Origin of the sequence: Sporosarcina sp. HYO08 (assembly GCF_001563475.1) — a bacterium.
GTDB lineage: Bacteria > Bacillota > Bacilli > Bacillales_A > Planococcaceae > Sporosarcina.
Window position 1 is genome coordinate 403,700 of sequence record NZ_LPUT01000012.1, and the last position, 86,061, is coordinate 489,760.

Here is an 86,061-nt window from a genome sequence, read left to right on the forward strand (position 1 = left end):
CATTGTTCTATTTGCTGCTTCCTCAATTTCATAATTCATTCGATTGTTTAAAACATTTGTCAGCATGCCTTGCCATAATAAAATGGTCATTTCATTAATTGAATCGATTTGATCCTCTTTTATATAGCCTTCCTTCGCTGCGATTTCCAGAAGAGATCTTCCTCGTTTCGTCATACTCCTTTCGAATAAAATTGGCTTTAATTCTTGTGGAATATTTATTAAATCAGCTGGATAAATTTCATAGTAGTTTTCTATAAGTTTTTCTGGATGATCGCCTAAATCCATAATAAACACTGCGTGGAAGATTTGTGGTTGTTGAAAGGAATAGTTACAAAAACACTCCCACGCCAATAGATATTTCTCAAATGGATTTTTTCCTTTGTTCATATAAATAGTTACATCATCTGTATAATTCTTTAAGAATTTCATAGAAGCGAAAAAAATCAAATGGGAAATTTCCGAAAAATAGTTATAGATAGTGGCGCTGTTATAGCCCGCCCGATCCGCAACTTTTCGAATCGTAACTTGATCAATGCCTTCCTCTTCAATAATTTCTGCAGTCGCATCTACGAAGTACTTCCACATTCGGCTCATTTGAATTTTTTTGTTATTCATCAGACAATCTCCCTATAATAATCAATTATTTTAGTCAATTCACTTATATACTTTACCATTAAAAGTTATTAGAATCTTTATTGTTCAGTTTTTGTCCATATGTTATGATAATTTTACAGAAAAATATAATCATGATTATTAATTATACCATGGTTTTAAATTTGCGTTTGATTAGTAGACGTTTCTGTATTCTAAAGATCGGGGGGAAGAGAATGGGAAAGGTGCGTATTGATCCATTTGTTTTTTGGACGTCGCTCGTTGTCATTTTAGGAGCTACCATATTGCTCGTAGTAAATCGCACAAAGGCAGAGCCATATTTAGATAGTTTAATGACTTCGATTACGTATAAAATGGACTGGGCATTCCAGTCTTTAACAATTGGTTTGTTTATACTTTTAATATGGTTGGCGTTTGGTCGCTATGGAAAAATAAAACTTGGCGAAGGAAAACCCGAGTTCTCTAATTTTAGTTGGGGAGCAATGCTTTTCACAGCCGGTATGGGTACGAGTATTATGTATTGGTCGATGATAGAGCCTATTTATTATTTTACGGGACCGCCGTTTGGGATCGAGCCCAAAAGCAATGAGGCTGCAGAATGGGCTGTAACGTATGGTTTGTTCCATTGGGGTATTTCAGCATGGTCTTTGTATGCGTTTCCAACTGTTGTAATCGCTTACTCCTATTTTGTAAAGAAGCGCCCTTCTTTGAAAATGAGTGTGGCGCTTAGCGGCGCGCTTGGTAAATATGCGGATGGTTGGGTCGCGAAGTTAATTGATGTTCTTGTCATTTGGAGTCTAGTTGGTGGATTAGGAACGTCCCTGGGATTAGGTGTGCCGATGATGTCAGCTGTGATCGGTGAAATATTCGGACTCCAACAATCTCTAGGATTGAATGTTGTGATTATCGTAATGATTACAATCATTTATTCAGCAAGCGCTTATCTTGGTCTTCAAAAAGGGATTCGAAGATTGAGTGACTTTAACGTCTATCTTGCATTGGCAATCGCTATATTCGTTTTTATCACTGGACCGACATTGTTCATATTAACTTATTTCTCAAATAGTTTCGGGTTAATGATTCAGAACTTTGCAATGTTGAGCTTTTACACGGATCCCATTAATAATAGTGGCTTTCCGCAAGGATGGACTGTTTTTTACTGGGCATGGTTCGCTGCCACTGCGCCTTTCATGGGCTTGTTTGTCGCGAAGATTTCCAAAGGAAGGACGATTCGTGAATTGATAACCCACGTATTATTATGGGGATCAATTGGTGGCTGGATTTACTTTGCGGTATTTGGCGGTTATACAATGAACTTGCAGTTAAATAATATTTTGCCGGTAGCCGATATACTAAATGATCAAGGCGGACCTGCGGCGATCGTTGAAATTTTAAAAACACTGCCTTTAAGCGCGATTGTCTTGCCGTTCTTTGTGTTTTTAGGAATCATTTTCTTATCGACTTCATTAGACTCTGCAACTTATATTCTTTCAGCAATCGCAACGAAAGAGTTGAAAGCAGAGGAAGATCCCGCGAGATGGCATCGCATGGTCTGGGGAGCTCTTTTGGCGATTATCGCCATTTCCTTGCTATTAATCGGAGGGCTGCGTGTGATTCAAACCTCTGCAGTTATCGTTTCTGTTCCGATTTTTATTATTTACTTATTGCTTATTGTCTCTTTGTTGAGATGGTTGAAGCAAGATTTTCCGAAAAAAGATTAATGGTTGAAGTTACGGGAGGGTATTAAATGGTATTTAATGTTCGAGAATCGAACCGATCGATTAAAACTAATTTTCCAAGGGAAGTACGTGAAATAGAACACGTTTGGATTCCGATGTCGGATGGGACACGCTTATCAGCTAAAATTTGGCTGCCGAAAGATGCAGAGGAAAATCCAGTGCCTGCAATTCTCGAATACTTGCCATATCGGAAAAATGACTTTACGGCATTAAGAGATTCAATTCGTCATCCTTATTTCGCAGGGCATGGCTATGCGAGTATCCGAGTAGACATGCGGGGCTGCGGAGATTCCGATGGCATTTTGTATGATGAGTATTTGAAGCAGGAACAAGATGATGGCCTCGAAGTGCTAACGTGGATTTCAAAGCAACCTTGGTTTACCGGCGGCATTGGCATGATCGGAAAATCATGGGGCGGCTTTAATGGGCTGCAAATTGCTGCAAGACGCCATCCCGCGCTGAAAGCGATTATTACACTCTGCTCGACGGATGACCGTTACGCAGATGACGTTCATTACAAAGGCGGAGCAGTTCTTGCATCGGACATGCTGTGGTGGGCATCCACAATGCTGGCGTATAATGCTCGTCCCGCAGATCCACTTGTTGTAGGGGATGCATGGCGCGAAAACTGGCTGCAACGTTTGAAAAAAACACCGCCATTTGTAGAAGAATGGATGAGGCATCAGCGTCGAGACGCATATTGGAAACATGGATCCGTTTGTGAGAATTATGAGGATATCGATATTCCGGTATATGCAGTAGGTGGTTGGGCGGATGGATATACGAATGCAATTCCCCGTTTATTGGAAGGTTTAAAAGGTCCGCGGAAAGGTTTAATTGGCCCATGGGCACATGAATATCCAGAAGTTGCAGTTCCAGGCCCGCAAATTGGCTTTTTGCAAGAATGCCTTCGTTGGTGGGATCACTGGTTGAAAGGCGAGGACACTGGGATTATGGAGGAGCCTATGCTGCGCGCTTGGATACAAGATAGCGTGCCACCAAAGACAGATTATGCCGTTCGTCCGGGACATTGGGTAGCTGAAAGTGAATGGCCGCCAAAGGATCAGGAAAGCCATCATTATTACGTAAGCAATCAACAATTGAACACACAGTCGAAAAAAGAAGAGGCATTGATTGTTTCAAGCATACAAGAACATGGACTGTATTCGGGTGTATTCTGTCCGTTTGGGCAGCCTGGAGATCTTCCTGCGGATCAAAGGATCGAAAACGGACTTTCCGTTGTGTTCACATCTGATCCTTTAGAAGAACCGATGGAAATTCTAGGATTCCCGGAGTTCACTGTTGAACTATCGTCGGACAAACCAAACGCGCTACTATCCGTTAGACTTAATGATGTTGCGCCGGACGGTTCATCAACTCGGGTGACATGGGGAATGCTGAATTTAACGCATCGAAATAGTCATGAGTTTCCTGAACATCTTGAGCCGGGTGAAAAATATACAGTGACTGTTCAAATGAATGCAATTGGCCATCAATTGCCTGCGGGACACCGTTGGCAATTGGCAATCTCGCCAACTTATTGGCCGCATGCTTGGCCGTCACCTGAGCCGGTAACGCTGACAGTTTTTACAAATGAAAAAACAAAACTGTCATTACCGATCCGCAATCCAAAAGAAATAGATAGAGAATTAAAACCATTTGAGCATCCCGAGACAGCAGCCGTGATGGAAAGAGAAATCTTGCGTGAAGCGAATAGAACAAGGGAAGTGCGACATGATCTTGTGAACCGAGTTTGGACATTGGATGATTTTTCCGATGAAGGAGCAAGAAAACTTGTCTCAAATGGAATTGAGTACGGTAGCACGAATCAAAATATTTATACCATAAGGGAAGGCGATCCGCTTTCTGCGAAAGTGCAATGTGATTGGACATTGACAGTTGGTCGCGGGGAATGGCAGACAAGTTTAGAAACGTTCAGCACAATGACTGCTGATGCGGAAAACTTCTATTTGACAAATCATATTATTGCTTTTGAAGGTGAACAGGAAGTTTTCAATAAAGTTTGGAAGACGGAAGTTCCAAGAGACTTCAATTAATAGATTAATCTCCTTGCGCGCGGTGTTTCATTTGATGAAATTCCGTGTGGCACAAGGGGATTTTTCATGCGGAAGAATAAAGAAACGTTAGCCTGAAAAACACGATTTGTCATCATGATTATTATATATAATAAGAAAAATTAAATTGAAAGGGAGATTTAATGTGAAATCTCAAGATCGAATAAACCGATTAAGAACATATATGGAGGAACAGCAAATAGCGGTGAGCATGATTTGGGAACCGGATAATCAGTATTATGTCACTGGTTTTCGAGCGATTTCATATTCACGTCCAATCGTCACACTAATTGCTGATGAGCAAACAGCACTTATCATTCCGGAGCTAGAAGAAGCGCATGCTGCCGAGAAAGCGCGGGTCGATCAGACATTTGTGTATTATGAGCAACAGGATAATCGTGGAAAGGAACAAACTTATAAAGAACACTTAACGAAGATATTGAAGGAATATCCCGCTAATTCTTGTATTGGGGTAGAATTAGGGGTTCTTCCCTCACAGGTTTATATCTACCTTGTATCACTAGGATTTACCGTATTGGATATAGGTCAAGAAATTACCGCAATGCGGGCCGTGAAAGATGCGGGCGAAATCGAATTGCTGAAAATTGCCGGACGCCTTTCAGACCTTGCGATAGGCGAGTCTTTAAAACATGCGCGGGCAGGAATAAGTGAACTGGAATTTGATGCGTATGGGGATCGGCTTTTACTGGAAGTCGCTTCAAAAGAATACCCAAATGAATTAATTGGCTACGAAGATTGGACATGTTCAGGGATTACACGTAGCGCAATGCCTCATTTATATTCGAGTACGAGGAAATTTCAGAAGGGAGATGTCGTGATTCATAGCCGACAAGTATGGTTCAATGGCTACCGCGCGGAAAATGAGCGGACATTTTTCATTGGCAATCCTTCAGAAAAACAGAAGGATCTATTGAAGCTTGCAATAGAAGCGCAAAGCGTAGCAATGGAAATGATTAAACCGGGGATCGCTGCAAAAGAAGTGGATTTAGCCTCATACGAAGTGTTTAAAAGGGCGGGTTATGGCGACTATGTCAACCATCGGGTAGGGCATGGCTTAGGGTTATCCGAACATGAAGAACCCTATTTGCGCTTTGATAATGAACTGATTCTCCAAGAAGGGATGGTCTATACGATTGAACCTGGTATTTATGTTCCAGGGGTCGGTGGGTTTAGACATTCCGACACCATTGTCTTATCGCAAACCGGAAGTTTCTCAATTACGCAGTATCCAAGAGAGATTGAACAAATGATAGTCTAAAAGAGTAAATAGAGTTGGGGTGGACTGCATGGCATCAATTGTTTTCATTATCATCGCTATTAATATAATTTACGTGTCATTATTTACATTGCGCGTAATTCTCGTCATTAAAGGGTATAGAATGGTTGCTTCTCTATTATCCATGGGGGAAGTTTTTGTTTATCTCATGGGATTGACGATTGTTCTAGATAACTTAGACAAGCCGATCAATCTTGTCGCCTATTGTGTTGGTTGGGGAATGGGTGTATTTCTTGGCAGTAAGATTGAAGCTCGTTTGGCGCTTGGTTATATCGTTTTTGATGTTGTCGTTGATTTTGTGGAAATTGAATTGCCGATGAAAATTCGAGAAAAAGGTTTTGGTGTTACATCTTGGGTGGCAGATGGCAAGGATGGCAAGCGGTTAGTCATGAAAGTATTAGCTAAACGCAGCGCAGAGAAAAGGTTAAGAGAGTTGGTTATTTCATTAGCTCCAAAAGCATTTATTATCTCCTATGAACCCAATCAGTTAAATGGAGGTTTTTTACTTAAAAATCTAAATGGGAATAGAAGTTAACTATTCAAGATCATCGTATTGTAGATTAAGAGATGGATAATAGATTTTATATTGTGAAAGAAATCCATCAACTGGAAATTAGGGATTCCAGTCAATGAGTATTTCGAAAGCTTTGTCTCGAAATTTTATGATCGCAGAAAAAGAATTAAACATGTAGTAAAGAGATCCTTTCCAAACTTAAGGATCTTTTTTGTTTATAAAAGATCCCAAAAAGGGAAACCTACAAATGGTTATAAATTAAACTATTTTTGCTTGCAACTACACAAACAATTGTTTATAATTTAAACAAATGTTAAAAGGGTGATGAAATTGAATGAGAAGGAAAAGGCAGTTATTGCGCTTCTCCGAAAAAACCCGTTTTTGACTCAACAGGAAATGGCCGATATGGTCGATATGTCCAGGCCAGCGCTTGCAAACTTGATTTCCGGTTTGATGAGACGAGGGGTCATTGAAGGGCGGGCTTATATCCTGGCGAAAGTAAATGAAGTTGTTTGTATCGGCGGAGCTAATGTTGATCGGAAATTTCATTTAAAAGAAGTCACACAGCTAGGAACGTCAAACCCAACCTCGATGTCCGTTTCCGTTGGTGGTGTTGCTCGCAATATTGCAGAGAATCTTGGACGGCTCGATCATTCTGTTCGGTTACTCACGGTAGCGGGCGATGATCAGGATTGGCAGTTAATCGAACAAGAGTCCGAGGGTTATGTAGATGTAAGTTTGGTCGGATTTTCACCCGATGCCGCAACGGGTTCATACTCAGCGGTATTAGATCCAGATGGCGAGCTTGTCATAGCGCTTGCCAATATGGATGTATATGACTCTTTATCCATTTCTTATATCGAGGAAAATGATCCATTAATTGCAAACGCATCACTCGTTGTGATGGATTTAAACTGTCCGAAAGAAACGGTGGAGTTCGTGAAGGAACGTGCACAATTCCACGGGACGGGCCTTGTGATTATTCCTGTTTCTTCTCCTAAAATGGCGCGTATGCCTGAAAATCTCGAAGGCATTACGTGGTTCGTTTGCAATCGGGACGAAGCGGAAACGTACACTGGACAGTCAATCCAAAATGAAGAAGACTGGAAACGAGCGGTAAGTCTTTTGCTTGAATCAGGGGCGGAAAATGTAATCGTCACTGCCGGGGCAAAAGGCGTTATGGCAGGAAGTAAAAATAGTGAGATCGTTCACTTTCCGGCATATAAAAATGTGAATGTAAAAGACGTAACAGGTGCCGGGGATGCCTTCGTATCCGGAGTTTTACATGGTTATTTAGCGGGCATGGAATTAGAAGAATCAATTCAACGCGGCGTGCTAAATGCAACAAAGACTTTAGAATCATCGTATACGGTACGGCCGGAATTATCAAAAGATCAATTAGAAATTGAAATGGAGGAATTAAAATGAAACAATATTTATCCTATTCAAAAGAAGTACAAGAAGCGATGGAGCAAGGAAAACCAGTCGTTGCACTTGAATCTACAATTATTTCACACGGTATGCCATATCCGCAAAACGTGAAAACGGCACGTGAAGTGGAGCAAATCATCCGTGATAACGGGGCAGTTCCAGCAACAATTGCGATCATCGATGGAAAAATTAAAATTGGTCTTTCTGATGAAGAACTTGAAATGTTCGGAAACAGCCAAGGTGTTGCAAAAGCATCCCGTCGTGACCTTGCTTATTTAATTTCTTCAAAAAAACTAGGTGCGACAACAGTTGCAGCAACAATGATCTGTGCTGATCTTGCTGGTATTCGTGTGTTCGTAACAGGCGGAATTGGCGGCGTTCACCGCGGTGCTGAAACGACAATGGACATTTCTGCGGACCTTGAAGAACTTGCACAAACGGATGTTGCAGTCATTTGTGCGGGTGCAAAATCTATTCTAGATATCGGATTAACGCTTGAATACCTAGAGACAAAAGGTGTTCCAGTGATTGGATATGGTACTGACGTTTTACCTGCTTTCTACACACGTACAAGTGAGTTCCCACTAAACTTGCGTGCAGATGACGCTGCAACAGTGGCGGATATGATTAAAGTGAAATGGGATCTAGGATTAAAAGGCGGCGCAGTCGTTGCAAATCCAATTCCAGAAGCAGATGCGATGGAAGAAAGCTTTATCAATGGCATCATTGAAGAAGCACTCGCAGAAGCGAATGCAAATGGCATTGCTGGGAAAGATGTAACACCATTTATGCTTGGAAAAGTAAAAGATATGACAGAAGGCAAAAGCTTGGATGCCAACATTGCACTTGTGAAAAACAATGCTGTGATTGGTGCACAAATCGCGGTTGCTTACAACCAAAAATAATCACACGATGCATTACGCCTTGATGTAATGCAAAATTTGTGACATCTGCTCCCGTACAATCGGTTGTACGGGAGCTTGTCTTTTGCACAATCTAGTTGCCATGAAAGTATGTCAATAGTCTTACTAGTATTTCTATTAAGTGAAGCGTTGTAAATCCTATGGACCATGTTATACTAATGGCATTCTAAATATATTCACTCATATAATCGCGAGAATAGGGCTCGCAAGTTTCTACCGGTTTACCGTAAATAAGCCGACTATGAGCAGCAAAAATATTGATTGGAAAAAATCGTGTGCTTACGATCGCACGTTCTTTTCCTTTCCATTCGGATTTAAAGCCGGATGTCCTTTGCTCCTCTCATAGATTGATGGGGTGTAGGACATCTGGTTTTTTTGTTTTATACGAAGAGGGGAGAATTATAGACATGCAATTGTTGAAAGACAGAATTATTCAAGACGGAAAAGTGTTATCGGATGATGTGTTAAAAGTAGATACATTTTTAAATCATCAAGTAGATCCGGTGTTAATGAAGGCGATTGGGGAAGAGTTTGCGCGTCGCTTTGAAAACGATGGCATCACGAAAATTGTTACGATTGAATCATCTGGCATCGCACCCTCTGTTATGGCAGGTTTAACATTAGGTGTTCCGGTCATTTTTGCACGCAAACGAAAATCTTTAACGTTAACGGATCATTTATACACAGCGAGCGTTCACTCGTATACAAAGCAAGAAACGAATGAAATTTCCGTGTCAAAAGATTTTGTGACGAAGGAAGATACTGTGCTCGTCATTGATGATTTCCTTGCGAATGGACAAGCTGCTTTAGGATTAATTGACATCGTTTCACAAGCAGATGCGAAGCTTGCCGGTGTAGGGATTGTCATTGAAAAAGGGTTTCAGCCTGGCGGGGCATTTATTCGTGAAAAAGGCATTCGTGTAGAATCACTTGCCAATCTTGCATCGCTTGAAAATGGAGAAGTAACTTTTATTGAGGAGGAACCATCGAAGTGAAAGATACGATGAAATCATCAGCATTAGGAATTCAGCATGTGTTGGCAATGTACGCTGGGGCAGTTTTAGTTCCTTTGATCGTTGGGGAAGCGTTGGGGCTTACATCAACACAACTGACGTATCTTGTGTCTATTGATATTTTAATGTGTGGAATTGCAACAATTTTACAGCTTGCGAGCAATCGTTTCTTCGGCATTGGGTTACCAGTTGTACTAGGTTGTACATTTACAGCTGTCGGTCCAATGATCGCGATTGGCGGACAGTACGGCATTTCAGCCATCTATGGTGCGATTATCGTTTCCGGGTTGTTTGTTATCGTTGTGAGTTCGTTCTTCGGTAATCTTGTTCGATTTTTCCCGCCTGTTGTAACAGGCTCGGTCGTTACCATTATAGGTATTACGCTCATTCCAGTAGCGATTAATAATATGGGCGGTGGATTTGGTGCGAGCGACTTTGGTTCTTCTGCAAATATCGCATTGTCTTTTGGGACGTTGCTATTTATTATTCTTGTTTATAAATTTTCTAGCGGTTTTCTTCGTGCCATTTCTATTTTACTAGGTTTAGTAGCGGGAACGATTGCAGCTTCGTTCATGGGGATGGTTAACTTTGCGGCAGTTGGTGAAGCATCCTATTTCCATATGGTGAAGCCTTTTTACTTTGGATTGCCAACATTTGAATGGTCAGCTATTTTAACAATGGTTTTAGTCGCGATGGTGTCACTTGTCGAATCAACAGGGGTTTATTTTGCACTAGGTGATATATGCGAGAAAGATGTGAAAAAAACAGATCTTGCAAAAGGTTATCGGGCTGAAGGAATTGCAGTTCTGCTTGGCGGGATTTTTAATGCATTTCCTTATACGACGTTTTCACAAAACGTTGGGTTAATTCAAATGTCTGGTGTGCGGTCTCGAAAAGTTATTTTCATTGCCGGCATTATGCTTGTAACACTTGGATTTGTCCCTAAAATTGCCGCGGTGACAACAGTTATTCCGAATGCTGTGTTAGGCGGTGCGATGATCGCCATGTTCGGTATGGTCGTGGCGCAGGGGATTAAAATGTTAAGTAAAGTCATTACAGAATCCCAAGATAATTCCATGATCATTGCATGCGCAATTGGAATGGGATTAGGTGTAACGGTTGTTCCGGACCTATTTGCAGGATTGCCTGCAGGATTACAAATCTTAACAAGTAACGGAATTGTAGCTGGAAGTATTACTGCAATTGTGTTAAATATGATGTTTAATATGCTGCCTTCAAGAAAGAAGAAGGAAGTCGTTCAATTGTCAGAGCAGAAAGCTGCATAAATAAAAATTCCCCCGGCCGTATAAAGGTCGGGGAATTTGCTTTCCAAATACTTATTCATCCTTAATCATTAAGTTATATTCCCCTTCGTCTTGAACCATCGTTACTTTCCAACTCTTTGCTTGTTCATCGAAATTCATACTTTTAATAGAGGGAACCCAAGTCGATCTAGCTTCAGCCTGCTTAAATGCTTTTTGAGCAACCTGCGATTCGGACAGTTTTGAATTGGCTGGTTTGTATTCTGGTAGAACTTCAACGATCTTTGCAGTTCCGCGACCGGGATAGGAAAATTCAACTGATCCCGCAAATTCGACAAGGACCCGCTGACCAACTTTTACCTTTTTGTTGGCATCTTGAAAAGTGACGTACGCAGCACCGGTAATAAGCATCTCATTTTCCATAACACGAATGACGTAATTCCCTTCTGTGGAAGGTACTTTTGTGAATTTTGTTGAAGGGTAAAGGACATCGGGTTCATCACCGATTGGAACGAGTCTTCCTGTTTGCTCAAACTTAATTTCATAACTTGGAAATTGTTGGCGTAGATCATTTTTTTGCTCTTCTGTTAAGAAGTTATGGTTGATTTCGATGATGCCAGTAATCGTATTGACAGATACGCCCGCGCCGGCTATATTCGGCTTTTCATGGTTATCTGCCATTTTTCGGGTAGTATTGTACACCTCACGCATTAAATCATTATTTTCTTTTTGTGTAAATGAGCTATGGTAAAAATAAATATTTTTTGCTAGTATCTCACCATTATCCACTTGTTTTTGTAAAATCCCAACAAGTTCAATTAGCCGTTCATCCAAATTTTTAATACCAATCCAGAAACCGGATTGCTTGGCACCGTCACTTTTCCATTCTAAAAAATAGACGCCTTCTTTTTCAAAACCTTCATAGCCGCCATAGACTCTTTCCACTGCTTCCACTGCTGCATTCAATTCAATACCTTGAATGGCTAATTTTTCGGCAAGATCAGTAGTTGGTTCCCCAAACATACTATCTTTGAAATCATCGCCTTCCGAAATCTCGGCGGCCTTTTTATCCCGAATCGTTGTATTGTCCGTCGTTTGCTTTAATTCGGCTATGATGCTTCGGTCTTCAATAGTTTTAAGAACATCCCATTGGCTGCCATCCGATCCGGTAATGGTTGCGATCTCAACTTGATGTGTTGGTGTAGAACTATTTTCAAATGCTTCTAATGTACCGCATGCCGAAAGTATCAAGACGAATCCTAAAAATAATAAATTAATCTTTTTCGTAACCATTTTCAACCTCCTATTAAATTTACATACATTGTTGAATTGTTGAACTCACAGAAGTATTTACAGACGGAACTAGCGAAGGCGCCTTTCAAGCGGTAGCCGGAGCGATAAGACAGGTAGTAATCTACTGCCTGGCTTATCGCGGGAGGCATCCGCAAGCGCCGAAGCGTTTCTAGTGGGCATCTTTAAGTCAACTTCATAGGTTAGTAGAGTTAGACGGGCGAAAGTTAATTTTGTTACACTAAATTGAAAAATCCCACAACTGGAAAAGGTTGTGGGATTTGAATTCACCATTTCTTATAAGGCAAAAACTTACCATTCAATGTGACAACGACACGATCGCCAGCTGGATCTTCTTTCTTATCAATATCCATCGTAAAGTCAATCGCGCTCATAATGCCATCTCCGAATTTCTCATGGATCACAGCTTTCATCGTTGTGCCATATACTTGCAAAATTTCATGGAATCGGTATAAGAGTGGGTCGACGGGTATGCTTTCGTCCAATGATCCTTTCATCGGAAATTCCTGCAATGCTTCGGCAATTGATGGATCAAGCTCCAAAAATTCGATTAGAGCATGCGTTTCTTCAGCATTCATTGCCGCTTGTCCCATAATCGCAGAAGCAACCCAAACAGGATGGCGCCCGACAACTTCAGCAATATCATCAAATGTCAGACCTTTGTCCCTTTTAGAAAGTAAAATAGCCTCAGTTGCGGTTTCTCTCGTGTATCTTTCCTTTTTAGTCAAAATAATCCAACTCCTTTCATGTATTACATACAATATAGCATTTCTCGATTTGGACTTTGTTAAATACATGTGAAGCTTCTACGTCAAATTCCAAAACTAACAACTTTCTTCCTAGCGAAACACTTTATAAATGAATAAAAGGGCCGATATAAAGACTACAACAGTATAAATAGCGGAGGTTAGTTGTGGATGTTGAATTTTAAAAGTATTAAAAGCAAGCTGCTTTTCGCTTTTTCAATCGTAATCGTCCTTGTACTCGCTTTTGGCGTGTACAATATTTTGGTCGTTATGAAAAGCAATCAAGCAGCCAAAAATATTATGGAGGAAGAACTACCCTTGGTAATTGCCAATGATGAAATGTCTTTTGCGATGGCAAGGCGGATGGCATCAGTAAGGGGCTATCTTTTATTTGAGGGAGACCCGGAATATAAAGAGAGTTTTGCTAGGTTTACAGAGGAAGGAAAGCGACTTGAAGACAAGATTAGATCGATTAGATCTACGCAAGAATTTGAAGAGATCATTGCTCGAACGGTTGCTTGGCGAACGTCGATGGAAGAGGGCGTTTTTCAGGAGTATGACAGAGGGAACGTTGAGCTTGCGCTTTCCAATTTAGATGCCGCTACCGATGAAGTAAACGCTATTATGGATGGTTACGCAAAAATGGCGCAAGATAGTCAAAATCATATTAATGAAATTGAACAAGGAATCGTGTCCGCTGGCGAGATGACGCTTCGGATTATACTAATTGTAACGGTATTGGTTGTTCTCGTTAGCATAGCTGCTGCTTTATTCACCGCAAATATCATTACAAAACCGATTAAGGCCGTCATGGATCGAATGGTTATGATCGCAAATGGTGATCTAAGCGGTAAAAACCTTGAGATAAATTCAAAAGATGAAGTGGGACAACTCGTTCAAGCAACGAATCAAATGAGTGCAAGTACCCGTCAATTACTGCAGGACATCAACGTTGTCTCGGAATCTGTCACGAGTCAAAGTGAAGAGTTCACACAATCCGCATCAGAAGTGAAGGCGGCAACGTATCAAATTGCGACAACCATGTATGACTTGGCAAGTGGCTCGGAATCACAAGCAACCCATGCAAGTGAATTATCATCGATGATGGAAGGGTTTGTGCAAAAAGTAGAGGCAGCCAATGAGAAAGGCCAAGACATTCAAAATGCCTCAGAAGAAGTGCTTAAAATGACAGACGAGGGAAGTCATTTAATGGAAGCATCTACTGAACAAATGCGCAGAATCGATGAGATTGTTCAAGAGGCTGTGCAAAAAATTCAAGGATTGGATTCGCAGGCGCAGGAAATATCTGAACTCGTCAATGTCATTAAAGGCATTGCAGATCAAACGAATTTACTCGCTTTAAACGCTGCGATCGAGGCAGCAAGAGCAGGGGAGCACGGCAAGGGCTTTGCGGTTGTAGCAGAAGAAGTGAAAAAGCTCGCAGAAGGCGTGGCAAGTTCGGTCAGTGACATTACGGGTATTGTCGGTCGTATTCAGCATGAGTCTAGCTCAGTCGCCTCTTCGCTTCAAAATGGTTATGAAGAAGTGGAAAAAGGAACGGAGCAAATTCAAATTACGAATGAAACATTCGAACACATTCATCAAGCAGTATCAAGCACGGTTGGGCATATTCATGTGATCTCGGAAAACTTGGCAGATATTGTAACAAACAGTGAGGAAATGAATAGTTCAATCCAAGAAATTGCGGCCATTACAGAAGAGTCAGCAGCTGGTGTCGAGCAGACTTCTGCCTCCGCTCAGGAAACGAGCAGTTCAATGGAAGAAGTTGCTGGAAATTCAGTGGAGTTGGCGAAACTGGCTGAAGAATTAAACAACCAGGTACAAAAATTCAGATTGTAAGTACTGGATATCGTAAAATATGTAAAATGATCCTCCTAACCTAGTAAAAAAGGTGGGAGGATTTTTTCGTTTTGCCGCTAGCCAGCGGGAGATCCGACAGAAATTCTAAATCTCTGGTATACTTAAGAAAAAAGGAAGTGTGCCCAAATGATTGGTCGAAATGATCCTTGCCCATGTGGGAGCACAAAGAAATATAAAAGATGTTGTGCGCTTAAAAAGGAAGTAACGAAAGATCAGCTAATAGACGAAGAACTTGAGCGAGTATTGCAAAGTTATTACGAAAGCGTCGTTCGCCAGCCAAGGGAATTGGCGGAATTAAATCGATATGAAAGGGAATGGGTTGAAAAGCTTGGCGATCAAGTTAGCCGTTCAGAGATTGAACAATCGGTGATCGAATATTATATGTTCATCGCCAGACAAGACTTGTGGAAAAGACATGTTTTAAAAATGTTGGATCAGCCAATGCGTCCCATGACCCGCCAAGTACTACAAACTTGGAAAAATCCGGTTGTATTGCTAGGCAAAATAACAGCGATTGAACAGGATTACTTTGTAGTGGAAGAATCACTTGGATCTGAAACATATTGGATTCAGATGAAGCAAGGGATGGATGTACAAAAAGATTTCCTTGTTTTCGGTATCGTACTGCCAAATAACCGCGAGTGGGAAAAAGGTGTCCGCTTATTAGATACGTTAACCTTTATTCGTGATCCTCAAGGAAAAATTATGGATCAGGTTGATAAAATGGCATCGTCCAGTGGAGATACAAAAGGCTATGAGTTTTTCAAAAAACATCTTGTCGATATACATAGAGCGATTATCGATTTGAAGGCAAATGCTTTAGATGAGTTAATGACTGGCGGTGATGAACCGAAGCAGCAAGAAGTATTTACTCTTTTGAAACAAGCCTTAGAACGACATGACATGCTTGAACAGCATATGGAATTGCTGCGTATGATTGCCGTACTTTATTTCTTGAGAGAAAAGCCAGTCTTTCGGAAGCCAGAGATCATTGCAGCTGCACTTTTCAAAGTGGCTTATGATGGCTTCTTGGTTGAAAACTTTACTTATACACAAGCAGAGCTTGCCAAAATGTTTAATGTATCGGCTAGTTCTATGATGAGGCACGTTGATCGAATCTATGATGTGGTAGGAGAATATACAATTGATATGAAAGGTCCTGCTGTGCCGGTCTGAAGTTTATAGTTTGTAAAACAGGAGTTGCGAAAAGCTATTTTATGCTTGCCGCAACTCCATTTTTTTTGCCTTGAACTAGGTTGAAAGTGGCAAGGGATTCCCCCGCTCAATTTAATGGCTTGGGGGAGAATGGGATTAAGAAGATTGCTTGATCTTGAAATATAAAGATCTCGTATTCAGTTCGTGTTTCAGAAGATCAATGAATTGGGGATTTAATTTTAGTGCAAGTGCTTTGTAATAAGTTTGAAGTAATAGTTCATCGGATAATTTTTTCAATTTATCCATCACCTCCATGTGAAAAATTCATGTATATAATGAAAGTTAAGATCATAGAGTGGTAAGTATCGTTGCTGTATATCCAATCTATCAAATAAAAACATTTGGAACAACCGTTCCTTTATCCACAGAGAGAAGTGGATAACTTGTGGTTAACTTGTTTGTATTCTAGTAGATCGTTATCTTATAAACGGTAGTTTGTGAATAAACTTATCCACAGACGCTGTGAAATGCGGATTTTGTCGAAAGGTTTTTCAGCTTTTTGGTTAGAATCGAGGAGTAAACGAGGAATAACACTCAGTTTTTTGTGTAAAACGAAAAGTTGAATCTAAATGTTACTGAATGCAGGTAAGCATTCGGGATTGAAAGGTGTGTGCAACATGCTAAGAAAATTAACAGAACGAATAAATGAAATGGAAGGGAAAGAGTTTCCTTCAAAAACATACCGGCGAATGGTCTTACAACCTGCTTATGATGAAGCAAAGAAATATTTTTTGACTGCTATGGTGCAAATTCATGTCGCCCATTTGAAAATGCTTGAAGAGCGGGGCATTGTGAAGAAATCTGATGCAAGGACTATTGGCAAAGCGCTGGCTGTATTGGATGTAGATTACTATAGTACGGATCCATATAATCCGCTCTTTGAGGATTTGTTTTTTCGGATTGAACATGATTTGATAGGACAGGTTGGTGAAGTTGCAGGTAATTTGCACATTGCAAGAAGCCGGAATGATATGGGGATTGCGATTTATAGGATGACACTTCGAAAGAAGCTGCTTGAATTAATGAGCGAAATGATTGCGCTGAAGGATGCGTTAATCATCTTTTGTGAGGAGCATATTGACACCGTCATGATTGGCTATACACATACCCAGCAAGCACAGCCAACAACATTGGCGCATTATTTAAAAGCTGTTATTGACCAGCTTGGGCGTGATTTTAAACGCGTTCAAGCGGCATTTGCGACAGTGAATCGCAGCAGTATGGGCGCTGCTGCCTTAACGACATCTGGATTTGCCATTAGCCGAGAGCGAATGCGGGATCTTCTCGCTTTTGATGAAGTGATCGAAAATTCATGGGATGCTGTCGCAGGGGCCGATTATATTACAGAAGCAGCTAGTGCTGTTCAATTAGCTGCACTCAATATGGGGCGAACTGTACAGGACTTGTTAATATGGGCTACGCAGGAGTTTAACGTTTTTACATTAGCCAGTCCATACGTTCAAATTAGTTCAATTATGCCGCAAAAACGCAATCCGGTTTCGATTGAACATATGCGCTCATTATTATCTGCTGTTGTGGGGGACGCAAACACTGTACTAACGATGGTTCACAATACGCCTTTTGGCGATATTGTTGATACAGAAGATGATATGCAGCCGTTTTTATGGAAAGCGATTGACCGACTCATTGGCATTTATCAACTGTTTGGCAGTGTCGTCTTAACGATGAAGGTGAATAAAGACCAATTGCGAAAACGTGCCGAAAAAAGCTTTGCAACTGTGACGGAATTGGCAGATACACTCGTCCGGACGGAAAAAGCATCTTTCAGACAAGCGCATCAAATGGTTAGTCAGTGTGTTCAGCAATTGATGGAGACGGACCAAGCATCGATTCAGGGGCTTACTTGGGAAGCAGTCAATCAAGAGTCTTTAAAAATATTACATAGAAAATTAACGATTTCAAAAGAAGATTTTCAAAAAGCGCTTAATCCGGTGCATTTTATTGCGGTTCGGAATGTTCTTGGCGGTCCAAATGAAGAGGTGATGAAAGAGTCTCTTCTTCGTTCAAAAGAAATGGCTAAAGAGTCCATGCAATGGTTAAACGAAAAAGAACACTCAATGATCATGGCGGAAAAATTACTAACGTCATTTGTGACGGATTGGCGCAATGATCACGATGGGAATGGAAGTGGTGGAAATGCCTAAAATTATGTTGGCTGTCGATGGGGGAGCGACCAAAACAATCGTATCCATCCGTTCAGAAGATGGAACGATTCTCTATACGGGTTACGGTGAGGGGGTCAATTATCAAACAGTTGGGGCCGATCAAGTCATATCTGTATTACAAAAATTACTGATAGAAGCCAAGCCTGTATTGACTGCACTGCCTGTAGAACTAGCGGTTTTTGCACTTGCCGGGATCGATTCTGACGTCGATCGATCGGTTGTTTCTAACATCATTGTTCAAGTATGCAATAATATAAATTTCTCCCCAAACAAACTCATCGTGGAGAATGATGCTTTTGCAACGCTTCTAGGGGCAGTTGAACAAGAGCCAGGTGCTCTACTCATATCCGGAACGGGTTCGATCGCTGTCGCGAGGAATGGAAAAGGCAAAATGGTTCGTGTTGGCGGCTGGGGTCATTTAGTAGGTGATGAAGGCAGTGGTTATTGGATTGGACGAGAGATTATTCGCAGTATCGCTCGGATGGAAGACGGAAGGGGTCCGGAAACTATGCTTCGTCAAGAAGCCTTGCAACTCACTCAATTACCTTCCGTGGAAGCACTAGCCAACTCGTTGTATAGCACTCATTTTGCTGTAAGTACAATTGCTCAGCTTTCCATGATTTTGGATGCGGCTGTAAAATCGGCTGATGTAGAGGCGAATCGTATTTTAAAGGAAGCATTAGCAGAACTATCATTATTAGTAGCTGCCGTTATTAGAAAAAGTGAACTGCAAGACATCCCATGTAAACTTTATTTAATGGGCGGGGCGGTTACCAATTCAGCCTTACTTTTGATGGGAATAAAAAAATATGTAACAGAAAATTTTCCTTGCTGTAAGGTGAGGATCTCTCAACAGTTACCGATTGATTATATCGTGAAGTACGGATTTGGCTTGATTAATAAGTGATGAATCTAGTAATTGGTGATAACAGCGAGTGAATAATTTTATTTATTTAACAGACATTATCGTCTGAAGCATTATAATTTCGGTAAGTATTGGTAAGTTTAGAAAGCGATTGTAACAGAAGGAGAATATTGCTAGTATATAGAAGGTCATTCATTTGATGTGGTCATAGATTTACACTTCGAACAAAGGCAATACGCGTTTCACGGGAGGCTTTTTTAAAATAATGTTTTTTTTACATAAAAAATATGACAAATTAATCGCAGAGACTGCGACTGCTGCACTTGTTGCAACTGCAATTGTTCCTGCGGCAGAGGCATCATCTTCTTTTGCAGATGTTATTAAAAATTACAAGGACATAGTTGATTATCTTAACAAATGGGACTGCAAAAAGGACAAGCAACATAACGATCGGAATAGGTCCTTTCATTAAATGCGATAAATTAGAAAGCCGAACGGAATTCATCCGTTCGGCTTTTTGGTGGTCTGCGATGAAATATGGGCGGTTAGCCACCATTTATTGGCGTGATAGATAGAAGATGCATACAAACCTACCCCAAGGCATAGCCTTTCATGTGTATCGAAATTAAACCCAATCTCCACCCGATGAAAGAGTCTATAAAACATTTCTAAAACATTTTTAAAATGTGAACAAATTGTGACATATGCAATATATCGCGGGTTTGCGCTATTTGTCGCAATTTGTAAGCGTATACAGAGATAATCACTTTTTTTAATTGAGTAACAATTATAAAAAGACTGTTGACTCAACTAATTATCCGCGTTATGATGACATCAATCCAAATGAAGGATACAGACGTTTCACAGAATACGTATTGTTACTATACTCTATAAACTTAGAAAAAGTGAACGACGTGTGAGTGAGTTGTTAGGAGAGAATGCTATGAGAAGTGACATGATTAAAAAAGGCGTGGACCGAGCACCACACCGAAGTTTACTTTATGCAACAGGCGTGAAGACAAGGGATCTAGATAAACCATTTATTGGCGTCTGTAACTCTTATATCGATATCATTCCAGGGCATAAACACTTGAACAAATTTGCTGAAATTGTAAAAGAAGCAATTTGGGAAGCGGGTGGAGTTCCATTTGAATTCAATACCATTGGTGTTGATGATGGAATTGCGATGGGGCATATCGGTATGCGCTATTCATTGCCAAGCCGCGAGCTCATTGCGGATTCAGCAGAAACAGTCATTAACGCACACTGGTTTGACGGTGTGTTCTATATACCAAACTGTGACAAAATTACACCAGGCATGCTAATGGCGGCAGTTCGTACAAATGTACCTTCCATTTTCGTTTCAGGTGGTCCGATGGAAGCAGGCGTTTCCTCAGAAGGGAAAACACTTTCGCTTACTTCAGTATTTGAAGGTGTCGGTGCCTATAAATCAGGTAAAATGACAGCTGAAGAACTACTAGACATTGAAAACAATGCATGCCCAACATGTGGATCTTGTTCGGGAATGTTCACTGCAAACTCCATGAACTGCTTAATGGAAATGTTAGGTGTTACAATTCCAGGAAACGGTACAATCGTTGCTACTTCTGACGAGCGTCACAAGCTCATTAAAGAAGCTGCCAAGCAATTGGTTCGTATGGTGAAAGAAGATGTGAAACCACGTGATATCGTTACAAAAGAAGCAATTGACGATGCATTTGCATTAGACATGGCAATGGGTGGTTCAACGAACACAGTTTTACATACGCTTGCGATTGCGCACGAAGCAGGAATTGACTATAAAGTTGAAGATATTAACACTGTAGCGGAGCGTGTTCCGTATTTAGCGAAAATTATGCCAGCATCAGATGTCTCAATGGATGATATTTTTAAAGCTGGCGGCGTAAGCTCTATTATTAATGAACTAACAAAAATTCCAGGTGCTGTTCATCCAGATCGAATTACCGTAACAGGTAAAACAATTGGTGAAGACGTTCAAGATTATCCGATTCTCGATGAAGAAATCATTCGTACGAAAGAGAATCCACATAGTCCAGTCGGCGGATTATCCGTATTGTTCGGAAATATCGCACCAGAAGGCGGAGTCATTAAGGTAGGTGCGGTAGATCCTTCCATTAAAGAATTCCGGGGCGAAGCGATTGTCTTTAATTCGCAGGAAGATGCACAAGAAAACATTGACAATGGAACAGTCCGAGAAGGGCACGTCGTGGTCATTCGTTATGAAGGGCCTAAAGGTGGACCGGGAATGCCAGAAATGCTTGCGCCTACATCCGCGATTCAAGGAAGAGGATTAGGAACAAAAGTAGCATTAATCACAGATGGACGCTTCTCAGGGGCATCCCGAGGAATTTCCATTGGGCATATTTCGCCAGAAGCAGCAGATGGCGGACCGATTGCACTTGTTGAAGATGGAGATATTATTTCAATCGACTTAACAAATCGGACAATTGAATTGGAAGTAAGCGATCAAGAATTAGCAGATCGTCAAGAAAAGCTTCAACCGTTCGAACCGAAAATTAAAAAAGGTTGGCTCGCCCGTTATTCTGCACTTGTTACTTCAGCAAGTACAGGTGGCGTCATGAAAATATAATAAACAAGAAATCGTTGATGAGGTTAAAGTAAATAGAAACTTGTATTTCCAGAGAATCGGTCATGGTGGAAGCCGATAATACAACTATTTACGACATCCCCTCGGAGAGGATTACTAAAAGGGCAACCGATTAGGTAATCCCGGGCATTGCAGTAGCCGTGCTCGTTAGCAGTGAATAGATGATCTATTCAAGAGGCAGCAATTTGCTGCGAATCAGGGTGGTACCATGGAAAAGCTTTTTCATCCCTATGCGAGGAAGTGTTAGGTTTCTTTGCGTTGGATGGAAAAGCTTTTCTTTTTATTTTAAATTGATTAATTATTCACAGAAAAACAAGGAGGAATTAGTTATGAGTGCTCAGGTTCAAGCGAAGCAAGCGACGATGCCGCCGATGCCGATGGACGAACAAATGACAACACAACCGAAAGATGGGTCGGCTGTACTCATTCAGGCGTTGAAGGATCAAGGTGTCGACGTTATTTTCGGATACCCTGGAGGAGCGGTCTTGCCAATTTACGATGCCCTTTACAAAAATCCGATTTCACACGTACTTGCACGTCATGAACAAGGCGCTATTCATGCGGCTGAAGGTTATGCACGCGTGTCTGGGAAACCTGGAGTTGTCATCGCAACTTCTGGACCGGGCGCAACGAACCTCGTAACGGGAATTACGGATGCAATGATGGATTCACTTCCGCTTGTTGTGTTTACTGGCCAAGTTGCCAATACGGTAATCGGAACAGATGCATTCCAGGAAGCAGATATCATCGGCATTACACAACCGATTACAAAACATAATTACCAAGTGAACGATATCGCAGATCTGCCCCGTATCATTAAAGAGGCATTTCATATCGCATCAACTGGACGCCGAGGACCTGTCGTTGTCGATATTCCAAAGAACATTGCATCAGAAATGTTCGTTGAAGTAGAAGCGTCCGATCAAGAAGTAAATTTACCGGGGTATCAACCAACAACGATTCCGAATTTCTTACAAATACAAAAAGCAGTGCGAGCGATTGCGGCAGCAGAAAAGCCGTTGATCCTTGCGGGTGCGGGTATCTTGCACGCCCAAGCGATGGATGAATTAAAAGAGTTTGTTGAAAGACACCAAATTCCAGTAACAAATACATTACTAGGACTTGGCAGTATCCACGGTGAACATGAGCTATTCCTTGGAATGGCCGGGATGCACGGTACGGTAACATCTAATATGGCTTTAAGCGAATGTGATGTACTTGTTAACATCGGGGCCCGTTTTGATGACCGTTTAACAGGGAATTTAGAAACATTTGCACCGAATGCAACCGTTATTCATATCGATATTGACCCAGCCGAAATCGGGAAAAACGTCCCAACAGAAGTGCCGATTGTAGCGGATGCAAAAGAAGCATTGGGTGCATTGCTTACACATCAAGTAGAGTCCCCGAACACAAAACAATGGTTGAACTACTTAAGGGAATTGCAGGATAAATTCCCACTTTGGTACAACGAAGATGAAAATGAATTACTTCCGCAACAGGCGCTTGAAATTATTCATCGTGTTACAAAGGGAGATGCCATTGTCTCAACAGACGTTGGTCAACATCAAATGTGGACGGCTCAATATTATAAGTTGAATAACCCAGATCATTGGGTAACATCAGGCGGACTTGGAACGATGGGCTTCGGCTTCCCAGCTGCAATCGGTGCACAAATTGCGAAGCCGGACAAAACAGTCATTGCGGTTGTCGGAGACGCAGGTTTCCAAATGACTGCACAGGAATTATCATTGCTGCAAGAAATGCATATTCCCGTTAAAGTTGTCATTTTAAACAACGAAGCACTTGGAATGGTTCGCCAGTGGCAAGAAACGTTTTACGAAGAGCGCTACTCACAATCGTTAATTCCGGTACAACCAGATTTCGTTAAGCTGGCAGAAGCATATGACATCAAAGGTTATCGGATCAAGACATTTGAAGAAGCGGAAACAATCTTTGAAGAAGCTCTCCTATCCGACGAACCGGTATTAATTGACTGCCGCGTGAAACGTCAAGAAAACGTCTATCCAATGGTAGCGCCAGGAAAAGGATTAAATGAAATGATTGGGGTGAGCCGAAAATGAAACGAGTAATCACAGTAACTGTTATCAATCAAAGTGGTGTATTAAATCGAGTAACCGGCTTACTCATGAAAAGACAATTTAATATCGAAAGCATTACGGTCGGCCATACCGAGCAACCTGGTATATCCAAAATGACATTCATCGTCAATGTTGAAGATGAACAAAAAGTCGAGCAGCTGATCAAACAAGTGTCCAAACAAATTGACGTACTGAAAGTGAATGACATAACTGATAAATCGATTGTCATGAGAGAACTCGCGCTTGTGAAAGTCGTTTCACCACCAAGTGTTCGAAGCGAAATGAACAGCATCATTGAGCCATTCCGTGCGAGAATCCTTGACTCAAGCAAAAATGTTGTGACCTATCAAGTCGTTGGGCATCCAGATAAAATTGAAGCATTCATTGAATTACTCAAGCCATATGGCATTAAAGAATTGACACGAACAGGTGCTACGGCAAGCGTTCGTGACATGCAAAAATTGCCGACAACCCAGTTATCCATTTTAAAATAATAGATAAAAAATAACACACACTATTGGAGGAATTTACAATGACAAAAATGTACTATAACCAAGATATCAATGAAGCAGTTCTACAGGATAAAAAAATCGCAATCGTTGGATACGGTTCACAAGGTCATGCGCACGCGCAAAACTTGAAAGACTCAGGTTTTGACGTTGTTGTAGGTGTTCGCGAAGGAAGATCTTTTGATCAAGCGAAGCAAGATGGTCTTGCAGTAAAAACAGTTCGTGAAGCGGCTGAAGAAGCAGATATCATCATGATCTTACTTCCAGACGAAAGACAGAAACAAGTTTATGACGAAGAGATTGCGCCAGCTCTTAAAGCGGGTAAATCACTTGTATTCGCACACGGATTCAACGTTCACTTTGATCAAATCAATCCACCGGCAGATGTCGATGTGTTCCTAGTTGCACCAAAAGGACCAGGTCATCTTGTTCGCAGAACATACGAAGCAGGCGCAGGTGTACCAGCATTGTTCGCAATTTATCAAGACGCATCTGGCCAAGCGAAAGACGTTGCACTTGCATACGCAAAAGGAATTGGCTCAGCACGCGGCGGTGTTCTTGAAACAACATTTGAAGAAGAAACAGTTACGGATCTATTCGGAGAGCAAGCAGTACTTTGCGGCGGTTTGACTGCACTTGTAAAAGCAGGCTTCGAAACGTTAGTGGAAGCAGGTTACCAGCCTGAACTTGCATACTTCGAAACATTGCACGAAGTTAAATTGATCGTTGACTTGATGTACGAAGGCGGAATGGCAGGTATGCGTTATTCTGTTTCCGATACAGCAGAGTGGGGCGACTTCGTTTCTGGTCCACGTGTCATTGATGCAGATACGAAAGCACGTATGAAAGATATCCTAACAGATATCCAAGAAGGTAAATTTGCTCGTGAGTGGATTGCAGAAAACGAAAATGGACGTCCAAACTTCAACGCAATTGAAAAAGCAGAGGCTGAGCATCAAATTGAAAAAGTTGGTCAAAAGCTCCGTGCGATGATGCCGTTCGTGAAGGAAGGAGCAAAATCCAAAGAGGAAGAAGTGGTAGCGAGTGCGCAAAATTGACATATTCGATACGACGTTAAGGGACGGCGAACAATCCGCTGGGATTAACTTAAATACAGCTGAAAAAATCGAAATTGCACGGCAACTTGAAAAGTTCGGTGCAGCGGTGATCGAAGCAGGATTTCCTGCTTCCTCGCCGGGCGATTTCGAAGCTGTACAACGTATCGCAAATTTGGTAAAGAATTCTACAGTCACAGGACTTTCAAGAGCGATGAAAAGTGATATTGATGCAGCATGGGAAGCGCTTCGTGGTGCAGAACAGCCGCATATCCATGTATTTCTAGCAACTTCTCCGATTCATATGGAATATAAGTTGATGAAAACACCAGATCAAGTCGTCGACATTGCCGTTGAAGCTGTAAAATACGCCAAAAAGTTCTTTCCGCTTGTACAATGGTCAGCAGAAGACGCGTTTCGCTCAGATCGTGAATTTCTCGTTCGTATTATTAATCAAGTTATTGCAGCAGGTGCGACGACGATTAATATTCCTGACACAGTTGGTTATGCAACCCCGGCAGAATACGGTGCGCTGTTTAAATTTTTGAAAGAAAATGTAACAGGCATTGAGAAGGTCAAACTTTCAGCGCATTGTCACGATGATTTAGGGATGGCGGTTGCCAACTCCATCGCGGCGATTGAAAACGGCGCTGATCAAGTAGAGGGAACAATCAACGGGATCGGGGAACGGGCAGGAAATGCGGCACTGGAAGAAATTGCAGTCGCTTTGCATATTAGAAAAGATTTCTATGGCCTAGAAACAGGCATCAATTTAAAGGAAATAAAACGAACAAGTCAGCTTGTCAGTCAGTTAACGGGCGTTGTCATCCAGCCGAATAAAGCAGTCGTTGGAAAAAATGCATTTGCTCACGAATCTGGTATTCACCAGGATGGCATGCTGAAAAATCCTGAAACGTATGAAATTATTACGCCGGAACTTATTGGCGATAAAGCAGCACCGCTTGCTTTAGGAAAACACTCTGGACGTCATGCATTTAGAGACCGTGCGATTACAATGGGCTTTGACTTAGAAGATGAGAAACTAAACAAAGCATTTTCGGAATTTAAAAAGCTAGCGGATCGGAAAAAGGAAATTACGGAAGAAGATCTATTCGTTTTATTTACCGATCAGCAGATTAAATATAAAGAAACGCCAGTCTATGAATTAACGAATGTGCAAGTACAATATGGCACGGCGAATATTCCGACAGCGACAGTAACAGCTGTCTTGCCAAATGGCGAAACAACTTCAGTTGCTTCAACAGGTGCAGGTTCAGTAGAAGCGATCTTTAATACACTTGAACAGCTTGTACAAGGAAAAGTGCATATTCTGGACTATCGTGTAACGTCCATCGGCAAAGGGCGGGATGCGCTAGGAGAAGCGGTCGTGAATTTGAGCATCGATGGGGAAGTATCCATTGGCCGTGACGTTGCGCAAGACGTATTAGAAGCCTCGGCGAAAGCGTATTTAAATGCCATTAACAGACATTTAATGAAAATAGCTATTAAAGAAAAAAGAACAGTCAGTTAAACTACTGATAAGAGACGGAATATTCCGTCTAATGAAACTAAAACAAGGAGGAGAAGTTCTATGGAAAAGAGAGTAGCGGTATTACCAGGTGACGGCATTGGGCCGGAAGTAACTGCAGCAGCAGTAAGGGTGTTGGAAGTAATTGCACGTCGCTTCAATCATACATTTCATATAGAATTCGGTGCGATCGGCGGCGAAGCAATTGATAAATTCAACGACCCACTGCCAGAAGATACAATTAAGCTTTGTGAAGAGAGTGATGCCGTACTTCTCGGTGCAGTCGGAGGACCAAAATGGGATCAAAATCCTTCAGCGTTAAGACCAGAAAAAGGACTCCTTGCGATTCGGAAAAAGTTTGACCTATTCGCAAACTTGCGTCCTGTAGCGGCGGTTCCGGCTTTGCTCCATGCTTCTCCTCTAAAAGAAGAAGTTGCAAAAGAAGTTGACATGATGATTGTCCGTGAGTTAACAAGCGGTTTGTACTTCGGTCAACCGAGCCGCCGTACAGAAAAATCGGCTGTCGATTCCCTTGTCTATACAAGAGAGGAAATTGAACGCATTGTTGACAAAGCGTTTGAGCTGGCACGTTTACGTAAAGGGAAAGTAACATCTGTGGATAAAGCAAACGTATTGGAATCGAGTAAGCTTTGGCGTGAAATCGTTGAGGAAAAGAAAAAAGAATATCCGGATATTGAAGTGGAACATGCGCTCGTTGACTCCTGTGCAATGAAACTCATCACAAACCCAGGTGCATATGACGTCATTGTCACTGAAAATATGTTTGGAGATATTCTAAGCGATGAAGCTTCTGTTATTACAGGTTCACTTGGCGTTATGCCCTCAGCAAGTGTACGTTCTGATGGATTTGGACTATACGAACCCGTTCACGGTTCTGCCCCTGAAATCGCGGGACTCGGTCTAGCAAATCCGGCTGCTGCAATATTATCGGCTGCTATGATGTTAAAATATTCATTTGGAATGGAAACGGAAGCAGCAGAAATTGAAAGAGCAGTGAACGCGGTATTTGAAGAAGGCAGCTTCACAGCAGATCTTGCGGGGCCAGGTCAACGTGTATTATCGACAAAGGAATGGACAGATACAGTAATCAATGAACTTGATGTACAATCCGTTTCGGATAGCATTATGTTGTCGTACGTATAATCGAATAAAAGCAATTTACTTAGAAGGGGAAGTTGGGCAAATCCCAACTCCCCCTTTCTAATACATATATGGGAAGGAGCAGCGCAAATGGCGAAAACAATTATTGAGAAAATTTGGGAACAACATATCGTATACGAAGAAAAGGGGAAACCGGATTTACTCTATATCGATCTTCACCTTTTACATGAAGTAACGTCCCCGCAAGCGTTTGAAGGTTTGCGTCTGGCGAACCGAAAAGTGCGCAGACCAGATCTTTGCTTTGCGACGATGGATCATAATGTGCCGACAAAAAACTTGCCGATTATTAAAGATCCAATTGCCAAAAAACAAATTACAACGCTAGAAAAAAACTGTCAGGAGTTTGGGATTGAACTTGCAGACATGGAACATCCAGACCAAGGGATTGTTCATATTATCGGACCAGAGCTTGGCTTAACACAGCCTGGTAAGACGATTGTTTGTGGGGATAGCCATACATCTACCCATGGTGCATTTGGCGCCATTGCATTTGGTATTGGAACGAGTGAGGTTGAACATGTTCTTTCAACACAAACATTATGGCAAGCTAAACCAAAAACGATGGAAATCCGTATCAATGGAAAACTTGGCTTTGGCGTTACTGCGAAAGATGTCATCTTGGCGATTATCGCAAAGTTTGGCATTGATATGGGAACAGGTCATATTATCGAATACACGGGCGAAGCCATTCGTAACTTGACGATGGAAGAGCGTATGACGATCTGTAATATGTCCATTGAAGCAGGTGCGAAAGCAGGATTGATCAGCCCGGATGAAACGACAATTAATTATTTGAAAGGCCGTCGTTATGTCCCGCAAGGCGAAGCGTTTGAACAAGCTGCACAAAATTGGTTAGCACTTGCAACAGATGAAGGTGCAACGTATGATACGGTTTTAGAAATCGATGCGGACGAAATTGAGCCATTTGTCACATGGGGAACAAATCCTTCAATGGGATCGGGCATTAACGCTCACGTGCCATTTGCTGCTGATTTCAAAGAAGAGTCAGATCGCGAAGCATTAAAAAAGGCACTTGCTTACATGGGATTAGAAGAAGGACAACCATTAACTTCTATTGATATTCAGCACGTCTTTATCGGCTCCTGTACGAATGCACGACTAAGTGATTTACAGGCAGCTGCAGAAGTAGTGAAAGGGAAAAAAGTACATCCTTCTGTTACAGCAATCGTTGTGCCGGGCTCTCGCACAGTGAAAAAGCAGGCGGAGGAAGAGGGCCTAGACGCCATTTTCCTAGAAGCTGGTTTTGAATGGCGCGAATCAGGCTGCAGTATGTGTCTTGCGATGAATGATGATGTTGTTCCGGCTGGCGAACGCTGTGCTTCAACGTCCAATCGAAATTTTGAAGGTCGTCAAGGTGCGGGCTCCCGTACGCATTTGATGAGTCCGGCAATGGCAGCTGCTTCAGCGATCTCAGGGCATTTTGTTGACGTACGTGAAATGGTTGCAGCGAAGGCTTAAGTTGAAGGAGGAAATGCGAAATGAAACCAATTAATGAAGTTGTTAGTGTGATCACACCATTAGATCGAAAAAATGTCGATACAGACCAAATTATTTCAAAAGAATTTTTGAAACGAATCGAACGAACTGGATTTGGAAAGTATCTATTCTATCATTGGCGTTTTGATGAAAATGGACAGGAGAAAAAAGACTTTATCCTAAATGATGAGCGTTATAAAGAGTCAGAAATTCTGGTCGCTCACGAAAACTTTGGATGCGGATCTTCCCGGGAACATGCGCCGTGGTCAATTATGGACTATGGGTTCAGAGTTGTCATCGCTCCAAGTTTTGCAGATATATTCCATAACAATTGCTTTAAAAATGGAATTCTTCCTATTAAACTTAGCGTTGCGGAAGTCGAAGAGTTATTGGCGAATGGGCAGCAGGAACCTTTTAAAGTGGAAGTAAATCTAGAAGAGCAGACAGTTACGGCGCAGGATGGAAAAGTCTATTCGTTTGAGATTGATCCGTATCAAAAACAAATGCTTTTAAATGGCTGGGATGAAATTTCATTGACATTCCAATACGAAGAGCATATTGCTGCATTTGAGGAAAAACAACGAGTTTAATAGTCAAAAATACCGAACCCTCTTCTTGCTAGTCAGCGGAAGAGGGATTTTTTACTAATAGGTCTTTTTGTTAGATTGAAATTTCAGTCAATATTAGAAATAAACATATAGATGTAAACATACATATAAAGGACAAACTAAAATCCAAGAACTGTCCGCACGTCACTCATATACTTCTGGCTGACTGGCAATTCGGTTCCATCCTTTAATGTTAGGACTAGATTTGAAGAAAAGTCTCTTGCAATACGTCGTATAAATTGAATATTCACGATATAAGAGCGATGTGTCCGCAGAAAGAAATTCGGTAGTCTTGGATGCAAATCTTTTAATGTATAGCCAATATGATATTGTTCTCCTTCTGCATAAAACCAAGTTTTCTTATTTAAACTTTCGATATGTGTAATATGTTCAACCGGTATTGGACTCCATTCTTCCTCTTGTTTACCAGTCAGGAAGGAAAAGGTTTCAAGTATTGGAGCCCGATAAGTGGGCGGCAAAATGATAATGAGGGCACCGGGCTCTCCTTCAACATCGATCGGGTAGCCGATCCCGTAATAGGGTGTTCCGAATAACTTATCGTCCATACATTGTTCGACTTTACTGCGTTGCTCAATCACTTTCTCCGCTAGGCTTCCGGGAGAGATTGGTTCGCCCTCTTTTAAGCGAATATCGTACTTTCCAGGAACATAGTCAATGTACTGTGTACCAATCGCGATTGCTATTGAAGCATCTTTCGGTATCCAATCTTCCATGATTCCAGTGTATTGTCGTACAGATTCTTTCAATTTCTTCCAAACCTCCTTGTAATCGATCATCAAATAAAGCAGTTTCATCCAATTATATTCTATTTCGTCTTAAAAAAACACCTTTTTGTCAGAATGCACAGACAATTTAGAAATTCTGTTATATATTACTGTATAACAACATTAACTGTTATGAAACAGTGTTGTAGAATAGTTTCTTAAGATAAAAACAAAATTTGCTAGATTAAAGGGAAGGTGTGATGGGAATGAGTACAAGACAAGAACAAATTGCGCAATTGGAAAAAAGCTGGGCAAAGGATGAAAGATGGAAAGGGATTAAACGTCCATACTCCGCAGAAGACGTTGTAAAACTTCGCGGATCCGTTCAAATTGAACATACATTGGCGAAAAAAGGATCTGAACGTCTATATAAATCATTGCAGACGGAAGATTTCATCAATGCACTCGGTGCGTTAACTGGTAACCAAGCAGTTCAACAAGTAAAAGCGGGATTACAAGCAATCTACTTAAGTGGATGGCAAGTGGCAGCAGATGCAAACCTTTCTGGTCAAATGTATCCTGACCAAAGCCTCTACCCAGCAAATAGTGTGCCAGCTGTTGTTAAACGGATTAACCAGGCGTTACAGCGGGCCGACCAAATTGACCATGCAGAAGGACGGGATGATGGATTCGATTGGTTCGCTCCAATTGTAGCAGACATGGAAGCAGGTTTCGGTGGTCCCCTAAACGTATTTGAACTCATGAAAGGCATGATTGAATCGGGAGCGGCAGGCGTTCACCTTGAAGACCAGCTAGCATCTGAAAAGAAATGTGGACACTTGGGTGGAAAAGTTTTACTGCCAACCCAAAATGCAATTCGCAATTTAACTGCAGCTAGATTAGCAGCAGATGTCATGGGTGTACCAACTGTGCTTATTGCACGTACGGATGCAGATGCAGCGGATATGGTCACAAGTGACATTGATCCTGTTGATCAAAAGTTCATCACAGGAGAGCGTACGCCGGAAGGATTCTTCCGTACGAATGCTGGGATTGATCAAGCGATTGCACGCGGCCTTGCATACGCACCTTACGCAGATTTAATTTGGTGTGAAACGTCAACGCCTGACTTGGAAGAAGCACAGAAGTTTGCGGATGCTATTCATGCGAAATTCCCTGGGAAAATGCTCGCTTATAACTGTTCACCTTCCTTTAACTGGAAAGCAAATTTGGACGATGAAACGATTGCGAAATATCAAGTTGAGCTTGGTAAAATGGGCTATAAATTCCAATTCGTTACACTTGCAGGATTCCACTCCTTGAATCACAGCATGTTCGAGTTGGCACATAGCTATAAAGATAAAGGAATGGCTGCATACTCTAAACTTCAGGAAGCTGAATTTGCAAGCGAAGACAAAGGATACACTGCAACAAGACACCAGCGTGAAGTCGGTACTGGATACTTTGACGAAGTATCACAAGTTATTTCTGGCGGAACATCTTCGACAACTGCGATGCAAGGTTCCACAGAAACAGCGCAGTTTGCTTAAGCAGTTCAGCGCGGTGAAAATCAATTAGATGACCTTGCAAATGCCGCGCATCCATCATTGTTTTGATTGGAATTTGCCCCTATCTTCTTTCTTCGAAGATAGGAGGCATTCCTTCAAAAATAAATAATTTTACAAAAGGAGAGATCATGATGACGAAATCTATCAAACGATCCAAAAAGATTTGCCGGGAATGCGGCTGTGAGATTATCGAGAAAGTAGAATCTGCCCTTTATGAATGCGAACATTGCATGAGGAAAGTTGTAGATTAAAAGGTTAGAAGGCATGATTGCCAATAAAACTTCTTAAAATGGAGGAGATGTACAATGAAAGAAATGATAAGAACGAACAAGATTTGCCGGGAATGCGGTTGTGAAATTGTTGAGAAAGTAGAATCTGCTCTGTATGAATGTGAGCGTTGCATTGGTTTCTATGAAGAATGATTGAATTGGATGACAACGAATGGAGGCGTGGGGGATGGGGAAACAGATGACTCAAAAGGAGATACAAAGAGTTAAAAAACATTGTCGTGAATGTGGATGTGAAATTGTCGAGCAGGTGGTCTCGCTGCTGTATGAATGCGAACGCTGTATTGGGATGAACGAAGTATGAAGTATGTTGTGTATTGGGGCGCTCCTTGAAGTCAACTTTGATTGACTGATGAGATGACGCCCTTTTCTTTTGGTGATTTTGATAATAAAAGGGTTTTTACAAAAGATCACGAAGTGAGAATACATAGCAAGATTACACAGAACGTGTAACGAAGTAAGCAGAGGGGATGAATGTTTGATGAGGAACGAAGAAATGTTGTTAATACCGGGACCTACGCCGGTTGTCGATTCGATCTATGACGCGCTCGCGAGTGAAACGAGATCTCATACGGATCCTCGGTTTGTTGCAATTTATAAAAAGGTACTGGAACAGACACGTAATCTATTCAAAACGGATGGGGAAGTCTTTATCGTGTCTGGGTCTGGCACAATCGCAATGGAAATGGCGCTTGTTAATACAGTTGCGGCTGGTGAGAAGATACTAGTCATTAGTCAAGGATATTTTGGTGATCGCTTCATTCCACTAGGGAAGGCGTTTGGGATTGAAGTGGATATTCTTCAGTCAGAATGGGGAAAGCAAGTGGATCCGGAAGATGTTGAGAAGCTACTTGGAGAAAAGCAATATAAGGCTGTTACGATTACACATGCAGATACTTCCACTGGTGTTGCGGCAAATCTTGAAGCACTCGTGCCAATCATTAAGGAACATGGAGCACTTGTAATCTTGGACGGCGTTTGTGCAACTGCGGCCATGGAAGAAGATATGAGCAAAGTATATGGAAGCAATCCAAATGATAAAATTGACATCATTTTAACAGGGTCACAAAAAGCGATTGGCATTCCGCCTGGACTTGCAATCATTGCTTTTAACCAAACTGCGTTAGAAGCACGTAAACAAATAGACCGTGTTCCCGCTTACTATTGTGATATTTATAATTGGCTGCCTATTATGCAGGATCCATCGAAATACTTCGCGACCCCTCCAGTGAATTTAATTTATGCTTATGAGGAAGGAATGCGGCTCGTTTTAGAGGAAGGACTAGAGAAACGTTATGCAAGGCATGATGCGTTCGGAAGAGCAGTTCGAGCGGCGCTTTCTGAATACGGGATGACAGCACTTGCAGACGAATCAGTTGCAGCCTCCACATTAAGCTGTATTCAATATCCAGAAGGTATTGATGATGCAGAATTCCGAGCAGCGTTAGCCAAAAAAGGCGTGATTGTGTCCGGTGCACTCGCACATTTGGCCGGAAAAGCATTCCGAATTGGTCACATGGGGAATACGACAGCACAAATGCTTGAAAATGCGATTCAATACATTGGTGAAACACTCAATGAGCTTGGGCATAAGGCAGACATTACAAAAGCAATGGAACGATTTAGATCAACGGTGTCTTTAGCGGTCAATTAAACAGTGCGCTTTAGCTGCTATCATTTGTCAATAGGCAAACGATCCACGGATACTCTTCCCATGGATCGTTTTTGTGTTTAACATCTAAAAAACCGGGGTATGCTAGAAGCATAGATCCCGGTTAATGATTAGTTATTAAGTCTTTCGATAAATAATTTGAATTGGTTTGCTGTTACTTTATCGTTAATGCCGAAGTTGCCATCGCCATATCCTTGTGTTACTTCGTTGTAGTAAAGCGTATTAATGTAATCATATGCCCAATGACTTGTCGGAACATCTTTAAATGTTACATCAGAAGTGCCTTGAAGATTAAATGCTTCAACAAGAACTTTCGCAAGTTGTGCACGTGTTAAGTGCTCATTTGGATTAAAAGCGCCCGCGCCGTTACCAGTGAAGATTCCAGCTGCTGCGACAGCAGCGATCGCATCATGGTTTGGGTGACTTGCAGATACGTCTGTAAATTCAGCACTTGTCCCATTGTTATCTAAGCCAAGTTCAGATGTTAAAATTTCGGCGATTTCCGCACGTGATGCATATTGTGCAGCTGCTTTTTCTACTGATGCCACGGATGTATTCGAGAAATTTGCAACGCGACGTGCACCGATATAGCGTTTGCCCCAATAAGCTGGGTCATAAATAGAAGAAATTGAGACACCACGGCTCGATGCAGAGTGGATGAACTTGTTTGAACCTATGTAAATTCCCGCATGTGAAACACCACGGCCATTCGTACTAAAGAATACCAAGTCTCCAACTTCGAGGTTGGCCTTAGATACAGCCGTACCTGTTGCGTACATAGAACCTGTTGTTCTTGGCAGCGAAATGCCTAGTTTCTTAAAAACAAATTGGATATAACCTGAACAATCAAATCCGCTTGTCGTTGTTCCACCATAAACGTATGGTGTACCTATGTATGATTTAGCTGTATTTATAAGTGTAGAATTTGAATTTGCAGAAGCCAATGACGGAATAGACGTCGAGATTAGTAAACTAGTAAAAACTAAAAGTAAAAAACGTTTCATGTCGTACTCAAAATCCCCTTTCGCACAACCGACTGTTGTGCTCTATCTGTGAATAATATTAGCATACGTGTATGTTATTGTCGGTTACAGTTGTATTACAATATGATTACATGCGATCAGAATAGTGTGTAAATTACCAAAGAACCGCTATTTAACAGTGTTTCGACATGTGTTGAATAACGGTTTTTCTTTGTTCTTTTTGAATTTTGTCGATTAGATTATCGAATTATGCCTTAATTTAATGACATGATTGAAATAAAACATAGTATGATAGAATCGTCAAAGGCAATCTAGTAATGATTTGTTGAAAAAGATAGGGTTGGTAAAATAATGAAGAAAATAGTCGTATTTAGTAATATGTATCCATCAAAAGAACATCCTACCTATGGTATTTTCGTGAAAAATCAAGTGAATCTACTGCAAAATTCAGGGCTTTCTGTAGATATCCAAGTGATCGATAATCCCGGAAGAGGCAAGGCTGCAACACTGCAAAAATACATCGGATGGTTATTCAAATCACTGTTGTATTTATTGAAGAACGGGAAAGGTCTATCTTTGTCCCATGCCCATTATGCATTTCCGACGGGACTTATTTCGCTAATCGGTAAAAAATTAATGGATATTCCGTATGTCGTAACAGTTCACGGTGGTGATATTGACAAAATGGCAGCCAAAAATAACTTCATTGCCAATTTGACAAAAAGCATTTTACAGCAGGCCGATGCAGTGATTGTTGTAGGGGAGAAGTTAAAAGAAGATGTTATTCAAAGGTTCGGTGTCATTGAAAGGCGTGTTCATGTGATGAGTATGGGTGTGAATACCGCTATCTTCCGCCCGATCCCAAAGATTGAAGCAAGGAATGAATTGGCGATTCCACAGAACCAGCAAGTCATTCTCTATGTTGGAAATGTTATAAAAGCGAAAGGTTTGTTAGAACTGATCGCGGCATTTGAGATGCTTAAAAAAGACGATTCGGCACGCAGCCTCTACATAATTGGTTCGCAAAAAGATCAAGCTTTCGTGGCGGAGCTTCGGAAGCTGATTAACGAAAAGAATCTTCCGGATATCCATTTCCAAGAGCCACTAGGACAAGCGAATTTAGCAAGGTGGATGGCGGCTTCTGAAGTCCTTGTCTTGCCATCTCATCATGAAGGGTTTGGATTGGTTGCTCTTGAGGCAATGGCTAGCGGTACAACAGTCGTCGGCACGAATGTCGGGGGGCTTTCTTACTTATTGAATGACGGTGCAGGTGTGCTCGTAGAACCTAAAAATGCCCCTGCGTTAGCAAAAGGTATCCAAGCTGTTTTAGATGCTGTACCTAATCTTATTGACGAACCGCTTGTCAAGGAAAGAGTGAATCATCATTCATACGAAAGCATTTTACAGCAATTATTATTGATTTACGAAAAAGTTGAGAAGAAGTAGACGAATTCAAAGGAAAAGGCGAGTGGTGTCATTGGTAGCAAAACAAATTGAGCAATGGTTTGATCATTTTCATAAAAATCCAGAAGTGAGCTGGAAAGAAGTGCAAACAACGAAAAAAATTTCGGAAATATTAACTGGATTAGGTGTGGAACATCATACTTTTGATGATGTGACAGGCGTCGTTGCAGAAATCGGTGAAGGAGATCGAATTATTGCGGTACGGGCGGATATTGATGCTCTTTGGCAAGAAGTGAACGGTGTTTACCAAGCTAACCATTCCTGTGGCCATGATGCCAATATGTCGATGGTGCTAGGTGCGCTTTCGTATTTGCAGAATGAAAAACTAGGAAGCCGTATTCGATTTATTTTCCAACCTGCCGAGGAAAAAGGCAACGGCGCAAACGCGATGATCGATCGTGGAGCTATAGAGGGCGTATCCCACTTATTCGGTATTCATTTGCGCCCACAAGAAGAACTTCCATTTGGAAAAGTGACACCTGCGATTCACCACGGCGCGGCAGTGTTTTTAGAAGGGAAAATTATTGGGGTAGATGCGCATGGTGCTCGTCCGCATCAAGGGAAAAATGCACTTGACCCACTATTTGCGATTGGTCAGTTTGTAAAGACCGTCCAATTCTCACCGCATGAATCTTATTCGGCAAAATTAACGAAAGTACAAGCGGGAGGCGACAGTGTCAATATCATTCCAGGCAGCGCTGCATTTTCAATTGACGCCCGCTCTCAATCCAACGCCGTATTGAACGAATTAAAAGAGCGTTTAACGGAAGGGATTGAAGCAATTGGTAAGATGTATGATGTAGAAATTGAGCTGGATTGGTACGACTATACACCCGCCGCGGAAGTGTCGAAAGAAGCTGCGGCTATTGCAAAAGAAGCGATCGTGGAAACAGTAGGGGAAGAAGGCTATGAACAGGATATTATTACATCCGGCAGTGATGATTTCCATTTCTATACGATTCGCAATCCGCAGTTAAAAGCAGCTATGATTGGCATCGGAGCCGATTTAGGTCCTGGACTGCATCACCCTGAGATGGCATTCAATCGTGAGGCGCTGACGGTTGGTGCCCGTGTTCTGGCAGCGACTTTAAAGAAAGCATCCCTCTCTTAAAAAAAACATGGGGGTGTCCCAAAACAAAGTGCCAGGCACTTCTAGGACAACCCCATAGTTTCGTTTATAATTTAATTTCATATGTTTCTTCGATTTGGATTGCGTCTTTTACAGATTGCACCATTGCGCAGTTTTTCGACATTAGCTCAAAAGCGCGATCCATTTTTGCTGCATCCAAATTTTCGCCTTCAAGTGTAAAGTGAAGATGGATCTTTTCTAATCGATTGGCGATATCCGGATTGCGAACAACTTCCTTTACTTCAATGGAAATATCGTCTGCCGGCATACGCATTTTCTCCAAAACATTTCGTAAAACGCCTCCACTGCAAACAGCTACTGAAGAAACGAGGAGTTGATAAGGTCTAAACCCATATTCATCGTTTCCCGAGATTGTTAATTTACCAAAGGAGGTTTCTGTTTCAAAACCATTTTCTTTCATAGTAAACTTCATACCACTCATTCCTCCCCCTGAACCATTCACATAAAAAAGTTCTCTTCTCCTATTTTATCGTAAAGACCGCTCTTTTTAAAAATTTGCCGTTTCTGACTTGGCAATCGCTTGATAATAATTTGGATATCTTCTTTTTTTGCTTGGTCTAGAAGAGAAGAGAGGGCTGCTTCTCCTGTCGCATCAATAACTGATAAATGCTCCATATCCAATATAATGACGTTACCTTCTTTGGAAAGAAGTTTCGGAATTTTATCCTCCAATGCTTTTGCAGTTCCAAAGAATATAGGGCCTTCCACCACATATTTTATTAACTTGCTGTCAGCTCCAAATTTCTTTAACTCAACATCAGAGACTTTTTCTTCCGAAATGTCGAGTTTACCACTCATTTTTTTCAGGAACGAAAGTGTTGCGAGTAAAATTCCAATTTGTACCGCTACAGTCAAGTCGACAAAAATAGTGAGAAGGAATGTGGATACTAACACAATTGAATCTCCAGAACGAAGCGAAAGAATGTGCGAAAATGCTTTCCGAGCGCTCATATTCCAAGCAACAAACATCAGGATTGGTGCCATTGCTGCAAGTGGGATATACGAAGCGTAAGGTGCCAGTACCATTAAAAATAAAAGTACTAAAGCGCTTTGGACAAAACCTGATACAGGACTGACTGCACCTGCCCGAATATTCGTTGCGGTTCGGGCGATCGCTCCTGTGGCCGGGATTCCCCCAAATAATGGGGTAATAATATTCGCAATTCCTTGGCCAAATAATTCACGTTTAGAATCATGCTTCGTATCGGTTTTCATACCATCGGCAACAACAGCCGATAGTAAGGATTCGATGGCGCCGAGCGCTGCAATAATAAGTGCCGGCTGCCAAAGTGAAACCAATTTAGAAAAAGTGATCTGTGGGAATATGAAGCTTGGAAGTTTACTAGGAATCCCGCCAAAAGCTGTTCCAATCGTCTCAACCTTTCCCGGAAACAATAAAATCGAGCAAATGGTAGGAATGAAAAGTGCGACGAGTAAAACAGGCACGCGGGGGGCTACTCTCGGTAAAATGAGTATAATGACTAGGCCGATGAGTGCAGTTACGATGCTTAGCATGTTAACCGTATGAAATTGGTTGGCGAGTTCAATCATATTTTCATGGAAAAACTCTTTTTTCTCAACCCCGGTTAGACCAAAAAAATTGCCCAGTTGCCCAGTAAAAATGACAACAGCAATCCCTGCTGTGAACCCAATCGTTACAGACATAGGGACGAAATGGATGAGGTTGCTTACACCCGCGAAACTCATAATGACAAGAAAGACCCCGGCCATTAAGCCAGCTATTAATAAATCTTCGTAGCCATATTGTAAAACGATGGCAAGTAAGATGGGGATAAATGCGCCGGTAGGTCCGGCGATTTGGAAACGAGATCCACCTAGTAAGGCCACTAGAAAGCCTGCAATAATCGTTGTGTATAGCCCGTATTCAGGCTTTACACCGGAGGCAATTGCAAAAGCCATCCCAAGCGGAATGGCTACAATACCTACCGTTATTCCTGCGATTAAATCATTTCGAAATCCGGCCATTGTGTAATTGGTAAATCGGTTATCTTTGAACACTTCGCTCACTCCGTACACTTTTTTTCTAATTCAGTGAATTCTTTATATTATTAGTATATCGTAGTTTTCTATAAGAGAACAAGGTTCAGACCGAGATCTAGGTTTTAAACAAGGAATTTTAGAATCAATTTTACGATTGAGATAACTAGATGTATCATAGATAGGAAGGTACATAATAGGAGGGTTTATAGAATGGAGCATATTGAATTTCTACGCAATCTAATTATTGAAACGCCGTCAAAACCTGGAAACTTTGCAAAGGTGGCAACGGCAATAGGGCGTCTAGAAGGAGATATAGGGGACATTCAAACAATAAAAGTCGGAACTTTGTCAACAATTCGAGACATTTCGATTCAGTGTGTAAGCGAAGAACATCTTATGAAAATTGTAGAAGCGATTAACGAGATCGGTAACGGAATTAAAGTACATGCTGTAACCGATGATGTACTGCAAGCGCATGAGGGCGGAAAAATCCATATGAAAGGCCGGACGGAAATTCGCTCGTTAGGTGACTTACGCCGAGTCTACACGCCTGGCGTGGCAAGCGTTTGTGAATTGATTAAAAATGATCCTGAACAAGCAAATTATTTTACAGGGATTTCAAATAGTGTAGCAATTGTAACGGATGGAACAGCAATTCTTGGTCTTGGCAATATAGGACCGGTAGCGGGAATGCCTGTAATGGAAGGGAAATCGTTATTATTTGACCAATTTGCCGGCATTAGTGGCATACCGATTTTGCTTGATACAAGTGATCCGGATCAAGTTGTTGAAACGGTAAAAAATATCCATAAAGGATTTGGTGGTATTTTACTGGAAGATATTGGGTCACCCCACTGCTTTGAAATTGAAGAGAGATTAAGAGCAGAACTCCCTATACCGGTGATGCATGACGACCAACATGGAACTGCTGTGGTGACACTCGCATCGGTTTTATCGGCATGTAGAGAAACGGGTATTGATCCAGCTAAATCAGTTGTTGGGCAAATTGGGCTTGGTGCGGCAGGACTGGCAATTAGCCGTATGTTAATGGCTTATGGCGTAAAAGAACTGCGCGGGTTGGATCGAAATGAGGAGGCATTGGAACGGCTCTTAAATTACGGCGGAACGGTCGCAGATTCCTTAGAAGATCTAATGAACACATGTGATATTGTGATTGCGACAACAGGAGTTGCAGGGCTGATTAAACCAGAGATGGTTCGTAAAGGACAAATAATATTAGCGCTATCGAATCCAAATGCCGAAATTAAACCTGAAGATGCACTTGCGGCTGGAGCGGCTTTTGCTGCAGATGGCAGACTTGTTAACAATATCCTCGGTTTCCCGGGGATTTTCCGTGGGGCGCTGAATGCGCAAGCGAGGTCTATTACATACCCAATGCTAATTGCGGCTGCATTAGCAATTGTAGAGAGTACGAAGCCTGGTGATCTTGTACCACATCCACTTGATGCAATCGTTCACCAACGTGTTGCGGCAGCTGTTGAACGCGTTGCGAATGATGAAAAAAGCAACTGAAAATACGAAAGCCCCGATTCGGTTGGAGTCGGGGCTTTCGTGTTTTATCTTTATTCAGCAAATGCTTTTGTACTGAAAGCGAAGCGTCAGCTACAGAAGCTCCCTCACTTTCATAGGTTGCGGGATGAATGCAGTTTTGTCCTCTATTCAGCGGGTGTTCAAACGCCCGCTGAATAAAGATAAAGCCTCCGGCGGATGTCACAGATTTTGAAAGGAGTTAGGAAGGCAACCTAAGTTCGCCGCGTCCTGCGGCGACGGTTGCATAACCTACCTCCTGTAGGCCTCAAGCTCGATTCAAAATCTGGACGCAATTACGCCGAGGCGTAATTGATTAGGATCGGCCGATTGGCCAACTAAATGGAACAGAACCGGGCGGTGAATGTTTGATAATATCAATGACAGGAATTGTATAAGCAAACAATATTAAGGCAATTGTTAGACCTACCCATAAATACCAGTTTTCTAAAACTTTTGGCGTAGGCAGTGCATCGCTTTCTTCTTCTGCAATTGGATATTCTTCGTGGCCTCGCGGCGCAAAGAAGGCAAGCTGGATAAAAATATACACCATTAAAATAATCCCGATGAATAAAATGGATCCGCCAATCGCTTGTGCAAGCTGGTAATTGATCCAAGTTGCGACTTGTTCGCCGCCCGCATATTCTGAGAAGTTCGAACGACGCGGTCCGCCGAGCAGCCCTTGGATGTGCATTGATGTTGACATAATGGTCATACCAACCGTCCAAATAATGGTTTGAAGTATACCGAGACGATTCAGTTTAGCTGTTAATGTTCTGCCTGTTAAATGTGGGATGAGCCAATACGCAATTCCGAAAAAGGTTAAAATTACCGTCGTTGCAGCCGTTAAGTGGAAATGCCCCGTCACCCAAATGGTATTGTGAATTAAAGAGTTCATCTGGTGGGATGCGTTAATAATTCCCCCAGCTCCACCTGGAATGAATGCTAACATCCCGATGAAAGGAGCAAGGAAACGGACGTCTTTCCAAGGCAGTTTTCTAAACCAGCCGAATACCCCCCGATATCCTTTGCGGCGCCCAGTAATCTCAAACGTTGCAAAAATGGAAAAGGCAGTCATTAAAGATGGGATGATGACCATAAATGTTAAGACGACTTGAATAAACTTCCATGTTGGATCAATACCGGGTTCGGTTAATTGATGGTGGAATCCGACTGGAATTGAAAACATTAGTAATAAGATGAATGCCAATCTGGCAAGAGAATCGCTAAATAGCTTTCCGCCAATGATTTTTGGAATAATGGCATACCATGCCATGTAAGCCGGCAATAACCAGAAATAAACGAGTGGGTGCCCGAAATACCAGAACAATGTTCGAGTGAGTAAAACGTTGATCGTTTCTGCATATCCTAATGACCAAGGAATAAATTGAATGAGTACAGCGGTTGCAACACCAAGTGATGCAATGACCCACATCGCCATATTAATCGTCACCATAAAGGCTAGAAGTGGTGATTTTTGTCCTTTATTTGCTTTTTTCCAAACGTATAGTTGTCGGAAGTTTGTAATAGCCGCGATCCAACTCCCGATAATGACAAAAGCCAATCCAAAATAGAATGCTGGATGCGCTTGAAGTGGCGCATAAAAAGTAAATAAGACAGATGCTTCTCCGATAAGAATTGTAATGGCAGCCATTACTGTTCCAACGAGCATGACCCAAAATGAGAGCCAAGCAGCCCGCAATTGCTTCTTTGAAATCCCAACCGTTTTGCCTAATAAGGAAAATTGAAAACCAATGATAAAAAATGTTGTTAAAACAAGTCCAAGAATAACGCCATGCACGGTTAAAATTGTGTAATAGTCAATATTAAATGGCAAAGTATATTTACCTGAACGCACCAAAGTCTGCAAAAGACCCATTAAACCGCCGATTAGAAGTGAAACAAATGTTACGTGCATAAATACCATATATAGCGTAGATTCTTGTTTAGAAAACGTAAGCTGTTTTGTACTCATGATCAATACACCTCCACTGTGCCAAACATGAGATGGTGGCCAATACCGCAATATTCATTACAAACGATTGTAAATTCACCATTGTTTTTTAAAACTGTTTCAAAGCGGCTAATATGACCGGGTTCGACCATCATATTGACATTTGTACCCGCGACTTGAAATCCGTGAACGACATCTCTCGTCGTAATTTGAAAAAGAACGGATGAACCTTTTGGGACGCGAATCGTCTTAACGATGTCACCATTTTCATCTTTCCCTAAGTCATAGTTAAAGGCGGAAGCAACAATGTTGACGATATATTTGCCATCTTCTACCTCGTGTAGGCCAAGGTTTTCAGCTTGAAACGCTTCGTGAGCTTCAATGTTTTGTGGATCGATGGTTTCTATATGACTTTGGGGATGTGTACCTTTCCAGAAAGCGGCGAAACCGAGCACCATTAAAAATACAATGAGTGACCCAGAGCCAAAAATAAGCCATATTTTTTCATACTTGTGAAAATGCATGCCATATCCTCCTTATGAAGTTAATGTGAAACAATGGAACCTTTTAGATGGAACGACATCCCTAACTCATCTTGCGATAAAGAGCGCATATGCACCGAACCAGGATGCAAGGATAAAAACACCTAACAACATAACTGCAATGAACGTTCCTTTTAAACTAAAGGAAGATGCAGACTTTTGAGATGGCTTTCCTTTCCCCATCATGAATACCCCCTTGGAAAATATTGAACTTTCAATTACCTCATATCTTCATCATATTGGGGAAGGACTAAAGGATGAATTAGGGGATTCCCTAAGATCGCTATAAAGGACTTAAGTTTCACAATTTGTTCACGTACCCTTCATGAAATAGACATAGAAAGAAGTGGTATGGGTAAAAATGGAAAAGGTGGAATGGTGTTATAGTTGACCGTAGGCTTGGTGAAAATTAAAATTAGTAAAGAAGAAAGCAAATTTAACGAAAGTCGGGTTGATTTTAAAAATGACAAAATTGAATATAATTCAGGTTGTGAATCCTGTAGACGGTGCGGAGCGCCTTTATAAATTAGTAAAAGAACAGCTTGAAAAAGATCAGCTTCATGTCATCGGGTTGGCAACTGGAAGTACGATGATCCCTGTTTATAAACAATGGACGGAATCCCCACTTGATTTTTCAAACGTTACGACATTTAACTTGGATGAATATGTCGGAATTGCAGCGTCAAGCCCAAATAGTTATGCATACTTTATGGAGCATCATTTATTTTCTAAAAAGAAATTTAAAGAAACGTATATTCCAAATGGGATGGCCAGCAATCTTGAGGAAGAGTGTGCAAATTATGAGGCGCTTTTGAAGAAGCATCCCCTTGATTTGCAACTGCTTGGTGTGGGGGAGAATGGCCATATTGCATTTAATGAGCCGGGGACGCCATTCGATTCCGTGACGCATGTAGCGACATTGACTAAGTCGACACTAGGTGTGAATAGCCAGTATTTCGATAATGATGAAAAAATTCCCGAAACAGCATTAACAATGGGGATATCTTCTATTTTAGCGGCGAAGAAAATCGTATTGCTCGCATTTGGCGAGAAAAAACGAGCGGCTATTGAAAAGTTATTGGAAGGTACCATCACAACTGAATGGCCTATCACAAAATTGCTGCACCATGAAGATGTGACAGTTATTACTGATCTTGATATGTAAATAGAGAAAAACCGCACTTTCATGAAGAGTGCGGTTTTTCGTTATGTTCTTATTATGCGTCTTGTTGCGGCACACGGACTATCCAACGAGAAAAGTCGGGTGCTTCTTTTTGAATCATTTCTTTTGGATAAATAAATGTCCATGGCTTTGAAGTATTTGCGCTAACAGCTAAAGGTCCGAGTTTAAAAGAACCTCTTGCTACTAAATCACCAGTTGCATCGAGTAGCTCAAGCGGTAATTGCTCGATATTAATTTGCTTTGAATGACCGTTTCGGATAAAGACAGATGTTGCAATACTTCCGTCTTCCTGCTCCTTCACTTGAAAGCCGCTAATGTTGACTTCACGCGGCTTTAATTTAGGTAACCCTTCAACTACTTTCGCAAGTGCTCCTTTTTGCTCGGCTGCTAAACCGTTCTCCCATGCTTCCTCTAATTCTAATCGATGGGGAACCATCGATTGAACGTTGAAAGCAAGCTTCCAATTTTCAGTCGGCGGTTCTTCAGCGAATAGATGTTCCTTCGTAAAGACGAATACCCATGGTCTTGCACTGCGGGCTGGAATATTGCCAAGCTCACTTAAATCGAATTCATCCGATGCAAGCGTCTTTCCTTCGCCGTCTAAAAGGAGCAATTCCACAGATCCAACTGAAATAGGCTGATCAAGGGACGAGCGGAAAAATGCTTTTACAAGCCAGCTGCCGTTTGCCTCCTCGACGTCAATGTCAATGCCGGATAAAGAAATTTGGTTTGGCTTAAGCGGTTCAAGCTCATTTGCCAGGAAACGAAATACGTATTCCTGCTCTTGCGGGACATTCCACTCCGGATGTAGGGAAAGTGCGGTTTCGATTTCTTCCGCTTCTGATTGATCTTTCACCACGCTTTGTTCTTCTAGAATTTCGGCTGAATCAATTGTGCTATCGGAACCGGTTTTTTTAGATTTTGTAAAAAAAGAAAAGAGTTTCATTTTGCTGCCTCCTGTTCGTTCATAACGATTTTCATAAAACCAATAATCTCTGATGCGATATTACGACGCAGTTTTTGGTAATGGCGGCCAAATAATTGTAGTCCTTCACGCTGGTAAATACGCATCGGGTCTTCCTGTCCGTAAGAACGGAGCCCGATTCCTTCTTTTAACCGCGTCATCACTTCCAAGTGCTTGACCCACATAGTATCGATATAAGATAGCATCACTTGCGGGATCATCTCAGATACTTCCTCGTTACCTTCGAAAGTGTCTATATAGTCGAGCAACTGTTTGATTGGTTCTTTATAAAGTTTCATTATATCAGAAACTTTTTCGATCGTTCTCGGAACTGTAATAGGCTCTATCAATAAACCGTTCATTGTTTGTTCGATCCGTTCGTAATTCCAAGTGTCTGGAGATTCGTTATCCGGGCAGCTATCGTAAACGACAAATTCAACTAGTTCCGACACCATGGTTTTAAGTTCCCCAAAAATATCTTCCCGCAGTAAAATTTTGTTGCGGAGGGCATATAGCACTTCTCGCTGGTCGTTGATGACGTCATCCAGTTTCAAGTTATACTCTCGCATGGAATAATGGGCACCTTCGACAATTCTTTGCGTTCGATCCGTTAACTCATCGACGTCTGTGTTTTGCACGAGACCGTCGTCGTCTGTTTGGACTTTGCTTAGGAACTTTTCTAAATCATCTTTCGCAAAACGTCTAAACATATCGTCCTCTAAAGAGAGGAAAAATTGGCTTTCACCGTTATCTCCTTGACGGCCAGATCGTCCTCGAAGCTGATTATCGATTCGGCGGCTTTCGTGTTTTTCCGTACCAAGGACAAATAATCCGCCATTTTCTTCAACACCTTCACCGAGAACAATGTCTGTTCCACGACCTGCCATATTCGTGGCAACGGTAATTTGACCGTATTGACCTGCATTGGAAATTAATTCTACTTCTTGCTCTACACTTTTCGCATTTAGCAAATTATAGCGAAGCTTATATTCATCTAAGTATTGGGCAACTTTTTCAGATTGTAAAATCGATGTTGTTCCAACGAGGACAGGCTGCCCTTGTTGATGGCGCTTGGCAACTTCTTTCGCAACCGCTTTGTATTTTTGATCGATTGTCTTAAATACTTTGTCCGGAGAGTCAACGCGCTGACGCGGGCGGTTTGTTGGGATTTGAATAACTTCCATCCCGTATACTTCGCGAAACTCTTTTTCCTGCGTCTTTGCTGTTCCAGTCATACCAGAAAGCATTGGATACATGCGGAAGTAGTTTTGAATCGTAATTTGCGCTTGGGCTTTATTTTCCTCGGTAATCGGCAGATCTTCTTTTGCTTCAATTGCCTGATGAAGGCCGTCTGAAAGTGTACGTCCTTCCATAATGCGTCCAGTAAACATATCAACGAGCTCAATTTTGTCATCTTTAACGATATAATCAACATCCCGCTTGAAGATGACGAATGCCCGCACAGCTTGAATCATGTAATGGTAAAGTGTTTGGTGCTCTAGATCGTATAAATTATCAACACCAAAAGCCTTCTCAACTTTTTCAATTCCAGTATCTGTTAAGGAAGTTGCTTTCGTTTCCTCATCAAAATCAAAGTCAACATCTTTTTTAAAGCGCTTTGCTAAACGTGCTGCAATTTTGTGTAAATCGGCATCCGCTTGCATCTTGCCTGCAACAATGAGTGGCGTTTTGGCCTCGTCTACTAGAATGCTGTCAATTTCATCAATAATGGCAAAGTGATAGGGACGTTGTACTTTATGCGCCATTTGCTGTGACATGTTATCACGTAAATAATCAAAACCAAATTCCGTGCCGACACCGTATGTAATATCAGCGTTATAAGCTTCTTGCTTTTCTGGACCGAACATCATCGGCAAATTGAGCCCGACTGTTAGCCCTAAAAACCGGTGAATTTGGCCGATTTGTTCATAGTCCCGCTTTGCCAAGTAATCGTTGACCGTAATAACATGTACGCCTTTGCCTTCGAGTGCTCGAACATAAGAGGGGAGGGAAGCTACAAGTGTTTTTCCTTCACCAGTTGGCATCTCTGCAATATTTCCTTCCGTTAAAACCATCCCACCAATTAGTTGGACATCAAAATGACGCATGCCTAGGACGCGTTTTGAGGCTTCACGGACAACGGCAAAAGCATCAGGAAGAATTGCTTCTATTTTTTTACCGTCTTGGAATTTTTGTTTAAATATGTCTGTCATATTTCTTAGTTCATCATCAGACATCGTTTCGTATGTTGTTTCTAACTTATTTATTTGTTGGACGATTTTTCGATATTTCCGAAGTTGTCTCTCGCTCGTTTGGTTTGAACGCTTAAAAATTGAAAACATAAGAATGTACGCTCCTTTTTCTTAATCCTTCAAAAGGATTCGTTCTTATTTTATCAAAAGCAACAGTAAATGACTACTGAATACGGAAAGTGGTGGATTGAGGGAAGGTTTATGGGGAATATAAAAGAAAGAAGTAAAAGATGTGCAAGAAATTTTAAAAGAGCACGGTGATTTCCTTGCCCAATCATGCTATAATACTGTTTGGTTATCAAATACTGTTTTTTATTATAGGAGGAAGGACATGTTATTCTTAGCACTGGCCGTCGCATTTGTGGCCGCCATTATACTTACTCCACTTGTCATTAGACTAGCCTTCCGGATTGGGGCAGTCGATCATCCAAATTATAGAAAAGTTCATGCTGCAGTGATGCCGCGTATAGGCGGGCTTGCAATATTTGGTGCGTTTTTAATTGGCTACTTATTACTGCGTCCTGAAGACGAACATGCAACAGGGATTCTTGTCGGCGCACTTATTATTATTTTAGTTGGTTTTCTTGATGACATGTTTGAAATTACCGCAAAAGCTAAACTTGCAGGTCAGCTAGTGGCCGCGATCGTTGTCGTCACATGGGGTGGCTTGCAAATTGAGTTCATTAACTTACCATTTTTAGGTCAATTCGATTTTGGTTATTTAAGTATCCCGATTACGATTCTGTGGATTATCGGTATCACAAATGCCATTAATTTAATCGACGGCCTTGACGGACTTGCAGCAGGAGTATCGACGATCGCCCTTGTTACAATTACCGCAATGGCTTTAATTATGGGGAATGTTTTCGTTGTGGCAACGGCCGCAATATTGGCAGCTAGCTCGTTTGGTTTCTTGTTTTATAATTTTCATCCAGCAAAAATCTTCATGGGAGATACTGGATCGCTCTTTCTTGGCTTTATGATTTCGGTGCTTGCGATGTTAGGATTCAAAAATGTAGCGGTCGTATCGCTCATTATCCCTGTTATTATGCTCGGTGTACCGATTTCTGATACATTTTTCGCGATTGTCCGTCGAATTCGGATGAAGCAACCGATATCTGCGCCGGATAAATCGCATTTACACCATTGTTTACTAAGAACGGGCTTTTCCCATCGACAAACTGTTTTAATCATTTACGGCATCGCTATTTTGTTCGGTGTTGCAGCTATTTTATTCTCACAAGCAACGATTTGGGGAGCGATTATGCTTATCCTTGTCATGCTCATTGCAATTGAGCTGTTTGTTGAATTAATTGGACTTGCAGGGTCGAATTACCGCCCATTATTAAATCTTGTGCGGTTAATTGGTAAATAATCATGTTATACAAATTAAAATCCGGTCATTCACTTCAAAAATACTAAAGTGAATGACCGGATTTTTTAGTTACTAAAAGACTCTTCTGATACACTGATTTTTTTGTTGGAACGATTATCCGTCAAATGGGACGTATCTGGGATTAAACCTAGATGGGCTTGCAAGATGTTTTTCACTTCCATTAAATCTTGTTCATCGAGTTTCCAATAATAGGTGCCTGTTGACATATCATCATAACCAGTGAGTTGAAGTGGGTCGACTTGCGGCATGCCGCCTTTAACGTATTCAACGAAAGACATCATTTCTTTAAACGTCATATCCGTTTTCATGTTTTCGCCGAGCGCCTCAATAACGTCGCCATATTTGGTGACAGACTTTACCGAAGTCGCTTCCTTTAAAATGGCTTGCATGATCATTTGTTGTCGCTTTCCGCGTTCAACATCGCTATCCAGCTTTCGGGTTCTAGCGAGCGCAAGTGCGTGTCTACCATCCAAATGTTGTAAGCCTGGTTTTAAATGAATGGCATTTTTGTCATTTTCATCTTTTTCAATTCGCTCGTAAGGAACTTCTGCTTCAATTCCTCCAAGGGCATCGACAACGTCAATGAAAGCATTAAAATTCATTTTAACGTAATAGTCCACGGGAATCTCGAAGAGCTCTTCAATCGTTTCAATCGTTGCGCGTGTTCCGCCAAAAGCATGTGCGTGGTTAATCTTATCACGATAATTGACTTCTGGAATATAAACATAGGAGTCTCGCGGAATACTAACAAGTTTCACAGATTTATCTTTCGGATTTAACGTTGCAAGAAGCAATGCGTCTGTTCGGCTATTGCGATCCCCTTGTTTTCGTGTATCACTATCGTCAACACCCATGAATAAAATCGAAACATTATCTGTTGCAGGCTCTACATGCATTTCACGCAAATCAGATTTTGAACGATCAGCAACCACCTCATAGGCCCGATCGGCAGCATCTACAGCTTTTTTCTGTAATGCAACGGCATAAGCTGCGACCAGTAAAAATACTGACAATGTAAAGAATAGCGATACTTTAATGGCTAATCGTTTTTTAGACGATTTTCTTTGTCGTTTTTTAAAGTCTTTTCTTTTCATTCAAAGCTCCTCCATAATCGGCTATTTCGAGCTTGAAGTAGTCGATCATCTAAGTTCTACTTTAGTTACTGAACTAGTGATGACGTTATCATATAGTGAGAAGTTTCATATGATAAAAACCTTCAATACCTCCAATTATACTATTTCTTTCGTTATTCGTATACTGTTTCAGATGTCGAATTCCAGAAATTCTTTAGAAACTGTTTGTATTTCTGCCTGTCCATTTGTCATTTCCGTGATCCAGTCGGTGAATTTGTTTACCTCTGCCGTTAAGACATACATATATAAATCGACGCCATCTGCATAAGAAATATCTTTCAAAGGATAGGGCGATTGCCGCACTTCATTTTCAACTTTTCCAAGCCATGTATAATCGATTGACACTTTCATTAAATGATGAAGCTTTCTTTCAACGATACCCGTCGCTTCAATCCCTTTTGAGGTAGCACTTCCATATGCGCGGATCAATCCGCCGCCGCCTAATTTAATCCCGCCAAAATAACGGGTGACAACTACAACAGTATCTTTAAGCCCTTGCTTTTTCAATACTTCAAGCATTGGAAAACCGGCTGTACCTGAAGGCTCGCCATCATCATTTGCTTTTTGGATCGAATCATGTTCACCGATCAGGTAAGCCGAACAATTATGGGTTGCTGTATGGTGAAGTTTTTTAATTTCCTGGATAAATTCTAGTGCTTCTTCTTCTGTTTCTGCACGTTTGACAAATGTGAGAAACTGGGACTTTTTAATTATAATTTCGCTTTCTCCGTATAGTTTTACAGTACGATAATCTGCACGCATATTAACGCCTCCATTACTTTTTTGTAAAAAATGTAATCTAATTTTAATATCTATTTAGTCCTATGATGATATAATAAATGAAGTGTTTCAGGAATTCATCATTCTTGCGACATCCTACATTATACTTAATATTTTCATGTATCGGAATTACGATGAGGGAAAGATGATGATGTCCGTATCTCCAAGGTCAATTAGTGCAAACAGCAGTTCTTAAGTGTATGTAGATTCTTACAATATAATTGGCGGAGGAAAACGTAATGAACGATCATTCAGTCGATATAAAAGCGATGGAAAATATTTTCAATCATATGGTGAGCGTTATTGATCAATCAAAAAACGATATCTTCATTATAAGTGAACAAAGTCGCAGAAACTACGAGGATTTACAAAATGAGCTTCAATCTGTGAAAGAAGATATTTCCCGGGTAATCGGAGAAGGGGATGCGTTGGAAGAATCGACCCGTAAATCCCGCGGCCATTTGGCGAATATGTCAAAAGACTTTATAAATTACTCTGAGGAAGAAGTACGAAAATCCTATGAGGCTGCAAACGAATTGCTCGTACGGTTATCGATTAACCGTATGGAAGAAAAGCAACTTCGTATTCGGCGGGATGAATTGGAAAGACAGCTTGTATCAGTTTTGGATACAATTGAGCGTGCAGATCAATTGGTTAGTCAAGTCACCACAATTATCACCTATTTAACCTCCGATTTGAAGAATGTTGGTGAAGCACTGGAAACTGCACGGCATACAAAGGATTTCAGTATTCGTATTATCCAGGCTCAGGAAGAGGAACGAAAAAGACTATCCCGTGATATTCATGATGGACCTGCACAAATGTTAGCCAATGTGCTCATTCGTTCAGGACTGATTGAAAAAATATATAATGAAAAAGGATCCGAACAAGCATTTGAAGAACTTTCAAGTTTAAAAGAAATGGTTCGCAATGCCCTGTCTGAAGTGCGAAGGATTATTTATAACCTTCGACCGATGGCATTGGATGATCTTGGATTGATCCCTACATTGAAAAAGTATTTGTTGACAATTGGAGAGTATGAAAGAAACACAACGATTCACTTTCAAACGCACGGATCCGAACAACGCTTAGATTCGAATATCGAAGTATCCATTTTTCGGCTTGTGCAAGAGGCTGTTTCAAATGCCATTCGTCACGGTAAATCAAAGGATGTTTGGGTGAAGATTGAGTGGCTTCATGGTATTATGAATATTATCATAAAAGACAATGGCCTTGGTTTTGACAAAAAAGAGGTTAAAGAAAAATCTTTCGGCCTAATCGGAATGCGGGAGCGAATCGACCTATTGAAAGGTGAAATGAAAATCGTTTCAAGCCCTGAGAATGGGGCAGTGATCTTTATCCAAATCCCATTAGAGGATGAAATTGAATAACGCTTAAGATGCACTGGGAGGAAATGAACATGACAAGAATAATAATTGTAGATGACCACCAGCTATTCCGTGAAGGAGTTAAACGAATTTTGGACTTTGAGGATACGTTTAATGTGGTAGCTGAGGGAGACGATGGCAGCGAAGTACTTGCACTTTATGAGCAATTTGAGCCAGACGTTGTTTTAATGGATATTAATATGCCGCATGTAAATGGTGTGGATGCAACTGAGAACTTAATTCGTGAGTATCCTGATGCCAAAGTCATTATTTTATCAATTCATGATGACGAGGCGTACGTCTCACATGCACTAAAAACAGGTGCACTTGGATATATGCTAAAAGAGATGGATGCAGACGCGATCATTCAAGCGATTAAAGTTGTGGCAGCGGGCGGCTCCTATTTACATCCTAAAGTTACCCATAATCTTGTTTCGGAATTCCGACGTTTAAGTGAGTGGGAGCACAAGGGATCGTTCCAGCAAAACGAAATTCGCCGTCCGTTGCATTTGCTCACGAAGCGTGAATGTGAAGTATTGCAACTTTTAACAGATGGCCAAAGCAACCGGACGATTGGTGAAACACTGTTCATTTCCGAGAAGACAGTGAAAAACCATGTTTCTAGTATTTTACAAAAAATGGGTGTTAACGACCGCACACAAGCTGTTGTCACGGCCATTAAAAATGGTTGGGTTGAAGTGAAATAATGGAGATACTTGCGTCATTTCGCGTAATATCAGGCTAGGATAAGATTGGTCATTAGACGATTATTTAGAAGGGTTGTCCCAGAAGTGCCTGGCACCGCTAAACACTGTCAAAATGGAGTATCATTTTTCAATCACGATACTCTATTTCGTGTTCAATGGTGCCTGGCTCTTCGTTTTGGGACAACCCCTTCTTCTATAGGAGGAGAAAGATGAGAAAAGTTATTGCTTTAGCAGTACTATCTTTACTGCTTTTATTGCTAGGGGCTTGCAGCAAAGATGAAGGCGCGTCAACAAATCATGGTTCGGTCAATGACGGGGAAATGGTGAATGGGTACGGTACGATTGACCATGGTGTCAATGAAGATCAAAAGGTTGGATTTAATCTAACAGGGGACACGATTGAAGAAGCAGCTGGTGTTCCGGCGGAAGAAAAAACAGAGATTTTAAAAACTTTTAATACCTATATGGACGCTTTTAATGAAAAAAACATGGATACTTATTTAGATATACTCTCGGATCACTCGGAAAGCTTTAATAAAACGGAAGAGCGGGAGTATATGGAAAGTGTCTTTCAGGATTACGATTTGAACCGTCAAGCAACTGATGTCACGATCGTTAAATTCAAAGAGGATGAAGCGCAAGTTTTCTCGAGGATTACAACGACTATGAAACAGTTAGAGACTGGCTTCGAAACGAATCAAAAAGGAAAACAAGTAACAGTCTTCACGAAAGACAATAGTGAATGGAAAGTGGCATCTGTCTATTATATTGGTGAAGAAGAATAAAAAAACTTAATGATTTTTTGGACATCCTATCCTCTCAATTTAGGATGTCTTTTCTTTTGGAGGATTGAATTTTCACGAAAAAGGGGCAGTTCTAAAACGAAGTGCCAGGCACCATTGAACACGAAATGGAGCATCGTGATTGAAAAAATGATACTCCATTTTGACGGTGTTTAGCGGTGCTAGGCACTTCTAGGGCAGTCACTGGTTCGTAGGATTTGGTCGCTCAGCGACTTGGTAAATCATTTGCGTGGGATTCATTAATTGTTTTTGTCGTTTTAAGAAATTCTTTTCAAGAAATCCAGCAAAAGAATATTGGCGATACAAAGTGGTGGACGCAATATTTAATTTAAAAGACTGGTTATTTTCTAAGTGAACGATACTTCCTAAGCCATGGGTCTCGAAATAATCAATCGCATGGTAAGAAATCCATACATTTTGTTCCGAGTTTGGGGATAATGTCGGAAGAAAAATATAAGGCGCTCCGAATCCCTGGGCTAAAATAATTGGTGTTTTATGTTTGTTGCCGAGTGTGTGCTTTGCTGTATTTGTTGAATTTTGCAAGGACCCTCCGTAATGGTCACATGATTTTCTAACAATATGTAAAGGCTTCCGCGGCAGAATGAAATCATTGTTACGTTCGATTACTCGGGTTGATAACTTATTACCGTCACGTATAGGCTGAAGCATAAAAGTATCAAATGTTATAACGTAATTTGCAAACGAAGGTTTTCTTTCCAACAAAAAGCACCCCTTTTGAATTTATGTAATTATTCTCATTATAAGATAGAATCTTATAAAAGTAACGTCTTTTATGAATAATATGTACTATCCTTCATGCTGGTGCTTTTTGATTATGCAAAAAAGGGGTTGTCCCAAAACGAAGTGTCTGGCTCTTCGTGTTGGGACAACCCCTTAGATCAATTAGTCATGTTGTTGATAGTCAAGCGCAGCCGCTCCAAGTGTTTTGGCTGCTAGAAGCATCGCATGCTCATTAATATCGAATTTTGGATGGTGATGTGGGAACGCTTTTTCAGGGCTTGCTCCCGTGAAGAAGAATGTGCCCGGCACTTTTTCTAGGTAATAGGCGAAATCTTCGCCACCCATTTGCGGTGTCGCTTCGATAACTGCCTGTAGGCCTGGAACCGTTTCAGCAGATTGTTTTAAAAACACTGTTTCCGCTTCGTGGTTAACAACGGCAGGGTAGCCGCGGAAGTACTCGATGTCGATCGTACAATCATTCATTTGAGCTGTAGCATCAGCAACGCGCTTCATTTCACGCTCCATTAAATCGCGAATGGCAGGATTGAAAGTTCGGACTGTGCCGCCAAGCTTCGCAGAATCGGCAATAACGTTAAAAGCATTTTCAGCAACGAATGAACCGACAGAGAGAACAGCCGAGTCGATTGGATTTACGCGGCGGGAAACGAGCTGTTGCAAATTCATCACGAGCTGTGAGCCGATGACGATGGCATCTTTTGTTTCGTGTGGAGCCGCTCCGTGACCGCCTGCACCCTGTACTGTGATGTCAAAACGATCTGCCGCTGCCATTACAGGACCTGCCAAGTATTCAATCGTACCGGTTGGTGTTTGTGACCACAAATGCGTACCAAAAATAACATCAACACCGTCTAGACAACCGTCTTCAATCATTGAAATAGCCCCGCCTGGTGCATATTCTTCCGCATGTTGATGGATGAAAACATATTCACCCGCAAGATCTTCATGGATTTCATGAATGGCTTTTGCAAGTTGAAGCAAGGTAGCGGTATGTCCGTCATGCCCGCATGCATGCATGACGCCTGGAACAGTCGATTTGTACGGTACGTCCTTTTCATCTTGGATCGGAAGTGCATCAAAATCTGCGCGCAGCGCAACAGTTTTACCAGGTCTGCCCCCTTTGACGCGCGCGACCACACCATTTCCACCAACATTTGTACGAACGTCAATGCCTAGATCCGCATAAAAATCATGAATATATTTTGCAGTTTTTTCTTCTTTAAAAGATAGTTCAGGATTCATATGGAGGTGGCGCCGAATAACGACCATATCTTCATATGCTTGGTCCAATTTCTCGAATAGTTGTTCTTTCATGTGATGACCTACCTCGCTTTACTAGTTTGACAATATGTGATCTTAAGTATAACAACCTATTTCACATCTCGCAATAATCGCAGAAGCGTAATCCAATTGAATGGACTACGCTTTCTCTTCGTTTTTTTTCTTTTGATAGGTAGTAATATAGGGAGCGCTTGAGAATAAATGCGCAGCTCTGTCAACGCCGGCTCCAGATGTCTCTGTCGCATGTACACGCCCATATTCAGGGGTGGCCTTCCATTGATTGAATGAAAAAGCATCTTTCCACTCCGTCAGTATGATATACGTATCCGAACCAAGCGGTCGCAATAAACGAAAGGCGATAAATCCAGCTCTTTTTTGCAGGATATTATAATGATTTTTAAAATGGTGTTCAAAAACGGGACGTCCTTCATCTGTCACAGGAATATGGTTAAATACAAAGTAGCCTACTTCCTCAAAATTACCGTATGAACCGATCACTTCATAACGGCGTGGTGTTTGAAATAACGTTTTTCCTTCCGTTTCATGAAGCAAAATAGAATGACTCGCGCCATACATGATGAAAAGCTTTTCTGCCGAAAATTTCTCCTGAAGCTTTTCCATAAATTCCGGTGTTCCAGTTGTTATAAATATTTTCATAACCCACTACCCCTTTCCACTTCTATATATATAATTTCCCTGGGAAGGCCAACTCAAACCACGAAATGTATTTGCACACAAATTTCTGCGAAAATTGTCGGAATGATGGCGGAGCAAGCCGAAAGAGAAGCACAATTTTATGACAAATCAGGCGGAATGCTATACTTTGCAATGTAAAACGTCTATATTGAAATCGGATATGCGTGAAATATTAAAAATGAAAGTGGGAATAGATGATATGACTACATTCAACGATACACTGCTTCGTGCTGCTCGCGGAGAGAAAATTGAACATACACCGGTTTGGTATATGCGACAGGCGGGACGTTCACAGCCTGAATATTTAAAGATTAAAGAAAAGTATTCTTTAGAAGAAATTACACATCAGCCGGAACTTTGTGCGTATGTTACGAAACTTCCAGTTGACCAATATAATGTGGATGCTGCCATCTTATACAAAGATATTGTAACACCTTTACCAGGAATTGGAATTGATGTGAAAATTAAATCGGGTGTAGGTCCGGTTATTTCTAATCCTATTCGCACTGTTCAAGATGTAGCAAACTTAGGGGAACTATCCCCGGAAGATGATCTTCCATTCGTTTTAGAAACGATTCAATTATTAACGAAAGAGCAATTGAACGTTCCGCTGATCGGATTTGCCGGAGCTCCATTTACACTGGCAAGCTATATGATCGAAGGCGGCCCGTCTAAAAATTATGCTTTAACAAAATCATTCATGGTGTCTGAGCCGAAAGCATGGTTTGAGCTGATGGATAAGCTTGCGGATATGACAATTACATACATTCAAGCACAAGTTGCAGCGGGTGCAAAGGCGATTCAAATTTTTGACTCTTGGGTAGGGGCATTGAATGTGTCTGACTATCGTATTTTTATTAAGCCTGTGATGACGAGAATATTTACAGAGCTTCGTAAACTAAATGTACCACTCATCACATTTGGTGTAGGTGCGAGTCATTTAGCAAACGAATGGCATGACTTGCCGGTAGATGTTGTAGGACTTGACTGGCGTTTATCGATCAAAGAGGCGGAAGAGCGCGGACTGACAAAACCGTTACAAGGAAACCTTGATCCAGCACTTCTTTTAGCGGATTGGGAAATCATTGAAGAACGTGCAAAAACGATTATTGAGCAAGGCGTCGAGCACGGTAGCCATATTTTCAACCTTGGACATGGTGTGTTCCCGCAAGTAAAGCCGGCTACATTGAAACGTTTAACAGCATTCATTCATGAATACAGTGCGCAATTGCGTAAGTGATTGATCCACACGAAGAGGTGAGCGAAACGATGAAAAAAAAGATGGGCCTATTAGTAATGGCTTATGGAACGCCATATAAAGATGAGGATATCGAACCTTATTACACACATATTAGACGAGGTCGTCCGCCCGCACCCGAGCAATTAGAAGATTTACGTAACCGGTATGCAGCAATTGGCGGGATTTCTCCACTCGCGAAAATTACCGAAAACCAGGCACAAGCCCTATGCGACCGTTTAAACGACGTACAAAATGACATTGAATATAAAGTATATGTGGGCTTGAAGCATATTACGCCGTTCATTGAAGAGGCGGTTGAACAAATGCATAAAGATGGTATTACAGAAGCCATTTCGATCGTTCTTGCACCGCATTTCTCCACTTTTTCTGTGAAATCGTATAACGGGCGCGCACAGGAAGAAGCGGAAAAACATGGTATTGTGCTAACGTCTGTTGAAAGCTGGTACAAGCAGCCGAAGTTCATTGAGTACTGGGCCAATCAAGTAAAAGAAACGTATACAAGTATGGGAGAGGAAGAACGTGCCAAAGCATGTTTAATCGTCTCTGCGCACTCGCTGCCTGAAAAAATACTTGCAAACGGCGATCCTTATGCAGACCAGTTAAGTGAAACAGCAGATTTAATCGCAGCGGCAGCAAATATTGGAGATTACGTGATAGGTTGGCAAAGTGAAGGTCAAACACCAGAACCGTGGCTTGGACCGGATGTGCAAGATTTAACCTATGACTTACACAAAGAAAAAGGATATCAGGCATTTGTTTACACGCCAGTCGGATTCGTATCCGATCATTTAGAAGTTTTATACGATAATGATTATGAGTGTAAAGTCGTGTGTGATGATATCGGTGCGTCTTATTACCGACCGGCTATGCCGAACGTAGATCCATTGTTCATCGATTCAATGGTAGATGCAATTTTTGAAAAGCAAAATGAAAACAAATAAAGGAAAGTGATTTTGGACATGGACGTACAAAAGAAACAAGTTGTCATCGTTGGGGGAGGGATCACAGGGCTCTCAGCAGCGTATTATATGCAAAAAGAAGCTCGGGAAAAGGGTCTTCCACTTCAAGTGAAACTCGTCGAAGCGTCCAACCGGCTCGGTGGCAAAATTCAGACCGTTCATCGTGATGGTTTTGTCATCGAGCGAGGTCCAGACTCCTTTTTAATCCGCAAGAAAAGCGTCGGGATCCTCGCCGAGGATCTTGGCATTGCGGATGGGCTCGTACGAAATGCTACAGGGCAGGCATATGTGTTGGTTAACAATATGTTGCACCCGATCCCGGGCGGCTCTGTCATGGGAATCCCAACCGAAATAAGCCCTTTTTTGAAGACAGGACTATTTTCGTGGGCGGGAAAAATGCGCGCAGCTGGTGATTTTATCCTTCCGCGCTCAGGCATAGAAGGCGATCAATCACTTGGTGCTTTTTTTCGTCGCAGATTTGGCGCTGAAATCGTAGAAAATTTAATCGAACCGCTACTTTCCGGAGTATATGCAGGCGACATTGATCATATGAGCTTACAGTCGACATTTCCGCAGTTTTACGAGGTGGAGAAAAAACATCGCAGTCTTATTTTAGGAATGAAGAAAACAACCCCGAAACAAGTGCCGCAAAAAGATGGACATGGTGCCAAAAAAGAAGGTGTTTTCCATTCGTTTCGAGGCGGGCTGGAAACGCTTGTGGAAGCAATCGAAAAGCAATTAGAGCCGGGTTCTGTCTTAAAAGGTTTGCGGGTCGATGCCATCCATCGATCAGATCATCAAACGATCGTCGATTTAAGTGATGGACAGAAGCTTACAGCGGATGCCATTATTCTTGCGACGGGACATGAAGTGGCAAGTTCATTGTTCGCTCCGTTTGGTTTACTTCAAGGGTTAAAAGAGATTCAAACAACGTCTGTCGCAACAGTCGCTTTAGCTTTTCCGGCATCTGCGATTGTGCAAGATAAAGAGGGAACAGGTTTCCTTGTATCTAGGAGTAGTGATTATTCCATCACCGCCTGTACGTGGGTTCATCGAAAATGGCCATCGACTACGCCGGACGGAAAAGTGCTGTTGCGTGCATTTGTCGGCCGGGTCGGGGATGAAGCAATTGTAGACTTGCCAGATGCTGATATCGAAAAGATTGTATTGAATGATTTGGGTAAAATACTGAAGATTGATGGGAAACCCGATTTTACTGTGATCACACGTTGGAAAGAGGATCGACCGCAATATCGGGTAGGGCATAAAGAGCGTATTGCACAGGCAAAGGAAGAGCTGAAACGTGAGTTTCCACATGTGTTACTGGCTGGTGCATCCTATGAAGGCGTTGGATTACCGGACTGTGTCGATCAAGGAAAAGAAGCCGTGAGGGAAGTATTAGAAGAGTTGTTCGCGGAGAAAGGCAATTCATAATACACGAAAAAACAGCTACAGGATTTTTTACAATTCCGGTAGCTGTTTTAACTTGACTCGGCAGAAATCCTTAGCTTCCATAAATAGTGGATGAATGCCGAAATGCATTTTTATCAAAGTTTTTTCAACTCCCTGCCGATTCAAGTTAAGCCTCCGGCGGATGTCACAGATTTTGAAAGGAGTTAAGGAAGGCAACCTAAGTTCGCCGCGTCCTGCGGCAACGGTTGCATGACCAACATCCTGTTGGCCTCAATTCAAAATCTGGACGCAATTACGCCGAGGCGTAATTGATTAATCATAAAATTTTGCAAGCATCACATTTGCTGCTACTATGATTTTCATATCGTCCCTCAATTTCTTTCCCGCAGGAAATACACCGTTTAAAAGGCAATTTTTTAAATACAGCAAGGACATGTTGAAACATTTTTGGAACTCCTTTCATTGTAGTAGTCCAACCGGGTCATTTACAGCGAGTAAGTGATACAGGGAGAAGAATTACAGCATATTGCAAGAGTCGCATTTATTGCCGTAGCACTCGTGCATTTCTTCGATCTCGTTGCCACAAGTTGCACATGTTTTTTTCGGTAAGTTTTTAAAGAATTCGATGACGTTTTGTATCATATCGTTCAGTCTCCTTTTATTTTGTAGTACAACGGATGTTGTTGTAGTCTATTGTAGTAGTACAGACAGTGTAAAAAAATTACAGCATATTGCAAGAGTCGCATTTATTGCCGTAGCATTCGTGCATTTCTTCGATCTCGTTTCCACAAGTTACACATACTTTTTTCGGTAAGTTTTTAAAGAATTCGATGACGTTTTGTATCATATCGTTCAGTCTCCTTTTATTTTGTAGTACAACGGATGTTGTTGTAGTCTATTGTAGTAGTACAGATAGTGTAAAAAAATTACAGCATATTGCAAGAGTCGCATTTATTGCCGTAGCATTCGTGCATTTCTTCGATCTCGTTTCCACAAGTTACGCATACTTTTTTCGGTAAGTTTTTAAAAAACTCGATGACATTTTCAAGCATACTGTTCATCCCCCTTCTTCTTTGTAATACAACGATCGCTATTTTTTGTGTTTGTAGTAGTACAGATGGATTAAAAAAATTTAATGCGATCCATTTTAATTTCACAGGGCCGACAAATTGAAAAGAAAGTATATTCAGAAAATTGAGATCTGATTCAATTTGTACTATAACGAGAGATGTTATTGTTAGTGTATTATAACAACGGATCAAATGTCAACACATTTTTTAACTTTTTGGATAAAATAGTACTGAAAATTGTTTACCTAAGGAGAGATTTTATGTTTTTTATTGATAATAAAGGAATTACAGATCCCCGTATCAACCTAGCTATTGAAGAGTATGCATTAAAGACAATGGATATCAATCGAGATTCATTTTTACTTTTTTACATAAATGAACCATCCATCATCATTGGTAAAAATCAAAATACTGTGGAGGAAATCGATACAGAATACGTAGATGCGAACGGTATTCATGTTGTTCGTCGTCTCTCTGGCGGCGGTGCTGTGTATCATGATCTTGGTAATTTAAATTTTAGTTTTATTACGAAAGATGATGGGGACTCGTTCCGAAACTTTAAGAAGTTTACCGAACCTGTGATTCAAGCGCTTGCTGAAATGGGCGTGAAAGCTGAATTGCTTGGGCGAAATGATATTTTAATCGATGGGCGAAAAGTTTCTGGAAACGCACAGTTTTCTACGAATGGACGAATGTTCAGCCATGGTACATTGATGTTTGATACAGAAATTGAGCGGGTTGTATCGGCCCTCAAAGTTCGAAAAGATAAGATTGAATCGAAAGGGATTAAATCCATCCGAAGCCGTGTAGCGAATATTTCTGAGTTTCTCGAAGAACCGATGACAATTGAACAATTCCGCAAGCAGATTTTAATTTCGATTTTCGGCGGTGAGGAAAACATTCAGTATGTCGAGCTAACTGAAGAAGATTGGAAAAACATTCATAAGTTGTCGGCAGAGCGTTATGGAAATTGGGATTGGAATTACGGTAAATCTCCAAAATTCAATGTGCAGCACTCCCATCGTTTTCCAGTAGGTGGCATCGATGTGCGCTTACAAGTCAATAAAGGAACGATCGAAGATATGCATATTTACGGCGACTTTTTCGGCGTTGGCGAAGTAGCAATTGTTGAAGAAAGTTTAAAAGGTGTTCAATATGACAGACAATCAATTGGTGAGGCATTAACTGCGATCGATATTCCGACAATTCTTGGCGGTATTACGAAAGAAGAATTTATCCAATTGATTTATTAAGCAATATATTCAAGAAGCCCGACATTCATGTGTCGGGTTTTTGTTTTTAATAAAATATCCATCATTTTTGAGGTATAATAAATAAACGTGAAAGGGGAATGAACGATGGATCAACACCGCATATTTATAGTGGAAGATGATAAAAAAATCGCATCCTTATTGGCAGATACGCTGCGTAAATACCAATATGAAGTAGCAATTATTGAAGATTTTGAGCAAGTGACAACGGAATGCCTCGCTTTTGACCCACATCTGATCCTTCTCGATATTAATTTGCCATCGTATGATGGCTATTATTGGTGCCGTCAATTGCGCCAACATACAACATGTCCGATTCTTTTTATTTCCGCACGGTCCGGTGATATGGATCAAGTATTTGCGTTGGAGAATGGCGGAGATGATTTTATAACGAAACCTTTCCATTACGAAATCGTCCTTGCCAAAATAAGAAGCCATTTACGGCGCTCATTTGGGGAGTATGCACCGAGTCAATCCGAACGTGTCGTAAAATTAGGGGCGCTTACATTGTATATAGAACGGATGGAATTGCAGCTTCGGGATACGATTGTTCCATTGCAAAAAAAGGAAAGCGTTATACTGGAACTATTAATGAATGCCTCTCCGAAAGTTGTGTCGCGAGAACAATTGCTGGAAGAATTATGGGATGACCAATCTTTTGTAGATGAGAACACGTTAAATGTGAACATGGCACGTGTACGGAAAAAACTAACAGATTATCAGATTCAATCATCCATTGAAACAGTGCGGGGGGCAGGGTATCGACTGCTGCTTGCACCGGAGGAATTATGAAAAGCTTTTACCTATTTTTAAAAGAGCACCTTCCTTTTATCATCTTTCAAATGATTCTTGTATTATTTATATTGCTTCTTTACTGGTTGGATGGATTCCGGAGTGTAAACACAGCCATTTACTCGATTTGTATGGGTATGCTGTTAACGATTGGATTTTTAGGTGGAAAGTTTATTATGCGACGCTCTTTTTACAATACGATTTCGCGGAAACCTCGGAAAATGGAAGAGGCGTTAATTCGTCATGTACAAACACCAGAACACCGGCAAGTCGTCAGTTTTACACGTGAATTGTATAAGCTGTATCAAAAGGAAGTGCAAATGCTTTACACTTCCCAGCATCGCCATCTCCATTTTATGAATCAGTGGGTGCATCAAATGAAGACACCGATTTCGGTCATTGGCTTATTACTTCAAAATGAAGGGAAGCTGGACAGGGAAAGCTTAGCTGAAGAGGTTGAGAAAATTAAAAGTGGTCTCGATTCAGTACTCGTCAATGCAAGGCTTGAAACATTTGAAGAAGATATGCAAATTGAACAAATTCCTTTGAAAAGATTCATTCAGGACATTGTGACGGAGCATAAGCGACTTTTCATTACGAAAGGCACTTTTCCTGTGATTTCGATTGATGAAGAAGAACGCATTGCATCTGATGCGAAGTGGATGAAAATCGTCATAGGCCAATTTATTACAAATGCGTTGAAATATACTTTTGATAAGGAAAAGAAGCTCTATATAACAGCTGAGCGGACAGGTGAAGGGTTGGCGTTGACGATTCGGGACGAGGGGATCGGTATTCCAACGTCCGATTTAAAGCGTGTGACAAAAGCATTTTTCACGGGTGAAAATGGTCGATTAACGGGAGAATCTACAGGAATTGGACTGTACATCGCTTCTGAAGTTTGTGAAAAGCTTGGTCACACGTTAACGATTGAATCGCTAGTTGGTGTCGGTACAACAGTCAAAATTGTGTTCCGGTAATTGAAAGAAATGGCAGGTGAGCGGTTTGGATACGCAGCCGATCGTTAAGCTGAATGAAGTGACAAGGATATACGAAGGAAAAGTGATGCACCGGGCATTAAACCACTTGGATTTAGAAGTAGAACAAGGAGAGTTTGTTGCGATCATGGGGCCATCGGGAAGCGGGAAAACAACATTATTAAACTTACTATCGACGATCGATGTGCCGACATATGGACGCATACTCATTGACGGTGTCGAACCGGAGGCATTACATCACAATGAATTGGCTCTTTTTCGCCGCCGGAAATTCGGTTTTGTATTTCAAGATATTAATCTATTGCATATGTTAACTGTCGAAGAAAATCTTGTGCTGCCGCTGACATTGGATAACCATCCGCTTGAGGAGATGGAGCGCCGGGTAAATGAGCTTGCTGAAAGATTGGATTTAACGGAGATCTTGGACAGGAGACCTGATGAATTATCGGGCGGTCAGGCGCAGCGGACAGCGATTGGACGAGCGTTGATCCATAAACCGAAAATTATTTTGGCGGATGAGCCGACAGGAAACCTCGATTCAAAATCTGCAAAAGATGTGTTGGAATTACTTAACCAAATTAATGAGACAGAGCGAACGACCATTATTATGGTGACGCATGATCCGATTGCGGCAAGTTATTGTGACCGGGTTGTGTTTATAAAAGATGGCGCGTTTTTTAATGAGATTTATAAAGATGAAAGACGGCAAACTTTCTTCCAACGTATTTTAAATGTGCTGTCACTCTTAGGAGGCCATACACATGGACTTTCGTCAGTTCGCCTTCCGTAACGTCGTTCGAAATCGGCGGATTTATGCTGCCTTTTTTATGGCGAGTGTTTTTTCTGTCATGGTATTTTTTCTTTACTCTATGCTTTTGTTCCATCCTTCCATCGAAGATCGATTCGTACAGGAAATCGCAATTACTGGCATGGGCGCTGCTGAGCTTGTCCTTTATGTTTTTACGTTGTTTTTTTTATTTTACTCTATGCGTGCATTTCTACAGGCGAGATCAAAGGAGTTTGGCATTTTACTTCATCTCGGAATGGAGAAGCGCCAGCTGCAGAAGTTGATTTTTATCGAAACAATGATCATTGGTATTGCGTCCATCGCGGCAGGTACTGTGTTAGGCTATACATTTTCTAAGTTCTTTTTAATGATTGTGAAGGAGATTGTTCTACTGCCGGCATTGCCGCTCTACTTTTCTTGGGAGCCATTTGCGTTAACGGTTGGTGCATTTCTGAGCCTATTTATCATTATTTCTTTGATCGCTCCAGTTTTTATTCGAACGGAGCAAGTGTTAGAGCTGATTCAGAAAGACACTTCGGGGCGTGAGGCATTTGGCTATTCTAAGCATCGCGGTTATCTCGGACTCTTGTTTCTCGGGTTGTCCTATATACTGGCCGCAGCAACTTCGAACTCTGTCGTTATTGGACTCATTTTTTTATTGCCACCGCTTGCGACGATGGGAACGTATTATTTCTTCACGGATTCTTTGTCATTGCTTCTTCATAAAGTGAGGGCAAGAAGGAAATTGTATTGGCATCATTTTTGGTTATTGTCTATTTCAGAAGGTGTTGTCCGGTTGAAGGAAAATGCACGCATGTTTTTTGTCGTTACGATTGTGTCTACCGTTGCGTTTATGTCGGTTGGCGCATTGGCATCCTTAACGTCATTTGCTTCGCAATACCGGGAAATGCATCCGCTCGGTTTAATGTATAAAAGTGAGCCGGGTAATGCGCATGAAAGACAGCATATTACACAGCTTGTGAATGAACTTAATCGCGGCGATTTTGACTATGCGCTCGTTCGTTTTCAAGTATTGACCCAGCATTCGTCCTTTACTGATCAACCAGTCAATGTCCTAAAGTTATCCAATATTAATATGCTCGCGGATTCCTTTCAATTTCCAGAAATCTATTTGGAAAAAGGACAGGCCATTTTTTTGCCGCCGACTGCTTCTTCCTACGAACAATTACAAAGTCGCGTTGTAGAAACTACGCTTAAAGAAAGTAATGTAGCGGTTGAAATTGACGGCGCCTATCCTTATCAGTTATTTTCTTCTTATTCGATGGGTTCAAATGCCATCATTTTAAGTGACGCAGATTATAATAAGGTTATGGCAAGCGCTCCATACGGCGAGTTAACAGCATTTTCTTATTATGCATTTAATATTCCCAAATGGCAGGAGACAAAAGAGATTGGCTTACTGATCCAATACAATGAATCCATCATACCGGGAGCAAGTAATCAATTGCCTTATACGTTTGAAAATCCTGGACTCAATTATTCGGTCATTCGAACGACATTTTCATTGCTTTTGTTTATCGGTTTACTGCTTGCGGCGGTATTTTTTTTGGCGGCTGGAAGTTTTATTTACTTTCGCTTGTATACGTCACTTGAACGGGACCGTAAGCAATTTGATGTGCTTCGTAGAATGGGCATTACCGACCGGGAATTTAAAAAAATTGTGAACCAACAATTGATCCCGCAATTTTTCTTTCCTTGGGGCGTTGCATTCGTGCATAGCTCATTTGCTTTTTTGTCGCTCCAAGTCATCTGGGATGCACTGGCGGAAATTTCTATTGTAAAAGAACTTGCCATGGTGCTAGCGGGCTTTACGCTCATGCAAATATTGTATTTTTATTTAATTCGTTGGCGCTATCTTGCGCATACAAAAGCACCGGTATAAGCCGGTGCTTTTGTGTTGGTATTACCAAAAAAAGATATTGCACCAATCGTTTCTCCGTCTGTTTTGACGTCCGCAATTCGATCCGCGCTGGTTAGAGCCGCATTGATCCCAGCTTGTGCGCCGTGCTCTTCTTCTTCCGCTGCAGCGATCTTTTGGATACCAAACGTGACTGCCGCCTGTACAGCGTAGCCAGCTGCATCTTTCCGCGCGTCTATCGCGTCGATTCGACCGTCTTTCGGATCTTCTTGCATTGCATCTACCGCATTGTTTCCGATTGGATCGGCGTTCGTTGCGATTGCCGCGATTACATCCGCATCCGCGGCGTTCGTTCCCAAAAGGTTCTTGATACATAAAGTCATTTAAGTCAGATCGATGAGAGTGTTCAAAAGCCCCCCGAATATCATCCATTGAGTAATTAGACATATTGTTCCCTCCTTTCCTGCCGTTACTGGAAGGAATCAAGTAAATTTCCTCCTTTACTATCGTACGTGGCTGTCCTACGAGGGGTAGTGACGTTCGTTTATACTTTGAAAATAATGATAAAGAACTTGTTGGAATGCTCATTCATATGAATACAGAAAACGAAAGGAAAGGATACCGCGTGCAAATTCCTCACTATAAAATTTTTGTCCATCCTATCGATTTTCGGGACCTTAGAAAGGATATATGGATTGACGCTCCCGTGATGGCTAAAATGACGATCGATAAAAAGAAATACGAGATTGACCTTGCCTACCGTGGATCACATATACGGGAATTTCCGAAAAAGTCCTACCATCTTTCTTTTTATAAACCCCCGTTATTTCGTGGGGTGAAAGAGGTCCATTTAAATGCTGAGTACAAAGATCCTTCATTCATTCGCAATAAATTATCTTTCGATTTTTTTGAAGCGATTGGCTGCTTGTCCCCAAAATCAGAATTTGTTTTTTTGACGATCAATGGCAAAAAAGAAGGGGTTTATCTTCAACTGGAATCTGTTGATGAATATTTTTTAACAAGCCGAAGTTTGCCGAAAGGTGCAATCTATTACGCAATAGATGGTGACGCCAATTTTTCATTAATGAGTGATATCGATCAAGACGTCAAGAAATCATTGATGGCGGGGTATGAAAGAAAAGTGGGAATGGAAACAGACGATGCGTTTTTGCAGGCGTTCATTATGAAGATTAATACAATCCCGCGTGAGGAGTTTGAACAGGAAATACAAAAAATGTTACAGGTGGACAAATATTTAAGATGGCTGGCAGGTGTTGTGTGCACGCAAAACTTTGATGGGTTTGTTCATAATTATGCGCTTTACCGAAACGCGGAGACTGGATTGTTTGAAGTGATTCCGTGGGATTATGATGCGACATGGGGCAGGGATATTGATGGGATCGTTATGGAGGAGGACTATGTACGCATCGAAGGTTTTAACACGCTGACGGCACGAATTTTGGACGTTCCGGAATTTCGAAAGCAGTATAAAAAGCTGTTGGAAGACATTTTGGAAAATGTTTTTAACGAAGCATTTTTGAAACCGAAAATAGAAGAAATGCAAGACGCCATTAGACCTTATCTAGCACAAGATCCGTATAGAAATCAGCAAATGCATATGTTTGATGAAGAGCTTGCGTTTATTTGTCAATTTATTAAAGATCGCGGGGATTATATTCGCAGTCAGTTGGGGAATTTAGAGGGGGCGTGAATGCCCCTTATTTTTTGTTTAAGGTTCGATTTAGAAGGAAAACTATTCCGATTGTCGAAATGTAAGGAAATGGAGGGGAATAGAGATGACAAAAGCAAAACGAAACGTACAGGCGGAAGATTTATTTCTTCTGCATTCTGTCACAAGTCCAACATTGGCACCAAACGGCGAAGAAGCTGTATTTATAAAGACGCATATTGATGAGGCGGAAAATCAATACGTATCCAATTTGTTTCACGTCGATTTAACAACCAACGAAGTGTTGCAGTGGACGTATGGAAATACACGTGTTTCCGCACCGCAGTGGTCAGCGGATGGCAAGAAACTTGCATTTCTTTCAAATCGCGATGGAGAAAATCAAATTTATCTGCTCGCATCTAACGGCGGGGAAGCTAAAAAGCTTACATCTTTTGAAAAAGGTGTGAGCCATTTTCTATGGTCTCCTTGCGGCGGGAAAATATGGGTGTGTGCCACTGTGAAAGTTGGATTTTCATTTACAGACAAAGAAGAAACAAGGGAAAATGAAAAGCCTGCGCCTTATCGTGTTAGCAAAATGAAATATAAAATGGATGGCATCGGTCTCCTGCCAGCAGATCACTATAAGCAAATCGGTGTCATCGACATTGAGACAGGTGAAGTGATCGTCTTTACGACAGGAGAGCATAATCATGATTTGCATGCTGTTTCAAATGATGGGAAAAAGCTTGTGGTGGGTGTCAATCGTAAAGAAAATCTAGATTTCGAATTCCGCCAGCCGCTCTATTTGGTCGATATTGAAACGAAGGAAGAAATGGTAATCATTGAAGAGGAAGGAAATTACGGAGGCGCATCTTTTTCATTCGACGATCAATATATTGCGTTTACAGGGGCAAGCCGTGCATTTTCCAATTCGACGCAAGCTTGTGTGTATATTTTCGATACAAAAGACCAAACGCGATGGAATCTAACTGAAAGTTTGGATGCCCCGGTCGGTGACTATGCGATTGCCGATCACCAGCAAGGTGTTCACGCCCCTTCTATTATTTGGACAAAGTATAATCAATTGTATTTTCAATTGTCGACAATGGGAGATGTCCGATTGTATTATGCTTCGCTCGAGGGAGAGCTCTATCCCGCATCGCCTGAAAATGAACATATTTATGACTATGATATTTCCAAGAACGGCGAGACCGCACTTTTGACAGTTAGCAGTGCAACAAATCCAGGCGAGCTCTATAAATATACGATTGCAACAGGTGAACGAATCGCGATTACTTCCTTTAACGAAGAATACTGCCGCGAAACGACACTTGCCCAGCCAGAAACGATCGTTTTTAAAGGGGCGGAAAATTGGGATGTCCATGGCTGGCTGATGAAACCGGCGGGCTATGAGGAAGGGAAAAAATATCCGCTCATCGTTGAAATCCACGGCGGTCCGCATGCGATGTATGCCAATACCTTTTTCCATGAGCTGCAATTGTTGGCGGGAGAGGGGTATGGGGTTTTATATGTAAATCCGCGAGGCGGCCACGGTTATTCCCAGCAGTTTGTCAATGCCGTCAGAGGGGATTACGGCGGCGGTGATTATGAAGATATAATGGCGGGTCTTGACTATGTGCTGGAACATCATAACTGGATCGATGAGGATCGACTCGGTGTAACGGGCGGTAGTTACGGAGGCTTTATGACGAACTGGATTGTCGGTCATACAAATCGTTTTAAAGCTGCTGTCACACAGCGCTCGATTTCGAACTGGGTAAGTTTCTTTGGTGTGTCAGACATTGGTTATTATTTTAGCGACTGGCAAATTGGCGCAGATATGACCGATGTCGAAAAGCTGTGGGCACATTCGCCATTAAAATATGCAAACCAGATTGAAACACCGTTGCTAATACTTCACGGAGAAAATGATCTGCGTTGTCCGATTGAGCAGGCGGAACAGTTATATATTACATTGAAAAGCCAAGGGAAAGAAACGGAATTCGTTCGTTTTCCAGATGCCGATCATAATTTATCACGAACAGGGACACCGAGTTTACGCATTGCTCGTTTGAATGAAATTACCAATTGGTTTACTAACTATTTACGATGAAAAATAGCCATTCCAACGAACTGGAATGGCTATTTTTACATAATAAGTGGAGAAAAAGAAAATGAAAGCCTTTTCATTACCTGATTGTTAAAAAAATGTCACAAAATGTAGTGCATCTAATCTGTAAATAGTATAATATTTAAATATTATAAAAACAGGGGTGACCACAATGAGAAGTTTTCGACTGGAACGGGATTTTATCGGTGAAAAACAAGTTCCAAACGAGGCATATTATGGTATTCAAACACTACGAGCAGTTGAAAATTTTCCGATTACAGGCTATTCAATCGACAAGCAATTGATCACAGCCATCGCAATCGTAAAGAAATCAGCAGCACAAGCGAACTTAGCAATTGGCCAGCTTGATGAGAAAATTGCCAACGCGATTATTCAAGCCTCCGAGGAAATTATTGAAGGAAAACTGCATGATCAATTTCTCGTCGATCCGATCCAAGGCGGAGCAGGGACATCTACGAATATGAATGCTAACGAAGTCATTGCCAATCGTGCACTTGAATTGATTGGCGAAGAAAAAGGAAGCTATGCGATCATTAGTCCCAATACGCATGTCAATATGGCGCAGTCGACAAACGACGCGTTTCCGACGGCAATCCATATCGCTGCACTCGCCAAAGCTCAAAAACTGCTCATTGTGATGGAAGAACTTCATGGAACGTTTGAGAAAAAAGCAAATGAATTTCAACCGTATTTAAAAATGGGACGCACCCATTTGCAGGACGCTGTACCGATTCGTTTAGGACAAGAGTTTGAAGCTTATGCGCGCGTGTTAAAAAGAGATATTGAAAGAGTGAGTACTTCCATTTATCATTTGGAAGAAGTGAATATGGGCGCAACGGCCGTTGGGTCAGGACTGAATGCCGAGCCAGAGTATATCCAAAAAGTCGCAGCGTTTTTAAAAGAAAACAGCGGCATGAATATTCGATCGGCGGAGCATCTCGTCGACGCGACACAAAATACAGACGCCTATGTGCAGATTTCTGCAGCGTTAAGAGGTTGCATGGTCAATATGTCAAAAATCGCGAACGATTTACGTTTAATGGCATCAGGCCCTCGAACAGGTTTAGCAGAAATTACATTGCCGCCGCGTCAACCAGGTTCTTCGATTATGCCAGGGAAAGTGAATCCAGTTATGGCCGAGGTCATGAACCAAGTAGCTTTCCAAGTAATGGGGAATGACCAAACGATTTGTATGGCTTCTGAAGCGGGACAATTCGAGTTGAATGTAATGGAACCTGTGCTTGTGTTCAACTTACTACAGTCCATGGAAATTATGACAAATGTCTTTACTGCATTCCAAAACTATTGCTTAGACGGCATTAGACCGAATGTTGAAAATATGGAAGCATACGTAAACAAAAGCGTCGGCATCATTACAGCGATCAACCCGCATGTTGGTTATGAAGTATCATCGATGATTGCGGCAGAAGCTTTAGAAACTGGGCGCCCAATTCGTGAATTATGTCTTGAAAAAGGAATTTTGACAGAAGAAGAATTGGACATTATTTTACATCCGGAAGGGATGACAAACCCAGGTATTTCAGGAAAAGAACTATTAGAAAGAAAAGAGCCTGTGCACGTATAAATGGGCTTTTCAGAAATAAACAACCGGCGCAGGAGGGATTCATCCTGCGCCGGTTTTATTTTTGAGCCGCTTATTTTCCTTTAAACTGTGGTTTGCGTTTTTCTGCGAAAGCTTGTAAAGCTTCAAGACGATCTTCAGTTGGAATCGTTAATTCATAGGCTTTACGCTCAAGCGCGAGGCCTGTTTGCAAGTCCACGTTCATGCCATTTTTAATCGCATACTTTGCTTGTTGTAAGGCGATTGGACCATTTGCTAAAATAGCATCGGCAAATGCGAACGTAACGTTTTGCAACTCATCAGCTGGGGCAACTTTTGTTAATAAGCCAATATCTAGCGCTTCACTCGCTGTAAGTCGTTTGGCGGTCAAGATAAGTTCTAGCGCTTTCGCTTCTCCAATAAGCCGCGGCAATCGCTGCGTTCCTCCAGCACCTGGAATAATCGCGAGCCCCGTTTCTGTTAAACCCATCAATGCCGAATCTGCGGCAATCCGAAAATCGCAAGCGAGTGCAAGCTCCATCCCCCCGCCAAAAGCAAATCCATTCATCATCGCAATTGTCGGCTGCGGTAATTGATCAATCGCAGTAAACACTTCTCCAATCTTCAGTACATTCCGTTTCACTTGTAAATCCGTTAAAGTTCTTCGTTCTTTCAAATCAGCCCCGACGCTAAACGATCGATCGCCTGCTCCCGTAAAAAGCACGGCGCGAATGTCCGGATTGATCCGAATCGATTCTGTAATTTGTTCAAGCTCAATCAGCATGTCATAGTTAAATGCGTTCATGGCTTTAGGCCGATTCAGTGTAACGATCGCAAGATTCCCACTTTGTTCATAATGAATCATTTCCACTTCTATCCCCCCATTAGATGAGTTTTTTCCCTATAACTTGATCATACCAGACAAGTAATCTAGCAGGAATTTATATTTAGAAAATTCCAGTAGTAACCTTGTTGTATTTTGTTATAATATGAGAAATAGGATGGTGAAATGATGGAATTAATGGAAACAAATGTATATGTCGGGCGCCAGCCTATTTTGGATCAAAGAGGGAATATTTATGCGTATGAATTACTATACAGAAACAGTGAGCAAAACCGCTTTCCAGGTATTGATCCAGAAAAAGCGACAATCGGTCTACTTGTGAATACTTTTCTATCCATCGGTGTTGACAAAGTTTCTGGCCGAAATCTTTCCTTTATCAATTTTTCGGAACAATTGCTTACGCAAGATCTAATTATGGATCTTGATCCGAAACGAGTAGTCATTGAAATAGTAGAAGATGTAGCGATTACGTCGTCATTATTGTCCAGACTGAGGACGTTTAAAAAAGTGGGATTTAAAATAGCGTTAGACGATTTTGTGATGGAAAACAAATATGCGCGCTATGAAGAATTGTTCAAGCTTGTCGATTTTATAAAAGTAGACTTTATGAACACACCTATTGCCGAACGCCGTAGAATTGAACGACTTGCGAAAAAGTACCCGCTTCTTACATTGTTAGCCGAAAAAATTGAAACAAAGGAACAGTTTTTCATCGCGCAACAATTGGGGTATAAGCTTTTTCAAGGTTATTATTTTGCCAAGCCCGAGATTATCAAAGACGCTGAAATCCCTTCCAACGTTACACTTCAATTACATATTATTGATAAGTTAAATAAGGAATCTCCGAACATTGACGAGATTGCCATGTTGATCAAAAAAGATGTCTCACTTGCTTATAAATTACTGCGTTATATAAATTCGCTAGCGTTTGGGGTTCCGAAAAAAATTCATTCGATTAAACATGCAATTATTTTAATTGGTTTACGCGAAACGAAGAAATGGATTCTAGTATTCGCCTTACATCGACTGGGGAAAGGCATGGAGAATGGGCGTATGCAAGCGCTGATTGACTATTCGCTAACGCGTGCCAAAATGTGCGAACTCCTTGCAAAGCATGCAAGGAAGAAAAATGCAGATGAATACTTTCTTGCGGGCATGTTTTCGCTTATTAACGTCATTATGAAAAGGGAATGGGACGAAATTTTACCGCTTATTTCTCTTTCCGATGAAGTGGTTCAAACGTTAACGGGTGAACTGACTGAAATTACACCGTATGTTCAATTAGCCATAGCGCTTGAGCGATTCGATTGGAACCTAATCCATGAATTATCAATGGCGCTTGGTATAAATGAAGGCCTGTTACAGCAATTTTCAATAGAAGCAAATCTTTGGGCACAACAATTGGACTAAGTTCTTGTTGTGCTTTCTGATCCCAAGAAAGGAAAGGTTGGTGCAACAATGGAACCATTTGATCCTTCTATTCAAGATTTTTTAGCGGGACGTCTTTGGCTGCGGGCGCACACGCCGTTTTCACCAAAGATGATTGATGCGCATATCGAGGCTGGGCATATTAAAATAGTACCTGGCGTTGTCGCATCGAAAGGCAAAGTCTCCCGAAAACGGTATTTTTGCAACCGTTGTGAAAATGATCAACCCTACCGCTTTACTACATTCGAATGTGTGAAATGTGAAGGTGCGTGTACGTATTGTCGCAACTGTCTAAAAATGGGGCGTGTTTCATCTTGTAGCGAGCTCATCACTTGGACAGGACCAGCACCGAATTATCCGACCGCTCACACAATGGCATGGGAGGGGATGCTGACACCGCTGCAACAACGGGCATCTGATGAGCTTACGAAAAGTACAGAGGCTGGAAGACCCCATCTAGTCCATGCTGTTTGCGGTGCGGGAAAAACGGAGATTTTATTTGAACCGATTCATCGGCTTTTGCTTTTGGGAAAACGCGTTTGCATCGCGGCCCCGCGGGTAGATGTTATTTTAGAATTAGAACCTCGTCTGCGTGCGGCATTTCCAGATACAATGATCGAAGCTTTATATGGCGGCGCCGAAACAGCCTATAAACCTTCACAGCTTGTGCTCGCAACGACCCATCAGCTCTATCGTTTCAGGCAGGCGTTTGACACCATTTTTGTCGATGAGGCGGATGCTTTTCCTTATACGGCCGATGAAACGTTAAGGAAAGCGGTGCAAAAAGCGGCGAAGAAAAATGCACCGATTCATGCTGTTACGGCTACACCGTCTGACGCATTAATCGCTTTGACCAAGCGCAATGGAGCGATCTCCACGATAAACCGTCGTTACCATGGCTATCCCCTGCCTGTTCCGCGGTATGCGTCACTTTGGCGCTATGAAAAACAGCTTCAAAAAGGTAAACTCCCCCAAAAATTGGAAGCTTGGACGAAAGAACGTCTTCAACAAAAACAACCCTTTCTTATTTTCTTCCATCACATTGCGTTAATGAATACGGCATTACCATACTTTCAACAACTAGATAATCGAATACAAGCAGTCCATGCGGCGCATCCCGATCGAAAACAATTTGTCCAAGCGTTACGGAAGGAAGAAGTGCCAGGACTCCTCACAACAACAATTTTAGAACGGGGCATTACGATTCCGAATGTTCAAGTGGCAGTCATTGGCGCGGAGCAGCGTATTTTTAACAAAGGCGCACTTATTCAAATTGGCGGCCGCGTCGGTCGTTCCAGTCAATTTCCAACAGGGGATTTTGTGTTGTTTCACCACGGCATCACGTATGCGATGGACGAGGCGAAAAGGGAAATCCATCGGTTAAATAAAGGGGGTGTGCGTGATGAATGAATGCCTGCTTTGTGCACAGCCGATGCGATCGAGTCCGTCATGGCGTGCTTTACTTGGGATAGACGAAAATTCGAAAATTTGCTTGGACTGTTCAAAAATGTTCGAACGTGCCGATATAGTAGAGGAAGGCGCAAGTCTTAATCGTATAACGTCGGTCTTCACGTACAATGAAGCGATGCGAGAATTTTTACATCAGTATAAGTTTTTACAAGACGTCGCATTGGCAGACGTTTTTTCAAAAGAACTGCGGTCGTATTTGCGGAAGGAAGGGACGATTGTGCCCATTCCGATGCACCTGGAGAAAAAGCGTGAGCGAACATTTGCACATGTGGATGAATTATTAAAAAGTGCAGGCATTTCGTATAGTCATTTATTGGAGAAGACTGGCACTGAAGTGATGGGTGAAAAAACAAAAGAACAACGGCTATCGATGGCGCCGTTGTTTCGATTAAAAGAAAATATTGAGAAGATAGATGGAATTTATATTTTAGTAGACGATATTTATACAACAGGCACGACGTTAAGACATGCGGCGGCTCTTTTAAAAGAAGCAGGCGCAACACGTGTGGAAGCGGTCACATTGATCCGTGCATAAAGGAGGAATCTTGAATTGGTAGATTTGCGAAACTGTCCGAGTTGCGGAGCGTTTTTTAAGTATGATGGCATCCGTGATGTTTGCTTGAAATGTGCAAGGGATGAAGAGAAAATATATGAAGAAGTGTATCGTTTTTTAAGACGCCGAGAAAATCGTGCGGCAACGATTGAAAGAATTGTGGAAGCAACGGGTGTCTCAGAGTCGTTGTTGTACAAATGGGTGAGAAAAGGGCGTCTCCAACCGACGCAATTTCCGAACTTAGGCTATCCGTGTGACCAATGTGGGAAACTGACGGCAACAGGAAAGTTATGCGACGCCTGTACGGAAACATTGAAAAATGAGTTGAGAACGTTTGAGGCGGCAGTTGAAATTAGGGAGGCAGTCACTAAAAAAACAGGAACCACGTATTATTCTAACAAAAGAAAGGGCTAAAGAACCGGGCTATCTGACTTATTTTGCAAAAGAGACTTGAATGAAACGCCAATCAACCGACATAGTAAATACATAGAAGGGAGCGAGTGTAGATGAAAATTCAAAGAGTCAATATACCTGCAGTCAATCCGTATCAAACACAACAAGTAAAACAACAGCAAGCAAACAGCCAAGCAAAAGCCCAAACGGATCAGCTGGAAATTTCCAAGGAAGCAAAACAACTGTCTGAACAGCAATCCACGACGGAAGCGCGGAAAGAACGCGTACAGTCAATCAAAGCGCAAATTGAAGCAGGGACATATAAAGTAGATACGAAACAACTCGCTTCTAATTTAGTGAAGAAATTGAATGGACACCGATGAAAGTAGGGACAAACATGTCAACAACAGCCATCTTGCAGACGCTTGTCCAGCTAGAACAACTGCATAGTAGTCTTTTACAGCTCGCTGTAGATAAAATGGAAATACTAAAACAGGGAGACATGGAAAAACTCGATGGGCTGTTAAAGGATGAACAGGCTCATGTCGCAGCGATCGTACAAATGGAAAACAAAAGACAGCAAAGCGTTGTCGGTTATCTAGCGAGTAAAGGGCAAAGTTCACTGGAAAACGCCACGATTACAGAGGTTATCAAATGGGCAGATTCCATAGATGAGCAACAAGCGCTTCAAGCGGCAAGAGACAGCCTTTTAGAAACGATTCATCAATTGAAACAGCAAAACGACTTAAACCAAAAGCTGACGATGCAATCGCTTCAGCTTGTAAATATTTCACTGGACGCCATTCGACCGCGTCCGGAACAAGCGACTTATACGCGACCTGATCAGGATCGTAAAAAACCGTCGGAAGGCTTTAGCACTTTCGATTCACAAGCATAAGGAGTTGTCGGCAACATGAGATCGACATTTATGGGACTTGAAACGAATAAACGCGGACTGTTTACGCAGCAATCCGCTTTATATACAACGGGTCATAATATTAGTAACGCCAATTCACCCGGCTATTCCCGCCAGCGTGTTAATATGCAGGCGTCACAAGGATTTCCAGGTACAGGACTGAACACGGGAACGATGCCTGGGTTTTTAGGGACAGGTGTCGAAGCGGGTTCGATTCAGCGAATTCGCGATACATTCGTGGATCATCAGTTTAGGCAAGAAGCGAATAAGCTCGGGTATTGGGAATCTCGGTCACAGGCGATTTCACAGATGGAAGACGTGTTGAATGAGCCATCCGAATATGGACTCTCGAAATCACTAAGTGAATTTTGGCAGTCCTTGCAAGATTTGGCGGTCAATCCCGAGAACGGCGGCGCACGTGCAGTTGTTGTACAGCGCGGGATTGCGGTGGTGGATTCGTTTAATTACATCCATACATCATTAACCGAGGTTCAAACAAACTTAGGGAAAGAAATTGGTGTGGTGACTAGCGAAGTAAACGCTATTTTAGAGCAAATTGCAGGCTTGAACGACCAAATCGCACAAGTTGAACCGAATGGCTATTTGCCGAATGATTTATATGATGCACGCGATTCATTACTCGATCAATTGGCAACGTTTTTCCCGATCGAAACAGAAAAAGTTGATTCCGGCGGCCGTGCGCTTAACATTGCGGAAGGGTCATTGACTGTCCGCATTAAAACTTCAACAGGTGCGATTGACGTCGTAAATGGGAATGATTTTGCAAAAATGTCCGTGAACGGGGCAGACAACCAAGGAAATCCGACTGGACCGATCACAGCTTTTACATTTACTGCATCCGGTAAGGCGGCAGGTGGTCCAATCGGGGTCGAATCTATGCACAATATCGGTAAAATGAAGTCGCTCGTAGACTCATATGGGTATGAGGAAAGTGGCGTTACAAAAGGTTTATACCCTGAAATGCTTGCACAAATTGATGACATGGCTAAAGCATTTGCAGAAGAATTTAATGAAATTCATGCAAAGGGTTATCCGTTAGAAGGCAATGGTGCACCGAATTGGTTTTTTATTCGTGAAGATACGACAAAACCATTTTCTACAAGCAATTTGAAAGTAAATGATGCCATCATAAAAGATCCAAGTTTAATTAGAGCATCTTCCGGTATTGAAGAAGAAGGAAACGGAAATCAAGCGAAGGAACTTGCAAATATGCAATTTAATGGACTAGAGGGTCTCGGTGGCTCTACTGTCCAAACTTATTTCCAAGGCATAATCGGTCAGCTCGGTGTAGATGGCCAGCAAGCTGAGCGGATGACTTTCAACACGGCAACATTATTAGGCGCCGTCGAACATCGCCGCGCATCGATCAGCTCTGTATCGCTCGACGAGGAAATGACGGACATGATCAAATACCAACAAGCATACAACGCTTCGGCAAGAATGATTACCGTCGTTGATGAAACACTCGATAAAATCATTAACGGTATGGGGCTTGCAGGAAGATAAGGAAGGAGGCGTTCGATAGATGCGCATAACACAATCCATGTTGTCTAATAACATGCTTCGGAATCTTTCCACAAGCTACAATAAAATGGGCAAGCTTCAAGACCAAATTACAACTGGGAAAAAAGTGAACCGTCCATCCGATGATCCCGTCGTTGCGATGAAAGGGATGGGCTACTGCATGCAAGTCGATAAAGTTGCGCAATACCAGCGTAATCTCGGCGAAGCGCACAACTGGCTCGATAGCTCGGAAGATGCGCTTGATAAGGTCGGACAGGCATTGCATCGTACAAAAGAATTAATGACCAAAGCAGCGGGCGGATCCGTATCGGATAGCGATAAGGAAATGATTTTGAAAGAAATGGAACATCTTCAACAGCATATGCAAAGTCTCGGAAACACGAAGGTAGGAGACCAATATATTTTCAGTGGGACGAAAACAGGTTCACCGCTCTTTAATGATGGTGTGATCGAAACAGATGCTGCATTCGGGAAAGCAATTGAAATCGAAGTGTTCGATAGTGTTTCATTACAAGTGAATACGGATCTGACTAGCGTTTTTAGAGATTTAAACGAAATGTTCGACTCGTTTAAAGTAAGCATAGAGAATCCAGAATCAGAAAATGCCAAACCGTTAGACGACTTTGTCGGACTCATTGATGGCAATATGGATGCAGTTCTCACAAAACGTGCAGACATCGGTGCGCGTCAAAATCGCGTCGAAATGATGGAAAACCGTCTCGGTTCACAGGAAATCATCGCGATCAAACAAATGTCCAACAACGAAGACATTGACTATGAAAAATCCATTACTGAAATGATCACTCAAGAATCCATCCACCGTGCGGCATTGTCGGTAGGTTCAAGAATTATTCAACCATCGTTAGTAGACTTTTTACGTTAACGTAAACTCCGGTGTTAAGAACGGATGCCAGTGGTATCGGGTGCCAGACAGGGACACCATTCGCGTCCTTCCGCGAATTGTGGCCTTGCCTGGCACCCCCACGTTCCTAGTATATTCCCGAATCGAGGTGACCCGATGCAACTCCCACAACTCCAAATCCAAACAACCCGCGGCATGATTGGACTGCAAACAACAAAACCAGTCCAGGAAATCGAACAGCCAAGCGCAACACTCGATCTTCAACAGCCCCAAGCTGTCCTGACAACGAAAACAACAAAACCGCGATTATCCATTGACACAACAGAAGCACGTGCTGATCTGGACTTAAAAAGTTCTTTCCGCCGCACAGAAGAAGTGACGCAATATTCCCGTTCAGAAGTATTCAATGGCATCGCCCGCCGCGCACAAGATGGTAGGGAATTAATGGAGATCGAAAACGGCGGGAGTCCAAACGCATCATTTGCCAACCAAGCATTCAGACAGCCATACAGCAGCTTAAACATTCAATTCATTCCGTCCTACGGGAGTGTCAAAGTATCTTTTGAGCCTGGGAATGTGGATATCCGGGTGGAGCCTCAAAAAGTTGTCAATAACAGCCGAGCGAACAAACCGATCCATACATACACGCCAGGGAAAGTATCAGTGGAGTTATTGCAACAGCCATCGGTTCAAATTGATTTCAAGGCTTAAAGCTTACTAATCGAACATGGACATCGGGTGCCAGACAGGGACACAATTCGCGTCCTTCCGCGAATTGTGGCCTTGCCTGGCACCCCTGCGCACTTTCGACTAGTACATTAGAACGAAGGAGACAGATGATATGAAAATTCCAACAAAATTTCATGGGAAAATCGACATCCAACCCGAACAACTATGGGAATTCCCCAAAGGCATCCCCGGCTTCGAAAACAAAAAGAAATTCATCCTTCTCCCAATTGAAGGAAACAATGTATTTCAAGTTCTTCAGTCCGCAACAACAGCTAGTGTCGCATTCATCGTCGCGAATCCTTATACGATTATGGAGGATTATTCATTCGACGTGGATGAACCAACTGTAGAGTTGCTCGGGATCGAAAAAGAAGAAGACGTATTCATTCTTGCTGTTCTTTCGCTGAAAGAACGCATTGACACATCCACTATCAATTTACAAGCCCCACTCATCTTCCAGAAACATACGAAAAAAGCGAAACAAATGATCTTGAACGACAATACATTCTCCTTGCGCCACCCAATCGGGACGCTGGCAGAAGTGGAATAAGGGGGCTATGGATCATGCTTGTACTATCTCGAAAAACAAACGAGACGATCAAAATCGGTGATGACATCGAAATCCGCATCCTCGAAGTGACAGGTGATATCGTGCGCATCGGAATCGAAGCCCCGAAATCCTTCGACATCCTACGCGGCGAACTCGTTCTTTCTATTTCCGAAACAAACGCGGAAGCATCTACGTTAGATACCAACCTCTTTAAGCAACTCATGCAAAAAAAATGAAATTAAGATCAAAATGGAACCGGGTGCTACAGTTACTAACATCAATTCGCAACTTGCCAAGAATTGTCTTAGCGTCTTGCACCCTTTTCGTACATCAATCTCTATCTTTTATTCAATTTCTGCAAGTTTCCCCTTTTTCCGCTAAACATTACCTCAAGTGGGACGATATTAATAATGTAAGCGAAAAGAAAGAGATCCGGCCGGCTCTTTGTATCGCGAACAAAAAATGGTTCACAAGGATGTGAACCGGACAAACACTCAAGGAGGAATTTAGAAATGAGAATTAATCATAATATTGCGGCGCTGAATACTTATCGTCAGTTGAATAGTGCCGCTGCTGGTCAAGCAAAATCTATGGAGAAGTTGTCTTCTGGGCTTCGTATTAACCGTGCCGGAGATGATGCAGCAGGTCTAGCCATCTCTGAAAAAATGCGTGGACAAATTCGTGGTTTAGATATGGCAGCACGAAACTCTCAAGATGGCATCTCTATGATTCAGACTGCAGAAGGCGCATTAAATGAAACTCATGATATTCTTCAACGTATGAAAGAACTTGCAACCCAAGCAGCAAATAGTACAAATACTAACGATGATAGAGAAAAAATTCAGGAAGAAATTAGCCAATTGTCTTCTGAAATCAATAGAATTGGTAATACAACTGAGTTTAATACAAAGAAAGTGTTGAACGGTAATGTTGGTGGTGGAAGTATTAATGCAAATGCTACTACAGCTAAGTTATCAGGTGGAGCCAATGCAGAACAAGCCCAGTATAAAATTACAGTAGATGGGGCTTCTACGGATGGCCAGACAGTTGAATTTGATGGGGTTAAATTTGAATTTCATGATACTTCAGGATCGATTGTTTCAGGAAATGTACACGCAGGTACAACAGCAGGTTCAACAGCAGCAAGCAACACATTAAATTTATTTGAAGCAATGAGAAATTCAACTTTAAATACAAACTGGGATATTACTATGAATGAAGATGGTGAAATCCTAGCAACGGCAAAAAAGGGACAATCAAAGGATGGAGTAGCTGGTAACTCGACAGGTGCCGCATCATTTACGGGTGTTACTGGTACTTCTTCACAAGAAGTAACAGGTGTAGATGCTATCAAAGCCGAAGGTGAAATCACATTTAACGGCAAACCTGAAAACGGATCTTATATTAAAATTGGTGATCAAACCATAGCTTTCTTTGATAGTTCAAAACAAAACCAAGCGGCCATTGCACAAAAGTTTGTTGATGAAGGCAGTGTATCACCTGATGCATTTGTAGATACACATAATAAAAACCTTGCTACAATTTTAGAAGACTTACAAACTGAAGTTGGTAATGGTGGAACAGCTGAAATTACATCTACAACAGATTTCTCAGTTAGAATTAAAGCTACCACTGCAGGTGAGGGTTTAGAGGTATCAGGGACTGGAAACTTTGCGGATACTTCAGTACACAATGCCCTTGCTGGCGTAGGTTCAGACGCGATTAAATTACAAGTTGGTGCTAATGCTAACCAAAGCTTTAGTGTGGATATCTCCGACATGAGATCTGTAGCTTTAGGGATAACAGGCACTACTGGCGATGTTCAGGCTGGTGGAGTAACAGGTGCAAAGTATACAGCAACTGGAAATGTAACTGACGGTACTTCTAATTCTAAAGATGAATATGCACTAGATGTTATGAGTCATGAGTCAGCAACTGCTGCAATTACAGTTATTGATAATGCTATTAACGAAGTTTCTAAAGAACGTGCAAAATTAGGTTCTTTTCAAAATCGCTTAGATCACACAATCAATAACTTAAACACATCTTCTGAAAACCTGACTGCTGCGGAATCTCGTATCCGTGACGTTGATTATGCTTTAGCTGCCTAAGCAGTAACAAGCACAGTCGTCCTAGCCGGTAACGGCTAGTGATTATAATCGGGTGAATTGCTGGAAAACCCTATAGAGCTTTTCTTACCACAACGTAGTTGGAAACGACAAGCGTGATGGTTTGAAAAAAAGAAAAGATTGGGCAATCAGCAGCCGAGCTCCTGTCTCGAAAGAGTGGAGAAGGTTCAACGACTAGGAAACCGTCTACGGCAATCGCTATGACGATGAATCCATAGGTGAAACAATGTCCATCAGCATTGTGAATCCGAAGCGCCCGACCCCTACTAGATTGCTAGAGGGTGAAGAGATAGTCTAGTCATTAGTGAAAGCTAATGTTCGCACGATGGCGAAGGAAATGATGGAACAAACGAAGAATTCAATTCTTTCTCAAGCAGCACAAGCAATGTTGGCTCAGTCACAGCAAATACCGAGCGGAGTTCTTCAACTCCTTCGATAATTTGGTTGTACGGGCGTCTATATCAGCAATGATATAGATCATCACTGGGTGAATTGCTGGAACATCCTAAGAGCTCTTCTACCAAAGCGGAACTGGAAACGGTAAACGTAACGGTTTGAAAAGTGAAGAGATTGGACAATCAGCAGCGAAGCCCCTGTCGGGAAACCGTGGGGAACGTTCAACGACTAGGATATACCGTCTAAGGCGAAAGCTATGACGATGAAATCCGTAGGGTGTTACGAGTCGTAACATTCGAAGTGCCCAGCCCCTTATGTAGGGTGAAGATATAGTCTATACTATGTTCGAAAGGCATAGATGCATAGCAAGCAAATCAACAGCCTCAGGGAGTATTACAACTTTTACGTTAATACAACTTTTGACTTTTTTAAAAAGAGACTTCCTTTTCAGGAGGTCTCTTTTTGAGGGTTATAGCTTTTCTTGTTTACGTTGTTCTTTTACTTTGTAGGCGATGACTCAATATAAGAAGTCTAATTGGATGCATAATGGTGATTTCCTTTGCAAATATTTGTACATCTTTTTGAATTGTTATAAATGAAATTTACACAGTCGCCTATGAGCAATAGTCGTTCATTTTGACGGAATTTAAAAAGTATTGTTTAGTTGTTATATTGAGGAGAAGTTTAAGATTGAAGATATTAAATTTTTATAGGAGTAAATATGGATAGACTAGAACTATACAAGGAACTATATTTTAGGGAATTGGAAAGGAAGGAAAATATTTCAACTAGATTACAATGGACAATAAGCCTTTGGGTTTTGACTGCGGGTGGAATTCTATTTTGTTTAAACAACGCACACAAGGTTCCTTCCCAATTCGACCTAATATTCAATTGTACTTTAGGAATTAGTGTAAACGAGCACTTTGTTTCCTCAGAAACACCCGTGTTTTTTTCACATTCCTTCGGAATGGCTACTATACTTCTCCGCAATAATGTGCTAAATTTTTTGCATATTAAAAGGGGGAGTTTTTTTATG

General features: G+C 41.7%; 76 protein-coding genes, 1 pseudogene, 1 riboswitch and 1 other annotated feature (1 of these 79 running past the window's edge). Of the genes and pseudogenes, 54 read left to right on the forward strand and 23 right to left on the reverse strand.

Going from position 1 to position 86,061, the window contains the following annotated elements:
• Positions 1 to 615, reverse strand: partial view of a TetR/AcrR family transcriptional regulator gene (locus AU377_RS06355; RefSeq protein ID WP_067405826.1) — the 5' portion only. It extends 66 nt beyond the left edge of the window; the window shows 615 of its 681 coding nt (coding positions 1-615); its start codon is at positions 613 to 615; its stop codon lies off the left edge, out of view.
• Positions 616 to 827: 212 nt separating this feature from the next.
• Between AU377_RS06355 and AU377_RS06360 the strand changes: the two genes are divergently transcribed.
• From AU377_RS06360 to AU377_RS06395, 8 genes are all read left to right on the forward strand, one after another.
• Entirely contained in the window at positions 828 to 2,333 is a 1,506-nt protein-coding gene (locus AU377_RS06360) for a BCCT family transporter (RefSeq protein WP_067405829.1), read from the forward strand.
• Between the two features lie 26 nt (positions 2,334 to 2,359).
• A complete protein-coding gene (locus AU377_RS06365; RefSeq protein ID WP_067405831.1) occupies positions 2,360 to 4,408 on the forward strand; it encodes a CocE/NonD family hydrolase in 2,049 nt (682 codons plus the stop codon).
• A gap of 163 nt (positions 4,409 to 4,571) precedes the next feature.
• Positions 4,572 to 5,705 carry a Xaa-Pro peptidase family protein gene (locus AU377_RS06370; RefSeq protein ID WP_067405833.1) on the forward strand — a complete coding sequence of 378 codons (1,134 nt, stop codon included), beginning with the start codon at positions 4,572 to 4,574 and terminating at the stop codon, positions 5,703 to 5,705.
• Positions 5,706 to 5,733: 28 nt separating this feature from the next.
• Positions 5,734 to 6,258: a DUF2179 domain-containing protein gene (locus AU377_RS06375; RefSeq protein WP_067405836.1), complete on the forward strand. Its 525-nt coding sequence runs from the start codon at positions 5,734 to 5,736 to the stop codon at positions 6,256 to 6,258.
• Between the two features lie 303 nt (positions 6,259 to 6,561).
• Positions 6,562 to 7,665 carry a PfkB family carbohydrate kinase gene (locus AU377_RS06380; RefSeq protein WP_067405839.1) on the forward strand — a complete coding sequence of 368 codons (1,104 nt, stop codon included), beginning with the start codon at positions 6,562 to 6,564 and terminating at the stop codon, positions 7,663 to 7,665.
• Complete coding sequence (locus AU377_RS06385; protein ID WP_067405842.1) at positions 7,662 to 8,573, forward strand: pseudouridine-5'-phosphate glycosidase; 912 nt, start codon at positions 7,662 to 7,664, stop codon at positions 8,571 to 8,573. Before AU377_RS06380 ends, AU377_RS06385 begins: the two co-directional genes overlap by 4 nt.
• Before the next feature lie 178 nt (positions 8,574 to 8,751).
• Positions 8,752 to 8,853, forward strand: a riboswitch (purine riboswitch).
• A gap of 145 nt (positions 8,854 to 8,998) precedes the next feature.
• Entirely contained in the window at positions 8,999 to 9,586 is a 588-nt protein-coding gene (locus AU377_RS06390) for a xanthine phosphoribosyltransferase (RefSeq protein WP_067405845.1), read from the forward strand.
• An 8-nt stretch (positions 9,587 to 9,594) separates the two neighbouring features.
• Positions 9,595 to 10,890: a nucleobase:cation symporter-2 family protein gene (locus tag AU377_RS06395; protein WP_067406110.1), complete on the forward strand. Its 1,296-nt coding sequence runs from the start codon at positions 9,595 to 9,597 to the stop codon at positions 10,888 to 10,890.
• Positions 10,891 to 10,941: 51 nt separating this feature from the next.
• On the opposite strand, the gene AU377_RS06400 is transcribed toward AU377_RS06395, so the two are convergent.
• Both AU377_RS06400 and cynS read right to left on the reverse strand, forming a co-directional pair.
• Positions 10,942 to 12,159 (reverse strand): DUF3221 domain-containing protein, encoded by a 1,218-nt coding sequence (locus tag AU377_RS06400; RefSeq protein WP_067405848.1) that lies wholly within the window; start codon positions 12,157 to 12,159, stop codon positions 10,942 to 10,944.
• 284 nt (positions 12,160 to 12,443) lie between these two features.
• Positions 12,444 to 12,905, reverse strand: coding sequence for a cyanase (gene cynS, locus AU377_RS06405; protein WP_067405851.1), 462 nt, complete (start codon positions 12,903 to 12,905; stop codon positions 12,444 to 12,446).
• 189 nt (positions 12,906 to 13,094) lie between these two features.
• Here cynS and AU377_RS06410 point away from each other — a divergent pair, with 189 nt between their 5' ends.
• Together AU377_RS06410 and AU377_RS06415 are read left to right on the forward strand one after the other, a co-directional pair.
• Positions 13,095 to 14,783: a methyl-accepting chemotaxis protein gene (locus AU377_RS06410; protein WP_067405854.1), complete on the forward strand. Its 1,689-nt coding sequence runs from the start codon at positions 13,095 to 13,097 to the stop codon at positions 14,781 to 14,783.
• A gap of 147 nt (positions 14,784 to 14,930) precedes the next feature.
• A complete protein-coding gene (locus AU377_RS06415; RefSeq protein WP_067405857.1) occupies positions 14,931 to 15,980 on the forward strand; it encodes a YecA family protein in 1,050 nt (349 codons plus the stop codon).
• Positions 15,981 to 16,115: 135 nt separating this feature from the next.
• Here AU377_RS06415 and AU377_RS06420 read toward each other — a convergent pair whose 3' ends face one another.
• Entirely contained in the window at positions 16,116 to 16,256 is a 141-nt protein-coding gene (locus AU377_RS06420; RefSeq protein WP_067406113.1) for a sporulation histidine kinase inhibitor Sda, read from the reverse strand.
• Positions 16,257 to 16,636: 380 nt separating this feature from the next.
• On the opposite strand from AU377_RS06420, the gene argH reads away from it, so the two are divergent.
• The 10 genes from argH to leuD all read left to right on the forward strand — a co-directional run bounded on the left by argH (position 16,637) and on the right by leuD (position 30,162).
• Positions 16,637 to 18,184, forward strand: a complete 1,548-nt coding sequence (gene argH / locus AU377_RS06425; protein WP_067405860.1) for an argininosuccinate lyase — start codon at positions 16,637 to 16,639, stop codon at positions 18,182 to 18,184.
• Positions 18,177 to 19,112 (forward strand): N-acetylglucosamine kinase, encoded by a 936-nt coding sequence (locus AU377_RS06430; RefSeq protein ID WP_067405863.1) that lies wholly within the window; start codon positions 18,177 to 18,179, stop codon positions 19,110 to 19,112. Before argH ends, AU377_RS06430 begins: the two co-directional genes overlap by 8 nt.
• 901 nt (positions 19,113 to 20,013) lie before the next feature.
• Entirely contained in the window at positions 20,014 to 21,681 is a 1,668-nt protein-coding gene (gene ilvD, locus AU377_RS06440; RefSeq protein ID WP_067405869.1) for a dihydroxy-acid dehydratase, read from the forward strand.
• 5 nt (positions 21,682 to 21,686) lie between these two features.
• Positions 21,687 to 21,932, forward strand: a binding site (T-box leader).
• Between the two features lie 129 nt (positions 21,933 to 22,061).
• The gene (gene ilvB / locus AU377_RS06445) at positions 22,062 to 23,783 is read left to right on the forward strand and encodes an acetolactate synthase large subunit (protein ID WP_253724409.1); all 1,722 of its coding nucleotides are present in this window, start codon (positions 22,062 to 22,064) and stop codon (positions 23,781 to 23,783) included.
• Complete coding sequence (gene ilvN, locus AU377_RS06450) at positions 23,780 to 24,295, forward strand: acetolactate synthase small subunit (RefSeq protein WP_067405870.1); 516 nt, start codon at positions 23,780 to 23,782, stop codon at positions 24,293 to 24,295. The genes ilvB and ilvN overlap by 4 nt, the downstream gene beginning before the upstream one ends.
• Positions 24,296 to 24,333: 38 nt before the next feature.
• A complete protein-coding gene (ilvC, locus tag AU377_RS06455) occupies positions 24,334 to 25,368 on the forward strand; it encodes a ketol-acid reductoisomerase (protein WP_067405873.1) in 1,035 nt (344 codons plus the stop codon).
• On the forward strand, positions 25,355 to 26,896 hold the full coding sequence (locus AU377_RS06460) for a 2-isopropylmalate synthase (RefSeq protein WP_067405876.1): 1,542 nt from the start codon (positions 25,355 to 25,357) through the stop codon (positions 26,894 to 26,896). Before ilvC ends, AU377_RS06460 begins: the two co-directional genes overlap by 14 nt.
• 60 nt (positions 26,897 to 26,956) lie before the next feature.
• Positions 26,957 to 28,057 (forward strand): 3-isopropylmalate dehydrogenase, encoded by a 1,101-nt coding sequence (leuB, locus tag AU377_RS06465; protein ID WP_067405879.1) that lies wholly within the window; start codon positions 26,957 to 26,959, stop codon positions 28,055 to 28,057.
• Positions 28,058 to 28,144: 87 nt separating this feature from the next.
• Positions 28,145 to 29,554, forward strand: a complete 1,410-nt coding sequence (leuC, locus tag AU377_RS06470; protein WP_067405882.1) for a 3-isopropylmalate dehydratase large subunit — start codon at positions 28,145 to 28,147, stop codon at positions 29,552 to 29,554.
• Positions 29,555 to 29,574: 20 nt separating this feature from the next.
• The gene (gene leuD / locus AU377_RS06475; RefSeq protein WP_067405885.1) at positions 29,575 to 30,162 is read left to right on the forward strand and encodes a 3-isopropylmalate dehydratase small subunit; all 588 of its coding nucleotides are present in this window, start codon (positions 29,575 to 29,577) and stop codon (positions 30,160 to 30,162) included.
• Between the two features lie 137 nt (positions 30,163 to 30,299).
• On the opposite strand, the gene AU377_RS06480 is transcribed toward leuD, so the two are convergent.
• The gene (locus AU377_RS06480) at positions 30,300 to 30,947 is read right to left on the reverse strand and encodes a LytTR family DNA-binding domain-containing protein (RefSeq protein WP_253724400.1); all 648 of its coding nucleotides are present in this window, start codon (positions 30,945 to 30,947) and stop codon (positions 30,300 to 30,302) included.
• A gap of 224 nt (positions 30,948 to 31,171) precedes the next feature.
• On the opposite strand from AU377_RS06480, the gene aceA reads away from it, so the two are divergent.
• Positions 31,172 to 32,455 carry an isocitrate lyase gene (gene aceA / locus AU377_RS06485; protein WP_067406123.1) on the forward strand — a complete coding sequence of 428 codons (1,284 nt, stop codon included), beginning with the start codon at positions 31,172 to 31,174 and terminating at the stop codon, positions 32,453 to 32,455.
• A gap of 786 nt (positions 32,456 to 33,241) precedes the next feature.
• The gene (locus AU377_RS06490) at positions 33,242 to 34,414 is read left to right on the forward strand and encodes an alanine--glyoxylate aminotransferase family protein (RefSeq protein WP_067405888.1); all 1,173 of its coding nucleotides are present in this window, start codon (positions 33,242 to 33,244) and stop codon (positions 34,412 to 34,414) included.
• A gap of 128 nt (positions 34,415 to 34,542) precedes the next feature.
• Here the strand turns inward: AU377_RS06490 and AU377_RS06495 are convergent, their stop codons facing one another.
• Positions 34,543 to 35,436, reverse strand: a complete 894-nt coding sequence (locus AU377_RS06495; protein ID WP_067405891.1) for a C40 family peptidase — start codon at positions 35,434 to 35,436, stop codon at positions 34,543 to 34,545.
• A gap of 330 nt (positions 35,437 to 35,766) precedes the next feature.
• Between AU377_RS06495 and AU377_RS06500 the strand changes: the two genes are divergently transcribed.
• Both AU377_RS06500 and AU377_RS06505 read left to right on the forward strand, forming a co-directional pair.
• Complete coding sequence (locus AU377_RS06500; RefSeq protein WP_067405895.1) at positions 35,767 to 36,861, forward strand: glycosyltransferase; 1,095 nt, start codon at positions 35,767 to 35,769, stop codon at positions 36,859 to 36,861.
• Positions 36,862 to 36,892: 31 nt separating this feature from the next.
• Positions 36,893 to 37,990 (forward strand): amidohydrolase, encoded by a 1,098-nt coding sequence (locus AU377_RS06505; protein WP_156450394.1) that lies wholly within the window; start codon positions 36,893 to 36,895, stop codon positions 37,988 to 37,990.
• A gap of 64 nt (positions 37,991 to 38,054) precedes the next feature.
• Here AU377_RS06505 and AU377_RS06510 read toward each other — a convergent pair whose 3' ends face one another.
• On the reverse strand, positions 38,055 to 38,441 hold the full coding sequence (locus tag AU377_RS06510) for an OsmC family protein (protein ID WP_067406126.1): 387 nt from the start codon (positions 38,439 to 38,441) through the stop codon (positions 38,055 to 38,057).
• A 26-nt stretch (positions 38,442 to 38,467) separates the two neighbouring features.
• On the reverse strand, positions 38,468 to 40,048 hold the full coding sequence (locus tag AU377_RS06515) for a SulP family inorganic anion transporter (protein WP_067405902.1): 1,581 nt from the start codon (positions 40,046 to 40,048) through the stop codon (positions 38,468 to 38,470).
• A gap of 192 nt (positions 40,049 to 40,240) precedes the next feature.
• Between AU377_RS06515 and AU377_RS06520 the strand changes: the two genes are divergently transcribed.
• Complete coding sequence (locus AU377_RS06520; protein WP_067405905.1) at positions 40,241 to 41,563, forward strand: NAD-dependent malic enzyme; 1,323 nt, start codon at positions 40,241 to 40,243, stop codon at positions 41,561 to 41,563.
• Positions 41,564 to 41,894: 331 nt separating this feature from the next.
• Here AU377_RS06520 and AU377_RS06525 read toward each other — a convergent pair whose 3' ends face one another.
• The 3 genes from AU377_RS06525 to AU377_RS06535 all read right to left on the reverse strand — a co-directional run bounded on the left by AU377_RS06525 (position 41,895) and on the right by AU377_RS06535 (position 44,257).
• On the reverse strand, positions 41,895 to 43,553 hold the full coding sequence (locus tag AU377_RS06525) for a b(o/a)3-type cytochrome-c oxidase subunit 1 (protein WP_067405908.1): 1,659 nt from the start codon (positions 43,551 to 43,553) through the stop codon (positions 41,895 to 41,897).
• 2 nt (positions 43,554 to 43,555) lie between these two features.
• The gene (locus AU377_RS06530; protein WP_067405911.1) at positions 43,556 to 44,056 is read right to left on the reverse strand and encodes a cytochrome c oxidase subunit II; all 501 of its coding nucleotides are present in this window, start codon (positions 44,054 to 44,056) and stop codon (positions 43,556 to 43,558) included.
• A 66-nt stretch (positions 44,057 to 44,122) separates the two neighbouring features.
• Positions 44,123 to 44,257 carry a cytochrome c oxidase subunit 2A gene (locus AU377_RS06535; RefSeq protein WP_067405914.1) on the reverse strand — a complete coding sequence of 45 codons (135 nt, stop codon included), beginning with the start codon at positions 44,255 to 44,257 and terminating at the stop codon, positions 44,123 to 44,125.
• Positions 44,258 to 44,537: 280 nt separating this feature from the next.
• On the opposite strand from AU377_RS06535, the gene AU377_RS06540 reads away from it, so the two are divergent.
• Positions 44,538 to 45,239: a glucosamine-6-phosphate deaminase gene (locus AU377_RS06540; RefSeq protein ID WP_172794029.1), complete on the forward strand. Its 702-nt coding sequence runs from the start codon at positions 44,538 to 44,540 to the stop codon at positions 45,237 to 45,239.
• A 52-nt stretch (positions 45,240 to 45,291) separates the two neighbouring features.
• Here AU377_RS06540 and AU377_RS06545 read toward each other — a convergent pair whose 3' ends face one another.
• Together AU377_RS06545 and secA2 are read right to left on the reverse strand one after the other, a co-directional pair.
• A complete protein-coding gene (locus AU377_RS06545; protein ID WP_067405917.1) occupies positions 45,292 to 46,203 on the reverse strand; it encodes an accessory Sec system S-layer assembly protein in 912 nt (303 codons plus the stop codon).
• Positions 46,200 to 48,563, reverse strand: coding sequence for an accessory Sec system translocase SecA2 (secA2, locus tag AU377_RS06550; RefSeq protein ID WP_067405920.1), 2,364 nt, complete (start codon positions 48,561 to 48,563; stop codon positions 46,200 to 46,202). Before secA2 ends, AU377_RS06545 begins: the two co-directional genes overlap by 4 nt.
• 241 nt (positions 48,564 to 48,804) lie before the next feature.
• Here secA2 and AU377_RS06555 point away from each other — a divergent pair, with 241 nt between their 5' ends.
• Positions 48,805 to 49,848 (forward strand): glycosyltransferase family 4 protein, encoded by a 1,044-nt coding sequence (locus AU377_RS06555; protein ID WP_067405923.1) that lies wholly within the window; start codon positions 48,805 to 48,807, stop codon positions 49,846 to 49,848.
• 65 nt (positions 49,849 to 49,913) lie between these two features.
• On the opposite strand, the gene AU377_RS06560 is transcribed toward AU377_RS06555, so the two are convergent.
• Positions 49,914 to 50,963, reverse strand: a complete 1,050-nt coding sequence (locus tag AU377_RS06560; RefSeq protein WP_067405926.1) for an LCP family protein — start codon at positions 50,961 to 50,963, stop codon at positions 49,914 to 49,916.
• A gap of 168 nt (positions 50,964 to 51,131) precedes the next feature.
• On the reverse strand, positions 51,132 to 51,764 hold the full coding sequence (locus tag AU377_RS06565; protein WP_067405929.1) for a YigZ family protein: 633 nt from the start codon (positions 51,762 to 51,764) through the stop codon (positions 51,132 to 51,134).
• Positions 51,765 to 52,021: 257 nt separating this feature from the next.
• Between AU377_RS06565 and AU377_RS06570 the strand changes: the two genes are divergently transcribed.
• From AU377_RS06570 to AU377_RS06580, 3 genes are all read left to right on the forward strand, one after another.
• Positions 52,022 to 53,173 (forward strand): sensor histidine kinase, encoded by a 1,152-nt coding sequence (locus AU377_RS06570; protein ID WP_067405930.1) that lies wholly within the window; start codon positions 52,022 to 52,024, stop codon positions 53,171 to 53,173.
• A gap of 29 nt (positions 53,174 to 53,202) precedes the next feature.
• Positions 53,203 to 53,877, forward strand: a complete 675-nt coding sequence (locus tag AU377_RS06575) for a response regulator transcription factor (protein ID WP_067405933.1) — start codon at positions 53,203 to 53,205, stop codon at positions 53,875 to 53,877.
• 209 nt (positions 53,878 to 54,086) lie between these two features.
• Positions 54,087 to 54,662 carry a nuclear transport factor 2 family protein gene (locus AU377_RS06580; protein WP_067405936.1) on the forward strand — a complete coding sequence of 192 codons (576 nt, stop codon included), beginning with the start codon at positions 54,087 to 54,089 and terminating at the stop codon, positions 54,660 to 54,662.
• A 198-nt stretch (positions 54,663 to 54,860) separates the two neighbouring features.
• On the opposite strand, the gene AU377_RS06585 is transcribed toward AU377_RS06580, so the two are convergent.
• The 3 genes from AU377_RS06585 to AU377_RS06595 form a co-directional block, all read right to left on the reverse strand.
• On the reverse strand, positions 54,861 to 55,400 hold the full coding sequence (locus AU377_RS06585) for a competence protein ComK (protein ID WP_067405939.1): 540 nt from the start codon (positions 55,398 to 55,400) through the stop codon (positions 54,861 to 54,863).
• A 183-nt stretch (positions 55,401 to 55,583) separates the two neighbouring features.
• A complete protein-coding gene (locus tag AU377_RS06590; protein ID WP_067405942.1) occupies positions 55,584 to 56,753 on the reverse strand; it encodes a M20 family metallopeptidase in 1,170 nt (389 codons plus the stop codon).
• Between the two features lie 105 nt (positions 56,754 to 56,858).
• The gene (locus tag AU377_RS06595) at positions 56,859 to 57,377 is read right to left on the reverse strand and encodes an antibiotic biosynthesis monooxygenase (RefSeq protein ID WP_067405945.1); all 519 of its coding nucleotides are present in this window, start codon (positions 57,375 to 57,377) and stop codon (positions 56,859 to 56,861) included.
• Between the two features lie 238 nt (positions 57,378 to 57,615).
• Between AU377_RS06595 and hemE the strand changes: the two genes are divergently transcribed.
• Genes hemE through hemY form a run of 3 tightly spaced genes read left to right on the forward strand, consistent with a single transcriptional unit; the run spans position 57,616 to position 61,070 of the window.
• Complete coding sequence (hemE, locus tag AU377_RS06600) at positions 57,616 to 58,656, forward strand: uroporphyrinogen decarboxylase (RefSeq protein ID WP_067406131.1); 1,041 nt, start codon at positions 57,616 to 57,618, stop codon at positions 58,654 to 58,656.
• 29 nt (positions 58,657 to 58,685) lie between these two features.
• Entirely contained in the window at positions 58,686 to 59,618 is a 933-nt protein-coding gene (gene hemH, locus AU377_RS06605) for a ferrochelatase (RefSeq protein ID WP_067405948.1), read from the forward strand.
• Positions 59,619 to 59,636: 18 nt separating this feature from the next.
• Positions 59,637 to 61,070 (forward strand): protoporphyrinogen oxidase, encoded by a 1,434-nt coding sequence (gene hemY / locus AU377_RS06610; protein ID WP_067406133.1) that lies wholly within the window; start codon positions 59,637 to 59,639, stop codon positions 61,068 to 61,070.
• Positions 61,071 to 61,565: 495 nt separating this feature from the next.
• Here the strand turns inward: hemY and yhfH (AU377_RS15240) are convergent, their stop codons facing one another.
• The 3 genes from yhfH (AU377_RS15240) to yhfH (AU377_RS15250) form a co-directional block, all read right to left on the reverse strand.
• Positions 61,566 to 61,691: a protein YhfH gene (gene yhfH, locus AU377_RS15240; RefSeq protein WP_082731945.1), complete on the reverse strand. Its 126-nt coding sequence runs from the start codon at positions 61,689 to 61,691 to the stop codon at positions 61,566 to 61,568.
• Positions 61,692 to 61,770: 79 nt separating this feature from the next.
• Positions 61,771 to 61,896: a protein YhfH gene (yhfH, locus tag AU377_RS15245; RefSeq protein ID WP_082731946.1), complete on the reverse strand. Its 126-nt coding sequence runs from the start codon at positions 61,894 to 61,896 to the stop codon at positions 61,771 to 61,773.
• Positions 61,897 to 61,975: 79 nt separating this feature from the next.
• Entirely contained in the window at positions 61,976 to 62,101 is a 126-nt protein-coding gene (yhfH, locus tag AU377_RS15250; protein ID WP_082731947.1) for a protein YhfH, read from the reverse strand.
• A gap of 278 nt (positions 62,102 to 62,379) precedes the next feature.
• On the opposite strand from yhfH (AU377_RS15250), the gene AU377_RS06615 reads away from it, so the two are divergent.
• The 5 genes from AU377_RS06615 (at position 62,380) to AU377_RS06635 (ending at position 67,870) form a co-directional block, all read left to right on the forward strand.
• Positions 62,380 to 63,372, forward strand: a complete 993-nt coding sequence (locus AU377_RS06615; protein ID WP_067405958.1) for a lipoate--protein ligase — start codon at positions 62,380 to 62,382, stop codon at positions 63,370 to 63,372.
• Positions 63,373 to 63,477: 105 nt separating this feature from the next.
• The gene (locus AU377_RS06620; protein ID WP_067405961.1) at positions 63,478 to 64,182 is read left to right on the forward strand and encodes a response regulator transcription factor; all 705 of its coding nucleotides are present in this window, start codon (positions 63,478 to 63,480) and stop codon (positions 64,180 to 64,182) included.
• Positions 64,179 to 65,162, forward strand: a complete 984-nt coding sequence (locus tag AU377_RS06625) for a sensor histidine kinase (RefSeq protein WP_067405964.1) — start codon at positions 64,179 to 64,181, stop codon at positions 65,160 to 65,162. Before AU377_RS06620 ends, AU377_RS06625 begins: the two co-directional genes overlap by 4 nt.
• An 85-nt stretch (positions 65,163 to 65,247) precedes the next feature.
• Complete coding sequence (locus AU377_RS06630; RefSeq protein ID WP_067406135.1) at positions 65,248 to 65,970, forward strand: ABC transporter ATP-binding protein; 723 nt, start codon at positions 65,248 to 65,250, stop codon at positions 65,968 to 65,970.
• Positions 65,942 to 67,870 (forward strand): FtsX-like permease family protein, encoded by a 1,929-nt coding sequence (locus AU377_RS06635; RefSeq protein WP_067405967.1) that lies wholly within the window; start codon positions 65,942 to 65,944, stop codon positions 67,868 to 67,870. Before AU377_RS06630 ends, AU377_RS06635 begins: the two co-directional genes overlap by 29 nt.
• On the opposite strand, the gene AU377_RS06640 is transcribed toward AU377_RS06635, so the two are convergent.
• Positions 67,840 to 68,205, reverse strand: a complete 366-nt coding sequence (locus AU377_RS06640; RefSeq protein WP_156450396.1) for a hypothetical protein — start codon at positions 68,203 to 68,205, stop codon at positions 67,840 to 67,842. The genes AU377_RS06635 and AU377_RS06640 overlap by 31 nt on opposite strands.
• Positions 68,206 to 68,438: 233 nt before the next feature.
• Here AU377_RS06640 and AU377_RS06645 point away from each other — a divergent pair, with 233 nt between their 5' ends.
• The 3 genes from AU377_RS06645 (at position 68,439) to aspA (ending at position 73,231) form a co-directional block, all read left to right on the forward strand.
• Positions 68,439 to 69,557 (forward strand): CotH kinase family protein, encoded by a 1,119-nt coding sequence (locus tag AU377_RS06645; protein WP_067405973.1) that lies wholly within the window; start codon positions 68,439 to 68,441, stop codon positions 69,555 to 69,557.
• A gap of 85 nt (positions 69,558 to 69,642) precedes the next feature.
• Positions 69,643 to 71,628: a S9 family peptidase gene (locus AU377_RS06650; protein ID WP_067405976.1), complete on the forward strand. Its 1,986-nt coding sequence runs from the start codon at positions 69,643 to 69,645 to the stop codon at positions 71,626 to 71,628.
• A gap of 169 nt (positions 71,629 to 71,797) precedes the next feature.
• Positions 71,798 to 73,231, forward strand: a complete 1,434-nt coding sequence (gene aspA / locus AU377_RS06655; RefSeq protein WP_067405979.1) for an aspartate ammonia-lyase — start codon at positions 71,798 to 71,800, stop codon at positions 73,229 to 73,231.
• Positions 73,232 to 73,301: 70 nt separating this feature from the next.
• Here the strand turns inward: aspA and AU377_RS06660 are convergent, their stop codons facing one another.
• Positions 73,302 to 74,078 (reverse strand): enoyl-CoA hydratase-related protein, encoded by a 777-nt coding sequence (locus tag AU377_RS06660; RefSeq protein WP_067405982.1) that lies wholly within the window; start codon positions 74,076 to 74,078, stop codon positions 73,302 to 73,304.
• Positions 74,079 to 74,219: 141 nt separating this feature from the next.
• Between AU377_RS06660 and AU377_RS06665 the strand changes: the two genes are divergently transcribed.
• The 13 genes and pseudogenes from AU377_RS06665 to AU377_RS15255 form a co-directional block, all read left to right on the forward strand.
• On the forward strand, positions 74,220 to 75,461 hold the full coding sequence (locus AU377_RS06665; RefSeq protein ID WP_172794030.1) for an EAL and HDOD domain-containing protein: 1,242 nt from the start codon (positions 74,220 to 74,222) through the stop codon (positions 75,459 to 75,461).
• A 48-nt stretch (positions 75,462 to 75,509) separates the two neighbouring features.
• On the forward strand, positions 75,510 to 76,889 hold the full coding sequence (locus AU377_RS06670; RefSeq protein ID WP_067405985.1) for a DEAD/DEAH box helicase: 1,380 nt from the start codon (positions 75,510 to 75,512) through the stop codon (positions 76,887 to 76,889).
• On the forward strand, positions 76,882 to 77,484 hold the full coding sequence (locus AU377_RS06675; protein WP_082731949.1) for a ComF family protein: 603 nt from the start codon (positions 76,882 to 76,884) through the stop codon (positions 77,482 to 77,484). The genes AU377_RS06670 and AU377_RS06675 overlap by 8 nt, the downstream gene beginning before the upstream one ends.
• A 15-nt stretch (positions 77,485 to 77,499) precedes the next feature.
• On the forward strand, positions 77,500 to 77,916 hold the full coding sequence (locus AU377_RS06680) for a TIGR03826 family flagellar region protein (RefSeq protein ID WP_067405988.1): 417 nt from the start codon (positions 77,500 to 77,502) through the stop codon (positions 77,914 to 77,916).
• 92 nt (positions 77,917 to 78,008) lie between these two features.
• The gene (flgM, locus tag AU377_RS06685; RefSeq protein ID WP_067405991.1) at positions 78,009 to 78,278 is read left to right on the forward strand and encodes a flagellar biosynthesis anti-sigma factor FlgM; all 270 of its coding nucleotides are present in this window, start codon (positions 78,009 to 78,011) and stop codon (positions 78,276 to 78,278) included.
• 14 nt (positions 78,279 to 78,292) lie between these two features.
• The gene (locus AU377_RS06690) at positions 78,293 to 78,793 is read left to right on the forward strand and encodes a flagellar protein FlgN (protein ID WP_172794031.1); all 501 of its coding nucleotides are present in this window, start codon (positions 78,293 to 78,295) and stop codon (positions 78,791 to 78,793) included.
• A gap of 15 nt (positions 78,794 to 78,808) precedes the next feature.
• Positions 78,809 to 80,338, forward strand: coding sequence for a flagellar hook-associated protein FlgK (gene flgK, locus AU377_RS06695; RefSeq protein ID WP_067405997.1), 1,530 nt, complete (start codon positions 78,809 to 78,811; stop codon positions 80,336 to 80,338).
• Between the two features lie 19 nt (positions 80,339 to 80,357).
• Complete coding sequence (gene flgL, locus AU377_RS06700) at positions 80,358 to 81,239, forward strand: flagellar hook-associated protein FlgL (RefSeq protein ID WP_067406001.1); 882 nt, start codon at positions 80,358 to 80,360, stop codon at positions 81,237 to 81,239.
• A 135-nt stretch (positions 81,240 to 81,374) separates the two neighbouring features.
• Positions 81,375 to 81,929, forward strand: coding sequence for a DUF6470 family protein (locus AU377_RS06705; RefSeq protein ID WP_067406004.1), 555 nt, complete (start codon positions 81,375 to 81,377; stop codon positions 81,927 to 81,929).
• A 130-nt stretch (positions 81,930 to 82,059) separates the two neighbouring features.
• Positions 82,060 to 82,497: a flagellar assembly protein FliW gene (gene fliW, locus AU377_RS06710; RefSeq protein ID WP_067406007.1), complete on the forward strand. Its 438-nt coding sequence runs from the start codon at positions 82,060 to 82,062 to the stop codon at positions 82,495 to 82,497.
• Positions 82,498 to 82,511: 14 nt separating this feature from the next.
• Positions 82,512 to 82,733: a carbon storage regulator CsrA gene (gene csrA, locus AU377_RS06715; protein ID WP_067406010.1), complete on the forward strand. Its 222-nt coding sequence runs from the start codon at positions 82,512 to 82,514 to the stop codon at positions 82,731 to 82,733.
• Positions 82,734 to 83,009: 276 nt separating this feature from the next.
• A complete protein-coding gene (locus AU377_RS15870) occupies positions 83,010 to 84,608 on the forward strand; it encodes a flagellin (protein WP_067406013.1) in 1,599 nt (532 codons plus the stop codon).
• Between the two features lie 325 nt (positions 84,609 to 84,933).
• Positions 84,934 to 85,065, forward strand: a pseudogene (locus tag AU377_RS15255) (flagellin); the annotation flags it as partial.
• Positions 85,066 to 86,061 lie beyond the last annotated feature (996 nt).

Excerpts from the sequence above, each read along its gene's own strand:
- ilvD (WP_067405869.1), top strand. The coding sequence starts at position 20,014 with ATGAGAAGTGACATGATTAAAAAAGGCGTGGACCGAGCACCACACCGA.
- AU377_RS06575 (WP_067405933.1), top strand. The coding sequence starts at position 53,203 with ATGACAAGAATAATAATTGTAGATGACCACCAGCTATTCCGTGAAGGA.
- AU377_RS06545 (WP_067405917.1), bottom strand. The coding sequence starts at position 46,203 with ATGAAACTCTTTTCTTTTTTTACAAAATCTAAAAAAACCGGTTCCGAT.
- AU377_RS06385 (WP_067405842.1), top strand. The coding sequence starts at position 7,662 with ATGAAACAATATTTATCCTATTCAAAAGAAGTACAAGAAGCGATGGAG.
- AU377_RS06565 (WP_067405929.1), bottom strand. The coding sequence starts at position 51,764 with ATGCGTGCAGATTATCGTACTGTAAAACTATACGGAGAAAGCGAAATT.
- fliW (WP_067406007.1), top strand. The coding sequence starts at position 82,060 with ATGAAAATTCCAACAAAATTTCATGGGAAAATCGACATCCAACCCGAA.
- hemH (WP_067405948.1), top strand. The coding sequence starts at position 58,686 with ATGAAAAAAAAGATGGGCCTATTAGTAATGGCTTATGGAACGCCATAT.
- AU377_RS06625 (WP_067405964.1), top strand. The coding sequence starts at position 64,179 with ATGAAAAGCTTTTACCTATTTTTAAAAGAGCACCTTCCTTTTATCATC.
- ilvN (WP_067405870.1), top strand. The coding sequence starts at position 23,780 with ATGAAACGAGTAATCACAGTAACTGTTATCAATCAAAGTGGTGTATTA.
- flgL (WP_067406001.1), top strand. The coding sequence starts at position 80,358 with ATGCGCATAACACAATCCATGTTGTCTAATAACATGCTTCGGAATCTT.
- AU377_RS06490 (WP_067405888.1), top strand. The coding sequence starts at position 33,242 with ATGAGGAACGAAGAAATGTTGTTAATACCGGGACCTACGCCGGTTGTC.
- AU377_RS06500 (WP_067405895.1), top strand. The coding sequence starts at position 35,767 with ATGAAGAAAATAGTCGTATTTAGTAATATGTATCCATCAAAAGAACAT.
- leuB (WP_067405879.1), top strand. The coding sequence starts at position 26,957 with ATGGAAAAGAGAGTAGCGGTATTACCAGGTGACGGCATTGGGCCGGAA.
- AU377_RS06590 (WP_067405942.1), bottom strand. The coding sequence starts at position 56,753 with ATGAAAGAACAACTATTCGAGAAATTGGACCAAGCATATGAAGATATG.
- leuD (WP_067405885.1), top strand. The coding sequence starts at position 29,575 with ATGAAACCAATTAATGAAGTTGTTAGTGTGATCACACCATTAGATCGA.
- aspA (WP_067405979.1), top strand. The coding sequence starts at position 71,798 with ATGAGAAGTTTTCGACTGGAACGGGATTTTATCGGTGAAAAACAAGTT.
- AU377_RS06535 (WP_067405914.1), bottom strand. The coding sequence starts at position 44,257 with ATGGGGAAAGGAAAGCCATCTCAAAAGTCTGCATCTTCCTTTAGTTTA.
- hemY (WP_067406133.1), top strand. The coding sequence starts at position 59,637 with ATGGACGTACAAAAGAAACAAGTTGTCATCGTTGGGGGAGGGATCACA.
- csrA (WP_067406010.1), top strand. The coding sequence starts at position 82,512 with ATGCTTGTACTATCTCGAAAAACAAACGAGACGATCAAAATCGGTGAT.
- yhfH (WP_082731946.1), bottom strand. The coding sequence starts at position 61,896 with ATGATACAAAACGTCATCGAATTCTTTAAAAACTTACCGAAAAAAGTA.
- AU377_RS06395 (WP_067406110.1), top strand. The coding sequence starts at position 9,595 with ATGAAATCATCAGCATTAGGAATTCAGCATGTGTTGGCAATGTACGCT.
- yhfH (WP_082731947.1), bottom strand. The coding sequence starts at position 62,101 with ATGCTTGAAAATGTCATCGAGTTTTTTAAAAACTTACCGAAAAAAGTA.
- AU377_RS06360 (WP_067405829.1), top strand. The coding sequence starts at position 828 with ATGGGAAAGGTGCGTATTGATCCATTTGTTTTTTGGACGTCGCTCGTT.
- AU377_RS06570 (WP_067405930.1), top strand. The coding sequence starts at position 52,022 with ATGAACGATCATTCAGTCGATATAAAAGCGATGGAAAATATTTTCAAT.
- AU377_RS06665 (WP_172794030.1), top strand. The coding sequence starts at position 74,220 with ATGGAATTAATGGAAACAAATGTATATGTCGGGCGCCAGCCTATTTTG.
- AU377_RS06620 (WP_067405961.1), top strand. The coding sequence starts at position 63,478 with ATGGATCAACACCGCATATTTATAGTGGAAGATGATAAAAAAATCGCA.
- ilvC (WP_067405873.1), top strand. The coding sequence starts at position 24,334 with ATGACAAAAATGTACTATAACCAAGATATCAATGAAGCAGTTCTACAG.
- ilvB (WP_253724409.1), top strand. The coding sequence starts at position 22,062 with ATGCCGCCGATGCCGATGGACGAACAAATGACAACACAACCGAAAGAT.
- secA2 (WP_067405920.1), bottom strand. The coding sequence starts at position 48,563 with ATGTTTTCAATTTTTAAGCGTTCAAACCAAACGAGCGAGAGACAACTT.
- AU377_RS06540 (WP_172794029.1), top strand. The coding sequence starts at position 44,538 with ATGACAAAATTGAATATAATTCAGGTTGTGAATCCTGTAGACGGTGCG.
- hemE (WP_067406131.1), top strand. The coding sequence starts at position 57,616 with ATGACTACATTCAACGATACACTGCTTCGTGCTGCTCGCGGAGAGAAA.
- AU377_RS15870 (WP_067406013.1), top strand. The coding sequence starts at position 83,010 with ATGAGAATTAATCATAATATTGCGGCGCTGAATACTTATCGTCAGTTG.
- AU377_RS06510 (WP_067406126.1), bottom strand. The coding sequence starts at position 38,441 with ATGAAGTTTACTATGAAAGAAAATGGTTTTGAAACAGAAACCTCCTTT.
- AU377_RS06375 (WP_067405836.1), top strand. The coding sequence starts at position 5,734 with ATGGCATCAATTGTTTTCATTATCATCGCTATTAATATAATTTACGTG.
- AU377_RS06560 (WP_067405926.1), bottom strand. The coding sequence starts at position 50,963 with ATGAAAAGAAAAGACTTTAAAAAACGACAAAGAAAATCGTCTAAAAAA.
- flgM (WP_067405991.1), top strand. The coding sequence starts at position 78,009 with ATGAAAATTCAAAGAGTCAATATACCTGCAGTCAATCCGTATCAAACA.
- AU377_RS06690 (WP_172794031.1), top strand. The coding sequence starts at position 78,293 with ATGTCAACAACAGCCATCTTGCAGACGCTTGTCCAGCTAGAACAACTG.
- AU377_RS06580 (WP_067405936.1), top strand. The coding sequence starts at position 54,087 with ATGAGAAAAGTTATTGCTTTAGCAGTACTATCTTTACTGCTTTTATTG.
- AU377_RS06430 (WP_067405863.1), top strand. The coding sequence starts at position 18,177 with ATGCCTAAAATTATGTTGGCTGTCGATGGGGGAGCGACCAAAACAATC.
- AU377_RS06520 (WP_067405905.1), top strand. The coding sequence starts at position 40,241 with ATGGAGCATATTGAATTTCTACGCAATCTAATTATTGAAACGCCGTCA.
- AU377_RS06675 (WP_082731949.1), top strand. The coding sequence starts at position 76,882 with ATGAATGAATGCCTGCTTTGTGCACAGCCGATGCGATCGAGTCCGTCA.
- AU377_RS06365 (WP_067405831.1), top strand. The coding sequence starts at position 2,360 with ATGGTATTTAATGTTCGAGAATCGAACCGATCGATTAAAACTAATTTT.
- AU377_RS06650 (WP_067405976.1), top strand. The coding sequence starts at position 69,643 with ATGACAAAAGCAAAACGAAACGTACAGGCGGAAGATTTATTTCTTCTG.
- leuC (WP_067405882.1), top strand. The coding sequence starts at position 28,145 with ATGGCGAAAACAATTATTGAGAAAATTTGGGAACAACATATCGTATAC.
- AU377_RS06595 (WP_067405945.1), bottom strand. The coding sequence starts at position 57,377 with ATGAAAATATTTATAACAACTGGAACACCGGAATTTATGGAAAAGCTT.
- AU377_RS06525 (WP_067405908.1), bottom strand. The coding sequence starts at position 43,553 with ATGAGTACAAAACAGCTTACGTTTTCTAAACAAGAATCTACGCTATAT.
- AU377_RS06410 (WP_067405854.1), top strand. The coding sequence starts at position 13,095 with ATGTTGAATTTTAAAAGTATTAAAAGCAAGCTGCTTTTCGCTTTTTCA.
- AU377_RS06415 (WP_067405857.1), top strand. The coding sequence starts at position 14,931 with ATGATTGGTCGAAATGATCCTTGCCCATGTGGGAGCACAAAGAAATAT.
- AU377_RS06670 (WP_067405985.1), top strand. The coding sequence starts at position 75,510 with ATGGAACCATTTGATCCTTCTATTCAAGATTTTTTAGCGGGACGTCTT.
- AU377_RS06635 (WP_067405967.1), top strand. The coding sequence starts at position 65,942 with ATGGACTTTCGTCAGTTCGCCTTCCGTAACGTCGTTCGAAATCGGCGG.
- AU377_RS06390 (WP_067405845.1), top strand. The coding sequence starts at position 8,999 with ATGCAATTGTTGAAAGACAGAATTATTCAAGACGGAAAAGTGTTATCG.
- AU377_RS06645 (WP_067405973.1), top strand. The coding sequence starts at position 68,439 with ATGAATACAGAAAACGAAAGGAAAGGATACCGCGTGCAAATTCCTCAC.
- AU377_RS06380 (WP_067405839.1), top strand. The coding sequence starts at position 6,562 with ATGAAATTGAATGAGAAGGAAAAGGCAGTTATTGCGCTTCTCCGAAAA.
- AU377_RS06630 (WP_067406135.1), top strand. The coding sequence starts at position 65,248 with ATGCACCGGGCATTAAACCACTTGGATTTAGAAGTAGAACAAGGAGAG.
- AU377_RS06615 (WP_067405958.1), top strand. The coding sequence starts at position 62,380 with ATGTTTTTTATTGATAATAAAGGAATTACAGATCCCCGTATCAACCTA.
- AU377_RS06495 (WP_067405891.1), bottom strand. The coding sequence starts at position 35,436 with ATGAAACGTTTTTTACTTTTAGTTTTTACTAGTTTACTAATCTCGACG.
- AU377_RS06530 (WP_067405911.1), bottom strand. The coding sequence starts at position 44,056 with ATGCATTTTCACAAGTATGAAAAAATATGGCTTATTTTTGGCTCTGGG.
- yhfH (WP_082731945.1), bottom strand. The coding sequence starts at position 61,691 with ATGATACAAAACGTCATCGAATTCTTTAAAAACTTACCGAAAAAAACA.
- flgK (WP_067405997.1), top strand. The coding sequence starts at position 78,809 with ATGAGATCGACATTTATGGGACTTGAAACGAATAAACGCGGACTGTTT.
- AU377_RS06400 (WP_067405848.1), bottom strand. The coding sequence starts at position 12,159 with ATGGTTACGAAAAAGATTAATTTATTATTTTTAGGATTCGTCTTGATA.
- AU377_RS06555 (WP_067405923.1), top strand. The coding sequence starts at position 48,805 with ATGTTATTCTTAGCACTGGCCGTCGCATTTGTGGCCGCCATTATACTT.
- AU377_RS06705 (WP_067406004.1), top strand. The coding sequence starts at position 81,375 with ATGCAACTCCCACAACTCCAAATCCAAACAACCCGCGGCATGATTGGA.
- aceA (WP_067406123.1), top strand. The coding sequence starts at position 31,172 with ATGAGTACAAGACAAGAACAAATTGCGCAATTGGAAAAAAGCTGGGCA.
- argH (WP_067405860.1), top strand. The coding sequence starts at position 16,637 with ATGCTAAGAAAATTAACAGAACGAATAAATGAAATGGAAGGGAAAGAG.